Genomic DNA, 112,489 nt, shown 5'->3' on the forward strand with positions numbered 1-112,489 from the left:
CTGCGTTGGATTCGAACCAACGGCCCCCTCATTAAAAGTGAGATGCTCTACCGACTGAGCTAGCAAGACATAGTTATTTAAAAAAGAATTGAGATTATACAAAAAACATTATTATATGTCAAGAAAAGATCATTTGAATTTTAAAATAAGTTTTTGTTTTTTTCTATATATATTATTTTAATATAAAATTTAAAATCTAAAAAATTTATTTTATATAATTGTCAATTTTTTACAAAATTTTGAGTTATAATCCATTTTAGTAACAAATAAGGAGTAAGGATGATCATTATAAATTCACGCCTACCTACTCAAAATTTAAAAATAACAAAGTCTTTATCCAAGCTCATGCAAGGCTATATTTACAGCTATTTGCCAAAGGCTGAACATGACGGATACACCCATAAAGAGAGTGGTAAAAATTTTAAAAGATCAAATTTTGATTTTAGATTAAATGGTTTAAGTTTAGAGATAAGATTTAGCTCGTTTGTACCAGAATTTGAAAAAACGATCGCTTTTGCTGTGCTAAAAGATGGATTAAAACTTGGCAATATTTGTTTGCTTAATACGTCTGTGTCAGTAAAAGAGCATAGAATTTCACAAAATGAAGCCGTTTTACAAGGATGCGTAGCGTGTTCGGTCGTTGGACTTTTGGGATACAAAGTGCATCTTGAGCCGCAAGACTCCAGGCATCTTGAAATGATGAAAACAAACGCGCTGCAAAGATTTGAAACACTTATGGGGTACAAATACGAGGGCAAGTTTGAGCTAAATTTGCTTTGGCAAAATTTACAAAAACCTTTTTATTTTTTCTATGGCAACAACAATATGCCAGTCAAGGCATGGCCTGCAAAATGGCACATCAAAGCAAGGCCAGAGCTTATAAATTTGATCCTTGATGTGGGGGTTGGTAGTGGATGTATGAACTGCGGACTAGGGTTTTTAGAAGTGGTAGAAGAAAAGCAAGTTGAATAAAATATGAATTTCAAATCCTACAAGGAGACTACTATTTGGCTTGCTTTTCTTGGATTATTGTACAATAAAATAGGCAATAGATCAAAATATCTTTGTATAAAATATGATAACTTGACTTTTAAAAATATTTGGAGTAAAGTAATGCTTACTTAGTTTAAGGAGCATGTTTTGGCTGATATAGTTAAAATTCTTGCTGACATAGGCGAGGTATATGAAAAAGAAGAGCTTAAGCTCAAAAATGGCGCTCATAAATACGATAAGATCAAAGTCTATCTTTGCGACATAGCGACCAAGCAGATCGAACCAAATTTAAATATAAGCAAAGATGATCTAATAATATGTAGATTTGGCGTTGGAGCAAATTCTGGCAATCTTTTCCCAAATTCTCAATTTTTATCCAAAGAAATAAATAAAGACGAAGCTAAATTTATAAGAGGCATTTTGAAATCTATTTCAAATTTGCTCTCCTTTTTTGAGCCAAGCATTATAGAAAAAGACGCTATTTTATCCATACTATCAAGCATAAACGAAGAGTATTTTGTTGGTATTATAGATGAGATCAAATGTCTTGATGAGCTAAAAAACGAAAAAGGCAAAAAAGTCGCTACTTTTTTCTCGCTCTCGTATAATGGCAAGCCAGTTTCTGCATATTTTAAGCAAATTTTTGAAAATCATATCAGCGTAAAAGAGCAAAAATCATCTTACGGATATGATATCTTGACAAATGAAAAGGGTGTCGGCGGCGATGCAAATTTAGCATTTTGCTCGGTAAATGAGATGCCTGCTAATATGCAATTTATCAAATCAAAGCTCCTGCCACTGAGCGCCAATAGCGCAAAAAAGGTAGAAAATGGCTTTAAAGCGATAAAAGATAAGCTATCGCATAATTTTTATGGTATGAAAATAGCTATTTTACCGACTATTTTGAGTAGCTCAGTAAATTTAGAAGAGATTGTAAAGATATTTGAAGAGACTTCAAAGAGCGACATAAAAAATATTGAAATAGCCGAGGAAGCCATAAAATTTAGCATAGATTATTATCTCGAGGCAACAGCTAAAAAGCAGGAAAATTTGCCTGTTTTAAATACGATTTTATTTTACACGCAAAGCAATGCTGCTATCGATTTAAAGCTTGCGATAGACGATGTTTTACCATCTTTTATCTCTCGCATCTCAAATTTAATGAGCCGTTTTAACATAAAAGCCTTCTATGAAAAAAATAGTGGCACAGATGAGACAATTTATCTGCAAAATTTATTTGAAAGCAGGCTTGGCGTGATGAGCTTTTTACTATCAAGAAATAAATTTGATTTAGAGATTATGATAGAAAGATATAGCGATCTGATTTATTATGGTAGCGTCAATAAAAGTTACGCAAAAAAGTTGGAATGGAGCAAATACTTTAACGATTTTTATAAAGAAAGAAAGTTTGAAAATATTGCAAAATACCAAAATTTCTTTAATGAGATCAATGTCTTAAACAAAAAACTAGTCTTTCAAAAGGAGTGCGATTTGGAAAATTTAACCGATAAAAAAGAACTGATCAAAGAGCTAATCAAAAATAGCGAGTTTTTAAATCAAAACGATGCGCTCATTAGCGCTTATTTGCTCGGTATGCTAAGCGCAGCAATGATAAACTGGCAGCTTGGCGTGAACGGCGGCGTATCTTTTAGCAACTGGCTCAATGACTGCGGATCGATAAGCATGGAAAATTTAGAGCGAATTTGGACCAAGTGCGATGAGATGATTAGAAAGCTTAAGGCCGCTTCTGGCAAGCCAAATGCTAACATTGAAAACATAAAAGAGTGTTTGATCGAAATTTTACCGCAGGTCTTTTCTAAGGAGAAAAAGATAGTAAAAACCTCGCATACTACGCTTGCCTTTGCTATGGGCGGAAGCGACTATCGTAAATTTATAAAAGAAAAAACAAAATAAGGAGAATAAGATGCAAAAAAAAGAGATACTTTTTTTATGGGACGGAGAGAACTGGAACCCAAACGGCGATATGCTAAAGGATAACGCTCCTAGGCGAGATGATGAAACTGGTGTAGCCGAGGTGACGGACGTGCGTATAAAAAGAACTATCAGAGATGAGATCATGAAAAAAGATGAGGCGTCGATTTTTATAAAGGAGTATAGGATAGAAGACGCTCTGCTAGACGCTAAAACTGCGATCAGACAAAGTATAAATATAAAGCAAAACAAAAGCGAACTGCAAAAAGAAATTTTGTCTAAATTTATCGATATCCGCGCATTTGGTGGAGTTTTGCCTATTTCAGATAAAGACGAGATGAAACAAGACAAAGAGATAAAAACTGCAGGCGTTCAATTTACTGGACCAGTGCAGTTTAGACTAAGCAAATCCCTAAACAAGGTCGAAGTAGAGCATGTTAAAGGAACTGGCGCTTTTGCTAGCGACTACGATCCAAATGATCCAAAAAAACAAAAAGATCAAGCGACTTTTAGAGAAGAGGAATTTATAAAATACGCTATTTTTGCCACTTACGGCATCATAGACAACTATAATGCAGCAAAAACAGGCTTTAACGAAGCCGATGAGGCTAAAATTTTAAAAGCTTTGTGGCACGGCACTAAAAACCTAACAACTCGCTCCAAAATCGGTCAAACTCCAAGATTTATGCTAATCATCACATACAAAGACGATACGTTTGCAGGCGATCTAAACAATAGCATAAGCCTAAAAAGCGAAAAAGAAGATAGAGTGATAAGAAGCATAAACGAATACACTATCGACTTTACAAATTTAAAAAATAAACTCGCAAGATACGCCGCAAATATAGAAAAGATAGAGTATATGAGCGATTATGATTTTGAAACGATAAACAAAGAAAATTTTGACAGCAGCTGGAAAAAGATAGAGGCATAAAATGAGCATTGTTGCTTTTAGATTATTTGGAGATTACGCTCATTTTTCGCATCCAGCGACGATTTATTCTAGCTTGACCTATCCAGTGCCACCAAAGACCACTATAATGGGCTTTTTAGGCGCTGTTATAGGCGAAGAAGAATACTTTAAGCTTTCAAACATCCAATATAGCGTAAAAATAGATAGGCAAATTTTAAAAAAGAGCTTTGTCTTTAATGGCATAAAATTTGCCCTCTCAAGCAATATGCACATAGAGGAAGGCTATCAAAACGCAAAAGAGAAAAAGCAGTTTTACAGAGAGCTAATCTGCTCGCCATCTTATGTCGTATTTTTAAATTTAGAAAATTTAGAACAAAGCTATCAAGATAAAATAATCTCAAATTTAAAAGAGCATAAAACCGCCTTTACGCCCTATCTTGGGATAAATTTTTGCATAGCTGATTTTAGCTGGATCGATATAAAAATATGCGAAAAAATATCGCAAGATGAAAGCTTTATAAATACATTTACGCTTATGAATGATTTTATTTTTGAAGGCATTAATGAAAATGCGAAATTAACTACGGCAAGAATGCCTTGTGGCTGCGAAAATGGGCGAATTTTTAAAGATTTTAAAGACTTTGTGATGGAGATAAACGGCAAAGAGCTTATAAAATCTAAAAATCATGGAAATATTTATCAGATAAATAATGAAAGAGTCTATTTTATTTGACGAATTTTGGTCGCATCCAAATAAACTTTTAGAAAATCATATAAAAAATATGATCTCGCCTGACGACGATGAGCTGGGTAAGCAGGTCAAACTCTACCACGACATCGCAAAACTGAAGAATAATTTTCAAATTTACATCAAAGATACTTCAAACGACAAGCTGGATAAAAACCACTCGCTTTTGTCGGCATATTTTTTCTTGTTAAACTCAAAATTTGATGAGATATCAACCCTATTTGGCTTTCTTGCCATCGTTTCACACCACGGCGACGTGGTAAATTTAATGACGCTAGCCAGAGAAGCTAATAAATTTTTTAAAAACCAAAAAGAGCTAGAGCGGTGGGATGAAGTGGCTAATGCTGCTAAAAATATCAAGATCTACTCGGGATTATCTACAAAAAAAGATGAGTTTTTAGATAGAGCAAAAAAGCTTCGTCAATACTTAGTTTTATCGCAGTACAGGTACAAATTTACCTACGAGGACTTTATAAATTTCAAAAGCCTATATTCAAATTTGATTTATAGCGATAAATTTGAAGCTATCTTTAGCATACCAAAACAGCAAACCAAAAATATACCGATAGATGTTTTAGAGAGTGATATCCAAAATTTGCCGCCAAATAAAAAGCGAGATGCGTTTAGAAATTTCGTCTTAAACAACTTTGACGAAAACTACAAACTTTTTACTTTAACTGCGCCTACAGGCTATGGCAAGACTTTGACGGCATTAAATTTTGCATTGAAATTTAATAAACCTCGCATAATTTATGCGCTTCCTTTTACCTCAATAATCGATCAAACCTACGATATAGTCGCGAAAATTTATAAAAATAGCAATATTTTGGTCAGCAAGGCACATCACAAAACGACAATAGGCGAAGAAAATTTAACCCAAGAGGATAGATACTCAAAGATTAAATTTCTAATGGAATCTTTTAGTGGCGAGATAAACATAACCACGCTTTATCAGCTGATATTTGCGCTATTTGGTAACAAAAACAAAGATAATGTTAAATTTAATCAGCTAAAAAATAGCGTCGTTATCATCGATGAAGCGCAAGCAATCCCATATAACTTTAGAAAAGATTTTATCCTGCTTTGCGAGATCATTTCGCAGAGGCTTGACACTATTTTTATATTTATGTCGGCAACGATGCCAGTTATCAAAAGTGAAAATTTTAAAGAAATTTCAAATTTAGACTATTTTGCAAAGCAGGATAGATATGTCATAAAATGGCTTGATATAGGCGGCGAAGACAGGCTTTTAGAAAAGATTTGCGAGGCTGCAAGCGATAAAAATACTCTAGTCGTCGTAAATACTATCAAAAAAGCGCAGGAGCTTTTTACAAAACTAAGGGATAAATTTAACTGCTTTTGCCTAAACGGATATATGTATGATGATCACAAGCGCGCTACTATAGAGGCCGTAAGGTGCGCGATAGATAAAAGCAAAGTTGATCCGCTCGCAAGCAAAATTTTACTTATCTCCACGCAGTCCATAGAAGCTGGAGTGGATCTTGACTTTGACATTGGGTTTCGCGAAGTCTCGCCCATTAGCTCTATCATACAAACAGCAGGGCGCATAAATAGGCATTTTGGAGAAATTTGCGGCGAGCTATACGTCTTTCCTGAAATAAGTAAATTTACAAATTTGATTTACGGCGATCTATATAAAGTAAGCGGGGCTATTTTGAGCGATCTTAAGCAAAAAGAGGTGCGAGAGAGCGAAATTTTAGAAATTTCAAATTTGTATTTTCAAAAGATAAGCAATCAACTAGAAAATTTGCATATAAAAAGTGAGATAGAAAAGCTAGAATTTGAAAATATCAATCAAAAAATAGAGGAAATCATGAACGACAACTACAAACAAACCATAATAATCGAGCCTAAAGAAAATTTCATTAAAGATTTTGAAGCTAAAATTTTTGAGATCAAAAATAGTCCGAATGAGAAATTTACCATAAGAGATCTTTTTAAAAACCACATCAGAAAGTTGTCGAAATTTAGCATAAACGTAGCGTTAAAAGATATGAATAAGCTAATGCCAAATTTAAAACAGATAAATGGGCTTAAAGATATGTTTTATCTGCCGTTTGGCTCGTCTTATTTTTATAGTGCCGAGTGTGGCCTTAAAAAAGATACGAATTTGGATATTGAGGACGAGGTATTTGACTAATGTTCTCAAAAGATCAGATCACCGGCACACTTGTGAATTACTACGTCACCTGCAAGCGTGAGGCGTGGCTTTACGCGCATCAGATCCACGCGGACCAAGAAGACGAAAACGTGCTAATGGGCAAGGCTTTGGCTGATATCAAAGAGAGCGATTTGCAGGACTTTGCATTTTCAAATTTGAAATTCGACAAACTTTCCAAGCAGCGCGGACATTATCTTATCACCGAATACAAAAAGAGCCTAAAAAACGAGCTTGCAGGCAAGATGCAACTACTTTTTTACATCTATCTTTTAAAAACGGGCTTAAATTTAAAAGAGGTAAAAGGCAAACTAATAAGCGGTAAAAAGGTGATTTTAGTGGAGGATACCGGCAAAAATTTCGCTCTAGTAGAGAAAATTTTAGGCGAGATAAGCGCGCTTGCAAATTTAGAAAAGCCGCCCAAATTTACGCAGGGCAAATTTTGCCAAAACTGCGCATATCGCGACTATTGCACTGCTTAGGAGAGAAGATGTATATGATACTTTTTTACGACATCGCAGGGCGCGAGCAAAAAGAGCGAAATAACGCAAATCGCATCAGAAAAGCGGTCGAGAAATTTCTGCCTCGCGTGCAGTTTTCAGTCTATGAGGGCGAGATCCGCGAGAGCGACTTTAAAAAGCTAAGCAAGACGCTGCAAAAAGAGTGCGTAAGCGAGCTAGACTCCATCGTCATCTATACATTTAACTCACTAAAATACTCCGAGCGCATCGTCATCGGCGTAGATAAAAATAGCCCGGTATTTAGCTAAGGAGCAAATATGCAAAAGAGCGACAGGACGCACTTTATACTTAGTCCAGGTAGGCTTTATAGGCAAGATAACAATATCTATTTTGAAAAATTTGACGAGATGGGCGAGCGAGCTTCGTGCAAGATCCTGCCGATAAATGCGATCGATGAAATTTACGTGCTGGCAAAGGTGCAGATCGACACCTACACCATCGCATTTTTAGCGGATAATAACATCCTTTTGCACATCTTTAGTCCGTATCAGAGCTTTCGCGGGAATTTCTACCCAAACACGCCAAACTCCGTAAATAAAAGCGGCTTTGTGCTGCTTTGCCAGCTCCGCTCTTTTGACGATCCGATCAAGCGTGCATATATCGCGCGTGAGATCACTAGAGCTCACATCATAAATGACGCTGCAAACTGCAAAAGACACGGCGTAAAATTTGACGTGCAGCCTCACATCAGAGCACTAGATGCCGCCACTAGTGTGCCTGCTATCATGGCGGTAGAGGGTGCATTTCAAAAGCTCTACTACGAGAAGTGGAACGAGATCATCGCAGATCAGCGAAGCTTTAAATTTACCGTCCGCTCAAAACGCCCACCCGCTGATAAGATAAATAGCTTTATAAGCTACGTAAATACGCGTATCTACAACATCTGCCTAAGCGAAATTTACAAGACCGAGCTAGATCCTCGCATCGGCTTTTTGCACGAGCCAAACTACCGCGCGCTAAGCCTTCACCTCGACCTTGCGGAGATTTTTAAGCCGATCTTGGGCGACACGTTGATTTTTAATATGCTAAATAAAAAAGAGATCACCGCAAAGGACTTCCAAACGGACGCTGGCAGGATAAAATTTAGCAACGACGCAGTGCAAAAGATCGAGCTAAAGATGATCTCGCGCCTTTGCGAGACGCTCACGGTGGGCGGTAGGGAGCTAACGTGGAGGCAGGTGATCCGCCGCGAAGTAAACAAGCTCAAAAAGTGCATCTGCGAGGACGCGCCTTATGAAGGCTTTAGGTGGGAGTGAAATCGTATTTTAATAAAGCGTTTTTTAAGATTTTAAAAAGCTTGAAATTTGGGGCTTGGCGTATTTGCACATGGCTAAATTTTAGTCAAATTTAAGGCGAAAAAATATAGACTTCTTGCACTAGAATGCCTATAAAATAGGCTTTTTGGTGCTATTAGAATTTACTCCGTTGGAGTTTGAAACAACTCTTTCTTTGGTGCTGTGATTGTTTTCTTTGATTAGAATTTACTCCGTTGGAGTTTGAAACTAAATCAAATAAGAAAAAACTATGAAAGCTAATAAAATTAGAATTTACTCCGTTGGAGTTTGAAACTCTATCAAGATGAAGTAAAAATCACGATTTCGATGTTATTAGAATTTACTCCGTTGGAGTTTGAAACGCACGTGCCAAAACGACGTGGCACGCTTGGATTTATTAGAATTTACTCCGTTAGAGTTTGAAACACGCTTGCTCTAAAAGATCAACTAGCTCATTGTTAATTAGAATTTACTCCGTTGGAGTTTGAAACAAGCCATATTCAGGGCAAAAATTCAAAAATTCAGAATTAGAATTTACTCCGTTGGAGTTTGAAACTCGTCGCTTTCGCGTTTGGTGTATGCGTCAATCTTGTCATTAGATTTTACTCCATTGGAGTTAAAACCCACCAAACATGATTAGCGACAACCGCAATCACTCTTTTGATAGTCGTTTTTTCGGTGTAATTCCATACAAATTTTTAGTTGGTAAAGTTAGATGGCAGGTATTTTGAGACAAATTAGCAAAACACCTTGACTAAATATTTTAGTAAGATTAAAATGAAGCAAATTATCGGATCAATGAATTTTAAAGAAGGTTATAATAATTTTTATCAATTATAATTAAAACAAAAAATATGACTTTATAAAACCCACTTGTAAAGACAAGCAGGTTTTAAAATGTTTTATTTCTCTAGTTTTTCTTTAAGTTTTTCTTTTTTAGATTTAGCTTTTGAAGCAGCTTTTTCTTTCTTTTCTTTTACTTTGTCAACAACTTTGTCTTTTTCGTCTTTTGCTTTTTCACCAATACTAGTTTCATCTTCTTTACTAGAAGTTAGCTCTTCTTTAGTTTTAGAAGCTTTCTTTTTAAATTTATCTTTTTTATCAGAGATTTTTTCTTTCATCTCGTCTTTTGCCTCATCCATTTTCTTCTTACCAGCTTTTGCTTTTTCGTTTACTTCGCTCTTGCCAGTAGTAGAAATTTCACCTTTTAGGTTATCAAAAGTTTTATCGCCGATACCATTTACATTTTTAAGATCGTCGATTGAGTTAAATTTATTTGCTTTTCTATACTCGATGATAGCATCTGCTTTTGCACTGCCGATACCATCAAGACTCATAAGTTCCTCTTTTGTAGCTGTGTTTAGATTGATTGCTGCCATAGCCAAAGATGTAATAGCTGCAAGTGAAATCAAAATCTTTTTCATTTTTGTTCCTTAAAAGTAAATTTGAAGTAAAATTCTAGCAAAGAGTAATTAATGAAGTATAAATATCGAGTAATATAAAAATGATTTTAAATATAGTTTGTAGGGGAGAATCCCTGAAAATTTCAGGGAAAAAGTTTTATTTTCTAAGTTCGCGAATCTTAGCAGCTTTTCCACGAAGTTCGCGTAGGTAGAATAGCTTAGCTCTTCTAACACGACCTTTTCTAAGAACCTTTATCTCTTCGATAGAGTCGCTAAATATTGGGAAAATTCTCTCAACACCAACACTGTTAGCGCCTATTTTTCTGATTATAAATGTTTCGCCGGTGCCGCTACCACGTCTAGCTATACAAATACCTTCAAAATTTTGAATTCTCGTTTTGTCTCCCTCGTGAATACGAGTAGCCACACGCAATGTATCTCCTGCACGGAAGTCAGGGATATTCTTACCAGCAATTTGAGCATTTTCAAACGCTTCAATGTATTTATTTCTCATGTTTTTCCTTATTTATGTGGCTTTAGCTTTTGATATAAATCAGGGCGAAAGTACCTTGTTTTGCAGTGAGCCATCTTGTTTTTTAAGTTGTGGATTTTAGCATGATTACCCTTTAAAAACTCTGAAACCACAAAGAGGGATTTAAAATTATCAGGTTTTGTAAAAGATGGGGCTTCAAGCAAATTACCTTCAAAACTCTCCACTTCAAGGCTCATGTCGTTTCCTAAAACTCCGGGCACATTTCTTGATATCGCGTCGCTCATGCAAAGTGCAGGCAGCTCTCCGCCAGTTAAAATAAAATCACCTATACAAAAAACTTCGTCCGCCCAAAGCTCAACAACTCTCTCATCAAGACCTTCATATCTACTGCAGACAAAGCAAATATGATCTTTTTTAGAGAGCCTTTTCGCGTCATTTTGACTAAATTTTTTACCAGCTGGCGTCAAAAAAATAACATGGGCATTTTTGTCTTTTTCTTTTAAAAATTTGATCGACTCATCTAAAGGCTGCGGAAACATCAAAAGCCCTGCTCCACCTCCGATCATATAGTTATCAACTTTATTATGTTTATCGTTGGTAAAATTTCTTGGATTTATGAAATCAGTTTCTATAAATTTATTACTAATTGCACGTTTTAAAATAGAATCGCAAAAGTAAGGTTTGACTAAATTTTCAAAAAGTGTAATAAAAGTAAATTTCATGAATTTTCTAAGATATCTCTAGCGCCTTTTACTAAAATCTCTCCACTATCCAAATTTACGCTTTCGATAAAACGCTCCAAATATGGAATGTAGAAATTCTTTGGTTTGCCAGCCGCAATAAGCACTTCATCAGTTTTTATGTATAAAAGTGAGTTTGCAAAATTATCTTGAATATCTTCTACGATACCTAAAATTTCGCCGTTTTCTACAACTTTTAAACCAATGATATCAAACTGAAAAAATTCATCTTTTTTTAGTTTGCAGTTTTTTCTAGTAAGTTCTTTTGTGGTATAGATAGTTCTATTTACAAGTGTTTTGGCAATATCTAAGTCATCAAAATTTTCAAACAAAACCAGCTCTTTTTGTCTGTTATAGTCTTTTATTGTGAGCTGAACACTGTTTTTATCAAAAAAGGTTACACCTTTTTTAAATTGCTCTGGGAAGTCGCTCTTGTTGTGAAGCTTTAAATAGCCCTTTAAACCAACACATCTCCCGATAGTAGCGACTTCAACAATATCACTATTCAATAGCTTTTACCGTTACTCTATAACTTGTATTGTCTTTAGCTTTACAGCCAATAATAACGGTCTTTATAGCATTTATCATTTTGCCGTCTTTGCCAATAAGCTTTCCAGTATCAACCTTATCGGCACTTATAATGATCTCGACAAAATTTTCACCAAGCTCTTTACGCTCAATAGTCACCTTTTCAGGAAAATCAGCTATCAGCTTGGCGTATTCGTATAAAAAATTTTCAACCATTATTTTGTAATTTGTGCAACTCTGTCGCTAAGTTTAGCACCGACGCTTTTCCAGTAATCCAATCTCTCTTTGTTGAAATTTATAACATTTGGCTCAACCATAGGGTTGTAATAACCAATGCTCTCTATCCAACCGCTATCGCGTCTTTTTCTGCTATCTGTAACAACTATACGATAAAAAGGTCTTTTTTTACGTCCCATTCTTGTTAGTCTTACTACTGTTGCCATATTATATTCTCCTCTTGTTTTTAAATAAAGCTTAAATTTAGATAACAAATATCCAAATTTAAACCCTTTTGTCAAACAGGTCTTTTTAAATTTGCTTGTGAAAGCATGTTTGCAAGTCCTTTTGCTCCGCCCTTTCCTGAAAATTTCTTAGCAAGCTTTGAGGCATTTTCAAACTGCTTCAAAAAGCGATTTACCTCTACTTGAGATAGTCCAGAGCCAGCTGCCAAACGCCTTTTTCTGCTATTGTTTAAAAGGTCTGGATTTTCACGCTCTTTTTGTGTCATAGAGTTTATCATAGCCTTAATATGCAAAATTTCTTTTGAATTATCAAGATCTATATCTTTTATCTGATTTGCAATATTTGAAAGTCCAGGTATCATACCCATCAAAGACTTCATGCTACCAAGCTTTTTAACGCTTTCCATTTGATCTAAAAAGTCATTAAAGTTAAACTGACCTTTTTTTATCTTTTGATTTAGACGTTTTGCCTCTTTTTCATCGATAATAGTCGATGTTTTCTCGACCAAAGTAGCTAAGTCACCCTCGCCCATTATACGGCTTACGATACGATCTGGTATAAAGCTTTCGATATCAGCTACTTTCTCGCCAGTACCGACAAATCTAAGTGGGATATTTAGCTGTTTTGCGATGCTAATAGCTACGCCGCCCTTTGAGTCAGAGTCAAATTTAGAAAGGATAACTCCAGAAATTCCCAAAAGTTCATTAAAACTTGTAGCTGTCTTTACGGCATCTTGTCCGCTCATAGCGTCAGCTACGTAGAAAATTTCATGTGGATTTATCGCATTTTTTACATCTTTTATCTCTTGCATCAACTTTTCATCGATCGCAAGACGACCAGCAGTATCCACTAAAAGCACGTCATAAAGGCCGCTTTTTGCTTTTTCTAGTGCTTCTTTTGCTACTTTTATAGGGTTGTTTTCATTTTCTATATAAAAAAGATCAATCTCGTTTGCAACGCAGAGCTGTCTTAGCTGCTCAACCGCTGCTAATCTTTGCAAGTCGCAAGCCGCAACTAAAACTTTTTTCTTTCTTAGTTTTAGATAGTTTGCAAGCTTGATAGTTGTCGTAGTTTTACCGCTACCTTGCAAACCAGCCATCAAAACGATAGTCGGTGCAACTGGCGCATAGACAAAGCCTTGATTACCAGGGGCTGTTAAGATAGTCGTTAAATTTGACTTGATCGCATCTAAGAAATTCTTTTGACCAACGCCAGTTTGCTTTAATTCGCTTTCGATAGATGCGAGTAGATCTTTGGTGACTTTGTGGTGAACATCAGCTTTTAAAAGAGCTTTTTTGAGCACGTCAAGTGCGTTTTTTAGAGCTTTTTCATCATCTACAAAACGTATCTTGCTAACGGCTAATCTAAAAGACTCGCTAATTTGTTCGAACACTAATCACCTTTCTAAGTTGTTATTAAAGGGCGTATATTACTAAATAATTTCTTTATTGCTCTTTAAATTTCAAATTTATTAGATAGCTCAAATCCAAGAGAGTTAAATTCTCTTGGGATCGGCGCTTTAAATTTATAGTTTAAAAGAGCGATAGAATAGGCATGCAAAAACATTCTATTTGCCCTATTTTTGCCGTATTTCTCATCGCCAACGATAGGTAAATTTAAGCTAGCCAAATGCACTCTTATCTGATGCGTTCTGCCTGTTTTTATGGCAACTTTTACCAGCGTTTTTTTACCAGCAACCATGAGCGGTGAAATTTCACTGATCGCCTCTTTGCCATCTTTTGAGATCTTTGAAAAGGCGCCATTTTTATTTTTTATCGTTAAGATCGGCTCATCTACGACGACCTCCTCGCTCATGATGCCCCTAACTGCGGCCACGTAAATTTTCTCAACCTTCATCTTTTTAAACTCATTTATGGCAAGGCTAGCAAATTCATCATTTTTTACAAGAAGCAGCACGCCGCTTGTATCTTTATCTAGCCTATGAAGGAGTGGAAATTTATACATTTGGCTGATTTTTTCGCTAGTGATGGCAGCTGGTTTGTTAATGGCTATTAAATTTTCATCTTCAAAGATAACGCTTGGCTTTGGCATCTCTTCGACGCTAAATTTAGTATTTTCGCTCATTAGCGCACGAGCGATCATCACCTTTTGCCCCTTGGCATAGACTAGCCCGCTGTCGATTAGCTCCTTTGCCTCGTTGTTTGAGATGTTTTTTTGCTTGGCTAAAATTTTATACGCTTTTTCTTCACTCATAAAGTGCTCCTTATATCTTCTATGATCGCATCAGCACTGGCTTGCACGGCGATCTTGCTCTTTTTGGCGTCACTACCCATTATGCCGCCGATCTCGCTAGCCTTTGCGATATAGATGTTTTCAACTAGGCTAAATAACGCCTTTTGATTAAATATAAACTCACCGCTAATTATCACTGGGTTAAATTGTGCGCACTCGATTGGATTATGCCCGCCGATATTTGGCACAAAACTGCCTCCAAGCACGACTATATCGCTAATAGCATAGACATTTACAAGCTCGCCTAAAGTATCAAGCAAATTTACTTTAGCTTCAAATTTATGCCTTTGGCTAAATTTAGCAAAGCTAAAGCCATACTTTTTAGCGTATTCGCATGCTAGCTTTTCAACCTCTGCAAATCTCTCAGGGTGGCGTGGTGCGATGATTAAAAGATCGTTTTCTTTTAAATTTAAATTATCTAAAATCATCTCTTCTTCGCCCGCATGCGTGCTTGCTAGCACGATCACTCTAGCTTTTGGCTTTTCATAAATTTTGCTTACACTTGGTAAAAACGCAGCTTTTATGTTGCCAACAACCTCTATTTCACCTGCTCCTAGCGTTTTTAGCCTCTCTTTATCAAGCTCGCTTTGGGCGTAAATTTTATCTATAAATTTAAAAAGATATCTATAAAAAAAGCCAAATTTTAAATAACTTTTATAGCTTCTATCTGAAATTCTAGCGTTTATCAGTATCACGCGACTGCCTTTTAGCTTTGCCATGAAAACTAGCATGAGCCAAAGCTCAGCCTCAAAAATGACTAAAATTTTGCTCTTTTTTAGCCAAAATGGCAAGAAAATTTCAAATGGCAAAAATCTTGTGTTAGAGCAAATTTTACTTGCCGCTTCAAAGCCTGTATTTGTCACCACACTTATGGCTTTGCTGTCAAATTTTTGCATCAATGGTTTAAGCGCTTGCACTTCGCCAAATGAGCAAGCGTGAAAATGCACATCTGCATCTTGAAATTTAGGATTATTAAAGAGAAAAAAACGTGCTGGGATTGATCTATGGTATTTTTTTTTGAAACTTAATAAAAGTAGAAAAATAGCCCCAAAAAAGTAGAGTATTGAGGCTAAAAAATAATATATTATTATCACGAAACGTGTTATTGCTCTTGTTTATATAAAATTCTGCCACAATGTGGGCAAGTAACGATATCTTCGCCTTTTACAACCGCAGAGAAAGTTTTATCATTTATCTGCATAAAGCATCCATAACAAGCTTGTTTTTTAACAGGCACAACGGCTGTGTTGTGAGCCCATTTTCTGATCTTTTCGTAAAATGCTAGGATTTTTTGGTTCATCGCAGCGACAAGTTTATCTTTTTTAGCATAAACCTCTTTGCGCTCTTTTTCGATCTTTTCAAGCTCAGATGAAACCTCGCTTTTTATCTTTTCTAAATTTCCTTCAAGCTCTGTTTTTTTAGCGTTTAGCTCATCTTTTTGAGCATTTTTATTGTCTATTAGTTTTTCAAGTCTAGCGATCTCTTCATTTGCTGCTTCAAGTTGCTCTTTTGCGATATCTTCTTCAAGACCTAGCGCTTTTATCTCTTTTTCGCTTTTTGCGCTTGAACTTTTTTTAGCTACATCTTTGATCTTGGCGCTAAATTCTGCGATGTGAGCGTTTGTACCTGATTTTTGTGATTTTAGATCATTTACCTCTTCGTCAAGTCTTTCTACATTAACCGCTATAGTTTCACACTCTTCTTCTATGCTTTTATAGGCTTTTTCTACTTCTTGTATGCGCGGAGTGAAACCATCTATTTGTTTGTCAAGATCAGATAATTCAACTAATTGTTGCAAATATTTATTCATAATGTTTCCTTTTTTTGTTAGCAATATGTAAATGGGTTTTTAGAATTGCTTATTATAACTTCAATTTTTAGATTTTGCAAATATTTTGCTAAAAAATCACTAAAATAACGCTCACTTTCATAGTGGTTTATGTCGATCAAATTTAGTCCATTTTCCTTTGCATAAAGGGCTTGGTGATACTTTAGATCGCCCGTTAAAAAGGCGTCCGCTTTGACCTCTTGGATGAGATCTGCGCCGCTTCCAGTGCAGATGCAAATTTTAGAAATTTCATCTTTTGCATGAACGGCTCTTAAATTTTCTAGCCCAAGTTTTTCTTTTACAAATTTACAAAGCTCGCTAAATTTCATCTTCACATCAGCATAGATCAAAAAGCCCTCTTTGCTTGAAATTTCAAGCCCCAAAACCTGCGTTGCAAATTTTTCATTTAAAAATACAAGGTCGGCATTTGTGTGAAGCGAGATGAGCGAGATATTTTTTATCACCATCTCTCTTATGAGCGAGCTTGGATAGAGGCTGTAGTCTAGGCGCTTTAGCCCTTTAAAAATGAGCGGATGATGCGTAATAATGAGCGAGTTTGGCAAGACATTTTGCAAAAGCTCACTATCAAGATCAAGGCTTAGATAAATTCGCTCAAATTCGCTATCAAATGAGCCAACTTGAAGGCCACTATTGTCCCAAGACTCTTGGCTCGCAAATGGGCAAATTTCATCTAAGTTTTTATAAATTTCAGCTATTTTCATCAAATTTTACTTTTGCTCTAAGCTCTCTTTATATGTTAGCGCGCACTCTTTTGCAAGCTCGCGAATTTTTAAGATGTAGTCTTGTCTTTGCGTCACGCTTATCGCTCCGCGCGCATCAAGGACGTTAAATGTATGAGCTGCAAGCATGCAGTAATCATACGCTGGCAGTGAAATTTTGGCCTCCAAGCAGCGTTTGCACTCGTTAAATGCGTTTTCAAACTGGTTAAAAAGCATATCAACATTTGCCACTTCAAAGTTGTATTTACTCCACTCATACTCGCCTTGTTTATGCACGTCAGCGTAGGTTACTATGTTGCCATTAGAGTCATCCCAAACGATGTCGTAGACGCTATTTACGTCCTGCAAGTACATCGCTAAGCGCTCAAGGCCGTATGTTATCTCGCCAGATATGAGCTCGCATGCGATACCACCCACTTGTTGAAAATAGGTAAATTGTGTAACCTCCATGCCGTCTAGCCAGACCTCCCAGCCAAGTCCCCAAGCGCCAAGTGTAGGGCTCTCCCAGTTGTCTTCGACAAAGCGAATGTCGTGATTTTTCAAATTTAGACCAAGTCTTTCAAGGCTTTTTAGATAAAGCTCTTGGATATTTTCTGGGCTTGGTTTTATGAGCACTTGAAACTGATAGTAAGCGCCAAGGCGGTTTGGGTTTTCACCGTATCTGCCATCAGTCGGACGGCGGCTTGGAGCTACGTATGCGGTCGCCCACGGCTTTGGTCCAAGGCTTCTTAAAAATGTCGCTTGGTGATATGTGCCCGCACCTGCTGGCATGTCGTATGGTTGAAGTATGACGCAGCCTTGCTCTTGCCAATAGTTTTGAAGCGTTAGTATTATTTGTGAAAATGTCATTTTGTGCCTTTTATTTTATTGATATATAAATTTCTATTTTATCTTTTAGATATTTTTCAAAGTCCGTTTTATAGGCTCTTTCTAGCTCACTACTTTCAAAATATCTCCAAATTTCATCCCAAAATTTTGCAACATTTTGTGGCTCATTTGCAAAGCTAAAAAGAGCGTACTTTCCGCTTTGTATATTTAAATTTTCACTATCTTTTTGGCGTGATATTGTGCCGATGAAGTTATCGTAATGTCCATTAAAATCACTTTCGTAGTTACAGTAAACACTATAAATTTCACTCTTGCCATCATAGTATTCACTCATAAATTTGGACCATAAAGCTGGAATTTTGCCGTTGCCGTCCATTTCATCTTCATTTTTAGTGCGAGTTTTTACTCCATAAATTTCAAAGCTATTTTCTAAATTTATAATCTTCATAAACTACTTTTGTCCGTTAAAATTTTCAACCGCTTGATTCCACATGAGCTTATATTTTCGTTTTAAAAATTCAACTTCATCTTGTGAAATTTTAAGCTGTTTTGTAAGCGTCTCTACCGTTTTTCTATCCTCGTCATAGAGCTCTTGCATCGAAATGAGCGCCTCTTTTAAAAATTTATTCTCATTTCTTAAGGTCTCAAGTGTCTCATCTTTTGCGTCAAGCACCTTTTCGTGTAAATTTAGTATCGTGCCGATCGTCTTTTCGACAAAGCTAAAACCATCTTGGCTTTGCGGCTGCAAGGATAAATTTTGCGAAACACTAGGCACCACGCTCATCGTTCCCTCGCTCGCTTCTATTAAAATTTCTCCATTTTCCTCTTTGGTTTTTAAAACGCCACGATTTATCATATCCTCGATAACTTCGCGCTCTAAGTGCACAAGTTTGCAAAATTCATCAACTCCAAGATAGGTCTGCACCGCTTCTCCTTTTATAGTATCACTTCAACCTTTGAAGAGTCTTCCTCTAAAGCCTTTATCTTTGCCTCTCTGTCGGCCTTTAGTGCGCTTGCTAGCCTCTCATCTTCAAGGGCTAAAATTTGCACCGCAAGATAGGCTGCATTTATCGCACCAGCCTTGCCGATAGCTAAGGTCGCCACTGGCATGCCACTTGGCATTTGCACAGTTGAGTAAAGTGCATCAACACCGCTTAGAGCTGAGCCAGCCATTGGTATGCCGATCACTGGTTTTGTTGTATTTGCAGCGATTGCTCCAGCTAGGTGGGCCGCCATGCCAGCAGCTGCGATGAAGACTTTTGCGCCCTTTTTCTCGGCATTTGCGACGTATTCGCTAGTTCTTTTTGGGCTTCTGTGGGCTGAGCTGATTATCAGTTCATATTTTACGCCAAATTTCTCCAGAGTCTTTGCCGTCTCGCTAACGATCTCATAGTCACTTTTACTTCCCATTATAATAGAAACAAATTTCATATTTTCTCCCTTAAAAAACTAAATTTTGGCAGCTTAACGCCGAGGTTTATCTCATTTTCATTGCCGCTGTGAATTTCGCTCATGACCTTGCCTTTTTTAGTGACAAGCTGCTTAAATTTGATAAATTTCTTGCCATCTTGCGAATAGACCTTTGAAATTTCATTTTCACTATCATCTATATGCGAGCCAGTTGGCGCCACGATCTCGTAGCTCTTATCTGGGAAAATTTTATATTTACACTTAAAAAACTCACCGTCTTCACTTATAGCATTTACCTGATGAGTACCCTCTTCTAGGCTGCTCGTGTGATTTTGCGTATCGGTTCGCTCATAAGGTCTATGAACCAAGTAGCCGTCCGTAAAGCCACGATTTTTCAGCGTATTTATCTCATTTTCATAAATTTGCGCATCAAATTTATCATCCATGGCATCATCTATCGCCATTTTATAGGCTCTTGCCGTGCAAGCTGCGTAGTACTCGCTCTTTGTGCGGCCCTCTATCTTAAAGCTATCAATGACACCGCTATCAACGATCTCTTTGATGTGCGAGATGAGGCAAAGATCCTTTGAGTTCATGATGTGAGTGCCGTTTTCGTCCTCTTCTAGGCGGAAAAGCACGCCGCTCTCTTCGTTTTTGGCATAAAGTTCATATTTAAATCTGCAGTCGTTTGCGCAGCTGCCGCGGTTTGACATACGTCCGCTTTGCACTGAGCTTACTAGGCACCTGCCAGAGTAGGCAAAGCACATCGAGCCATGGACGAAAATTTCAATGTCAAGGGTTGGAATTTCCTCTTTTATCTTTATAACATCTTTTAAATTCATCTCGCGTGCCACGACGATGCGTTTTGCGCCCATATCATGATAAATTTTAGCGTCCAAAACGTTCATAACGTTTGCCTGAGTTGAGAGGTGTATCTCGATATCTGGAGCGATCTCTTTTGCTAGGCTCATGACGCCTGGAGTTGCGATGATAAAGGCATCTGGCTTCATCGCTGAGATGGTTTGCAAGTGCCTTTTTAGCGGCTCTATCTGAGAGTTAAAAGGAAAGGCATTTATGGTCGCATAAAATTTCTTTCCCTTTGCATGAGTGTAGTCTATCGCCTCTTTGAATGTTTCAAGGTTAAACTCCCTTGCCGATCTAGTCCTTAGCGAAAAGCTAGCCACCGAGCCATAAACAGCGTCGGCTCCGTATTCAAGGGCGATTTTAAGTTTTGTTAAATTTCCAGCTGGAGATAAAAGCTCAGGCCTTTTTAGCACTATTTTTTACCTAGACTTTCTATCAAGGCTTCGATGTCGTCGTTGCTGACAAGGTTTTCAGTCGTTGTATCACCAGCGATATGAACAGCAGATCCCACGCGTTTATCATCATCGATACGACCTTCAAACAAGGTATTCATATATTTGCTAAGCGCCCTCATAACGTTGATAACACGCTCGATCTTTTGTCTGTGGATGTCTTGATACTGCATCATATCCATAGCCATCATGATCTCATCTTGTCCCATTTGTAAATTTCCGATGATATTATCGATCGTGCCAAGAAGTGCGTTGTTTTTCTCTAAAGCCTCGCTAAATGCAGCAATATTTGGAAATTTCTCACTTAGTGTCGTAAATAGCTCAACATTTGAGTTTATCGCCTCTTTTAGGCTATTTGAGTCGCTCTCGGCATCCATAAAAAAGTTATTTATCGTCTCAAGCTTGTCAAACATCTGAGTAGCTTTCTCTTCGCTATCTCTTGTCACATCATCAAGCTGATGCACCATTTTATGGTCTTCAGTCGGTGGTGGTGGTGGCCAAACGCCGTCTGCGCTCACTCTATAGTTTTCGCCATGTTTTGAACTATTTGCTTGTGGCTCATCTGCTTTAGCACTCATTGCCTCTGCAACTTCTGCTACCTCGTCTGTTTCCTCTTTGACGTCCGCGACCTCTTGGCTGGCATCTTTAGTATCACCTAAATCATCCTCTAATCCGCCCGCCATAAGCGCGTCAAGTTCCTCTTGGGTCATAAAAGCTCCTAATAAAATTTGCCTTGATTATATAGGATTTAAATAAAAAGAAAGTTTAAAAAGTATGCGTTTATCTTTAAATTTATCAAATTTTAGGTAGCATTTTTGAAAAATAAACGACTTTAAAAGGCTAAAAATGACCGTCGATCTTCACAACCACACACCTCTTTGCAACCACGCAGTTGGCGAACCGCTAGAATTTGTGAGATGCGCCATAAAAGCTGGCACAAAATACTTTGGCTTTAGCGATCACGCGCCGATGAACTACGATGAAGCTTATAGGATGAAATTTGAAGAGATGCAAAGCTACGAAGGCGAAATTTTACGTTTAAGAGATGAATTTAGCGGTGAGATAGAAATTTTACTTGGTTATGAGATGGATTTTTTAGATGGCTTTATGGATGAGCGAGTTTTTGCTAGAAAGGTTGATTATCTAATAGGCTCTGTGCATTTTTTTAACGGCTGGGCGTTTGACAACCCTGAATTTATCGGCGGCTACGAGGGCAAAGACTTGGATCAAATTTGGCAGGAGTATTTTGACCACATAGAAAGATCGGCTAGGCTTGGTAAATTTGACATCATGGGACACATCGATCTTTTAAAGCTATTTAAATTTTTACCCAAAAAAGATGTCAGGATCCTAGCCAAAAACGCTATAAAAGCGATAAAAGAGGCAAATTTGGTAGTCGAGATAAACGCAGCTGGCTTTAGAAAGCCTATCGGCGAGCAATATCCAAGCGTAAATTTACTTGAGCTAATCGCTGAAAATGACATCACTATTACCTTTGGCTCAGATGCTCATGCCAAAGAAGATATCGGTAAAAACGGCGAAATTTGCGAGCAGATAGCTAGAAATTTGGGGTATTCAAAGTGTGCGATATTTAAAAATAGAGATAGAGAATTAGTAAAATTTTAGTTTGGGGTCAAATAAAATATAAAAATAATCTTAAATATAAAATTTTGTGATACAATACGAAAATTAAAAACCAGAAGGAGATAAAAAATGGGAAAATTTGTCCAAAACATCGATCATTTTTTTGATTTTTGCAAAGAAAATGAAGTTAAATTTGTAGATTTTAGATTTACCGATCTAAACGGCGCTTGGCACAGCATAAGCTACAACATAAAAGCTGTTACAAAAGAGAATTTCACAAACGGCATCCCAATGGACGCTAGCTCGATGAACGGCTGGCAGCCAATCGACAAGAGCGATATGATAATGAAGCCAGAAGCGACATCTGCGTTTTTGGACCCATTTACCTCTGATATCACAGTCGTCGTTTTTTGCGATATCTACGACATTTACAAAGGTCAAATTTATGAAAAATGTCCTCGCTCGATCGCAAAAAGAGCGATGCAATATGTAAAAGATAGTGGGCTTGGCGACGAGGCATATTTTGGCCCTGAGAATGAATTTTTTGTATTTGACAACGTCAAAATCATCGACAGCCCAAACTGCGCGATGTATCAAGTAGATAGCGAAGAAGGCGAGTGGAACGACGCTGCAGACTTCAAAGATAGCTACAACACAGGTCACCGCCCACGCAGAAAAGGCGGCTACTTGATGACCCAGCCAATCGACAGCATGGTCGATCTAAGGGCCGAAATGATGCAGGTTTTAGAGCAAGTTGGCCTTGAAGTATTTTTAGGACACCACGAAGTCGCACAAGGTCAAGGCGAGATCGGCGTGAAATTTGGCAACTTAGTCGAGGCTGCTGACAACGTTCAAATTTACAAATACGTCGTTCGCATGGTCGCTCACCTAAACGGCAAGACAGTTACATTTATGCCAAAACCGCTTTATGGCGACAACGGCAGCGGCATGCACGTGCATCAATCAGTCTGGAAAGATGGTAAAAATTTATTCTACAAAGAGGGCAACTACGCAAATTTAAGTGACTTTGCAAGGCACTACATCGGCGGTGTTTTAAAACACGCAAGAAGCGTTGCAGCCTTCACAAACCCTAGCACAAACAGCTACAAACGCCTAATCCCAGGCTTTGAAGCGCCATCTATCCTAACCTACTCGAGCCAAAACCGCTCAGCGAGCATCCGCATACCTTACGGCGCTGGCGAGAAGTCAGTTAGAGCTGAGATGAGATTTCCAGATAGCACAGCAAACCCTTATCTAGCCTTCTCAGCAATGTTAATGGCAGGACTTGACGGCGTTAAAAACAAATACGAGCCAGTTGGTCCGATGGATGAAAATTTATTTAAACTTCACCTAGATGAGATCAGAGAGCGTGGCATCGAGCAGCTACCACACACACTTCGTGGCAGCCTTGAAGCACTTATCCGCGATAACGAATACCTAAAACCGATAATGAGCGATCTTTTCATCGACACTTATCAGCACATGAAATTTGAAACTCAGGTTTGGCCTTACGAAGCACGCCCAACCGCTTACGAGTTTAAGACCTGCTTCTCTTGTTAAAACGCAATCTCCAAGCTCATTTTGGGCTTGGAGACTTCTTAATGAAATTTAAAATATAAAATCCTGCAATTATTAAATTTAGATCTAAATCCAATAAGCATTATCGCTTAGAAATTTTTTAACCACAACAGATAAATTTTTTAAAAATATAAAATCTATATAGTTAAATTTTGGGCTAAATTTGGCTTTACACACAAGAATAAATTTTAAATTTAATAAGCCAAACTCATGAAAATTTAGAAATTTAAAGCTTATACATAAAAATAGTCATAGCAGATAAATTTAAACTTCAAATTTAATATGGCGGTTAAAATTTGAGCTAAATTTGATTTTGCAAACAAGGGGCAAATTTGCCAGAGTTTTAAATTTATCTGCATCATTAAAAGTTCAAATTTAACAAACCCTAGCTCTTTTAAATTTACAACATAAATTTGAGATTTCATTTAATCAAGATAGCAGCAGATAAATTCATTAAAAAACTTTTATTTAGAAATTTACGCCAAAAAGCTAAAATTTAAAGCGCTAAATCAAGCAAATTTGCAAAGAGCCAAACCCCTAGCTATTTTGCACTTCAGGCTGTCCAAATAGTCTATTTGCCTCTTTTATCACGCCCTCTTCTCTTTGTTTTTTAAGCTCCTCTGGGCTTTTGCTCTGACTTAGCGACATCAGCTCTTTTGCAAAGTCATTTTGAGGCTGAGATAGCGCATTTACCCTAGTTTCAGGCGCAGCAGGCTCGCTTACTGGCTCATCTTTTTGCTCATTTTGCTGCCTAGCCTTTATCTTAGCGATCTCCTCGTCAAGGTAGCTATATTTATCCTGTGGCTCTTGTGGCTTAGTTTGTGGCTCAGACTTTGGGGCAGAAATTTGCGTCTTAGCATTTACGATCTTTATTTTTTTACCAAAAATTGTATGTAAAATTTCATGCATTACGCCCCAGCTTTTTTTGAAAAATGCCAGCTCATCGCCAGTTGCATTGACGATTAGTCCAAGCTCATTTTCATTTAAAAAGCTAAAACTTATGTGATTTTTAAAAATTTCACCAAGTTCAAAGCTTCTATCATAAATTTTTGCCACAAACTGCTCATACGGCGTCTTTGGCGCTTCTTTTATGGCTAAAATTTGCTCACTCACGCCAGCTTTTGGCTCGATCACAGCCACGCTAGGCTCGCTCTTAGCAAGTTTTATGGCTTCATCGATATCTTGCAGATTTAGCGCCTCTATCATCATAAAAAGCATGAGCATCAGAACAAAGCCATTGTCACTTGATACGCTTAGCATCGACTTTGCCTGTGCCAAAATCCTAAAAAATCTCTCATATATAAGAAGCGAAAATTTTGGGTCATTGTCTAAAAATCTCTGCTTTAAATTTGCCAAAATTTCATCTATGATCATCTCTGGCTCATAGGTCTCAAGCTCGGTCACAAGCACTCTAATGGCGTTTTTATCGGCATTTGCGACGTGCTCGATGATCTGCTCGATCCTACTTGGATCAAGAAGTCCAAGCATCGCTGCCACGCTTGATTTTGTGATATTGCCAGCACCATAAATGATAGCTTGATCAAGCAGCGTTAGCGTATCTCTTAGCGAGCCGCCGCCACTTCTAGCTAGTATCTCAAGAGCCTCTCTCTCGTAGCTCACGCCCTCTTTGCTAAGGATAAATTCAAGATGTTTTACGATCTCATATCTGCTTATTTGCTTAAATCTAAAATGCTGCGTTCTTGAAAGCACCGTCGTTGGAAGCTTCAGCGGGTCGGTGGTCGCTAAGATAAATTTAACATAGCTTGGCGGCTCTTCTAGCGTTTTAAGAAGGGCATTAAACGCCTCTTTTGTTAGCATATGCACTTCGTCGATGATGAAAATTTTATATCTAGCAGCGCTTGGAGCGTATTTTGTCTGCTCGATGAGCTCCCTTATATCGTCGATCTTTCTGTGGCTGGCTGCGTCCATCTCGATGATGTCCATGTGGCGCGACTCGTTTGCCATCACGCACTGCGCACAGACCTCGCAAGGCCTAGAAGTTGGCCCTTTCTCGCAGACCAAAGCCTTTGCAAATATCCTAGCACTCGATGTTTTACCGCTTCCCCTAAGGCCTGAAAACAAATAGGCATGGCTCACTCTGTTTTCGTCAAGTGCGTGGGTTAGGCTCTTGCTTACGGCTTCTTGTCCGATGAGCTCGTCAAAATTTTTTGGTCGATATTTTAGGGCTAGTGCTTGCAACTGCTTTCCTTTTTGCAATTTTAATTTGCTGATTTTATAAAAAAAGGCATAAATTTATGGTTATGATAAAGTTAAATTTTGCTAAATTTAAGCCAAAATTTAGCGAGAAGGATAAATTTGCAAGCATTTATATCTGGATTTTTCACCTCTTTATCGCTCATTTTAGCCATTGGCGCGCAAAACGCATTTGTGCTAAAACAGGGCATCAAAAGAGAAAATATCTTTATCATCTGCCTCATTTGCGCTATTAGCGACGCCCTCTTGATCTTTGCAGGAGTTTTTGGGCTTGGTAGCCTCGTGCAAAATTTTTCTATCATCAAGCAAATCGCCCTATATGGTGGCTTTTTATTTTTACTATTTTACGCGCTAAAGAGCTTTCACTCATGCTTTTTCAAGGACCTTAGCATGGATACCAGCGGCGAAAATGCCAGATCAAATTTAAAGAAAAACATCCTTTTAACGCTCGCTTTTACCTGGCTAAATCCTCACGTCTATCTTGACACGATGATCCTAATAGGCTCGGTTTCTACTAAATTTAAAGATGAAAATTTGATATTTGGCGTGGGAGCTAGTCTTGCCTCGTTTTTGTTTTTTCTTCTCACTTGGCTATCTGGCTAGGTTTTTAGCGCCCATTTTTGCAAGGCCCATCTCTTGGAAAATTTTAGAGTTTTTTGTCGGCCTCATCATGCTCGCCCTTGCCTTCATGCTCATTTTTGCTAGCTTCTAGCCTCTTTTTTAGTGCCTCTTTTTTGCGAAGTTCAAGCGCATAAGCTTCATTTAGCGCATCTTCGTCATCTAAATTTGCTCCGTCTAAAAATTTGCGGTAGTCTTCAAACTGCCTATTTTTTATCCCCCAAAGCACGCCAAAAAGCAGGGCCGCCCCCATCAAAACCGAGATAAAAACAAGCATCGCAAGAGTCGTTGTATCCACTATTTGTCCTTAAATTTTCTAACTATAAAAAGCGAGTTTAGTATGACGCTTAGCGAGCTTGCCGACATGAAAAGCGCAGCAAATAGCGGCATGACGTAGCCACACACGGAAAATGGCAGGCTAAGGGCGTTATAAAGCAGGCAAAAGAGTAAATTTTGCTTTATCGTTTTATAGGTAAATTTTGAAATTTTCACCGCTTTTGCAAGGCTTTGAAGGCTATCATCAAGTAGCACCACGTCGCTTTTTTCTAAGCTCACCGCAGCGCCACTTCCCATGCAAATGGCCACATGAGCAAGGCTAAGCGCGGCTGCGTCGTTTATGCCATCCCCCACCATCAGCACCTTTTTGCCCTGCTGCTTAAGATCAGCTATAAATTTAGCCTTTTCATCAGGCAACATCCCTGCTCTAAACTCGCTCACATCAAGTTCATCTGCTACGTTTTTTACCACATTTTGCACGTCGCCACTTAGGATGCAAACCTTCATGCCAGCACTCTTTAGCTCGTCTATCAAAGCCTTTACCTCGGGCTTTACGCTATCTTTTAGGTAAAATTTAGCCACCAGCTCGCCCTGCTTGCCCACAAAAAAGCTCACATTTTCTTCGCACTCATCAAATTTCACACCATTTTCGGCCAAAAAGCGCCTACTTCCAGCCACAAAACTCTCACCCAAAATATCGGCGCTAACTCCCTTTGCCACGCTTAAATTTGCATTTTCAAGCTCAACTTTTTTTGCGCCTTTTTGCTTTAAAAACTCAGCCACCGCCACGCTTATTTGGTGGTTTGAGATAAGGCAAAGCGAGTAAATTTTATCAATACTAACGCCCTCTTTTACAAAAAACTCGCTCACTTCAAATTTAGCCTTTGTGAGCGTCCCAGTCTTGTCAAAGACCGCCACGTCGCACTTTGCAAGGCTTTCAAAAAATTTAGCCTCCTTAAAAAGCACCTTGTTTTTAAAGGCCACTCCAAGAGCGCAAACGCTGCTAACTGGCGTGGCAAGGGCTAGCGCACAAGGGCAAGCGATGACGATGACGCTCACAGCTGTCACTATCGCTTCTGAAAAGCTAAATTTAAAGTACCAAAACCAAAATGTAAAAAAAGCTAGAGTTAGCACGCCAAGAGAGAATTTCGAGGCGATTTTATTGACTGCTAGCTCGATATTTGGCTTTTTTAGCTCTGCGTTTTGGAGTAAATTTATAAGCTTATTAAGATATGAGTTTTTAAAAATTTGCCCTGCCTCATAGACGATCTGCCCGTTTAGACAGACAACGCCACTTTTGACCTCACCCCCAGAGCTTAGCAAAAGTGGCAAACTCTCACCTGTTAAGCTTGAGCTATCCACGCTCGCCTCACCACTAAGCACCACCCCGTCAAGTAGCGCTCTCTCGCCTGATCTAAGCACGATCTTTTCGCCTAAATTTACATCCTTTGGCTCTTTTAAAATGTCCTTGCCATCCTCTAAAACGCAGACCTTTGCAAGCAGCATATCGCTTAAGAAATTTGAGGTCTCAAGCGCCTTTTTCTTACCTAAAATTTCTAAAAATTTACCGATAAAAACAAAGGTTATGATCATCGCAACCGAGTCAAAATAGCTCTCGCCACTTCTTGTAAGCATCGCAAAGATCGAGTAGATATATGTTATGCTAGCCCCCGTGATAACGAGCAGGTCCATATTTGGCGAGGCGTTTTTAATGGCGATCTTCGCCCCCTTAAAAAACTCGCTGCCAGTGTAGAAAAGCACAGGCGTTGCCAGCACAAACTGCGCGAAGCTTAGCAGATCCTTCACGTCGCTTCTAATGCCGCTAAAGTAGCCGCCATACTGCGCGATCGCCAGCCACATGATATTCATCGTGGCAAAGACGCCAACAAGCGCTTTTGCGTAGAAATTTCGCCTTTTTTTGACTAGCTCGTCCTCTTTTTGGCTCGCTACGCAGGCCTTTGGAGTGTAGCCAACGGCGTAAATTTTCTCAATTATTTGCTCCACCAAAAGCTCTTGCTCATCGTAAACGATGACTGCTTTTTGGCTAAGCGAGTTGATATTTACCTCCAAGATGCCAGGCAGGCTAAAAAGCGCCTTTTCAAGCAGCCAGATACACGCCGAGCAGGTTATGCCGTCAATGAGAAGCGAAATTTTAGAAAACTCGCCCTCTTTTGTCACCAGCTCGCTAAAATTTGCCGCTAAATTTTTGACATTTGCGCCGCTACTTGCAGGATTTAGCGTGTTTTTGCCAAGTCGCTCATAAAACTCGCCAAGGCCACTTTCATTTAAAATTTCATATACGCCTTTGCAGCCAACGCAACAAAACTTAAGCCCGCCTTTGGCCTCTATCATCGCGCTTTCATCAAAGCTTTGCTTGCAGTGAGCGCACCTACACTTCACGGGCGCTTCTTTTTAAGCTGGTCTAAATAGCCATATATCGTGATCTTTGAGACGTTTAGCTTGGCTGCTACGACCTCGATAGCGCCCTTTATGTTAAAAATGCCCTTTTCGTTCATAAAGCCCACGAGCTCTAGCTTTTGCTCCTTTTTGAGCTTTTTGCCCTCGTTTTTGGCGATGATCTTGTCGATCAAATTTAAAACTATCTGCATCACGTCGTCGTTTTGCTCGCTATTTGGCTCATTTTCACTCGTTTTTAAGAAATTTCCAGCCATTTCAAAAAGGCTCTTTGCCACGCTAGCATCGACATTTACGCATATCGCCCCGATGATCTCGCCGTGCTCGTCTCTGATAAAGGCGGTTGAAGACTTCACCAGCTTTTCATCCTTTGTAAAAAAGTAGTTCGCCACGTAGTCGTCTTTGAAATTTTTGCTGTTTAAGACCTCGCTTACAAGGTGGTCAAAGCTTTGTCCGACCTTTCTGCCAGTGACGTCGCCAGCTACATAGACGACTGAGCGCTGCGGGTGTGAAAGGTCGTGCAACACGACTTCGCAGGCAAATGGTGAGCTTTTTTGTATGAGATTTGCCGTTGGGATAAATGCCTTTAATATAGGATGCATAAGGCGCCTTTTGTTTTTGTTTAAGTTTAGCCAAAATATTTTTAAAATTTCGATAATAAAAATATAATTTTTTATGAAAATTTGTGAAATTTAAGTGAAAATAATAATTTTTTATCTATAATTTTTTAAATTTTTAAGGAGAAAATATGAAAATTTACGAAACCGAAATTTCAAAAAAGAAAAAGGCTCACTACTCTTTGGCAACCGAGCACAACGGCATCCTCTACATCTCAGGACAGCTTAGTATGGACCCAGAGACTAGGCAGATACCAGAGGGGCTAAAGGCGCAAACAAGGCAGGCTTTAAAAAACCTTGATAACGTGCTAAAGCTGGCAAATGCGACAAGAAACGATATCTTGATGTGCCGCATCTATACACCAGATATCGACTTTTGGGACGAGATAGACGACGAGTATGCGCTATTTTTTGGCGATCACAAGCCAGCTCGCGTCGTAGTACCGACAAACAAACTTCACTTTGGCTGCCTGCTAGAGATCGAGGCCACAGCGATACTTGATAGAAAAATTTAAAAGGAGCGAAAATGCCTAAATTTATCTGCTCAAAATGCGGCAAGAGCACAGATTTTGAGACGCCTATATTTGCGTGCGAGTGCGGTGGGCTATATGATCTGGAGTTTAAAGCGGCCAAATTTGATCTAAATTTGATCGACCAGCGCGAGTTTAGTCTCTTTAGATACCGCGAATTTTTCCCTATTAAAAACGAGCTTTGGCGCGATATCAGCCTTGGCGAGGGGCTAACAAAGAGCGTGAAATTTGATGACTCGCTCTACCTCAAAATGGACTACGCGATGCCAACGCTCTCTTTTAAAGATAGAGGTGCTGTTATGCTTATTTGGTTTTGCAAAACTCATAGCATCAAAAAGATCCTGCAAGATAGCAGTGGAAACGCTGGAAACTCGGTCGCTGCATACGCTGCTAGAGCTGGCATAGAGTGTGAAATTTACGTCCCAAAAGGCACGAGCGAGAAAAAGATAAAGATGCTTGAGTACTACGGCGCAAAGGCAGTTGTCTTTGACGGCACGCGAGACGAGACGGCAGATGCTTGCAGAAAAAGAGCAAAAGATGAGGGAATTTTTTACGCAAACCACGTATTTAACCCGCTTTTTTACCAAGGCACTAAAACATATATATATGAAATTTACGAGCAGCTTGGCTTTGTCCCTGAAAATCTCTTTTTGCCAGTTGGCAACGGCACCTTGCTACTTGGCAGCCAGATCGCGCTAAATGAGCTATATGAGGCTGGAGTGATCAAAAAACTACCTAAAATTTTCATCGTTCAAAGTGAAAAGTGCGCACCATTTTTAAGGGCAACAAGTGAGCCACTTGCGATCAAGCCAGAGCCAACTTTAGCTGAAGGCATAGCGATCGCAAAACCTGCTCGTGGCGCTGAGATATTAGCTAGCAGGTACGCAGGAGAGCGCGAGGTGATCACGATAAAAGAAGAGGATATTGAGCCAGCTAGAAATTTCCTCGCAAGCCGCGGCTTTTACGTCGAGCACACCACAGCAGCGATCTACGCCGCCTACGCAAGCTACGTAAAATCGCACAAGATAGAGGGCAGAAGCATCATCTCGATGTGCGGTGCTGGACTAAAGAGCGAACACTGATTTTTTAAATTTTATCGCTTTAGTTTTTGCTTTTTGCGCATGTAAGCGAGTGCTGTCTTTTTTGACGGATGCGTCGATTTGGCGGTAAATTTGACGAATTTAAATCGTCTATCAAATTTGATAGCCGATTTTTGCCTCGTTTTCGAGTGTTTAGCGGAGTTAAATTTGATGAAGCCAAACTTACGATGCTTAAATTTACATGTAAATTTTATAGCCGAGTTTTTTGCACCGAGCAGACTAAATTTGGCAGACGTTTTGCAAAAGCTGGCAAATTTTGCAGCAGATTTTTGGCAAAACTCACATTTTGAAAACGCTGGCAAATTTACGAGCAAATTTTTAATGCTTGCAATTTTGGTCTCGAATTTTACAAAGAATTTTTACCCATAACCGCTCTTTGGAAACTTGTAGTAATATAAATGGCGTCTTGAGCGCTAAATTTACTACTTTTGCTCTCTTTTTAGCAAGCGAGCTATTGTGATTATAAAAAGTATTTGGGCTAAAAATATGCCAACCCCTTGAGCAATAACAAAATCTCCTCGCCGTGCCCCAACCGCAAACGGGAGTATCGCACCCAAAATAAGTGCCAAAATAATCGTCGCAGCGGCAGGTAAAAACAAATCTATGAAAAATTTTGCAATTTCGTCAAAATAACTTAGCCGCTTATAAAGCACTGCGCACACGCCGCTAAAAAATATCCAAAAACCAACCAAATAAGCGATATTTAGCTCAAGCCAATCAAGCGGATCGCCTAAATCGCCTAGAGGATCGGCATCTCCCGTGGGGTTATATTCGCTAAAAAACACAAGCTTTACCGCGCTAGTCGTAAGCCCGTAGATACTCATAAAGCAAAAACTCATCGAAAACGCGCAAGTCAAAATTTTTAAAAATGCCATTTTTCTCACAATTAGATTAAATTTTACACTCCGGCTTTATATTTTTAAGCCGCACGATTATAACATATTAAAGTGCCCTAACCGCTACCGAATTTATCCCCAAATCTCACGCAAATTCCCTATCTATCACGATGAAAATTTTATATCTTGGATAATTTAACGATACCTCACGCTCGATCGCAGCACGTAGCTCGCCTAAATTTCTCTCAGCAAAATCAACCACCACGTCAAACCTCACGCTCTTTTTCTTGGTGTCTATAAAAAATGCATGAAATCCACGCACACTGCTAAAGCGTGAGAGCAGATTTGCCACGCAGGCACGGCTCTCTTCTTGACCTAAATTTACGCTATAAACGCCAAAAACCAGATATATCCTATAAATTTTATATATCTCAATCTGAAGCTCATTTAGCCTTTGCGAAACCTCACTAAGTGGCAAATGCTCGTCTATCTCGACATTTACAGAGCCCACATAGCGCTGCGCGCCGTAGTTATGCAGTATCAGGTCATATGCCCCGCGCACGATCTCGCAGCGATTTACAGCAGCGTAAATTTCATCGCTAATCTCTTTTTCAGCGCGCTGTCCGATGATCTTATCAAAGGTCTCTTTTATCAAAAGCACGCCGTTTATGATGATAAAAAATGATGCCAAAGCGCCCGCATAGCCATCTATCTGAATGTTGGCAAAGTATGAGAGTGCTGCTGAAACGAAGATCACACACGAGATGATAGCATCGCCTAAAGCCTCTTGTCCCACGGCTCTAAGCGAGATAGACTTGGTCTCTTTACCGATCTTTTTGTAGTAAAATCCAAGTGCAAATTTGACAAATATAGCGCAGAACAAAAACGCTAAAAACGGCATCGTAAAAGTAGTAGGCTCTGGCGCAAAGATATTTTCTACCGATGTTTTTAGAAACTGAAAGCCAAGCATCAGCACGATAACTGAGACGATGAGACCGCCGATATACTCGGTCCTGCCATAGCCATACGGATGATCCTCGTCAGGCATCTTGCTAGCTAGCTTTGAGCCAAATATCGTGATTATACTTGAGCCTGCATCGCTAATGTTATTTATAGCGTCTGATATCAAAGCAACTGAGTTTGACGCCATAGCTATAAAAATTTTCGCTCCAGCTAAGAAAAAGTTAGTAATTATGCCGATAAACGCCGTTTTTATTATCTTCTTTTCGCATTTGCCGTCTTTAAAATCCATCATTTTGAGATCACTTCTCATTTTCTCAAGATTATATCATTTCTTGACAACAAAGTTTTATTTTTATAAAATGCCAAAACTTTCAAAAAACTTTTGAAGCCCAGAATTCTGCAATCTTATCCCCGCATTTAAAGAGGAAAAATGGAAAACAACAACCAAACCGAGCAAAGTGCTGCTCAAAGCGCAAAAACTACAAAAAAACATCAAGCATCAAGAACCCACGTACCAGTCGATGGACACAAGATCGAAGAGCTAAGAACGCTTAGCTTAGATGAGCTAGTGCAGATCGCAAATGGCGTTGGTGTCGAAAATCCACGCGAATTTCGCAGGCAAGATTTGATATTTGAGATACTAAAAACCCAGACAAAACAAGGCGGCTTTATACTATTTACTGGAATTTTAGAGATCACAAACGAGGGCTACGGCTTTTTAAGGGCTGTTGATGCAAATTTAAGCGACAGCTCAAACGACGCTTATGTTTCAAACTCTCAGATCCGCAAATTTGCACTTCGTGTGGGCGACATCATCACCGGCCAAGTAAGAGAGCCAAAAGATCAAGAAAAATACTACGCCCTTTTAAAGATCGAAGCGGTAAATTATATGCCTCTAGCAGATGCAAAAGAGAGGCCACTTTTTGACAACTTAACCCCACTTTTCCCAACCGAAAAGCTAAATTTAGAGTATGATCCGATGAAGCTAACGGGCCGTGTGCTTGACCTTTTCACGCCTATTGGCAAGGGTCAGCGTGGCCTCATCGTCGCACCTCCAAGAAGCGGTAAAACTGAGCTTATGAAAGAGCTAGCTCACGGCATCGCTAAAAATCACCCAGAAGCGCAGCTAATGGTGCTTTTGGTTGACGAAAGACCAGAAGAAGTTACCGATATGCAGCGCTGCGTAAAAGGCGAAGTATTTAGCTCGACATTTGACCTGCCAGCGCTTAATCACGTCCGCGTAGCAGAGCTAGTCATTGAAAAGGCAAAACGTCTAGTTGAGATGGGCAAAGACGTCATCATCTTGCTTGATAGTATAACCCGTCTAGCACGTGCCTACAACACAGTGACCCCGCCAAGTGGCAAGGTGCTAACAGGTGGCGTGGATGCAAACGCACTTCACAAGCCAAAACGCTTCTTTGGCGCAGCTAGAAACATCGAGCACGGTGGCTCACTAACCATCATCGCAACAGCACTTATCGACACTGGCTCACGTATGGACGAAGTGATATTTGAAGAGTTTAAAGGCACTGGAAACAGCGAGATCGTGCTTGACCGCAACATCTCAGACCGCAGAATTTACCCAGCCATCAACGTGCTAAAATCAGGCACCAGAAAAGAAGAGCTACTTCAAAAACCTGATGAGCTTCAAAAAATTTGGGCTATCCGCTCTGCGATAGCTACAATGGACGATGTCGAAGCACTTAAATTTTTATACGCAAAGATGCTAAAAACAAAAGATAACAAAGAGCTTCTCTCTATCCTAAACGAGTAAATTTAACTGAGCTTGAAGCGCTTGCTTTGAGCTCAAATTTCTTTTTTTTACATCAAATTTATCAACAAATCTTTCATAATTATACTAATTTAAATTTTTCAGTTTTATTTTTTTTTTTTTGTAAAATCCGAATTTCTAACTTCTACAAAAAGGAAAAATATGAAAACAAAAGTCGTTCTTTCAGGCATTACAGCAACACTTGCTCTTGCTCTAACTGGATGTGGTGAGCCAACTACTTTGGCTGAAATTTGCAAAGCCGATATGGGTAGTATCAAGCACTTTAAAGGCGAAGTAAAAGTCTATAAAAGGGTAAGTTATACAACTAAATACGACTATATAAAAAACGAATCAAGGCTAGAAGAAAATGGAAAAGGCTATCTGATAGTCGATAAAGATACAAAGGTTGATCTAGATAAATTTAATGATAAGGAATGGGACAGCTACAAAGTCATAAAAAATAGCATAACACAAGGAACACCTTACTATTACGGTGAACAAAAATATGGCGAGATAGGTGACGAAAATGCGACAGAATTTTTGGCAACATTAGAAACGCTAAACCCAAGATGTATAAAAGGCGAGGAAATAAAACTAAACCGCAAAGACACAGAACTAACTCCGAAAAAATAATAAAAGGTGGACTAACCACCTTTTAAAACTTACATCATCTCACTTTAAATTTATAAATCACTTACTAAATTTTTCTATGTCTTGATTGATTAAATTTTCATACTCGCAAAGCTCGTTGCAAGTCTTTTTGCTCTGCTCGATAAGCTCATCAAATTTAAATCCAAGCATCACGATACGATAAAGGTTGGGCTTGTGTTTTCGCCAGTTGTAAAGCGTCGCGACATCAACGTCTAAATGATAAGCCATATCACGTTTTGTCATCTTAGCCACTTTACACTCCTTTTTTCGAGTGATTTTATAAATTTTATTCTGATAAGAAAACAATTGAATTATTTTATGTTTTTTATTAATTTAATTGAATATTTAAACTTTATTTAATATAAGAAAATTTAAAATAGCCACGTAACATTTTTTAAATAAGGAGTAAAAATGAAAAATGTAGTTTTAAAAGTTGCTTTAGGTTTAAGCCTAGCTAGTGCCGCTGCTTTAGCGCAAGGAGCGTTTGTGGGAGTTGAAGGAGATTATTCTTTTAATTCAAATTTAACAGCAAAAAGCGACAATGGCAAATCAAAAGCTAAAAAAGCACAACCAGGTCTTGGCATAAAAGCTGGTTATGACTTTGACGTAGCTAGAGTTTATGGAGCTTACATATATGACTTTCAAGCCAAAAAGTCACTTGGTGACGAAGATGGCACAATAATAAAATGGAAAACTCATAAATTTATAGTTGGGGCTGACTATACTCCAAGCGTAGCAAAAGATCTTAAGTTAGTTCTTGGTGGCTACACTGGTTTTTCAAAGCTTAAATTGGATGTATTTGACACACATGATGGATCTGAAAAAAGGCAACGCAACTGGCTGGATACTAGGTGCAAAAGTTGGTGCTGAGTACTCTATCAATGAAAATAATGCGGTTGAGTTTGGATTAAAAGCTGATAGAACAAAATATCGCTCTATAGCAAAATATGATAATGCAAAAATAAAAGAGACAAATGTCGGTCTTTATATGGGATATACATATAAATTTTAATCACCAGCAAGCTCAAATTTCAAAGCAAATTTGAGCTTTTACTAGAAACTATAAATTTACCAGTTTTTCTAAATTTTCGCTGTCTAAGCGGTAGGTTCTCCACTCAAGAGATTGGTTATTAGCGCCCATGCTTTCATAAAATTTGATGCTTGGCTCATTCCAGTTTAGGCAGCACCACTCAAGCCTTTTTAAATTTTCATCCTTGCAAATTTGAGCTAGAAATTTAAAAAATGCCTTGCCGATGCCTTGATTTCTAAACTCTTTTTTGACGTAAATGTCCTCAAGGTACATCCCGCCAAGCCCTAAAAATGTAGAAAATGTGTAAAAATAGATAGCATAGCCAATAGCCCTGCCCTCACTCTCGCAGATAAGGGCTTTTGCGTGATTTTTATTAAAGATAGAGTCTGCAAAAATTTCATTTGTAAAAGTGACTTGATCACTCATCTTTTCATAGCTCGCAAGCTCTCTTACAAGCTCGCAGATCACGTCTATATCAGCTCTCGTTGCTTTTCTTATTTGAAATTTCATTAGTTATCACCAAAGAGTGCTTTTAGATCCTTGACCATTTCGCCATTTTCACCACTGCTGCTAGTTTTTGAGCCAAGCTCGTTTAGCTCGATCTCATAGCCAGTTAGCATGCTTGCAAGGCGGATATTTATGCCATTTTTGCCGATCGCCTTGCTCTTTTGCTCGCTCGCAAGTGTCACGATCGCCTTGTTTTCTTCGATCTTTACAGATGTGATGATCGCAGGTGCCATAGCGCGAGCTACCAAGATCGCTGGCTCAGTGGTGTACTCGATCGCATCGATGCTCTCACCATGAAGCTCTTTGCTTACGGCATTTATCCTAACGCCCTTTGTACCAACGGTTGCGCCGACTGGATCGATATTTGGAGTGGTTGAGATGAGCGCTACTTTAGCCCTTTCGCCAGGGATCCTTGCACTTCCTTGGATGATGATGCCGCCATCTTTTATCTCAGGCACCTCTGAAGTTAGCAGCGCCTCAAGAAATTTAGGTGAAGTTCTTGAAAGCTCAACCTTTATGCCTAAATTTTTATCTGTAAAAACTTTTCTAATGACCGCTTTTACCACGTCGCCTACTTTAAATTTCTCGCCTTTTATGCGGTTTTTACGTGGTAAGATGGCACGAAGCTCGTCTATCTCGATAAATGTGTTTTCATCGTTATCGACCCTTACAACTGGACCAAAAACCATGTGACCGCTCATCTCATTATATTTTTGTAAAATTTTCTCTTCTACTAGGCGCTGGATGTGATACTCAAGCTCCTTATGAAGCGTTTGAGCTGCGGTTCTACCAAGGTTATCAAGGCTTAGTTCGTAAGTGAGCTCATCTCCGATCTCTACGCCACTATCTATCTTTTTAGCCTCTTTTAAGCTTAAAAAGTGCTCATTGTCTTCAGCAAGCCTCTCATCGTCGTTTGCTACGATTGAAATTTTTTGATAAAGCTTTAAATTTTTATTAGCATCGATGCTCACGTCATACTCATAATTTTCGCCATAAACTCTTTTTGCAGTGTTTATCAAGGCTCTTATTACGCGCTCTTTTACATCTTCTATCTCTAAATTTTTCTCATTTGCAATTGACTCGATGATATCTGAAATTCTTTCCATTTTTTCTCCATTGTGACGATAAATTTCGGGGATTTTTCGTGAAGTTTTGAAATTATACATAAGCCATACTTTTAATAACTTTAAGCTTGTTATTAACTTTTATTTAATCCTTTTTTTATGATGATTTGGGTATATTGACCGATTAAAATTTAAGATTTTGAAAGGATTAAAAATGGAGCTAAAACTTGCAAGAGCCGAATTAGACGCAAAACCAAAAACGATTTCACTAGAAAAGATAGAGGCAGCTGTCGAAAAAGAGGGTCAGAAAATTTTCTATTTTGATAAAGAAAACACGCACAAACAACTAATCGCATTAGTCGAGCACTTTGAAGAAAAAGGGCTAAGCGTTTATCACAGAACCGTAAAATACGGCCTTGATGATAGCGATTATATGTATGAAGTGCATATACTTTAATGAGTAAAAAACTCTTTATCCAAACTCTAGGTTGTGCTATGAATGTTCGTGACAGCGAGCATATCATAGCCGAGCTCTCACAAAAAGAAGACTACTCCTTAACACAAAACATCGAAGAAGCTGATTTAATCCTTATAAATACCTGCTCAGTTCGTGAAAAGCCAGTTCATAAGCTTTTTAGCGAGGTTGGAGCCTTTGAAAAAGCCAAAAAAAGAGGTGCTAAAATAGGCGTTTGTGGCTGCACTGCAAGCCATTTGGGTAGTGAAATTTTTAAGCGCGCACCTTATGTTGATTTTGTCCTTGGCGCAAGAAATGTTAGCAAGATCACAAAGGCTGTAAATACGCCTAAATTTATCTCAACCGACATCAACCACGACGAGAGCGAATATGCATTTGGCGAATTTAGAGGCTCGCCATATAAAAGCCACATCAACATCTCGATCGGCTGCGATAAAAAATGCACCTACTGCATCGTCCCACACACCAGAGGCGATGAAATTTCTATCCCTTCAAGCCTCATCCTAAAAGAGGTAGAAAAGGCCGCAAAAAGCGGTGCAAAAGAGATATTTTTACTAGGGCAAAATGTCAATAACTACGGCAAAAGATTTTCAGGCGTGCAAGAAAATATCGATTTTAGCGATCTGCTAGTAAAGATAAGCGAGATAGAGGGCGTTGAGAGGATAAGATTTACAAGCCCGCACCCGCTTCATATGGATGATAAATTTCTTGAAATTTTCACAAATAACCCAAAAATTTGCAAGTCTATGCACATGCCACTTCAAAGCGGAAACACCAAAGTTTTGCGTGAGATGAAGCGCGGATACACAAAAGAGTGGTTTTTAGACCGAGCGCTAAGACTTAGAAAAATGTGCCCAGATGTTAACATCTCAACTGATATCATCGTCGCATTTCCAGGTGAGAGCGAAAGCGAATTTGAAGATACGATGGACGTGCTTGAGCAAGTTAGGTTTGAGCAAATTTTTAGCTTTAAGTATTCGCCTCGTCCGCTTACAAAGGCAGCTACTTTTACAAATCAAATAGACGACAAGACCGCTTCAGAAAGGCTAACGCGCCTGCAAAATCGCCACAGTGAAATTTTAGACGAGATTGTGGCGGCGCAAAAAGATAAAATTTTTGATGTATATTTTGAAGAGCTAAGGGCAAATGGCGGCGTTGCTGGGAGAAGTTTTAACAACTTTTTAGTTCAAGTTGATGGCAGTGAAGAGCTTCTTGGCACTACGCAAAAAGTAAAGATCACAAATCCAAAACGAATGGTTTTGTATGGCGAGCTGCAAATTTAAAAGCACCCTTGAAAAGCTCGCCATGAGCGTTGGCGTCTTTTTCATCTACATTTTGATGTGGCTCATTTTTCTAACCTGCAAAAAGAGCTACACTCCAAATTTCTTACCACAAAATGGCTGCGTCGTCGTCTTTTGGCACGGCAGACTTAGCTTTATGAGCTTTGCTTATAGACGCTGGTGGAGCAGTCAAAACAGAAAACAAGGCAAGGTGATAATAAGCGACCACAAAGATGGCGAGCTCATCACCAGAATAATCAAATTTTTTGGCATCGGCACCATTAGAGGTAGCAGTTCAAAAGGCGGTGCAAGGGCGCTCATAGAAGCCCTAAGAGAGATAAAGCAAGGCCACGACGTCATCATCACACCAGATGGCCCACGCGGACCAAGACACAGCGTCGCAGACGGAGCTGCGGTGATCGCACAAAAATCATCTTGCGAAATTTATGCTCTAAATTTCGAAGCAAACTCGTTTTGGGAATTTAAAAGCTGGGATAAGATGATACTTCCAAAGCCATTTTCAACTATAAATTTTAGCCTCTCAGCTCCTTTTAGCGTGGCAAATTTAGAACAAAAAGAGGCAAAAGAGAAGATACAAAACGAGCTTTGGCAAGCCTCGCAAAATGACGGCGGCAAGAGTGCAGAACAAAACAAAGAGGACTTCAGGTCAAATTTAAAAATTTGGTGGAAAAAATATGCGCATAAAAATCCGCAAATAAGCGATGAGATAAGAGAAATTTTGGACGAAATTTATGAAAAATAAAATTTCTATCTTTATAGCCATTTTTATAATAGCTTTGTTTGGGCTATTTTTTTACAGCGACAACTCCTATAAGCTCGCTCTTGAAGCGAAATTTTACTACGAGAGCAAAGAGTATGAAAAGGCTATAAATTTAAGCCAAAAAGCTCTTGATCTTGACGCCTACAACAAGATGGCCGCCACCACGCTTAATCAAAGCAAGGCAGCTATGAAATTTAACTCATACATAAAAAATGGCAAAGAGTATCTTGAACGCATCAAAAAAATGAGCCAAAATGGCGTCAGTAAGGCTGATAATGAGCGCATCAAAATGATGTGTGATGTGATGATAGAGGATTTTGAAAATTTGAGAAATTCTGCACTACTTGATGATGAGCTAAAAAGCGAAGCTCTGAAGATGAAAGAGGCGTTTGCAAAACTAAAAAACGAGCTGTTTTAAACTTATTTAATCCCTTTTTAGCTAACATACCAAAAATAATGCACTGAATTTAGGAGAGTTATGTCTTTTAGCATCAAAAAGCTTTTTTCAAACCTTTTCTTAAGCGCCGTGATCGAGGGCAATGAGTGCGTTTTTTACGGTCAGGTCTTTAGAAATAGCAAGCTTATAAAAACCATAAATGCTAAATTTACAGACATAAGCATCGATAGTGTCGATGAAAAAGTTTTAAAATACATAGAGGAGCAAGAAAAGACATATTTTGGCGTCTATGTTTCGCTCTTTTTTAACGACGACTCACAAGGTGCGCTGCCTACTGCTAACTTTGACGAGTACAAGAAATTTAACATCAACACGCAAAATTTAACCAGCCTTGTGATGCAAGATAGCTGGAGCATATATGCAAATTTAAATGCTATAAGAAGATATAAAAATCTCTTTGGGCAAGGTAGCGTCGATCTTATCTACTCGCCTATCGCCCTGCTCTTTCACGAGCTTTTAAAGCGTGGAATTTCGCCAAAAACCACGCTATATCTCTACATCCACTCGCACTCTTTTGCACTTGCGATATTTAAAGATAAGCAGATGAAGCTCTCGACGTTTTTAAATATGAGTGACGCTGAAGAGGGCAACGAAGAGATCGAAAGCCTAAAAGAAGAGGATATAACAGACATAGATAACCTTATAGTTAAAGAAGAAGATGGCGCAACTGTGCTTGATGATTTTAAGAGTTTGGATGATTTTTTAAGCGACGATAAACCAAAAGAATTTGAAGATCTAAACTACGAGCTAAACATGCCAGCTTCGACCAATGTCGAGAAGTCAGTAGCGATCTTTGGGCGCGATATGAAGATGTTTGACTACATCGCAAAGGCTATGAAAGAATTTTATGAAAATCCAATCTACAGCGGCGATTTTATCGAGCAGATCATCGTTTTTGAAAACACAAAGACAAGTGCAACCTTTTTACAATACCTGCAGTCTGAGCTATTTGTGGAGACATCAAGCTATCCGATCAACACAAATCACATAATGAACGAGATCATGCAAGAAGAGATAACACTATGAAATTTAGCTTCATCACTCCAGAACCAAGACCGCTTCTATCTATCTTTAGTAAGCTCTGGCTAAGCCTCATCGGCTTTGTCTTTGTAGTGCTTTTGGTGGCAAATTTCTTTATCGTTTATAAAAACTACTCAACCAAGAAAAATATAGAATTTCTAGCAAACGAGCAAAAAGAGCTTAGCCAAAAGATAGTCACTACGGATGAAATTTCAGCCAAACTTGCCGTGCAGATAGACTCAGCAAACGACATCTTTACGTCAAATTCTATCCTAAAGCAAAGCTTGCACAACCTTTTTGACCTTGTGCCTGATAGCATCACGCTTGAAGAGGTCTTTATGGATAAAAACTCACTCATTATCCGCGGTATAACACCAACAAAAGATGTCTTTAACCAGCTTTTGGCCTCGCCGCTAAGGTCGATTTTCACCACGTCAAACACTAGCTTTTATCAGAGCAAAAACGGCTGGTACGGCTTTATAAGCACAAATAAGATTGATAATTCTGAGGGATATAATGAGTAAAAAAGATACGAGCTTAGAAAAAATCGACCCAGTAAAGCTTTTACTTTTTATATTTGCTTTTATCATAGTTTGCTTCATTATGATATTTGGCTTTATCGTGCCAAACATAAAAGAATTTAAAAGCCTCTCAAGGCAAAACTACTCGCAAACCTCATCATACACGAAGACAAAAAACGAATTTGAGGCTAAATTTAAGGTACTTGAGGCGACAAGACAAAAAGATGGCGCTATCATCTTGGCTTATGATACAGCTTTTGATAAGGATAAATTTATAAATTTCGCATCTCAATTTTTTAGCGAAGTGAGCCTTAGCAAGATAGAAGAAAGCGAGAATAACGCAACTGAGAAGTTCTTTAGATACCGCCTAAATGTCACTAGCTCGCTTAAAACCCCACAAAAATTTTATGACTTTTTAGACGCACTTAGTAGCTATGATAGCATCATAAAAGCCGAATTTCCTATCGTCATGAAAGGCGAAAACGACAAGATCCACACAACATTCAACATAAAAGTTTTTGGGTTGAAGTAAGAACTCAAAGTTTACCATCAAGATAGAGTTTAACCAAAAACTCACTATATCTTTTTCTGCCAAGATAGTTTAAATGATGCCCCATATCTGATAACTCATCATCATTAAATTTAAAATTTGTTAGATCAATGACTTTAGCATTTTTAATAGCTGGCATTATCTCACTTATATCATATTTTATGGTAGCGCCATCAAACATAGGCTCTAATATAACAACAACCTTTATGCCACTTTTTACAAGTGGATCGATTACATAATTTTGAAAATATTTTATAGTGTTTTGATTTAACCCCTTTAATTCGATCGTCTTACCATAATTTTCTCTTGGCAGTGCATCTGAAAAAAGAATAATATCTCCATTGCTACACTTTGCAACAATGATTTTTTTATTTTTTGTAGCATTTGAATTTATCTCATTTATATTGATCAAATCACAATCGCTATGTGCTTTTACATCAAAAGTATTTTTTGCTTCAAAATTACTTGCTTTAGTTTTATTGTCTGGAGCAAATTTCCCATAAAAGCCAACTATCCTATTATAAATACCTTCAGAATATCTCAAAAACAGATGTACTCTTGCAAAAAAATCAGGTAATGTTTTTAAAAAAATCATTTTATCTGTACCAAAATTTGCAACAAGTTCATCAGTGGTATAAATTTTAAATCCACTCTCAGCATAATCGTCAAAAAGATGACCGACCCTTATACTAACAACAACCTCTTTTGCACCAACCTTTTTGATAACATTTGCAATAAACGGATAGTCTCTAATAAAATTTCCAGATAGCCCAAAATTATAAGTGCTGATATTGTTTTCAACAAAAACATTTGTTGATATATGGTGAAGCGTTCTACTACTTCCAACAAAAACAATATCCTTTGGCTTTTTACTGTTTAGCTTAAAGTGCTCCGATTTTGAAATTTTATTATCATCAAAATTTGTTTTACTTATTACACCATTGTTCGAAAAAACATAAAGCACAACATCAAGCCCAACCATAGCAAAAACCACTAAAAACAGGCATAGAAATATTTTTTTCTTAAAATCTAAAGTATAAAAATTCGCTCGCATTATTAAGCCTAATTGCTAAGATTGATATAAACAAAAAGAAAGATGTTGCAAAAATTTGCCAGATAGTAAATTTAAATTTCTTATCAAATGCCATTTGCATAGAGTTTTTAAAAAGCAAAACAACCAAAAAAGCCAAAACGATAAAAAACATCTCAAGATAATTAACGTCTATTTTAAACTCACCAAAAAACATCCCTCTAATCACTTTCATGGCATCTTCAAAGCTTTTTGCCCTAAAAAATATCCATGTAAAATTTACAAAGTTAAAGGTAATGATCCAAGCAATGATTTTATTTAGTTTAAAATTTAACTTTTGCCAACATCTGTGAATAACAATAGCAAAGCCATGCAAAGCTCCCCAAACAACAAATGTCCAAGCAGCCCCATGCCAAAGACCGCCTATTAAAAATACCAAAAACAAATTTAGATAGGTACGATATTGACCTTTTCTATTTCCTCCAAGCGGAATATAGATATAGTCTCTTAGAAAACGCGACAATGTAATGTGCCACCTGTGCCAAAAATCCTGAATATTTAAAGCCTTATACGGGGAGTTAAAATTTATAGGAAGTCTTATATTAAAAAGCAATGCAAGACCTATCGCCATATCACAATAACCACTAAAATCAAAATAAAGCTGAAAGGTATACGAAAGCGACGTCGCCCATGCTTGCAAAAAAGTTAAATTTCTCTCCACATCAAATCCAGCATTTGCAAAGATCGAAAAAGTATCGGCAACCACACTCTTCTTAAATAGTCCTATACTAAAAACAAAAAGTCCAAGAGCTATAAATTTATAGTTTTTTATAAGATTAAATTTATTTGCAAACTGAGGCATCATCTCTTTGTGATGGACTATAGGACCAGCTATAAGCTGTGGGAAAAACGTTATAAAAAGGCAGTAGTTTAAAAAACTATTCTCTTTTGTTTGCTTATTGTAGCTATCGACTAAATACGCTATTTGCTGAAATGTGACAAAACTAAGTGCAAGCGGCAAAGCGATATGAAGTAGACCCAAATTTGTATTTACTATAGCGTTTAAATTTGAAATTAAAAAATCAGCATATTTAAAATATCCAAGCAAAGCGAGGTTGCAAACTATACCAAAAATCAAAATAGTTTTACTTTGATGTTTTGCAAGAAATTTTGAAATAAGGAAGTTAAAAACAATACTTCCTAACAAAATCGGCAGATAATAAATACTCCAATAAGCATAAAAAAATAAACTAGCACTCACCAAAAAAGCTTTTGCAAGAGTGCTTAGTCTCTTTTTATTTAGAAAAAAATATACAAAAAATACAAGCGGTAAAAATGCAAATATAAAAACATATGAGTTAAAAAGCAAATTTATCCCTTACTTTTTATCCACGCATTTGCCAAGTTGGCAGGCCCTTTTATAAAGTGCGTCCGCCTTTGTTTCATCGCCGCTTAGCTTTGCAAGCAAAAAGCACGACTGAGCATACTCAAGCTCGCAGCTCTTTGCCAAAAGCTTTAAAACTCTAGCCTCAGCCTTGGTTCTATCTATCTTATGAGTTTTTAAATTTTCACTTTCGATGTAGGATTTTAGCCCCATTGCCTCGTTGTAGCAGCCAACACCGTCGCCACTATCGCAAGCTAGTTTATAAAGCTTTAGAGCCTTTTCGATATCTTTTTGCTCATCAACTAGCCCTTGCTCATAAATTTGTCCTAAATTTGAGCAAGCAGTCGCAAGCCCAGCATTGCAAGCCTTTTCGTAGTAGCCCTTTGCCTTTACGAAGTCCTTTTCGTTGCTAAAATTTACAGCTAGGTTGTTACAGTCGATGCTATTTCCGCTCTCGCAGTTTTGCACCATCTTCTCTTTTTCAAGCTCAAGACGCTCCGCCCTAGCCTCCTCATCACTTTGCCAAAAGCCAAAGCTCACCATCTTTTGCCACGACCAGCAGCCACTTAGCATAAAGCTAGCAGCTACGATAAGCCCGAAATTTAAAACTTTTTTCACTTATTTTCCTACTTACATGCCAAGCTTTGCGCCAAGTCTTTTCATCTGTGGGCATGCCTTGTTTAGACCACGAAAGCAAGCGACTTTGTAAATCCCATAAGCTCTCTTTTCGTCCTTGTTCATGCCAAGACCTAGTTCATACATCGCGCCGATATTTGCGCAGCTTGGCAGATCTCCAGCGTTGCAAGCGTTTGTGTATGCCTCCATCGCTAGATAGTAGTCTTGTTTTACGATCTCGCCCTTGCGGTAGGCGTTGCCTAGATGATAGCAAGCTTGTACGCCGCCACTGTTGCAGCTATCTTTGTAAATTTCGACCGCTTTTTTTGGATCTTTTTTCACGCCAAGGCCGTTTTCATAGAGCGTACCAAGGTTTGAGCAAGCAAGCTGCACCTTCGCATCGCAAGCCTTTTTGTAGTTTGCATAGGCATTGTCATACTCTTTCATAAGCTCAAAATTTACACCCAAATCGTTGCAAGCTTCAGCATCGCCGCTCTCGCACTTTGGTGTTAAAAGATCGATAGCATTTTTTGAAATTTGCTCTTTGTTTTGCACCACCTTTTCGTCCTTTGGTTGTTGCCATGAGTCATCTTGCTTTGGCGTCTCCCCGATGCCGATGACGTTTAAGCAACCTGTGAAAAATAGAGCAGTTAAAAGTAGTAGATATTTTTTCATTTTTGTCCTTTTAGTATTGTCCAAACAAGTCATTTAGGGCTTCGCTGATGCTTGGGTGAGTGAAAATTTGGTTTTTAAAGAAATTTGCATCTGCTTTTAAATTCATCGCGATCGCGATCTCGTTTATAATCTCATTTGCGTAGATGCAGTGAAAGCTTGCCCCCAAAATTTCGCCACTACTAGCTTCAACGATCGCTTTTAGCATGCCCACATCGTGATTTAGCACCTTTGCTCCTGGCACTGCTGCCATGCTAAGCTTTAGCTCCTTGAAATTTAGCCCAAGCTTGCTAGCTTCTTTTGCATTTATGCCAACTCTTGCTAGTGGAGTGTCGGTAAATAGCACATTTGCATGGATGCTTCTGTTTTGTGTGGTGCGTTTTTTATCGCCAAAAATTTGCGAGAAAACTATCCTAAAATCATCCAAACTAGTGTAGGTAAAAAGCTCTCCGCCGCGCACGTCGCCCACTGCGTAGATGTTTGACACATTTGTTTGAAGGCGCTCATTTGTCTTTATAAAGCCTTTTTCATTTAGCTCGACACCAGCTTCTTTTAAATTTAGATCATCTAAATTTGCCACTCTGCCAAGCGCTACTAAAAAAGCATCAGCCTTGATGATCCTATCTTCACCGTCTTGTTTGAAATTTAGCGCATTGTCTTTTAGGCTCTCTATCTCGCAGCCCTCTAAAATTTCGATGCCTTGCACGTTTAGCGCATCTTTTACGCTTTTAGCTATGTCTTCATCTTCGTTTTTTAGAAGTGGTGAGCGTCCAACGATGGTCACTTTTGAGCCAAAATTTGCAAACATCGATGCAAACTCGATGCCGATGAAGCCACTTCCAACGATGACAAGATGCTTTGGCATAGTTTTTAGATCAAGCAAGGTTTTACTTGAAAAGACGTTTGAGTTTGTTATCTCAAATGGCGCATACGCCTCTTTTGAGCCGGTATTTATGATGATAAACTCGCCTTCAACGACTTTTTGCTCGCCACTTGAGGTTGTGACTAAGACGCTATTTTTATCTTTAAACGAGCCAACGCCATCGATCACGTCGATATTTTCTTTATCATTTAGCATCGCATAGTTTTTAGAATTTAAAGCTGAGATTAGCTTATTTTTGTTTTCGATGCTAAGCGTGTAATACTCGTTTTCAACGCTATTGTCTGCATATATCGCCTCTTTTGCAGCTGTGATTAGACGTTTTGTCGGTATGCAGCCCACGTTTATGCAAGTGCCACCATACATCTTCGGCGATCTCTCGATTAGCGCGACTTTTTTGCCAAGCGCAGCCGCCTTTACAGCTAGCGTCTTGCCAGCCTTACCAAATCCAATAATAACAATGTCATATTTCATTTAATTTTTCCCATTATGTAGTATGTAGTTTCGTTTATCTTTTTGATATCCATTTTGTATTTATTTGCCCAGCTTTTGATGATCTCATCAACCCGCTCTTTTATCTCTTTGACGGTTGCAACGTTTTTTATCTTTAGCCTATCCTCACTCCCGCTCATCGCTACAAAGCAAAGGTGTGGCTTTAGATGATCGTTTAGCTCGATCACACTTTTTGGCAAAAGACCGTCAGTGTTATTTAAAATTCTACGCATATGCTCAGTGGTCGTTTCATCTATGTTGTAGCCAAGCTGTGTCAAAAGTGCGTTATGATCCATATCGTTCCTTTTTGCTTAAATTTGCGATCATTATAAGATAAAATTCGATAAAATCGCCTAAATTTTCAAGGACAAATATGAAAAAATTTATCATTTTTCTATTTAGCATTTTGCTATTTTGGGGCTGTTCAGCAGAGCAAATTTCTCAAAATTTAGGTCTTAGCGAGCCACCACTTGATCCTGAAGTAGAGCAGATAGCAGATGCCATCTATCTATATAACGAAGGCAACTACCAAAAGGCTTGCAAGAGATTTTATGACTACGCAAAAGATGGCAATGTCCTAGCCATGCAGCAAACTGGCGTTTGTTTTCGTGACGGCAAAGGCTTTAGCAAGGATATCTTAAGGGCACTTTTTTGGTTTGAGACAGCTGGCAGCTACGGCAACATAGACGGACTTAGAAGCGCTGGATATATCTATGAGTACGGCCTTGGGGTCAATAAAAATTTAGAAAAAGCGATATATTTTTATGAAAAAGCAACTAGCCTTGGCTCAAGCGAGGCTAGCTACGATCTAGGGCTTATCTACCTAGGTAAAAATGACTATAAAAAAGCTAGAATTTATCTTGACAAGGCTTGCTATCACGGCAAAGAAGAAGCCTGCACGAAGCTAAAAGAGATGAAATTTTAGCTCTCATCTCTTTAAAATTTACTACGCCTCAGCCTTTTGAGCGATCAAAACACCCTCTATCATCTTTTTGATATCCCCATCAAGTATCGCGTCAGTTTGCGAGTATGCCTCGCCACTGCGGTTGTCCTTTACTTGCTGATACGGAAAAAGCACGTATGATCTTATCTGATGTCCCCAGCCGATCTCGCTCTTTTCTACGCTGTTGCTCGCCTCTTGCTGTTTCATCAGCTCAAGCTCGTAAAGGCGCGACTTTAGCATCTTCATCGCTGTGGCTCTGTTTTTGTGCTGGCTGCGGTCGTTTTGGCACTGCACGACGATGCCAGTTGGTATGTGCGTGATACGGATGGCTGATTCAGTCTTATTTACGTGCTGACCGCCTGCGCCACTGGCTCTATAAGTGTCTATCTTTAGATCTTTCTCTTCGATCTCGATCTCTATATCATCATCTACTTCAGGGCTTACCATGACGCTAGAAAAGCTTGTGTGACGGCGTCCTGCGCTATCAAATGGGCTTGTGCGAACGAGCCTGTGGATGCCATTTTCTGCTTTGAAGTAACCATAAGCATTTTCACCTTTTACGATAAAGCTCACATCCTTTAGCCCTGCCTCTTCGCCCTCTTGAAAGTCCAGAGTCTCGACCTTAAAGCCCTCACGCTCGCAAAATCTAAGATACATCCTATAAAGCATGCTCGCCCAGTCGTTGCTCTCAGTGCCGCCAGCTCCAGGGTGGATCGATACGATCGCATTTTTGCCGTCGTCTTCGCCACTTAAAAGCATAGAAATTTCAAGATTTACTATCTTTTCATCTAAATTTTTAGCATCTTCAAAGAGAGAATTTATGGTCTCCTCGTCATTTTCAGAATTTGCTAACTCAAAGAGCTCTTTTGCGTCGCTAACTGCTTGGTTGGCGTCACTAAATTTAGCAAGCATATTTGAAATTTTTGTCTTTTCTTTATTTAGCGCTCCAGCTTTAGCGATATCTTGCCAAAAGTCAGGGTCTTGCTCTATGGCCTCGATCTCTTTTAGCCTAGCCTTTATCTCGTCAGGCTTTACGATAGAGCCTATGTTTTCAACTTTTGTTTGTAGCTTCTTTAAAAGCTCGTTGTATTCGTAACTATCCAAGTTTTTCTCCATAAATTTTTGCCGATTTTAGCCAAAAGTTGCTTACATTTTTAAATTTACGCCCTTTTAATCCTTTTTTGTTACAATGCCAAGTTAAAATTTAGATAAAAAGAGTCAAATATGCAGATCATAAGAACTATAAACGAACTTGAAAATTTTGTCCAAAATGCAAGCAGCAAGATCGGTTTTGTCCCGACAATGGGCGCACTTCACAATGGACACGTTAGCCTTATAAAAAAATGTGTGAGCCAAAACGAGATAAGCATAGTCTCAACGTTTGTAAATCCAACTCAGTTTCTACCAGGCGAAGATCTAGAAAAATACCCAAGAAAAGAGCAAAGCGACATCCAAATTTGCGAGCAAAACGGCATTAGTGCTATCTTTATCCCAGATGCTAATGAACTTTACTTTGAAGATGAGCCTCTCATCGTCGCTCCAAAGAAGCTTTCAGCCATCTTAGAGGGCAAAACTAGACCTGGTCACTTTGATGGCGTCTTAAGAGTGCTAAACAAGCTATTTCGCCTAACTCGTGCAAATAGCGTCTATATGGGCAAAAAAGACACCCAGCAGCTCATCATCGTGCAAAATATGATAAAGACATTTTTCTTAAACATCGAGCTAGTAGCTTGCGATATCGTTAGAGAGCCAGACGGTCTAGCACTTTCAAGCAGAAACGTCTATATCTGCGACGAAGATAAATGCAACGCGCTAAGGCTTTCAAGATCGCTAAATAAAGCGCTAAATTTGATCCAAAACGGCGAAGAAGACGCAAGCGAGATCAAGGCAAATATGCTTGAGGTTTTAGAGCCTTTAAAGGTTGATTACGTCGCGGTTACGGATAGAAATTTAAATGAAATTTCAAAGGTAGAAAAAGGCAACACCATCATCTTAGTAGCCGCCTTTGTAGGCAAAACTAGGCTAATAGACAACATCTGGATCTAAAAATGCCAAAACTTCATCTAATCTCGCTTGGTTGTAATAAAAATTTAGTTGATTCAGAGATCATGCTTGGGCGCTTGCAAAACTACGATATCACGGACGATATCAGCGACGCAGACGTCATCATCGTAAATACCTGCGGCTTTATCAAATCCGCCAAAGAAGAGAGCATCCAAACCATACTTGAGATGCACGAAGCTCGTAAAAATGGCTCTTTGCTGGTAGTGACTGGCTGTCTTATGCAGCGCTACAAAGATGAGCTAATCAAAGAGCTACCAGAGGTCGATCTCTTTACCGGCGTGGCTGATTATGACAAGATCGATGAGATCATCTTGAAAAAGCAAAATTTATTTAGCCCGCAGACTTATCTGCAAGCAAATGAAGAGCGTGTGATAACTGGCTCAAACTACCACGCCTACATCAAAATTTCAGAGGGCTGTAACCAAAAATGCAGCTTTTGCGCGATACCGACATTTAAGGGCAAGCTAAAATCGCGCTCGCTTGAAAACATCGTAAATGAGGTCAAAAATCTAGTCAAAAAAGGCTACTACGACTTTAGCTTTTTATCCCAAGACTCAAGCTCATACATGCGCGATCATGGCGTTAGCGACGGGCTAATAAATTTAATAGACGAGATAGAAAAGATAGAAGGCGTAAGGAGTGCTAGGATACTTTACCTCTACCCAAACACGACTAGTAGGGAGCTAATTTCGCGCATCATCGCTTCGCCTATCTTTCACAACTACTTTGACATGCCAATCCAGCATATCAGCGAAAATATGCTAAAGATAATGAAGCGTGGAAGTGGTACTAAAAAGATAAAAGAGCTTTTAAATTTAATGAGAAATGCCAAAAATTCATTCTTGCGAACTGGCGTCATCGTGGGACATCCAGGCGAGAGCGAGGAGGATTTTGAGGAGCTTTGCGAGTTTTTAGAAGAGTTTAAATTTGATAGAATTTCCGCCTTTGCCTACTCAAAAGAAGAGGACACAGCCTCTTTTGAAATGGAGCAAATCCCAGCAAAAATCATCTCAAAAAGGCTAAGCAAGATAGAAAAGATCACCAAAAAAGCGATAAACGAGAGCTTGCAAAAAGAGCTTGGCAAGCAAATTTACGCATCGCTTGAGGGCATTAGCAGTGAGGGCGAGATGTTTTACGCTGCCAAAAAAGATATCTGGGACAAAGATATAGACGGCGAAATTTTGATCAATGAAAGCGACGTAAAAGAGCTTGAGATCGGCTCGCTCTACCTTTGCGAGGTCAGCGACGTGGTTGATCAAAAACTAGTCGCCACCATCATTAAAAAAGCAAAATGATAAGCCAAAATGCGCTTGATAGGCTAAGCTTAGGCGCAAACCTGCTTGCCTTCTCGCACGGCATCGATAGCACCGCACTTTTTTATATTTTAGAAGAAGCTGGGGTCAAGTTTGATCTAGCCATAGTCGATCACAACGTTAGAGAGCAGAGCAAATTTGAAGTTGAAAGCGCCAAAGAGCTTGCCAGTAAATTTGGTAAAAAAATCTACATAAAAAGCGTAAATTTGGGTAAGTCAAATTTTGAAAAAAACGCGCGCGAAGCGAGGTATGAGTTTTTTGGTGAAATTTGCCAAAAATATGGCTATGAAAATTTGATCCTAGCGCATCAATTTGACGATAAATTTGAGTGGTTTTTGATGCAGCTTGGCAAGGGTGCTGGGCTAAAAGAGCTCTTTGGTATGAGTGAGCTTGAGAGGAGAGAGCACTTTTGGCTGGTTAGACCGCTTTTAAATTTACGCAAAAAAGAGCTTCAAAACTACCTTGACGAGCGAGGATTACGCTACTTTGTCGATGAGACAAATTTAGAAGGCAAGCTTAAAAGAAGCTTTGTGAGGCTAAATTTTAGCGAGCCATTTTTGGACAAGTACTTTAGCGGCGTGAAAAAAAGCTTTGAGTTTTTGGAGTCTGATAGGCAAAATTTACTGCCAAATATCAGAAAGATAGATGATAAAATTTTCATTATAAAAAATGATAGTAACGTGGTTCGGGGCGTCGATATGGCGGCAAAAGAGCTAAATGTGCTCTTAAGCAAGGCTCAAAAAGATGAGCTAAGTGCAAATTTAGCAAAGCAAACAAGCGTGGTTCTAAGTGGAAAGATCGCCGTTGGCTACGCTGATGAATTTGTTTTGGTGACGCCATTTTGTAAAGCCGTAATGTCAAAAATTTTTAAAGAAAAAGCGAGAATTTTAAAGCTCCCAGCGATAAATAGAGGCTATTTATTTGCAAAGGGCATTCAAATAGAAAGTCTCTCTAAATTTTTTAGTAAATAGAGTATTTTTGGCTATAAATTTAATCTACCAAAGGCTAATTTTAAACTTTTTATCACCAAATTTTCTACAACAATCTTAACAAGTTTGCAAAAATTTAAAATTTCTATCTGTAAATTTAATATACAAAGGTCAAATTTAAAACTAAACTTTGCTCCAACCCTTAAACTAAAGCACCCGCTAACATTACTATTTAGAGAAAAACTGCGAATTTGGTTTTGGCTATTTTTCTCTAACATAAGCTGCTTTTGAGTTTAAATTCATAGCATAAAGACAACAAATTTGACCCACAAAAGAGTGAATTTTAAAGCTCAACCAGTAAATTTTACCTTTACGATATTCACACTAAAGCGTTAAGTCTGCAAAATTTAAAATTTCTATCGGTAAAATTTATCCACATATCTTTGTTGCAGGATAGTAGCCAACCTTCGGTCTCAAATTTAAAATTCACGGCAGTCTTGTAGCTTTAAAATCGTATATCAAATTTAATTTTGCTACCAATAACAAAGATATATGAAACCAAATTTTATAAACTAGATAGTGAAATTTGTAGCTTATTAAATTTAGCTCATCTACAATATCAAATTTAATAAACACGTCCAAAAAGTCAAATTTATAAATCAGCGCCAGTCCCAGCAAAAGCCAGCCCATAAAACAAATTTAACCAAGCCATCGGTTTAAATTTCACCTCATCAAAGCCATTTGCATAAAATAATGCGTAAAATTTTATAAATTTTATTACGCACTAGGCGAGGATTTTCTCTATAAGCTCTCTTTTTAGCACAAAGTCATAGCTAAAAGCATCCACCACGACGCCAGCATAACTGCTCTCTTTTAGCATCGCAAGATACTCTTTTAACCCTATCTCTATGCTCTCTTGCTCGCTGTCGTTTCGCCAAAGCTTCATCGCCTCTTTGCTTGTAAATGCCGGAAAATAGCTAAGCTTCTCGCCCTCATCTTCAAGCAGGATAAATTTGATATTTGAGCCCTCCTCCTCATAAACTACCCCACCATCAGGCTTTGCGAGCGCTTGGTTTAAAAGCACTGGAGCAAAAAAAGTAGCCTTTTTTAAAGCCGATATCAAATTTACCTCATTTTTCTGGCTAGGATCACTTAAAAATTTATCCATCGCTTCTTGCATTTTAGCCCCTAAAAGCCTCGTCTACGGCTTGGCAGATCGTGTGTATAAAAAAGATGTGCGACTCTTGAATTCTTGCTGTATCGCTTGAGCTAACGACTAAATTTAGATCGCATCCTTCATTCATCGCACCACCACCTTTGCCGCTAAGTCCGAGCACTGATGCGCCCATTTTCTTGGCACTTTTTATAGCCTCAAGGACATTTTTGCTGTTGCCACTCGTTGAGATCGCCACGAGCAAGTCGCCCTCCTGAGCTAAAGCCTCAAACTGACGTGAAAAAACATAGTCAAAGCCGTAGTCGTTGCCAATGGCTGTAAGTGCCGAAGTATCGGTGGTTAGCGCGATGCCTGGTAGTGGTTGGCGCTCGCTTTTATATCTGCCAGTTAGCTCGGCTGCAAAGTGCTGAGCGTCCGCCGCAGAGCCGCCGTTGCCACATATCAGTACCTTTTTGCCATTTTTTAGCGTATCAGCCACCATCTGGCAAGCACGCTCCAAGCTACCTAGCAAATTTACATGCTCGCTAAAGGTCTTTTGGTGAGCCTCGAGCTCATTTTTTATCATCGTTTTTAGCATCTTTTATCCTTTTTATTATCCCTGTTGTGCTTTTGCCCTCGACAAAGTCAATCAGCTTGACCTCTTTTACGATATCGCTGCCAACGACCTCTTTGCCCCTGTAGTCAGCCCCTTTTACAAGCACGTCTGGCTTTATCTTTGTTATCAAATTTAATGGCGTATCCTCATCAAAAATCACGACATAATCGACAAATCCAATCCCGCTTAGCACGCAGGCTCTATCATCTTGCGAGTTTATAGGTCTAGCCTCGCCTTTTAGCCTCTTAACTGAAGCGTCCGAGTTTAGCCCGACAACTAAAAGATCGCCAAGCTCCCTTGCGCGTGCTAGGTATTTTACGTGTCCAGCGTGCAAGATATCAAAGCAGCCATTTGTGAAAACGACCTTTTTCTTGCCCTTTTGGCTCAAAATTTCTTCTAGCTCCTCAACACTTTTAAGCTTATGCTCGAAATTTGCCCCAAACGAGCTATTTAGCAGCTGCTCGATCTCACTAAAGCTAGCTGTTGCGCTACCTATCTTTGCCACGACGACGGCTGCTGCGAGGTTTGCTATCTTTATCGCCTCTTTTATATCAGCCCCGTTTGCCAGCATGTAGCCAAGTGTCGCCAGCACCGTATCTCCAGCGCCAGTGACGTCAAAGACCTCTTTTGCTTTGGCGGCAAAGATGTGCAGCCTGTCGTCATATAGCGCGATGCCCTCTTCCGAGATCGTGATGATCGAATAGGTCAAATTTAGCTCGTCTTTTAGCTGTTTTATCGCCTTTTCAAGCTCGGCCTTATCTTTTATCTTTAAATTTGTAGCCTCGCTCGCCTCTTTTTTATTTGGCGTTAGAAGGGTTGCGTTTTTATACTTTGAGTAGTCGCTGCCTTTTGGGTCAATGAGAACTGGTATTTTTAGCCTCACGCACTCGTTTATGATCTCTTGACAAACCTTCTCGCTAAGCACGCCTTTGCCGTAGTCACTTAACAAGACAGCCTTGAAATTTGCAAGATTTTCTTTTACTTTTAAAACAAGCTCATCTTCTAAATTTATCTTTACAACGCTCTCTTTATCGATCCTGACAACTTGCTGGTGTGATGCCATGATGCGGCTTTTTATCGAGCTTTCACGCCCTTTTTCAGTAAGGATGAGCTCATCTTTTACATTTAGCTCAGCAAGCTTCTCTTTTATCTTTTTGCCAGCCTCATCATCTCCTAAGACGCTAGCCACGCTCACATTTGCGCCAAGAGAGAGTAAATTTCTCACCACATTGCCAGCGCCACCAAGCGTGTAGGTTTCGTTATTTATCTTTACAACTTGCACTGGGGCTTCAGGCGAGATGCGCTCGCAGCTACCCCAGATGTAGTGATCTAGCATGAGATCGCCGACGACTAAAATTTTAACTCTCTTAGCCATTTAGCTCTTCCTTATAAATTCTCTTTATCTCTGGTAAGTAGTCTTTGATCGCCTCTTCTAGGCTCCAAGTCGCACTAAAGCCAAATGCCTCGCGAGCTGGGGCTACGTCGGCCTCTGTGTGAAACTGATATGAGCCTACAAATGGATTTTTTATATATTCGTTGCCTAAATTTACGCCGATCTCACGCTGTAAGATGTCAGCGATATCTTGAAAGCTTCTAGCCTTGCCAGTAGCTGCGTTATAGACGCCACTTGGTGCATCAAGTGCCTTTATGTTTGCCTCAATGATATCTTTTATATAGACAAAGTCGCGTTTGATCTGGTCGCTGCCCTCAAAGAGCCTTGGGGTCTTGCCAGCTAAAATTTGCAGTCCAAACTGAAGCACCATTGAAGCGGTTTTATTTTTGAAAAACTCGCCCTTGCCAAAGACATTAAAATACCTCAGTCCAACCACGCTCACGCCGCGCTTTGCGTAAATTTTATTGATATTATCCATGCTTAGCTTGCTAAAGCCATAGACGTTATTTGGCGCTTCGCACTCGCCAACGGTTTGCGGGCTCTTTGCGTTGCCATAAGTCGCCCCTGAGCTAGCGTAGATCATCTTTGCGCCCAAACTCTCGCAGATATCAAGCAAATTTACAAAGGCATTTACATTTGTTTTTATTAGCTCGTCTTGCTCTTTTACGGTCGTGTCTGAGATCGCTGCTTCGTGGTAGATGACGTCTGGGCGAAAGCTTTTTATCTTCTCAAGCGTGCTAGGGTCGTTGATATCGCCAGCGTAAATTTCACCTTTAAAGCCAAGTAAATTTTTAAAATGGCCAAAGCTTTTTAGGTTGCCGTTGCTAAATGTCTCGTCGTTTCTAAATTTATCCACAACAAGCACGTGAGCGTCTTTATAGTTTTCATCAAAATAGTGCGCCAAAGCTGAGCCGATAAAGCCAGCACCGCCAGTTATAACTATCTTTTTTCCGTTTAAATTCATAGTGATTTTTCCTTTTTTAGCTTATTTAAAACATCTCTTACATCTTTAAAATTTATGCCATCAAGCAAGAAATTTCTACCAACACCTGCTCTTTTGCCAGCCTCGACGTCGCTTGGCTTATCACCTATCATGAGCGAGTTTTCAAGGTCTATGTCAAACTCTTTGCAAGCATCAAGTATCATTTTTGGATTTGGTTTTCTGCAGGTGCATTTTTGCTCTGGAGCGTGCGGGCAAAAATAGACTTTGGTGATAAAAATTTGCTCTTTTTTAAAGCTTTCAAGCATAAATTTATTTAGAGCGTCAAACTGCTCCTGCGTGTAGTAACCCCTGCCGATGCCTGATTGATTTGTCACGACAAAGAGCTTGTAGCCAGCCTTAGCAAATTCTCTTAACGCATCAAAAATGCCATCAATAAATTTAAAGTCTTTGATCTCGCAAACGTATCCAGCGTCTTCATTTATGACGCCGTCTCGGTCTAAAAAAAGTGCTTTGTTGGCTGTTTCTTTTATCATTTGGTGATTATAGCCAAAATATTTTAACCCACCCCTTGCAAATTTACATTTTTGTATTATAATGCCGGCACGTTTTTTAAAAAGGATGACAAATGAAAAAACTACTAATCGTTTCAAGTGTTGCAGCTCTACTTTCAACTGCTGCTTTCGCTGCAGATGGCGCTACAATCTATAAAAAATGCGTTGCCTGTCATGGCGCTAAAGCTGAAAAAGTTTTCAATAACAAAGTCCCAGCTTTAACATCACTTGACGCAGCAGCTATCGAAGCAGCTCTAAAAGGCTACAAAACAGGAGCAAATAAATTTGGTCTTGGTGCTATGATGAAACCTATCGCTACTCCAATGAGCGATGAAGATGCAAAAGCAGTAGCTGAATACATCCAAACTTTAAAATAATCACAGGGGCGCTCGCCCCTTTTTTCTACAAATTTAAACTCACACCAAATTTCAAAAGCTCTTTTGGCAAATGATCGTCTAAGTTACCGATCTTGTCGTTATCTATCTCTATTAAATTTAGACCATATTTTTTATAAAGCTCTATCTTTTGCTCTTTCTAGATATGCCTCATCATCTTCATATCCCCAAAACTCTATATAAATCTTACCTTTTGGTATGTAAAAATCACAATAGACATCTTCTTTTATCGGCACTCTTTTTTCATAAGCGTAAACTATGCCCTCAGTAAAAGTTTGCGCTAAACGTATCAGCTATATTTTTTTGGTTAAATTTTATGTAAGATTTTTGGCGCAGCTTTCGCCTGATAAATTTTGTTATCAAATTTATTAAAATGACAAATATTATAATAGGCAGCGCAAAGCTAAAAAACGCTGGCAACATTATGGATAGTAAATTTGCCGTATCAAAAATTTGCATTTTTATGGTGTAGTGGGAGTAAATTTAAATTTTAAATGATAAATTCTGGTTCAAATTTCGTCCCATTTACTCTGACAACTCTTGCTGGTATGCCAACGACAGTTGCGTTTGCTGGGACGTTTTTTAGCACGACTGAGTTTGCGCCGATCTTAGCATTTTCGCCGATAGTTATGGCACCAAGTATCTTTGAGCCAGCGGCGATAGTCACGCCATTTTTAATGGTTGGATGGCGCTTGCCACACTCTTTGCCAGTGCCGCCAAGTGTCACTTGATGATACATCATCACATCATCACCGACCTCAGCCGTCTCGCCGATAACCACGCCCATACCGTGATCTATGAAAAATCTCCTACCGATCTTCGCCCCTGGGTGGATCTCGATGCCTGTTAGAAATCTTGCAATTTGCGAGATGAGTCTAGCTAGAAAAAACCACTTTTTTTCATATAAAAAATGAGAAATTTTATGAAACAAAACCGCATGGATGCCAGGAGTGTTTATAAGTATCGCTAAAAAGCAACAACTATGCACCGATGGGTCTTTTTCGCGGACGGTTTGAACTAGCTCTTTTAGACTCTCCCACATATTTTTATGCTCCGTAAAGCTCTGTACTTAGGTATCTCTCGCCGTTATCTGGAGCTATGAAAAGCACTTTTTTGCCAGCGCCAAGTCTTTTAGCCACTCTTTTTGCAGCCACGTAAGAAGCACCGCCACTTATGCCTATCATCAAGCCATCGCTCTTTGCGATCGCTCTAGCTGCGTTTAGTGCGTCATCATTGCTTACTTTTTCTACTTCGCTAACTAGGCTCATATCCATTGTATTTGGTAAAAATCCAGCTCCGATGCCTTGAATTTTATGTGGTCCTGGGTTGCCGCCACTTAAAACTGGTGATGCTTCAGGCTCTACTGCGATGATCTTAGTGTCATAGCCCTTTTCTTTTAGAACCTTTGCCACGCCGCTTATCGTGCCGCCTGTACCAACGCCTGCCACAAAGGCATCAAGCTTGCTAAAATCAGCCACGATCTCAGCAGCTGTTGTTAGCTCGTGAGCTTGTGGATTATACTTGTTTTCAAACTGACTTAGCATTACGTGGTTTGGCTGAGAAGCTAGCTCAGTAGCTCTTGCGATCGCTGCTTTCATACCGCCAGCTGCAGGAGTTAGCTCAAGATGAGCGCCATATGCAGCCACGATCTTGCGTCTTTCGATACTCATGCTCTCAGGCATGCAAAGGATCACTTTAAAGCCAAGTGCAGCACCGCACATAGCTACGCCGATACCTGTATTTCCGCTTGTTGGCTCAACAATAGTGTCGCCATGTTTTAGCGTGCCATCAGCTAACATTTTTGTGATCATATTAAATGCGATCCTATCTTTTACAGAGCCGCCTGGATTAAAAAACTCTAATTTTACGTAAATTTCAGCCTCGTCAGCACCTGTTTTAACCTTTACGATAGGTGTATTACCGATCGTTTTTACGATGTTATCGTAGATCATCACTTCTCCTAAAATAAATTTCTCGTAAATTTAGCATAGAATTTAAAATAAAACATAAAAAGTCCTAATTTGCGCTAAATTTAAAATAAAAATTTAGTTTTTAATGCTATCAAGCACCTCTTGTCCACTTTGGCTTAAAATTTTGCCTTTGAAATTCTCTTTGCAAAACTCCAAAATAAGCGCATGATAGAGTTTCAAAACCTCAACCTCATCAAATTTATCACTATCAAGAAATTTATAAATTTCATCATACTCAAGCGAGCTAAACCACTCAGCCGCCTCGTCGTAGCTCTCAAAAATATAGTCAAAATATGCCATTATCCTAAGCGCATAAGCATCAACGACCATGTAAGGCTTGCCGCAAGCGTAAGCAAGTATCGCATCACAAGTCTCAGCGCCAACGCCTTTTACGTTTATGAGCCACTCACGGCTAGCGTTTTCTTTAAAATTATCAAAGCTCTCAAATTCATTTTTTATAGCTAGGCAAAGCGTCTTTAGCCGTTTTGCCTTTGTGTTGTAAAAGCCACTTGGCTTTATGAGCGTGGCAAGCTCGCTGTTTTCAAGCGTGCAAATGCCTTGCAGGCTATCTTTGCTCGCTTTTTTTAGATTATCTAGCGCTTTTTCAACGTTTTTCCAGTTGGTATTTTGCACCAAAATAGCGCCCAAAATGACCTCGAAAGTGCCCTCGCCTGGCCATTTTAGCTCGTCAAAATTTCTACTTTTGTGATTTAGCAGGGCTAAAAACAGATCAGTTGATCTCATTTTAAATTTTCTTTAAAAGTTAGATAAAACTGCTTTGCCGTCCTGCCACTTCTGCTAGCTCTAAGGGTAGCGAAATTTTTAGCAAGCGTATGAAGCTCATCTTTGTCGCCAGTGTAGTCTTTAAAGTAAAAATCAACCATTTTTAGGTACTCGTCGTAGTTGCCTTGATAAAAGCTGATCCAAAGACCAAAGCGGTCCGAAAGCGAAATTTTCTCCTGAGCTGCGTCGCTATAGTGGATTTCTCCGTCTATTAGCTCTGAGTTTTCATTTTCGCTTTTAAACTCGCTTATTAGGTGGCGGCGGTTTGAAGTGGCGTATAAAAGCACGTTTTTAGGCGGCTTTTGGATAGAGCCGTCCATGATAGGCTTTAGAAATTTGTACTCATTGCTGCCATTTTCAAAGCTTAGGTCGTCACAAAAAATGATAAATTTAAACTCGCTTTTTCTGATCTCATCGATGATGTCGCCAAGATATTTTAGATCCTCGCAGCCGATCTCGATGATACGAAGCCCCATCTTATAAAACTGCGTAAAAACCGCCCTTACAAGGCTTGACTTGCCACATCCTCTCTCGCCCCAAAGAAGCACGTGATTTGCCTCGTCGCCGGCTATAAAATTTCTAGTATTTTTTAGCAAAATTTCTTTTTGTTTTTCAAGTCCATAAAGTGAGTCGATATCGACAAAATCGATATCCTCAACTGGCTTTAACATCCCTTTTGTGCTCTTATAAATCGCTGCGTATTTCACACCCCAATCTATCATTTCTTATCCTTTCTTAAATAGACCAAAATTTCAGCCAAAACATCGTCATCGTCCTTGCTACGTGACTTTAGCCTGATCTTCTCGTCATCATTTTTTGTTATTAGTATATTTTGTTCGCTATTTGAGATCGTCTTTATGCCAGCTTTTAGAGCTAAAATTTTGATGATGATAAGGTCTAAAAACTGCTTTGTAAATGTATCTATCTTGCCAAATCTATCCTCAAGCTCGCTTTGTATCTCATAGACTTCACTCACCTCTTTGCACTTGCTAAGGCGCCTGTAAATTTCAAGTCTTAGTCTATCTTCTCTTATAAATTCTTGATTTAAAAAGGCGCTCACACTAAGCTTTAGATCGATCTTGTCAAGCTTTGCTGAGTCTTGATTAAGAAGCTTATTTATCTCATCTTCTAGCATCTTTAGATATAGCGAGTAGCCGATAGCCTCGATGTGACCGCTTTGCGCCTCGCCGATGATGTTGCCACCACCTCTTATCTCAAGGTCGTGATATGCTAGCACTGAGCCAGCGCCCAAAAACGAGTTGCCCTCAAGTGCCACGAGGCGTTTTAGGGCATCTTTGCTAATGGCATCTTTATCTTCAACCAAAAAGTAGCAATAAGCCTGCTTGTCACTTCTACCCACGCGACCACGCAGCTGATGCAGGTCAGCCATGCCAAATTTATTAGCATTTTCTACGATTATGGTGTTTGCATTTGGCAGGTGGATGCCGCTTTCAACGATGCTGGTGCAAAGCAGCAAGTCGTATTCGCCCCGCTCAAATTTCATCATCTCATCTTCAGCGACTTTCGCATTTATCTTTGAGTGAAGTATCAAAATTCTAAGCTTTGGCAAAATTTTCCTTAGATCATTTGCCGTCTGCTCGATGTCTGCGATGTGGTTGTGGATGTAAAAGGTCTGCCCGCCGCGTCTTAGCTCACGCATGATCGCCTCTTTGACGACCTTCTCGTCCCACTCTCTCACGCTTGTTCTCACATCCAGCCTTGAGCTTGGCGGAGTGACTAAAATGCTATATGTTTTTATCTTGCTAAGCGCCATATTTAGGCTTCTTGGTATCGGCGTGGCGCTCATGCTTAAGATGTGTGAGTGCTGAGAAATTTCTTTTAGCTGCTCTTTTTGCTTAACGCCAAATTTATGCTCCTCATCAACCACGATAAGCCCTAAATTTTCAGCCTTTACACCAAGAAGCGCATGCGTACCCACGCAAACTATGGGCTCATTTTCTTTTAGCGCTTTTTGCAAGCTTGATTTTTCTTTGGCACTTGAGAAGCGGTCCAGCCTAAAGACCTTTATGCCAAATTTGCTAAATCTCTGACTTAGCGTCTTGTAGTGCTGCGAGCTAAGAAGCGTCGTTGGCACGAAGAAAAACGCGCTAAAGCCTGATTTTATGCAGGTAAATATGGCATTCATCGCAACTTCAGTCTTGCCAAAGCCCACGTCGCCACTAAGCAGCCTATCCATCACCTTGCCGCTTTTTAGCTCATCTTTTATATCATTTACCGCTTTTTGTTGGTCGCTCGTGTATGAAAAGCCAGCGTCTTGGACGAAATTTAGATAAGAGATATCCTCTTTTTGTAAAATTTTGCCTGCGATTAGCTCTCTTTTTGCCGCCATCGCCACGATCTTTGAAGCGATCGCAAAGAGTTTTTCTCTAACCTTCTCTTTTATCTTGGCAAAATTTGCCTTGCCTAAGCGATCAAGCACCGCCATAGAGCCATTTTGCGCGATGTAACGATCTATTAAATTTAGATGCTCAACTGGCAAAAGAAGCTTGTCGTCATTTTGGTAGGCGATAACCACAAATTCTTTCGTCGCACCCAAAACCTTGATCTTTTCAAGCCCCAAAAACCGGCCTATACCATAATCTTCATGCACGACGTAGTCATTTACTTTTAGCTCATCGACCACGAGACTTGAGCGTTTAACTCGCCTTTTTTTCTCAAATTTATTAAGAGAGACTACGATCTTGTCGCTTGAGGTTAAATTTACTACAAGGGGCGAAATTTCAAGCTTTACATTTGCAAAGCCATCAAGCTCATAGCCCTTAAAAAGCCCTTCATTTCTTGAAAGAACGGTTATGCTTTTGCTATTATTTAGCTCAAAAAAGTCAAAATTTAAAGTAACTTCTAGGTCTTTATAGACCTTTGGCTCAGGCAAAATTTCAATGCCCTTAAATTTCTCCTCAGCCACATCATAAATTTCAAAATCGATCTTTTTAACAAGTTTTGAGTCAAATTCTTTTAAGTAGTCGCTAAAGCTATCTATCGCCCAAAATCCAAGTGAATTTAGGTCACTCACAAGGGCGTCGCTTTGCATATCCTCGATCTTTTGGCTAACTTTTTCAAACTCATCTTTGCTCAAATTCGCAATAAACGGCACGATTTCGACTTCGCTTAGCTCATTTTTGTTGCTAATTTGCGTGGCGGTGTTATAATTTCTAATGCTCTCCACCTCATCGCCAAAGAGTAAAATTCTAACAGGATCGTCCATATTTACGCCGTAAATGTCAATCACTTCGCCGCGAATGCTAAACTCACCAACGCTCTCAACGATATCGACGCACTCGTAGCCAAATCGTATGAGCAAGTCGGCAAATTCGCTTAAATTTAGATTATCTTTTAGCTTGATCGTTGAGCTTTCTAAGTTTTTTTGCGTTGGAAGTGGGTTTAAAAGCGTGCTAAATGGGCTTACGATGATCTTTTTGCCATCAAATTTATAGTATTTGCTAAGAACGGATGAAATTTCAAAGAGCTCTTCGTTAAAGCTTCTTAGATCATCGCCCTTTTTAGCTCTAAAATCAGGTAGTTTAAATGCGCTAAAGCCAGCAAAACTGGCCGCATCAGCGCAGAGTGCCGCCTCTTTATCATCTTCGCAGATGAGAATTTGTGGGGCGTGTGTTAAAAGATACTCATAGACCTTTGCTTGCATAGTACTCTTTTAAAAAGGCTTCGGCCAAGTGAAACGAGCCAAATGCTAGGTAAATTTTGCCGTTTTTTGCCTCTTTTATATCGTTCATATCGCTTGGCTCAAACTCTCTATGAGAAATTTTAAGCTCGTTTAGCGCTTTGTTTATGAGCTCTCCGCCAAGCTCCCTACCCTCGCAGTGGTAGTGATAAAGCAGCACGTCCTCGACAACTGGCTTTAGAGCTGCTAAAACTGCCTTGAAATCTTTATCTAAAAACGAGTTATAAACTAGCGTTAGCTTTTTGCCGCCAAACTCTTCTTGGCTAAATTTCTTAGCCACAGCCTTTGCGCCAAGCTCGTTGTGACCGACATCAACGTATAAATTTGAAGCGATCTTTTCACATCTGCCACGAAGCGATAAGGCACCAAGCTTTTTGATATCTATGCTGCTATCTAAAATTTTAGCCGCGGCGTAGGCTAGAGTTAAATTTGAGCACAAAAACTCTGGTAGATTGTGTCTATCTGCGTAGTTTGCGATCTCGTCTAAATTTTCTTTAGTTAAAATTTCTCTTGGAAAGCTCAGAGTTGCGCCTTTTTCGCTTGCGATCTCTTTTGCGATAGCGATACTTGTCTCGTTCATATCGTTACTCAAAACCGCTCTTTTGCCCATTGCTTCAAATTTCGTGCGTGAAATTTCTTCTATGCTATTTCCCAGTATCGCCGTGTGATCAAAGCCGATCGGAGTAAAGATACTTAGCTCTTTTTCAAAGACATTTGTCGCATCCAGCACGCCGCCCATGCCAGCCTCGCAGACAAAGTAGTCGCAACCCTCAAAAAGCACCGCAGAAAGCAGCGTCATATACTCAAAATAGCTCGTTTTTATCTTGTACTCATCACTCAAAAGAGCTTGCAAACGCTCATGAGCTCTCTCTAAAATTTCATCGCTAGCAACCTCGCCATTTAGCCAAAATCGCTCGTTAAATTTAAATATATGTGGGCTCGTATAGTGGCCTACTTTTGCGCCATTTTGGCTTAAAATTTGCGCTAAAAATCGGCCCGTACTACCTTTGCCATTTGTGCCGATGATGTGGATTATCTTAAAAGGCTTTAGATGTCCTTTGATCGTATCATAAGCCCTTATGATCCTGCCATAGTCGATCTCTTTGTAGTAAAGTGGCTTGCCATCAAGAAATTTCGCTAGGCTCATTTTTCCTCTATTATCTTTGGCATTACTTGGTTTCTGCCGCCCTCTTTTGAAAGATAGAGCATCTTATCAGCGCCCTCAAGTGTCATCGTATCGCTTAAATTTGCACTTCTTGTCGCCACACCAGAGCTAATGGTAACTTTAATGCGCTCATTTTTATATATAAATTTGAAATTTTCTATCATACTTCTTAGCTTCTCGCCAAATCTCACGCCATCTTTGAGGCTCGTACTTGGTAGCAAAATGACAAATTCCTCGCCACCATATCTACCGACAAAATCAACTTTTCTAGCATTTTTCTTAAGCACCTGAGCCACGGCTGAAAGTATCACGTCGCCAGCCTCGTGTCCGTAGGTGTCATTTATCTTTTTAAAGAAGTCAATATCAACAAAGCAGATAGAATAGTCCGTGCCGTAACGTTTATAAGCCTCTTCGATGCGCTGAATTTCACTCATCAAAGCTCTTTTTGTAGCCACTTTTGTCAAAAAGTCCTCTTTGCTCTCAAGCTTAGCAGCTTCAAGCTCTTTTTCTAGGCTAATAACCCTATTTTGAAGCTCTGAAATAGTCGCTTGCTTGCTGTTCATCTCAAGGCCAAGCTCCTTACTCTCGATCTCCAAGGCACCTGCGATCTCGATAAGCATGCTCTTTACATGATCGATGCTATTTGCATTTAAATTTACACTTTTAAGATCATTTTTGATGCTTTGCACCTTAGCTGAGCTACTTTTTGAGCTAGCTGCGATATCTGAGATCCTTTCGCCTATGCTTTGCAAGATGTTGTTTAATGAGCCAACTTTTTCAATGATCTCAGTTCTATCTTCTTCGATCCTGCGATCAACAAAACCCTTTATCTTATCTTGAAATTCTTTGCTATTTAGGCTTTGTGGATTTTGCTTTAAAACGCTTCTAATGCTGCTAAGCTCTTCGCCAAGCTCCTTTGTGATAGAAGGCTCAAGCGCAAAATTTAAAAGCTCTACTAGAGCATTTTCTTCTGCATTTTCATTTTTTTGAGATAAGAATTTCTCAAGCTCAGCGCTCATAGTCTTTAGATCGTCAAAGTCTCTCACGCCGTAATATTTCAAAAAGTCTAAAAATTCAGTATCGTAAGAGCTTACAAAGTCAAACCATTTAAGGCACATCTCTTCAAGATTTTTCTCATCATACCTTCTAGCAAGTAGCTGCATGCCCTGCTCTGCTAGAGCTTTTGCATCTTTGTTGTGAAGCATAGAGATGGCTTGGAGAATTCTTCTTGCAAAGGCGTTTAGTGACTTTAACTTTTTATCATCTACCACTTGTGCTGTGCCATTTTTAGCACCATGAGAGAGCCTAGCGGTCATAAAAGCTACAAACTCATCAACCGTTTTTATATGAAGACTTATAGCTTGCGCTTTATAGTCATCACCAAGCCTTGAGATATATTTTTCTATCTTTTTGCTCTCTTCGGTAGTAAAGCCATATTTTTTAGAAATTTCATTATAAACTTCGGTGTAATTTTCTGGCGTTAGCATCAAATGGCGATCTTTTATCTCGCTCAAGGCCTCCTTGACTATTTGACTAACGGTTACTGCTGCCATTTTTATATCCTTTTACAGCTAAATTTGCGATGTACTCATCAAACGCCTCTTTTGAGGCCTCTTTTATAGCTTCATATTTTTGAGTATCACTAATAACACTATCTGCGTATCTTACGCTCTTTTGACGTCTTGCCACACTAAAATCATACTCGCCAGTAGCAGGTATATCTATGACGCGACCATCTTTAAATTTGGTTTTATAGTTTAGAGTTAAAAGAGCTTTATAAGATGTGATATAGCCGTATTCATCATAGATTATCGCTTCATAGGTTAAATTTTGCACTGAGACAATTATCGAAGTATCAGCGCTCTCTTTGCTAGATAAACTCTTATTTAGCCTTGCGACCATACCCTCTTTTACGGCGTCTTTTATCCAGACACTATTTTTTGGCTCTTCTTTGCTGATGATAACATCAACATAAACTCTATCTCCAACCAAATCCTGCGAGATCTTTGAAACTGGTTTATAGCCACATCCACATATAAATATCGCAATAAAAAACGCTAAAAAATATCTCAAAATTTATCCTTTAATGACAAAATTTACTAATTTGCCTTTTATATAAATCTCTTTTAAAATTTCCTTGCCCTCAAGCCACTTAGCCACGTTTTGCTTAGCTTGTTTTAAAATTTCACTCTCACTCTCGCTTACTGCTACTTCAAACTCAGCCCTTTTCTTGCCATTAACTGTAACTGCAAGAGCGATACTATCTTTTACAAAGACCTCTTCTTTCACAGCTATCTTTGTGAAATTTTTTCTGCCAAAAAGCTCTTCGCTAAGCTCGTTTGCGATATGTGGCACGATGGGTTCTAGTAAATTTAAAATGATAAAAAAGCCCTCAGCATTTACGTTCTCATTATCCTGCGCATTTATAGCGTTTAGTGCCTCCATACAAGCAGCGATTAAAGTATTAAAAGCAAATGTATCGCCAAAAACCTCTGTTGATTTTTTAAGCGCTTCATAAATTTTAAGCCTTGCAAATTTCTCATCTTTATTTAAGCTTTCGTGATCTATCTCAGGTAGTTTATCTATCTTTTTGATAGTTTGCGCCTTCTCCCAAAGCCTATTTAAAAACCTAAATGCACCCTCAACTGCGCTGTCGTTCCACTCGAGCTCTTTTTGAGGAGGAGCAGCAAAAAGGATAAATAGCCTTGCCGTATCGGCGCCGTATCTATTTATGATATCATCAGGATCCACGACGTTGCCCTTGCTTTTACTCATCTTTTTGCCATCTTTTAAGACCATGCCTTGAGTTAGCAGATTTTCAAATGGCTCATCGTCTCTTAGATAGCCAAGATCTCTTAAGACCTTTTGGAAAAATCTAGCGTATAAAAGGTGCAAGATCGCATGCTCGATACCGCCGATGTACTGATCTACATTCATCCAATAATTCACACTCTTTTCATCAAGTGCTTTTTGCTCCCAACTCTTCTCATCGCTTGCAAATCTAGCAAAATACCAGCTACTCTCTACGAATGTATCCATCGTATCAGTCTCTCTGATCGCGTCTTGGCCGCATTTTGGACACTTTGTAAATTTCCAAGTTGGATGTTTATCAAGTGGATTGCCCTCGCCTGTAATCTCGACATCTTCAGGCAGTGCGATAGGTAAATTTTCCTCTTTTTCTGGCACTACGCCGCAGCATTTGCAGTGCACGACAGGTATTGGCGCACCCCAGTATCTTTGGCGGGAGATTCCCCAGTCTCTTAGTTTGTAGTTTGTGATCCTTTTACCAAGGCTATCTTTTTCAAATTTCTCTATTATAAAGCTTTTGGCATCCTCTGAGCTAAGGCCGTTTATAAGCTCAGAATTTATAGCAACTCCGTATTCTGAGTACGCTTTAGAGCCGTCACTCTCACCCTCAAGTGGTTTTACGACTGGTTTTATAGGTAGATTAAATTTACTTGCAAACTCGAAGTCTCTTTGATCGTGAGCAGGAACAGCCATGATAGCGCCACTACCGTAGTCAGCTAGGATGAAATTTGCAACCCAAACTGGGATCTTTTCATTTGTGAGTGGATGAACGACGTAAATTCCTAAAAATTCTCCGTCTTTATCGCTTGCCTGACGCTCTCTTGGGCTTTGATTAAGTATTGCTTTTATCTTTGCCTTCTTGCTTTCATCAAATTTATCACTTTCAAGAAGCGCTTTAACGATAGGATGCTCTGGCGCAAGGGCTGTATAGCTAACGCCATAAATCGTATCAGGTCTTGTTGTAAATACCTCAAAACCATCAAATTTACCACCTAAAGTCTCTTTTGAAGCCTCATCAAGGCTAAATTTAAACTCCAAGCCATAGCTTCTACCGATCCAGTTTTCTTGCATTGTGATGACTTGATTTGGCCATTTGCCCTCAAGAAGTTTTAGATCTTCAAGTAGCTCGCTAGCGTATTTTGTGATGTTGAAGTAGTATCCTGGAAGCTCTTTTTGCACAACATCATTACCGCATCTCCAGCATTTGCCGTCTTCAACCTGCTCGTTTGCAAGCACGGTTTGATCGTACTCGCACCAGTTTACGATGGCATTTTTTCTATAAACAAGCCCTTTTTCAAACATCTTTATAAAAAAGCTTTGCTCCCACTTTGTGTAAAGCGGGTCAGATGTAGCTAAAATTCTCTTTTTAGAGAATGAAAAGCCAAGGCTTGCAAGCTCCTTTTTCATATAGTCGATGTTTTCGTAAGTCCAAATTTTAGGGTGAATTTTATGTTTTATGGCTGCGTTTTCAGCTGGCATACCAAAGCTATCAAAGCCGATAGGATGAAGCACGTTGTAGCCGCTTTTTCTATATGATCTAGCCAGCGCATCGCCGATAGAGTAGTTTCTCACATGCCCCATATGTATGCGTCCGCTTGGATATGGAAACATACTTAGGATATATTTTTTTGGCAAGCTTAGATCATCTTTTGGTTCAAATTCTTCATTTTTATCCCAAATTTCTTGCCACTTTTTTTCTATCTTTAAAGGCTCATATTTTCTCTTCTCAGCCATTTTTTCTCCTAAAATTCTTCTTGTGATTTGCTTGATTCTATTAATACCAAGGCTAGTGAAAATATATTTGCAATGACCGCTCCAATAGCTAGTGAATAGCTAAGCGTTGCATTTTCAGAGACTTGCAAAATAACAAAAGCTGGTATAAGGTGCAAATCAGCAACCAGCGAGCTAGCAAAAAGCTCAGCTGATAGTAAATTTTTAACTCCGATCTTAAGTAAAGTTGAAACCAAATTTATACTAGCCGCCACAAAAAGGGCGATCTCGTTTTTATCATATAAAAACTCCGCCGTAGTCGTAAGACTCATCAGCGCAAAAAATATGTAGATAACTTTTCCCCAGTTCATTATCCCTCCTTACACAACGCCTTTTTCAAACATAGCACGCTCTTTATCACGCTCTTTTTTGATCCTTTGCTTCTCAGCCTCTCTAGCTCTAAAATGCTCGATGCTAAATTTAAACCAGATAAGAAATGGTGATGAGATGTAGATCGAGCTGATCGTTCCTATAACGATACCAACGATAAGGATAAATGAAAATCCATGTATCATATCTCCACCAAATAAAAATAACACAACAACAGTCATCATCGTAGTGGCTGAAGTTAGGATAGTCCTTGAAAGCGTAGCAGATACTGACTCGTTGATAACGCCCTCGATATCAGTTCTCTTACTCTCTTTTATGCCTTCTCTTATCCTGTCAAAAATGATGATCGTATCGTTTAGCGAGTAGCCAAGCACTGTTAATACAGCCGCTAGAGTGTCTAAATTTACATCGATATCAAATAGCGAAATAGCACCAACAGTTATAACTATATCGTGAATTTCAGTTGCGATCGCAGCTAGTGCAAATCTCCATTCAAATCTAAATGTGATATAGATCAATATGCCAATTAGTGAAATTCCAAGAGCCATTAGACCTTTTTCTCTAAGCTCGTCACCAACCTTTGGACCAACGATATCAACACGTCTTACTTCAAAATTTCCAGTATCTTTTAAAATTTGCTTTATCTCAGTGCCGATGTCACCAGTTAAATTTGAACTTGATCCTGAAAATCTAATAACAGCCTCATCTTCGCTTCCAAACTCAGTAACAGAGGCGTTTTTAAGCACTTCATTTGTGCCAAAAGCGTCGCGAATTTTATCAAGTGGCGCTTTGGTATCGTATTTTAGCTGGATAAGCGTACCACCAGAGAAGTCGATGCCGTAGTTTAGACCCTTCGTTGCAAGCAAAAAGATCGAACCAACAAATAAAAATATAGAAAGTGCGAGTGACACAAATCTAAACCGCATAAAATCATAAACTTTTGCCTTAGTGAAAATTTGCATCCCTAGCTCCTTTTATAACCAAACCAAAGTCTGGTATTTCCGCTTTTTTCTATCTTATCCATGACTGCATCAAACATGCCATGTGTGCCTAAAATGGCTGTTAGCATCGAAGCCATGATACCTATGGCCATTGTCACAGCAAAGCCTTTAACTGGGCCAGTACCATAAGCATAAAGCACAGCAACCGTGATGATAGTAGTTAAGTTTGAGTCGATGATCGCACTCATAGCGTGCTCATAGCCCTTTTGCACGGCCGTTCTTATCGCCACGCCTTCACGCAAAAGCTCACGTATACGCTCATTTATGATGACATTTGCATCAACCGCCATACCGATAGTTAGCACGATACCAGCCATGCCTGGCAAGGTAAGCGTCGCTCCAAAAAGCGCCATGACAGCAACTAATATAACAACGTCTGCAACTAGCGCGATATTTGCAAAAATTCCAGAAATCCCGTAATAAACTAGCATAAATAGCACAACTAAAATAGATCCAGCAGCAAGAGCTACCATGCTTTGATTGATGCTCTCTTGGCCTAGAGATGGACCGACACTTCTTTTTTCTAGCATCTTAACAGGTGCTAAAAGTGCGCCACTTCTAAGCGCGATCGCTACGTCGTGAGCCTCGTCAAGTGTAAAGCCACCGCTGATCTGACCGCTGCCGCCACCTATTCTTTCATTTATAACTGGAGCTGAATAGACCTTACCATCAAGCACGATAGCAAGCCTTTTACCAACATTTGCACCAGTAAAATCACCAAAAATTCTAGCACCTTCTGAATTTAGTGTGAAATTTATGATCGGTAGGTTATTTTGCTGAGAAAATGCGACCTTTGCGTCAGTTAGCATCGAGCCATCAAGTACAGGGATATTTTTAACGACGTATTTTACGCGGTCATTTTTAGCATCTTTAAAGATCACGTCACCATAGCTTTCAGCCTCGGCCTCACTCATGGTATTAGCCTGATCTTGTCTTTTATCATCAACTGCCATAAGCTGCAAGTGAGCAGCCTTTGCGATAAGATCTCTCGCTCTTTGCTCGTCTTCTTCAGTCTTTATGCCAGGAAGCTCGACTAGGATATTATCTTTGCCTTGTCTAGCGACTGTTGGCTCAGCTAGACCAAACTGATCAAGCCTGTTTCTAATGGTCTCAACAGCTTGTGAGATAGCGTACTCGATCGTATCAAGTCTCTCTTGCTCTGTAAGAGTGATATGATAGTTTAGACCATCTTTTTTGATATCAAGCCCTTTTATCTCAGCCAAAGCCTTATCAACCTTTGGAGCCTCGTCACTATCAAGTAGCGCAAAATCAACACTATCTTCTTTTATCTTAAATTTATCAATGAGCACATCTTCTTTTTTGGCATAATAATTTATGCTTCCAGCGATTGACTTGATCTTAGAGTGGATAGCTTCGTTAGTTTCAACACCAAGAAGCATATGAAGACCGCCTTGAAGGTCAAGTCCTAGCGAAATTTTAGCTCCGCTTTGGGTCTGAAAGAAAGATGGCACCGAAAAGCCAAAACCAAAAACCAAGGCTAATATTAATATAATCAGCCTATATGTAACTCTTGCGTTACGCATTATTTATCTTCGATCTTTTTAGCTACAAACTCGCGTGCTATACGAACGATTACATCATCGTTAAGTTTAACTTTGATAAAATCATTTTCGGCTTTAATCACTTCGCATATAAGTCCGCCATTAGTTACTATCTTATCGCCTTTGTCAAGAGCTGCAAGCATTGCTGCGTGGGCTTTTTGTTGTTTTTGTTGAGGTCTGATAACCAAAAAGTAAAATATGGCGAAAAGCACAACAAGAGGTAGTAATGATGTTAAAAAATCAGCGTTTTGCATGGATTTCCTTATTTGTAAGATTTTTAAACGGACATTTTAGCACTAAAATTATAATAAAAGCCTTTGTCGGTGCTTTTTTGCTTTCTAATTTCATTTTTTTAGCCATGGCTGAAAATCAAATTTTAAATTTCATCTCACCTTTTCTCACGCTAGCTGGAATTTTCGTCATAATAAATTTAAGCAGAGCTGGATTTTTCGCGGCTGGATTTTTCACTGGGATTTTGTGGTTTTACTGGATCGGCTTTAGCTTCATTTACTACGAATTAGTCTGGCTTATCCCATTTGTCATCCTCTTTGTAGCCCTTGTTTATGGACTTATGTTTTGGATAGCCTCTTTTCCAAGCTTTGTGGCACTAAGAGCCGTTTTGTTATTTTTAATAAGCTACGTGCACCCATTTGGCTTTAACTGGTTTAACCTTGAGGCAACGCTTGTTTTAGGCGCTTTTGAGCCAAATACTAGAGGGCTTATATTTATATTTTTAGCAGCCATTTCTTTGAGTTTAAAAGGTAAAATTTTAAAATTTATCCTAGCTTTTATCTGTCTGATCGCTGCTTTGCAGTTTAAAAGTAACGAGGCAAAGACTCTACCATTTGAGGTGGAGCTAACAAATACTAATGTCGCTCAAAGGGTGCGCTGGGATAAAAGCTTGCGCATGGAATTTACAAATGAAAATTTAGACATGATAAATAGCGCTATCGCCGAGCAAAAACGTCTCATCGTGCTTCCAGAGAGTGCGTTTCCATTATTTATGACAAATGAGCCGCTGCTTGTTGATGAGCTAAAAGAGCTTTCAAAACAGATAACTATCGTAGCTGGCGCGCTTGCCTATGAAAATAAGCAAATTTATAACTCTGCATTTTTGTTTCAAAATGGCACTCTTAGACGAATGGATAAGAAATTTTTAGTGCCATTTGGAGAAGAAATTCCTCTGCCAAAATTTATGCAAGATGCGGTAAATAAGCTATTTTTTGGCGGAGCTAGCGACTTTAAAAAAGCTGAAAATTTTAGTGACTATGAGATAGATGAAGTTAAAATCAGAAATGCTATCTGCTATGAAGCGACAAGAGAGGAGCTTTATAAGGGCGAATTTGACGTGGTCGTGGCTATCACAAACAACGGCTGGTTTGTACCAAGTAGCGAACCTGTGCTTCAAAGGTTGCTTATAAAACACCTTGCTACAAAGTATAATAAAGCGGTCTATCACAGCGTAAATGGCTCAAAAAGTGAGATAATAAAGCCAAAAAAAGCGTTTTGGGATGAGTTTTAAAAGGGAGATTTAAAGTGGCTTTTAGATAAAGCCACTTTTTTGATTATTTTTTTAGTAAAGCCTTGAAAGTATCGACTGCATCAAGCTTTTCCCAAGGGTATTTTGCATTTCCCACTTGGCCTTTTGCAGCTACTTTTGCATATAAAAATGTCTCTTTGCTTGGTTTATCAAGACCAAATTTATTTGTTATCCAGCGAGGTGTTAGAGAAAAATGCTCGCTTACAAAATTTGAAAGCATATCGTCATTTACGCCGTTTGCGTGAGTTCCCATAGTATCAACACTAACTGAAGTTGGCTTAGCAACGCCTATTGCATAGCTTATCTGGACGATGCATTTTTTAGCAAGGCCAGCTGCGACTATGTTTTTAGCTATCCAGCGCGCTGCGTAAAGTCCGCTGCGATCAACCTTTGTGTAGTCCTTGCTTGACTGAGCGCCACCACCTATTGGGCTATATCCGCCAAAGCTATCGACGATTAGTTTTCTACCTGTTAGGCCGCTATCGTGAAGTGAGCTATGATTTACATATCTGCCTGTTGGATTTATGTAAATGATCGTTTTTTCTTTATTATATAGCTCTTTTGGAAGGCCAGTTTCGTCTATTAAATTTTGTATTAGTGCGCGAAGCTCTTCTATCTTCATGCTCTCCACGCAAGGAGCAGATACGACGATAGTGTGGATACTTTGAGGTTTGCAGTTTTCAAAGTTGTCTTTACTGCCGTAATCAATCGTAACTTGAGTTTTTATATCAACACCAAGTTTATCAGGGTTTGCTTTGGCAAATTTATAGACTTTTTCACAAAGCATTCTTGCGTAAGTTATAGCTGCTGGCATAAATTCTTTCGCTTCGCAACTTGCAAAGCCAAACATGATGCCTTGATCACCTGCTCCAATCTCGCCGTCACTTTGATCAACGCCTTGATTTATATCTGGACTTTGTTGATTTAAGCAAACTTTTACCTCGATATCATCTGGGTGCAAGCACTGCTCTTTTGTAAAGTTGCTCTTTCCGTCATATCCGATATGCGCAAGAGCGTCTTTTACGATCTTTTCGTAGTCTTTATAAGAGAGTTTTACTTTTGAGTTTATCTCTCCGCCTATTATTATATTTTTTCCAGCTACAAAAACTTCGCTTGCGACGCGTCCATTTGGATCTTGCGTTAAGATAGTATCAACAATGCTATCAGCGATGATATCAGCGCATTTGTCTGGGTGACCTGGACTTACAACTTCAGAAGTAAATAGATACATTTTCGTCCTTTTCCTTGGTTAAATTTTCGTGCAATTGTAACAAATCTATATAAAAAGCCAATTAATCTTTTTAAATTTCTTTATATTTAAAAATCATTTAGCTAAAATCAACAAAAAACTAATTTATTAAGGTGTCAAATGAATATGTTTAAAAACATTGCAAGAAGATACGCCGATGGAAATTTGATCGTTCAAATTTTAGTTGGTATCATCCTAGGTGCCCTAGTTGGCTTTTACACACACTATCAGGCAGCCCCTTACAACCAAATCTCAGCTAAAATTCAAACCATCCAAAAAGAGAGTGGCTTAAGCGTAGATGAAGTCATAAAAACTCGCCTTAGCCAAGATGAAGCAAAACAGCTTGATGAAGCCAAAGAAAAGGCTAGTTCGGCTGATTCTATCGCTGCTTCAGCCTCAGTTTTAGGAGATTTGTTTAAAGGCGCTCTAAAAGCGATCGCACCTATTCTTGTATTTGTTTTAGTTGCAACCTCTATCATTTTAAAAGATTTTGGCCACACAAAAGGCATGCAAAAGATCATCACACTCTACCTTGTTGGCACCTTTTTAGCAGCTGTTGTGGCGGTTATTGCTAGCTTTTTATTTCCTATCGAGATACCGCTAAAAGGTCTGGAAAGTGCAGATATGTCAGCACCTCAAGGCATCACAAACGTGCTAAAAGATCTTATCTATAAAATGGTAGAAAATCCGATAACCGCCCTAGCAAACGGCAACTATATAGGCATCATCACTTGGGCGATTGGTGGTGGTATCGCTATGAGATATGCTACACCTGAGACCAAAAAGGTATTTAAAGATATAAGCGACGGCGTAACTCATATCGTTAAATTTATCATTAGACTTGCTCCGTTTGGTATCTTTGGTATGGTTGCTATCAGCATTCATGACACTGGATTTGAGGCACTTGCAGGATATCTAAAACTGATCTTAGTTCTTGTTGGAGCGATGCTTGTGGTGGCATTTATCGTCTATCCAGCGATGGTTTTTGCACTAACTAGGAAAAATCCTTATCCACTTGTGATGATCTGTTTAAAAGAGAGCGCGATCTCAGCGTTTTTTACAAGAAGCTCAGCTGCAAACATCCCTGTAAATATGGCGCTTTGCAAAAAGCTTGGACTAAAAGAGGAGCTCTACTCGATCTCTATCCCACTAGGAGCCACCATAAACATGGGCGGTGCAGCAGTTACCATTAGCATCCTAGCGCTTACTGCGGTAAATTCTATCCCATCTATCACAGTTACATTTGGCGATGCGCTTCTTCTTTGCTTCGTCTCAGCCCTTGGTGCGTGCGGTGCATCTGGCGTGGCTGGAGGATCGCTTCTTCTAGTGCCATTAGCGTGCGGACTTTTTGGCATCGGCAACGATATCGCTATGCAGTTTGTCACAGTTGGCTTTACGATAGGCGTTATCCAAGACTCGGTTGAAACTGCGCTAAATAGCTCATCAGATGTGCTTTTTACAGCCGTAGCCTCAGAGACTTCAAACTAACCTTCATAAAATTTCAGCTAAATTTTGGCTGAAATTTTACTTTTATCCATTTTTTTGTAAAATGTCCCAAAAACTTAAAGGACGATAATGCAAATTTGGGATCTAAAAGCACTTTTTGCAAACGAAAAAGAGTGCGAGCAAAACGCACTAAATTTACAAAAAGAGTGCGAAAAATTTAAAGATAAATACCTTGAAATTTATGAAAAATTAAAAACAGACGAGTTTTTAAAGGCATTTGGCGAATATGAAAGCTTGATAGCTAAAATTTCAAAAGTAATGACTTACGCTTTTTTAAATTTTGCCAAAGACACAAGCAAGGGCGCATTTTACGCAAAGATCGATGAGATAGCGACAAAAGCAAATGAAAATTTGATATTTTTTGAGATCAAATTTAATGAATTTGCCCCTAAAAAACAAGAAGAGATCATAAAAAGCTCCAAAAAATATGGCTACTATCTAAGCAACCTAGCCAAAGCAAAACCACATCAACTAAGCGTTGCAGAAGAAAGGGTGCTGCTTCGCACTGCAAGCACCGGGGCTGAGGGCTTTTCAAGGCTTTTTGATGAGAGCATGAGCAAGATGAGGTTTAAATTTAAAGGCGAGCTTTTAAACGAAGAAGAGATTTTAGCCAAGCTTCACGAGAGCGACCAAAGCGTGCGAAAACTGGCCGCCAAAAGCCTTTCAAACGAGCTTAGCAAGCACCAGCACCTCCTTGGCTACATATATAATATGATAAAAACTGATCTAAAAACGAGCTGCGAGCTGCGAAATTTCAAGCTTCCTGAAGAGCCAAGACACCTTGAAAATCAAATCAGTAAAAAAAGCGTTGATTCGCTAATTGCTGTAACTGAGAAAAATTTTGACCTAGTTGCTAAATTTTACGAGCGAAAAAGAGAAATTTTAGGCCTTAAAAAGCTTTATGACTACGATAGATACGCGCCTCTTAGCAGCGAGGGGGAGTATAAATTTGATGAGTGTAAAAAGATAGTTTTAAAGGCGTTTGGGACATTTTCACCTAAATTTGGCGATATAGCTAAAAGCGCTTTTAGTGACGGCTGGATCGACGTTTATCCAGCGCCAAACAAGCGAGGTGGCGCATTTTCTCACTCAGGATCAAGCGACACGCACCCTTATGTTTTGCTAAATCACACAAACCAGCGAAGAGACCTTTTTACGCTAGCTCACGAGCTTGGCCACGCTGTGCATCAAAAGCTCTCATATAGTGTAAGCTACCTAAACTCAGACACTCCACTAACCACGGCTGAGACGGCTTCGGTCTTTTGCGAGATGCTAGTTTTTGACCACGTAAAAGACGGCCTTAGCAAAAAAGAGAAAATTTCACTGCTTGCTGGCAAGATAGAGGATATATTTGCCACGCTTTACCGCCAGATAAATTTCACCACCTTTGAAAGGGCTGTGCACGCACATGAGGGCGAGATCAGCCTAGATGAGCTAAATAAAATTTGGCTAAAAGAGAGCAAAAAGATGTTTGGCAAAAGTGTCACGCTAAATGACTACTACAAAATTTGGTGGAGTTACATCCCACATTTCATCCACACACCTTTTTACTGCTACGCCTACTCTTACGCGCAGCTTCTTGTGCTTGCACTTTTTGGGCTTTATAAAAGCGGCAAATGCAAAAATTTTGTCGAAATTTACACCGAGTTTTTGAGCCTTGGTGGGAGCCTTAGTCCAAGGGAGCTTGTGGGTAAATTTGGCTTTGACATAGATGATAAAAATTTCTGGCAGATCGGCATAAACGAGGTCAAAAAACTAGTAGATGAGTTTTTAGAAATTTCAAAGGATTAAGATGTTAGACGAAATTTTAGACGATGAGAAATTTGCGCTTTTGATGAAGATGCACATCTATGAGTGCATTGATTTTTTGCTTGAAAAGGGGCTAAATTTCTCAGTTATGGCAAATTTACCGCTAGTTAGCTTTGAGCCTAGCTTGCCAGATGAGATAAGCAGTGGATTTAGCATGCCAGTCATTATGTTCTCGCTTGGTGGCTACACGCTTGAGAGTGCGAGGCTAACGCAAGATGAGCTTAGCTTTGAGGCTGGCTTTGGTAGTGAGAATTTTGCCTCAGTGGTATCATTTCCACTTGGCGCAGTGGTTCAAATTTTGGTTGAAAATAGCCCGATTCTTGTAAATTTCTCCATTTATAAGCCAAAAGAGAAGCAAGTCGATCACGCTAAAAAATCAGCCTCAGTCTTTTTGCAAAACCCAAAAAATAAAGATATATTTAAGAAAAAATAGTAATTTTAAGCATTTTTGGCTAAAATCAAAAGAAAATTTAAAAAGCGAAAAATGGAAAAATTACTATCAAATTTAAACGAAGCCCAGCGCGAAGCAGCCACCCACATAGACGGTGCAATGCTCATACTAGCAGGTGCTGGCAGCGGCAAGACAAAGACGATCACAACTAGGCTTGCCTATCTCATCGGCGAGGTCGGCATAGATGCGGCAAACACGCTAACTCTTACATTTACAAACAAAGCCGCCAACGAGATGCGTAGCAGAGCCATGGCGATGCTAAGCCAAAGCGGCAAAAACTACTCGCCGCTGCTTTGCACATTTCACAAATTTGGACTTTTGTTTTTAAAGCTCTATATAGAAAAGCTTGGCAGAAAAAACAACTTCGTCATAATCGACACAGACGATAAAAAACGCATCATCAAAAGCTTTGAAAGCCCAGTCGCCACGGCTATTTTGTCAAGTGAAATTTCAAACTACAAAAACTCACTTTTAAGCGTCGAAGAGGTCTATAAAAACGCAAATTTCTCTTCATTTGATAAGAGCAAGGACAACTTTTACAAGCAAGCAGCGCAAATTTATGAAAAGTATGAGGACTATTTAAAGGCGAACAACCTTGTTGATTTTGACGATTTACTAGGGCTTACGTATAAAATTTTAGACGAAAACGAAGATCTTGCTAGAGAAATTTCAAACCGCTACAAATACATAATGGTCGATGAGTATCAAGACACAAACGACCTTCAGTATAAACTGCTAAAAAAGCTCTGTCTATGCCACGAAAACATCTGCGTGGTGGGCGATGATGACCAAAGTATTTATGGCTGGCGCGGTGCAAAGATAGATAATATCTTAAATTTCAAAGATCAGTTTAGCAACGTAAAGATCATCAGACTTGAGAAAAACTACCGCTCAAGCGAGGCGATACTAAAGGCTGCAAACGAGCTAATAGATCATAACCGCAACCGCCTTGGCAAGAAGCTTGTAGGCACAAAGGGCGAAGGCGAAGCTGTAAATTTGATAGAGAGTTTTGATGAGAGCGTCGAGGCTGGCAAGATCGCAAAAAATATAAAAGAGCTTTTAAGCAAAGGCGTGCAGGCAAAAGATATCGCGATCTTATACCGCATAAACGCACTCTCTCGCTCGCTTGAAGATGGACTAAACAAAGAGCAGATCTCTTATAAAATGGTCGGCGGAGTTAAATTTTATGAAAGAGCCGAGATCAAAGATATCATAAGCTACCTAAGGCTGATAAATAATCCAAACGATGACTTCTCAATAAGACGTATCATTAATCGCCCAAAACGCGGCCTAGGCAAAGTGAGCCTTGATAAACTTGAAAAAATGGCATTTGAGGGCAAAATTTCCATTTTTGAAGCAATCTCAAACATCTCTGATAACGACGAAGCCTTTAGTAAAAAGGTAAAATCAGCCCTTCTTGAGTTTGCAAACAACCTAAAAGAGCTTCAAGAAAGCAGCTCAGTTTTTGACCTCATAGATAAATTTGAAGCTAAATTTGGCGTCAAAAAATACTACGAGAGCCTGCCAGATGGCGCTGAAAGAGCGGCGAACATCGACGAGTTTTACGCTGTTTTAAAAGATCAGATCAAGCAAAATCCAAGCTTTGATTTAGAAGAGTTTTTAAACGAGATCACGCTAACAAGCGAGCAAGACGGCATTAGCGACGAGGCTATTAGTATTATGAGCGTGCATGCGAGCAAGGGACTTGAGTTTGAGCACCTTTTTGTGATCGGCCTTGAAGAGGGATTTTTCCCGCTCATTGGTGATGGTAGCGACATCGAAGAGGAGCGCAGGCTCGCTTACGTGGCGATAACAAGAGCTAAAAGGACACTTAGCCTAAGCTTTGCAAATTCGCGCTTTTACAAAGGTCAGCGCACGAGGCTAAATAAGAGTAGATTTTTAAGCGAGAGCGGTATCACGCATGGCTCGCTAGTCATCGAACAGAGCAATGAATTTAAAAAAGGCGACCTTGTTAAACATAAAATTTTTGGTATCGGCAGGGTGAGCGCGGTTAGCAAGATCAAAAAAGAGTTTAAACTGACTATAAATTTTGGTGGCAATGTAAGAGAGATAATGTCAAGCTTCGTGGAAAAGGCCGTATGAACGCCATTTTCGTGGCAAACAAGCCTGCTGGCATGAGCTCAAACCACTTTTTAGGACGACTAAAGAGAAAATATGGCGTTAAAAAGGCTGGATTTTCAGGCACGCTTGATCCATTTGCGAGTGGCTGTCTGATAGTCGCTTTTGGCTCATATACGAAATTTTTTAGATTTTTAGACAAAAGCCCAAAGGTCTATGAGGCGACTATTTGGCTTGGGGCGAGTAGTCCTAGCATGGATAATGAAAATATCACTGAAATTTCAAACGTAAAAGAGCTAAATTTAGAAAAACTTGAAACCATAAGAGGCGAGCTAATAGGCAAGATAAGCTATATCCCGCCAAAATTTAGCGCCAAACATGTAAATGGCACAAGGGCTTACAAGCTAGCAAGAAGCGGCGAGGAATTTGAGCTAAAGCCAGAGACAATGGAAATTTATGAGAGTGAAATTTTGAATTATTCACACCCTTTTTTGACACTTCGTTTAAGTGTAAGTGAGGGGAGTTACATCCGCTCTTATGCAGAAATTTTTGGGCAAAAAGTTGGTTATAATGTAACTTTAAGCTCATTAAAGAGGGTAAGCGAGGGTAAATTTCGCTATGAAAATGAAAAATTTTTAAATATTTGCAATTTTTTAAATATTAAGCAAAACACGTATTTTGGGGACATTAACAACATACTAGATGGCAAGAAATTAAAAATTAACGATTTTGAAACACAAACACAAGGAATTTATTTGCTAAATTATGATAAATTTATGAGCGTAATCCAAATCATGGATGATACTATAAATTACACTTTAAACAAGGTAGAAAAATGTTAATCTTAGCAAGAAAAGAAAACGAAGAAATTTTACTAGGCAATGACATAAAAGTCGTCGTAGTAAGTATCTCAAAAAGCACCGTTAAGCTTGGTATCGAGGCCCCGCGCAACACAATGATACTAAGAAGCGAGCTGGCAAACGATATTAAAAACGAAAATATCCACGCCACCAAAAAAGCAAGCGAAGCCGATATCCACGAGCTCGCGAAAAAAATCGAGAAATGAAAAGCTTTGCAAAGATCAACGTATTTTTGAAGGTAGTTGGCACCAGAGGCAACTACCACGAAATTTTGTCACGTTTTGTTCTTTGCGAGCAGCTTTTTGATGAAATTTATTTTGAAAAGTCAAATTCTTTTGCTATCGAATGCGACAACAAAGAGATAAAAGAAAACATCATCCAAAAAGCGATAGACGAGCTAAAAAAAGCTGGCTTTTCAAACGAGCTAGATGAGTTTTTTAGCTCTCACAAAATCATCATCAACAAACAAATCCCAATAGGTGCTGGTCTAGGAGGAGGCAGTTCAAACGCTGCCACCTTTTTACTTATGGTAAATGACCAGCTAAATTTAAATATAAAACGCGAAAATTTGATGCAAATAGCCTCTAAAATCGGCGCGGATGTGGCCTTTTTTGTAAGCGGATATAGGGCAGCAAATGTAAGTGGCATAGGCGAGACCATAGAAGAATTTGACGATGAAGTGCCAAATTTAAATATTTTCACGCCAAATGTTTTTTGCTCCACACCGATGGTTTATCAAGAATTTAGAAGCAATTTCTTACAATATATAGACGTTAATGCTGCAAAAAAGATGCAAAATTTAAAGAGCAAAGAGCTACTTGAAATTTATAAAAACGAGGAGCTAAACGATCTTTTTGCCCCATGCTTTAAGCTCTATCCACAGATGAATGAGTTTAGGGATAAATTTCTAAGCGGCAGCGGCAGTAGCGTATTTAGCGTAAAATAAAAGGTAAAATTTTGATAAAAGATCTAGCAAAAAACAAGAAAGCTTTGCATGACTTTAGCATACTTGAGACCTTTGAAGCTGGTATCGTTTTAAAAGGCAGCGAGGTCAAGGCTCTAAGGGCTGGCAGAGCAAATTTAAAAGACAGCTTTGTGCGCGTCATAAAGGGTGAGCTTTTCTTACTAAACGCTCATATCAGCTATCTTGAGACCACACACAGCGCATTTCGTCCAAATGAGCGAGCCGCCAGAAAACTTTTGATGCACAGAAAGCAAATCGATAAAATTTTCGGTCAAGTCTCACAAGATGGGCTTACTTTGGTTGTTTTGGCACTTTATCTAAACGATAAAAACATCGTAAAAGCAAGGCTAGCGCTTGCAAAAGGTAAAAATTTACACGACAAGCGCGAGACTTTAAAAAGACGCGAGGCAGACAAAGAGGCAAGAGCTGCCATAAAAAGATATGTTTAAGGGATAAGATGAAGAATTTACTTGTTTTAATAATCGCTTTATTTGCTTTTTTTGGTTGTGGCGAAGATGAGAGCAGCAGTGCAAATTTTAAAGAATTTAGCCCAAACGAAGAGGTCAAACTTGTAGATGTAAGCGGCAAGGAGCTTGCTTTAGTTCGAAAAGATCATGGCTTTGCTATCAAAAATGATGAAAATAAAGTTTTAATGATCGACATTTTTGGCACATTTTGCCCACCTTGCCAAAAAGAGGCAGCCGAGCTCACAAAATATCAGCTTGAAAACAAAGATAAATTTACGCTAATCGGACTAACTCACTTTGAAAATGTCACAAATGAGTATGTTTTGCATGAATTTATGCAAAAATTTAATGCCTACTACTTCATAACAAACGATCAAAAGATAAATGACAGGCTTGCCGAGCAAATCGTAAGAGATATCGAATACAAACACGAGATCGCGCTACCTTTTAAAGTGGTGATAAAAAACGGCGAATATCAAATTTTAACAGATGTAGATAGCGGACAATACGGAGTTAAATACTATCTTGGCGGCATAAAAGTCACAAAAATGAAAGAAGATTTGGCAAAAATCTATGAAACAAAATAAATTTGCCTTATATTTGGAACATCATTTGCTTATAAATGTGTGAAATTTTAGAAGGACTTTAAATGTTTGTTTTAGATAGATCAAAATCTAGCCCACTCGTCGAATCAGCCCTTGCAGGCAGAGAACTACGCCAAAAGCTCATTTCTGGCAACCTTGCAAATGTTGATACGCCATTTTACAAGGCTAGAGACGTAAGATTTGAAGATGTTTTAAGAGAAAAAGCAAATGAAATTTACAACGTTTCAGAGAGCAAAAAACTAAATTTAGCTAAAACAAACGAAGCGCACATGGCTGCGGTTGATTTTCCAAAAAGCGACACAGCTCAAATTTTCTTGCGCGATGGTCACATGGCTAGAAACGATGCAAACACGGTTGATCTTGATGTTGAGACAACAGAAATGGGCAAAAATACAGTTATGATAAACGCCCTTGATAGCGCCTACAAGGCTCAGGGCAATATCTTCAAAAGCGTAATAGACGCAAGTGCTAAGAACTAGGAGAGATGATGTCATACTTAAATGATTTTGATATTAGCGGATACGGACTAAGCGCACAACGCTTCAGGATGAATGTCATCAGCTCAAACATAGCAAACGCTCAAACCACAAGAACGGCTGAGGGCGGACCTTACAGAAGACAAGAGGTCATCTTTAAAGAGATGAACTTTGATAAAATTTTAAACGATCAGCTTAAAAACTCACAAAGTTTGCTCGAGTATGAAAATCCACTCGATGATCCAAGCTCACCTAAAAACGCTCACCCTGCCCTAACTAGCGTGATCGTAGATAAAGTAGTGCGCGATGACAAGGACTTTCAGCTAAAATACGATCCAAGCCACCCAGACGCAAATGCAAATGGCTACGTCGCATTTCCAAATATAAATCCAGTCATCGAGATGGCTGACTTACTTGAAGCGACAAGGGCTTATCAAGCAAATGTAGCGTCATTTCAAAACGCAAAAACAATAGCACAAAGTGCGATATCACTCATTTCAGGACAAGCATAATGATAAATAGCATAAATTTAGATAAGTTAAACAAAAACGAAAATTCAAACAAAATAGCAAAAGCGGGCGAAGAAGGCGGCTTTGAAAACGCATTAAATGACTCTTTAAAAGAGCTAAACAAGGTTCAAATAAACGCCGATAAAGCCATAGCTGATCTCGCAACTGGCGAGGTAAAAGACTTGCACCAAGCAGCTATCGCCATAGGCAAAGCAGAGACTAGCATGAAGCTTATGCTAGAAATTCGCAACAAAGCGCTAAGCGCATACAAAGAAATTTCAAGAACGCAAATTTAAGCCATTGAATGAATTCCAGAAAATCAAAAATAACCATACTTTTTTTATTAATTACTTTTGGAATTTCAATCTTTGTGCTCGTTATATTTTATAGAGCAAGCATCGAGCGAAAGCTTCCTAAGCTTCAAACAAGCGACGTAAATACCGCAATCCGCGGCAATATCGTCACAAAAGACGGCTTTAGCATCTCATCAAGCCAAAAACTCTACAAAGTGATGCTTGACACCAGAAACATCGATCCAAACAAAAAAGAGATGTTCATTAAGCTCTACTCGCTTTATAGCGGTGACGATCCAAACAAAGTAAGAAAGATCATAAACGGCACAAAAGGCCTTGTCACGCTCTCTTACAGCATCGACGCAAAGGGCGCTACCTACCTTCAAGAGCTTTCAAGAAAGCTAAACCGCAAGGGCATCTTAATCTCATATCTTGACCCAAAAACAGGCCTTGCCTCTTTTCAAGGCATGCGCGTGATGGAGAGTGGTCAAAACCGTAAATTTATGTCAAAAGACGCCTTAACGCCAGCTATAGGCTACGTGAGCAAAACAGAGAGCGACGCACTTACCAAAAGTAAAGGTGTAAAAGGGCTTGAGAGATACTACGAGGACTACCTAGCCCCGATACAAAACGCCAAAATCCTTGGCCCACGCGATATTGGCAACAATATAATTTTAACCAGTGATTCAAATTTAGCAACAAGGGTTGATGGCTACAACGCAGTGCTTTCTGTACCGCTTAAATTTCAAACCAAGCTAGAGCAAATTTTAGATGAAAAACGTGAATTTCTAGATGCAAAAGAGCTAATCATCTGCATAATGAATAGCAAAAATGGCGAAATTCTAGCCCTAGCTTCTAGCTCAAGATATGATCCATCAAATATAAGAAAGCAAGATTACAGCGCGCTAAATTCGAGCGCAAGCGAGTATGCATACGAGGTTGGATCGGTTTTTAAACCATTTATCTTCTCCATACTGCTTCAAGAAAAAAAGGTAAATCCTTTTGAGCTAGTAAATACCTATAACGGTCGCTATCAGTTAGGCAAAAGAATCATCAAGGACACCCACCCAGAACCATTTATGAGCGCTGAAGACATCATCGTACACAGCTCAAACATCGGTATGATCCAGCTAGTAGAACGCCTAAATGGTCCGCAAATTTATCAAGGGCTTTTAAATTTTGGCTTTTCAAGAAAGACTGGCATCGATCTGCCATACGAGCAAGTAGGTATGATGCCAACGGTTACCAAGCTAAACTCATCAACCTATAAGGCAACAGTTAGCTACGGATACGGCCTGCAAGCGACATTTATGCAGCTTTTAAAAGCTTATAACACCTTTAACAACAAAGGCATCGAGGTGACGCCACACATGGTGGCATATCTTGAGCGAAACGGCAAGCGCTACGATCTGCCAAAAGCAGAGCCAGCACAGGTCATCTCGCAAGAGACCGCAAAGATAATGAAGAGAATTTTGATAAAAACAGTTGAAAAAGGCACTGGTCTAAAGGCATTTACACCAGGTCTTGAGATAGGCGGTAAAACTGGCACCGCGCACATCGCTTCTGGCAAAGGCGGATATAGCAACACCTATAACGGCTCCTTTTTTGGCTTCGTAAACGACACAAGAGGCAACAGCTACACCATAGGCGTTTTAGCAAGAGACCCTAAAAAACCTTACTACTACTTTGGTGCGCAAAGTGCGTTGCCGACATTTAAAAAAGCCGTTGATCTAATGGTTGAAGATGGCTATTTATTCCCAGATCCTAATGTCATAGCTGAGTTTGAAGCTAAAAAAGACAAGCTCAAAAACGATAAAGCAAAGCAAAAACCGGCTTTAGATTAAATTTAACTTCTAAGATATAAATATTAAATTTCAAATTTAGAGTTTAAAGTAGAAATTTGGATCTAGGCAAGCGGCCTAAATCCAGAATTTATGCAAGTCCAAGTTCATTTAAGACAGAGCTTAAATTTACAGAATTATTTGTATTTTTGCCAAGGCTATTTTGCTTCTCAAGCAGTGTTTGGCTCGTAAGTGCCATGTTTAGCTCTTTGCGGTAGTCACTTAAAATTTTATCCATGATTTTAAGTAGCTCATTTTTTTGATCCTGCGTTTTGGTCGGATCATTTATGCTTAAAAGCTCAGTTAGCTCCTCTTTTTTCTGAGCTATTTTCTCTTCTATCTTGTTTGAATTTAGCTCATTCATAAAGCCAGCAGCACCGATTTCTGTAAGCCTTTTCTTAAACTGCTCAAGCTTGTCTGAAACCTTTGCCTCACTTGTGATCTTATCGAGCGTTAGACTTAAAATTTCATCAAAACTATTTTTTTTATCTTTAGCTTTGCTTGAGCCTGACTGCAACAAATAATCGATAATATCGTTATTTTGAACCTTCATACATCTCCTTTTAAAATTGAGATGCTTTTTATAAGCAAGATTTATTCCTAAAGGCTAAATTCTCTAGTGTTTTTTGATTTTTCTAGGATAAAACTAGCAAATTTATCACTAAAATTTGGACACTGGACAACTTTGTAAAAACTAAAGCTTAGCTCTTTAGCAAGCTTAGCATACTCGATAACTAACTCAAAAATGGTCTCAGAATTATCTATGCAAAAAGATAGCGGATAGATAAGCGCTTTTTTATTTTTGCACTTTGCCAAAGCCTCATTTAGCGATGGCTCTAGCCATTTAACAGGACCAAGACGCGACTGATAAGCAAGGCTTACATCTTTAAAATTTAGCCCCTGCTCTTTTAGCATTTTGCTTAAAATTTGCACATGTTCATTTATGTGTTTTTCGTAGATATCGCCCTTTTCTATGATCTTGCGGGGTAAAGAGTGAGCTGAAAAGATGAGGCTAACGTCGCTTATATCGGTATCTTTTACCGCTTCACGGATGTGGGAGATAATGATCTTATTGTAAGCGTCATCATCATAAAATGGCTCACAAAGTGAAATTTTAGCTTTTAGATTAAGCTTCTCTTTTGCTTTTTTAAAATCAGCTAAGCTCGAAGTTACCGTAGTTTGTGAGTGATGAGGATAGAGTGGCAAAAGCACTATCTCATCAAATTTTTCATACTTTTTTAGCACATCTTTTACAAATGGCGAAGTGTAGTTCATCGCAAAATCAACTGCGTCAAATTCGCTTTGCAAGCTTGAAATTTTCTCACAAAGCTTAGCTGTAAGCTCGCAAAGTGGCGACTTTCCGCCTATTTGCTCGTAGTTGTGCTTCGCAGTTTTTAGTCTGCCTTTTGTGATCATAAAAGCTACAAATTTTCTTAAAAATTTATTTTTTATACCCAAAATATATGGGTCATTAAACATATTTGTTAAGAAAATTTCGACATCATCCAGACTGTTTGCACCGCCCATATTTAAAAGCAAAAGAGCTTTTTTCATCAAAAGAGCTCTTTAATCTTTATAGCATCATCGATGTTTGAAAGTTCACTACTCTCGCCACTTTGGCAAAGATCATAAAAGGCCTCGTATTGCGCTTTTAGCTCGCTATTATTAGTATCTATCTTTAAATTCATCTGTCCATTTTCGCTCACTTGATGAAGCTTGTGATCGATGAGATCGCCAAAATAGACGCCATTTTTGGCATTTACCTCTATCTTAAAGCGCTCTAGTGAGCCACAAAATGAGTCAGTGATATGCACTAGAATTTGATTTTTACTTTTAAAGCTTATCGCCACGTTATCGGCACTTTTGGCATTCGTCTTATTTGTTTGAGTGTAGTAAAAGTCACTGACTTCTGAATTTATGATATTTTTTGCTAGGTCGATGTCAGAAACTGAGAGCTCATTTATGATATTTCCGTCGCAAAGTGGCTTAAAATGAGCGATAGAAATGCTATAAATTTCCTCTTCTTTTAAAAGTGCTTTTTTAAGTGACAAGATAGTTGGATTAAAACGCTCAGAAATTCCCGTGCAAACCCTAGTTTTGTTTGTTTTGGCGGCATATTTTATCTCTTTAAGATCTGCGATACTTTTAAAAACTGGGCGTGAGATAAGGATATTTTGACAATATTTTGCACACTGGCAAAATGCCTCCACCATCTCCTCTCTTGGCGAGCAAAGCACGACTGCTTGAGGCTGGGCAACCTCTATAAATTCTTTAAAATCAGTATAAAAATCGGCTCTGCAAAACTCATCAACATTGTCTTTGTCAAAAATGCCACAAATTTCAAACTCGTTTGAGCGTCTAAGCTCTAAATAATGTTTTTTACCTGTGCTGCAATAGCCGATAATGCCGATTTTTAGCTTCACATTCACCCTTTAAAACTTTAGAAATTTTTAATTATTTTATTTACAAATCGCTTTTAAATAGATAAAACAAGAGATAGTTTTCAAAATATCACTATTTTTTCTCTTTTTAGAATTTCGCAAACGAATTTTGGCTAAAATCAAGCAAAATTTTAAAACTAACGAGGATAAAAATGCAAAATTTAGATATAAGAAAGGCATATCTTGATTTTTTTAAATCAAAAGGTCACGAAGTAGTAGCTTCTGCACCACTCGTGCCAAACGATGCAACACTACTTTTCACAAATGCTGGCATGGTGCCATTTAAGAGCATTTTCACAGGCGAAGTGCCACGCCCAACACCACCTATCCGCACTAGCTGTCAGACCTGCATAAGAGCTGGAGGCAAGCACAACGACCTTGATAACGTCGGTTACACAGCGCGCCACCATACATTTTTTGAGATGCTTGGCAACTTTAGCTTTGGCGAATACTTCAAAAAAGAGGCGATCGCTTACGCTTGGGAATTTGTCACAGAGGTGCTAAAACTACCAAAAGATAAGCTTTATGTAACCGTTCATGAAAGCGACGATGAGGCGTTTGAAATTTGGAGTACTCACATCGCAAAAGAGAGAATTTACCGCTTTGGCGACCATGATAACTTCTGGCAAATGGGCGATACTGGACCATGCGGCCCTTGCAGTGAAATTTTTTACGATCAAGGCGCTGAACACTTTAACACACCAGAAGATTACATGGGAGGCGATGGAGATAGATTTTTAGAGATATGGAACCTTGTCTTCATGCAGTATGAAAGAAGCGCGGATGGCAAACTAAGCCCACTACCAAAGCCAAGCATAGATACTGGCATGGGACTAGAGCGCGTTACTGCTATCTTACAAGGTAAATTTAGCAACTACGACAGCACACTTTTTATGCCGCTCATCAATGAAGTAGCAAAGCTTTGCGGCAGGCCATACGTCTATGAAAGTGGCGCTAGCTACCGCGTCATAAGCGACCACATCCGCTCGGTCACATTTTTGCTAGCTCAAGGCACGACATTTGATAAAGAGGGCCGTGGCTACGTGCTTCGCCGTATCTTACGCCGTGCGATCCGCCATGGATACTTGCTAGGCATAAAAGAGCCATTTATGTATAAGCTTGTCAATAAAGTTTGCGAGCTTATGGGCGGACACTACACCTATCTAAACGATAAAAAAGCGGCTGTAAAAGAGCAGATCAAGCTTGAAGAAGAGAGATTTTTAGCGACTATCGCAAGCGGGCTTGAACTATTTGAGAGTGAGCTAAAAAATACAAAAGAAATTTTTAGCGGAGAGGCAGCGTTTAAGCTCTATGACACATTTGGCTTCCCACTTGATCTAACGGCTGATATGCTTAGAGAAAAGGGCTTAAAGGTCGATGAGGCAAGGTTTGATGAGCTTATGAGTGAGCAAAAAGCACGTGCAAAAGCTGCTTGGAAAGGCAGTGGCGACAAGAGTGCGAAGGGCGACTTTAAAGAGCTACTTGAGAAATTTGGCGAGAATAAATTTATAGGCTACGAAGAGCTTAAGAGTAAAAGTAAAATTTTAGCCCTACTTGATGAAGAATTTAAAAATGTAGATAGCTTAGATGCTGGCAAAGAGGGCTGGGTGATGTTTGATGTCACTCCATTTTACGCTCAAAGTGGCGGTCAGTGCGGCGATAACGGTAAGATAGCAGGCAAAGCAAATGTGCTTGATACGCAAAAATTTCACGGGCTAAATTTATCTTTAGTAAAAACTAGCGCGGCGCTAAAAGTTGGCGACGAAGTAGAGCTTGAAGTGGGCAGCGACAGAGCAGAGACTGCGCGACATCACAGTGCTACACACTTGCTTCACGCAGCCCTTAGAAGCGTACTTGGCACACATATCGCTCAAGCTGGCTCAAACGTCGAGGCAGATAGGCTAAGGTTTGATTTCTCTCATCCAAAGGCGCTTACTAGCGAAGAAATTTCAAAGGTTGAAAATTTAGTAAATGAGTGGATCGCAAATGGCGCAAGCCAAGAGACCAAGCTAATGGACCTTGAAGATGCCAAAAATAGCGGAGCGATCGCACTATTTAACGAAAAATATGCCGATAAAGTAAGAGTCGTGAGCTTTGGCGATGTCAGCAAAGAGCTTTGCGGCGGAACACACGTGAAAAATATCAATGAGATCGGCTCATTTTTCATCATAAAAGAGAGTGGCGTAAGCGCTGGCGTTAGGCGTATAGAGGCTGTTTGCTCAAGGGCTGCGCTAAATTTAGCAAGGTCGTTTAGAGCTGAGCTTGAAGAGTTAAAAGATGAGCTAAAGAGCGTTGAGCCACTAAATGCCGTCAAAAAGCTAAAAGGCGAGCTAAAAACGCTAAAAGATAAGCTAAAAAATGCTAAAAATTCTCACGCCCTAGCCTTTTTAAACGTAAATGAGACCAAGCTTTGCGTAGCAAGCATCGATGGTGGCGATATAAAAACGATGATAGATGAGTTTAAAAACGAGCACGAAAGCGCTGCGATCTTGCTAGTTCAAGTCGATGAAGAGGGTAAAATTTCTCTTGCAGCTGGCGTGAAAAATGCCCCTATAAAAGCTGGTGCTTGGGTCAAATTTGCAGCGCAGATACTTGGCGGAAATGGTGGCGGCAAAGATGACTTTGCAACGGCTGGTGGCAAAAACACCCTAGCCATCGAAGACGCCATAAGAAGCTCAATAGAGTACGCAAGGCAAGCTTTAGAAAAATGAGCCACCAAGAGATAGCTTTTATCAAATTTGACCAGATAGTTCTATTTCTACACGTCACCTTTGTAGCCCTTTTTGTGGGGCTGCAAGCTGGCTTGGTGCTCACTGGCAGCTACTTTATCAAAAGCAAATTTGAAGATAAAGAGCGCTATCACATCTTGCTTCACATCATCAGGCGCTATGGTATCGCCATTTTCACGCTCATTCTTTGTATCGCAGTAACTAGCTTGGTGATGATATATGGCTCTGAGTGTAACAAAACGGCAAATCCTATGGCAAGCGCAGCAGCTGCGACAAAATGGGCTATAGAGCTGTTTTTGGTCTTAAATTTAGGCTACATTTTTTATAAATACAAAACGGCCATAAAAGCTCTTAGGTCACACGAGATGATCGAGCTAAACGAGAGTTTAATCGTCATCATCTACTACTTCACGCCGCTAAATTTACTAGCCTCGCTTGGCGCTCTTTATCTTGGCATAAGTTATAAGGACTTTTGATGATAGTACTCGCCTCAAGCTCGCCAACAAGGGCAAATTTGCTAAAAAATGCTGGCATAGAATTTGAGCAAATTTCTTGTAGCTTTGATGAGAGCAAGATAGCAAAGAGCCTAAAGCCAGAAATTTACGTCCAAAACGTCGTTAAAGCAAAAAAGGAGCAGTTTTTAAAGGCAAATAGCGAGCTTTCAAATTTACTCTTTGCAGATAGCTGCGTGGCGTGTGGGGATCAAATTTTAGGCAAGGCAAAGGACGAAAACGAAGCGCTTGATATGCTAAATTTACAAAGCGGCAACGAGTGCAGCGTATATACGGCGATGATATTTGTGGGTAAATTTGAGCTCATAAACGTAAGCAAGACCACATATAAATTTGCTAAATTTGACGAGCAAGACCTCGAAAAATATCTAAAAAATGGTGACTGGGAGGGCAAGGCTGGAGCCATGACGATAGAAAATTTTAATAAAAAATACATCATCTCCCAGCACGGCGAGACCAGCACGGCAATGGGGCTAAATTTAAAAATATTAAAGGCATTTTTATGAAATATATCTTGGCATTTATCTTTATAGTTGCCATTTCGCTTGGCGGAGCGTTTTTATACTTCTACTCGCAAGTAAGATTTGACGCCTACTCCATCATCGACTACAAACCAAAGCTCACAACGCAAATTTTTGACAGAAACAACGAGCTCATCGCAAATATCTTTGAAGAAAATAGAATTTATGTAAAGTATAACGACATCCCGCCACGTGTCATCGAAGCGCTCGTGGCTATCGAGGATACGAGCTACTTTGAGCATGGCGGCATCAACGTCGAGGCTATGGCAAGGGCGGCGATAAAGGATATCAAGGCCAGAAAGCTAGTCGAGGGCGCATCTACACTAACGCAGCAGCTTATAAAAAACCTAGCCCTAAGCCGAGAAAAGAAATTTACAAGAAAGATAAAAGAGGTCGTCCTTGCGATCAAGCTTGAAAGCGAGCTTAGCAAAGAGGACATCATCGAAAGATACCTAAATCACGTATATTTTGGCCACGGCTACTACGGCGTAAAGACGGCTGCGGAGGGATACTTTAGAAAAGAGCTAAATGAGCTAAGTATAAAAGAGATAGCGATGCTAGTTGGCATGCCAAAAGCGCCAAGCACTTATGATCCTACAAAGCACCTTGATCTCTCACTTAGCCGTGCAAACAGGGTTCTTGAGAGGATGTATAGCATCGGCTGGATAAACGAAGATGAGTACCGCAAGGGCGTGCTTGAAGAGCCAGCAGTCTTTGACGATACGCTCACACGCAATAAAGCTCCTTACGTGGTCGATGAGATCATAAAAGAGGCTTCAAAGAAATTTGACGATATAAAAACTGGCGGCTACAAGATACAAAGCACCGTCGATCTAAACGTGCAAAAGATCGCTCAAGACGCTCTAGTATATGGTTACAATGAAATTTTAAAAAGAGATAAAAAGGCAAATCCAGAGATGCTAAATGGCGCTATCGTCGTCACTCATCCACAAAGCGGACAAATTTTAGCTCTAATTGGCGGCATCGACTACGCAAAAAGTAGCTACAACAGAGCGACACAAAGCAAGCGCCAGCCAGGATCTAGCTTTAAGCCATTTATCTATCAAATAGCCCTTGATAGCGGCTACTCAGTCGTCTCTCAAGTAGCTGACATCGCTAGGACTTTTGACATGGGCAATGGCAAAGAGTGGACGCCAAAGAACTATAGCGGCGGCTTTCAAGGCTACATCACGATCAAATCAGCCTTAACCCAGTCTCGCAACCTCGCAACCATAAATTTACTAAACGATCTTGGTCTTAGCTCGGTTCGCAAACAGCTTACGGATATGGGCTTTAACGACATCCCTGAAAATTTATCAATCGCACTTGGTAGCTTTGGGATTTCGCCACTTGACTTTGCAAAATTTTACTCGATGTTTCCAAACGATGGCGAAGTGGTCGAGCCTACGCTCATTAAGCATATAGAAAATAGCTTTGGCGCGTCGATGGACTATGAGCCTCAAAAGAAGCAAGTGCTAAAACCTGAGCAGGCATTTTTGATGACTACCTTGCTTCAAAATGTCGTAAACAACGGCACTGGACGCAACGCAAAGGTAAATGGCATCCAGATCGCTGGCAAAACTGGCACGACAAATAACAACATCGATGCTTGGTTTTGCGGCTATTCGCCTGATATCGAGGCCATTATCTGGTACGGAAACGACGATAACAGCCCTATGAAAAAGGTCGAGGGTGGCGGCAGGACAGCTGCACCAGTCTTTAAGAAATTTATGGAGGGCTACATCAAGCTCTACCCTACCCTAAGACGTGCGTTTGAGCAGCCTGATGGCGTCTATAAAGGATACTATAACGGCGCTGATGAGTACTATACAAACGACTCGCCGTTGCCGCAAAATACGCCAACAAACGACATCATTCAAGATCAAGAAAACGATGGATTATTATTTTAGGAGATAAGATGAAAAGATTAAAAATTTTACTTTGTCTAGCGCTTGCAAGCCTTGCATACGGCGCTGATCTAAACACAGCTAGCAAGAGCGAGCTAATGAGCCTTGGGCTAAACAAAAGCCAGGCACTAAACGTCATAAAGTATAGAAAAGCTCATAAATTTACAAGTGTCGAGGAGCTTGAGAAGGTTCAAGGCATCGGCTTTAACGACATGCAAAAGGTCAAAGAAAAGCTTAGTGTAAAATATAGCCAAAAGGCGAAAAAGACTGAGCCTGAAAAGAAGTCAAAAAACAAGAAGCTAAAAAGCAAGAAAAAGAAAAAATAGTTTTTCTCTTCTAAATTTCTAGCCATTTACATTTTAGCTCTATCATTACGCCCCTGAAAGAAGGTGGCTAGAAATGCTAAACACCAACAAAATAAGACATATAAGCTTTGTAAAATTTTTAATTTTATTTGTAGCTTATATGTTTTTCATAAACTACATATTTTTATTAAAGGGCGTATTTTTAGGGTTTTTATCGGGCGACACTTTGTCTTTTTCTATACTGCTTTTTGCTCTACTTAGCATATTTTTTCTTTTGCTCTTTGCTGGAGTTTTTGCATTTTGCTTGTACCGTTTTTGCTAAAACCTCTTGCTATCTTTCTCATCATGATTAGCAGCATCTCTGCTTACTTTATGCAAGCTTACGGCGTCATTATAGATAAAGGCATGCTATTAAACGTCTTGCACACTGACACAAGAGAGGCCTTTAGCTATTTTAATGCCAGCTTAGCTCTTTGGCTTATTTTTGTAACCATCCTGCCCTGCGTATATGTAGCACTTGTAAAGATTAGCTATGGAGGTTTTAAAAGTGCGCTTAGATCAAGGGTAAAAATAGCCCTTTGCACTTTAGCAAGTGCAGCTGTAATCTTTGCTCTCATGTCTAAAATTTTTATACCATTTTTTAAAGAGCCACAACGCCTCAACCATAAGCGTTTTACTCCCATACTATCCCATCTACTCTGGCATAAGATTAGCACAGTCTTTGGCACAAAAACCGCTCCTTTTTACTTACGTGGCAGATGATGCAACGCTCACAAACGATAAAAAGAAAATTTTAGTTTTGATAGTTGGCGAGACACAAAGGAGCAAAAACTACTCGCTAAATGGCTACGCTAAAAACGATACAAACAAATTTACCAAACAAAAAGATGTGGTAAGTTTTACAAATTTCTACTCATGCGGGACTGCCACAGAGACTAGTGTGCCTTGCCTATTTTCAGACTTAAAGCGAGAAAATTTTAGCAACCGCGAAGCCAAAGCTCGTGAAAATTTAGTTGATATCATCAACAAACTTGGCATAAAAACATACTTTTTTGGCAACAATAGCGGTGGCTGCGAAAAAAATAGAAGTAGTGGTTTGCGACAATCTTGATCAAAACCACACCTCAGAGCACAGAGTAGCTGACTTTGACGAAGTAATATTTGATGAGGCAAAAAAGGTCATAAAAGATGCAAATTCCACTACATTTATCGTGCTACATTTGCAAGGCTCACATGGCCCTATCTACTACAAAGGTTACCCAAGTAAATTTAAAGAATTCACCCCAACATGCGACACCGCCGAGCTAAACAAATGCACGCCAGATGAGATAGCAAACACCTATGACAACACCATTTTATACGAGGACTATCTGCAAAGCGAGCTGATAAACGCCCTTGAAGCAAGAAAAGATAAATTTGAGGTTGCCATGTTCTTTTTCTCAGATCACGGAGAGAGTCTGGGCGAAAATGGCATATATTTACATGGCCTGCCTTACTCCATCGCTCCAGATGAGCAAAAACACATCCCAGCCATCGTCTTTTCAAGCGATAGCGAGCTTTTAAAAAGGCTAAAAGCTAGAAAAGATGAAAGCCTTTCGCATGATTTTATCTTTAGCTCAGTGCTTGGATATTTTGGGGTAAAAACTAAGGCTTACGAGCCAGAATTTGATATTTTTAGGGAATAAATTTAAAAGCCAGCCTAGGCAAAACCCGAAGCTGGCGCAAATTTAAAAGCTGATCTCTTTTATATCAGCTACTTTTAATATCTCACTATAAATTTGACCGATGATCGCGACGCGGTTATTTCGCACTTTCTCGTTTTCAACGTTTATCATGACTTTGTCAAAAAACTCATCTATCTGCGGTTTTAGAGCAAATAGCGCTTTTAGCCTTGGCTCGTATGCCAAGCTCTTATCGATAGCTTTAAATGCGTCATTTAAGGCCTTTTCAGCATCTATCTCAAAGAGGCTCTCATCGACCTTGCTAAATTTATCATCTTTTATGATGTTTGCAAGGCGCTTAAATGTCGAGAAATTCTCTCTAAAATTTGGCTCGCTTGAAATTTTAGCAAGTGCCTCTATCATCTTAGTTAGCTCCAAGATGTCCTTTTCGCCACTTTTTATGCACGCTTTTACGATAGAAGCGTTTGCGTCAAAGAAGGTATAGAGCCTATCAAGGATGAAATTTATAAGCACTTCAACGTCAAATTTCTTATAATCTTTTGCGATATCTTCTAAAATTTCTTTTACGTTAAATTTCAAATTATGCGCCAAAACGATCTTTATCACGCCATTTGCCGCGCGTCTTAGAGCGTATGGGTCTTTCGTACCGCTTGGGATTTTGCCGATGCTAAAGAGCCCCATTAGCGTATCAAGCTTATTTGAAAGTGCCACAACCGAGCTAAAGACCTTGCTTGGACACTGCGCCTCCTCGCCGTCTGGCAGATACTGCTCTTTTATAGCTAAAACGACATTTTCATCCTCATTTTTAGCCTTTGCGTAGTAAGCACCCATGATGCCTTGAAGCTCAGTAAATTCATAAACCATCTGCGTTGTAAGATCGGCCTTGCTTAGCATCACAGCTCGCTCCAGCTTAGCCCCGTACTCGCCAGCTTCTTTTTTAAGTAGCTCACCATAGTTGCTAGCTAGTTTTTTAGCCACTTTTAGCTCTCTAAGCTCTTTTTCATAGATACTTCCAAGTTCTTTTAGGTAGGTTATATTTTTTAGTTTTTCTGGGCTAAATTCGTGCGCTAGGTCGCTTTGCCAAAAGAACATCGCGTCGCTTAGTCTTGCTCTTAGCACCTTTTCGTTGCCTTTAATAATAAGTGAGTAGTCTTGTGTGATGGCGTTACTAACTACAACAAAGCCATTTGCAAGCTTGCCATCTTTAAAGACTGGGAAGTAGCGCTGATTTTCTTTCATCGATGTGATGATGACCTCGCTTGGCACCTCCAAAAACTCCTCTTCAAACGAGCCAAGAAGCGCTGTTGGATACTCGGTGATCGCCACGACTTCAGCTAGCAAGTCTTTATCGATCTCGATCTTTAGCCCACTTTTTTGGCTGATCTTTTCAAACTCATCAAGGATTATTTTCTCTCTCTCGTCTGCTTCAAGCACGACGCCACGGCTCTTTGAGCCATCAAAATACTCTTTTATATTTGAAATTTTTATCTTATCATAGCTAACGCTTCTGTGAGGATAGGTAGAGTTGCCGCTCTCTACGCCAAATTTGTTAAATTTAATGACCTCATCACCAAGCAAGCATAAAAACGATCTTATCGGGCGGATAAACTCGAACTCGCCGTTACCCCAACGCATAGACTTGCCAAAGCTAAGGCTCTTTAAAAACTCCTCGACCATATCGCCCATTATCTTAGCAACTGGCTCGCCCTTCACCTCTTTTTCGTGATAAAGCACCTCTTTGCCGTCTATCTCTTTAAATTTAAGCTCACTCTCGCTTATGCCACATTTATTTGCAAAGCTAAGCGCCGCCTTTGTAAAAGCTCCGTCTTTTAGCGCTACTTGCTTTGGCGCACCAACGAAGCTAGCCACGCTATCTGGCTGAGCTAATGGGAATTTCTCATGGAAAAAGACCAAACGGCGCGGAGTGTAGTAAAATTTAAACTCGCTTTTGATGTTATATCTCTCAAGCACAGCCTGCCATTTAGCGTTGATGTTTGGCAGCTCCCTTAAAAATGGTATCGCTGGGAGCTCCTCGACTCCGATCTCTAGTAACAACTCTTTCATATCTCACTCTTTTTATTAAAATTTTCTCTTTTTTCTCTTATCATCTCTCTTGCTCTCTCCTTCTCTTGCGCCTGCAAAATGACGCCTCTTATCATAAATATCATAAACAAAACAAACGCTGCGATCATAAAAATATCTAAAATTTGCACCATCTACTCCACAACGATCTCTTTTTCGTTTTTATAAATTTTCACCCTCGCCCGCTCAAAGCCTTGCACGCCATCTTTTAGCCTCTTTTTACTATAAACTCTGATCTTGCCATGTGGCGTATGCAAGTAGCCGCCCTCTAGCTTGCCTGAAATTTTAGCGATCACATCGCCGCTTCTTGCAATGCTTAGCTTTGAGCTATCAAGTAAATTTTCACTTACTTCTTTTGTGCCATGCTCATTTATGATCTCATAAGAGCTTACTTCAAGCGCCTCTTTGTAAAATTTCACTCGCCTGACCAAAATGTCAAGCTCATCGCCCACGCCGACGCTATTTTTAGGATCATAAACGTAAATTCCACGGCGATTTTTTGAAACAATAAAGCCATGCTTATCTTTTAAGATGACAACAGCTCGCTCCACAAGTGCTGGCAAGGCCTCAGGATGCTCAAAAAGCGTCTCTATATCAGCTTTTTTATAGTTTTGATCTTCTACTTTTTTAGCTTCTTTTTTTAAATTTTCATTCGATTTAGCAGGACTTGGTTTGGTTGAGATTTTAAATTTAAGTGCAAAGTGGTCTGAGTAAAGATCGCTCTTTGCAAAGCCATGCTCATCAAGCACAAAGCTTGGCTTAAAGACCTCAAAACTGCCATCAATGTAGCTTAGATCGCCATTTGCCATAAAGCTAGGCGATAGCAAAACGTGATCAATAGCTCGCTTTTTGCCATGGACTGCATGGGAGTATCTATCTTTTGGGGCTAAAAAGCTATAAAGATCGTAAAATCCACGAGTTGCAATGATATCGTTTAAGATGGATTTTTGCCCATAAGGTGAGTTAAAATCGCCTAAAACAATGGCATTTTGCTCATTGCCAAGAGCCGCTCTTAGCGTTCTTTCAGCCTTTTTTTGCATATTTATGCCGTTTTTGTAAGCTGGGAAGTGATTAACAAAAACGCTAAATTTCTTACCCTCCACCTCAAAAACAACCTTTAAAATGTTTCTAGTTTTTACATTTGGCACTTCAAAAATTTCACTGCCACTTGGCTTTATCTTTGATATAAGAGCTAGCCCGACTGGAGAGTTTTTTGCCTTGCTAAAGGCTATAAATTTATACTCGCTGCCACCGACCAAAGCCTTTAAAACCTGCTCGTTTTCGACCTCTTCAAGTGCTATGATGTCGGTATTTATAGCGTCTATGACCTGCCTTGTTCTTTTTAGTTTTGAGCTAGCCGCCTCGCAGTCCCACTTTGAAGTGTTAGATTTAAAGTCGGGATATTCGCTGCCATCGTCCTTGCAGTCAAATAAATTTTGCACGTTATAAGTTGCGATACTTATCTCGCTAGCAAACGCCATCAAAACGGCAAAAACTAATGCAAAGAGCGCTCTCAAACCTCGCTCCTAAAGTCAAATTTAGAGATGTTTTGCCTGATCGCCTCATACGCGATGATACCAGCACTCATGGCTAAATTTAAGCTCCTGCCCTCTTTTCCCATCGGGATCGTTATGGCATTTTTAAAATTTATATCCATAAACTCTCTTGGCAGTCCTGTGCTCTCTCCACCAAAAAATATAAAATCTCCTGGCTCAAATTTAGCGTCGTAGTAAAGTCTGTTTGTCTTAGTCGTAGCAAAGAAAAATCGCTCTTTGTGGCTTAAATTTGCCTCCAAAAACTCATCCAAACTCTCCCAAATTTGTGGCTTTAAGATTTTCCAATAATCAAGCCCAGCACGTCTAACAGCCTTTTCGCTCAGGTCAAAGACAGTTGGCTTAACGATGTGCAGCTTTAAATTTGCATTTACACACATTCTGCCGATAGCTCCGGTGTTTTGCGGTATCTGAGGATGGACTAGGACTATGTTAAACATAAGTTTTTCTTGCCTTAAAAAGTGTTATAAACTGGCTCATTTTAGCCAAAATGGGCTTTTAAGAGTTTTAAAGATTAAGATTTTCTAAATTTGCGCTTGGCTAGATAGCTTGAAATTTCAAGCTCCTGTCTGCGTTTTATCTCAGCTGCTATCATCTCGTTTTTAAAGCCAGCCGCCAAGATCTCGCTCACATCTATCTTTGGCTCAAATTTACGCTCATAAATACCAAGCTCTTTTGCGCGTTCTATGCGCTCTTTATTGTAAGCTCCAAGCCACGATTTTAAGGGCATATTTAGAGCAATTTCTAGTAGCTCTCTATCACTTGGCATAGCTTTAAAAAATGGCTCTTTTAAGATAGAAAAGTAGCTCTTTGGCAGGCGCATTTTTTCTAAAATTTCCTTTGCGTCAAGCTCAAATTCGCCAAAAAGCATATACAAAAATAGCCTCTCGTCATCCACGAAATTTCTAGCACTTTTAAGTTCGCTCAAAAACTGATCATTTTCACAAATTTGCACGCCAAAAATTTCTTTAAAAAGTGAAAGCTTAAAAAGATAAAACGCCCCTTTTTCAAGATGCTCTGAGCGAAAAAATTTAATGAGCTCGGTATTTATCCTATCCTTGCTTAGATGCGCTAGATCAAGCGTTTTCATAAGCTCTAGCGTATCATCATCTATGCTAAAATCAAGCCTAGCGCTAAACTGCACGCCGCGTAGCACCCTTAGCGGATCTTCTTTAAATTTCTCACTATCGATGTGTCTTAGCGTTTTGCGCTCAAGGTCCTTTTTACCACCATGAAAGTCTAAAATTTCGCCGTTAAAGATATTCATCATCATGGCATTTACCGTAAAATCACGCCTAAGACTTGCAAGACTTGGATCATTTATGTAGCTTACGGCAAAGTCTTTGTGCGTTTTCCCAGTCTTGCTCTCGCTTCGTGGCAGACCAAGGTCGTAGTTTTTGTATTTGTAGATGAAGTAGCTTTTGCCAACACCGCTAGCTCTTATGCCAGCCATTAGCTCGTCAAATTTGAGAGGCTTTATGTCATAGACTTCGATGTCATAATCATAAATTTCTCGCCCCAAAAGCGCATCTCTCACGCAGCCACCGACTAGATAGACGCGCTTGCTAAAAGGGGCAAATAGCGATCTAAAAAAATCTAGCTCGCTATTTTTGTAAATGCTTGTACCAGTTTTTGCCTCAAATTTGTTATTTTGAGAGATTTTGTAGTCTATTTTCGATGTTTGCAAGGGTAAATTCTAAAAATTTAGTCGTTAGCTCGAGCCTTTGGCTAAGGTCTTGCTCGCTAGTTTGTTTAAGCCCCTCAAAAAGCACCTCTATGCGCTCAGCAAGGTTTGCTAGGAAAATTTCTTCATCACTTATCTCCCTGCTCTTTGGCAAAATTTGCGCTACCTTTGGCTCTGGCTCGCTTTGAGCACTTATCTCAAGCTCTGGCTCATCAGCCACCTCTTGCTCCCTAGCCTCCATAGCCAAAAGCTCTTTTTTTAAATTCTCTCTTTCAAGCTCTTCTTGCTTTTTGTTTTGCAGTGCCTCTATCTTCTCAAGCTCGGCGCTAACCTCACTAATGGCCATCCTAGCGATATCATCAAGCTTCATAATCTTATCAACCACCTTTTAAATTCATTTATCTCTTCGTCACTTTTCATCCTGATAAAAAACTCTTTCATCTGCTCATTTTTTATCACGCGCTCCTTGCGAAGTCCGCTCAGGCGGTTTATCGCGCCAAGGGCGTCCTTGTTTGATGGGTCTTGTTTTAAGATGTTCTTGTAAATTTCAAGTGCGTCATCTTTTAGCCCTTGAGCCTCGTAGATCAGTGCTTCAGTGATTGTGTTTTTCATTTTTGATAAATCCTGCTATAACGTCGCCTATCTCGCTTGTTGAGCAAATTTCAACTGCGTTAAAAGCGGCGATATCTTTTGTTCTATATCCCTTTGCAAGAGCTGTTTTTACGGCACTTTCTATCGCGTCTGCTGCCTCGCTCTCGCCAAATGCGTATCTTAGCATCATCGCTGCACTTAAAATGGTAGCGATCGGATTTGCTATGCCCTGCCCTGCGATGTCTGGCGCTGAGCCATGGATAGGCTCATAAATTCCCACTTTGCCGCCCATACTAGCACTTGGTAAAAGTCCTATCGAGCCACAAACCATGCTCGCTTCGTCGCTTAAAATGTCGCCAAATAAATTTTCAGTAAGTATGACGTCAAAATTTGCAGGCGCTCTTACTAGCTGCATCGCTGCGTTATCGACATACATAAAGCTAAGTTCTACTTCAGGATAACCCTTTGCCACCTCGCTAGTCACCTCACGCCAAAGCTGACTTGTCTCAAGCACATTTGCCTTATCGACCATGCAGACCTTTTTCTTGCGAAGCATAGCCGTCTCAAAGGCGATCTTTGCGATGCGCTCGATCTCAAATTTAGTATAAACCATCGTGTTAAACGCTCTATCTTCGCCTTTTTCACGTGGCTGGCCAAAATAAAGCCCACCAGTTAGCTCGCGAACCACGACAAAATCAACGCCCTTTAAAACCTCTGGCTTTAGCGTGCTAGCATCCACTAGCTCGTCAAAGATGATGGCTGGGCGTAAATTTGCATAAGCTTCAAGCTCTTTTCTGATCTTTAAAAGCCCGCTCTCTGGCCTTAGGTGTCTTGGCAGGCTGTCCCATTTCTCGCCGCCAATCGCTCCAAAAAGCACAGCGTCGCTACTAAGCGCAGAGCTTAGCGTCTCATCTGGCAGTGGCTCGCCAAAAACGTCGTAGGCTGCGCCGCCCATAAGCTTGTAGTCATACTCAAATTTGATACCAAACTCAGCGCTTACTACGTCTAAAACCTTTATCGCCTCGTCGATGATCTCAGGGCCTATGCCATCGCCTTTTATAACGCAAATTTTATAGTTTTTCATCGCCGCTCCTTAGTTCATCTTCGCTTTTGCGTACTCGATAAGGCCGCCAGCGTTTAAAAGCTCTTGCATAAATGGCGGAATAGCGTTAAATTTATACTCTTTTTTTGTGCTTTCATTTACGATGACGCCGTTATCTACGTCGATCTTTAGCGTGTCGCCCTCGTTTATCTCGTCGGTTTCTTTTATCTCAAGTATCAAAAGCCCTGTGTTAAAGCTATTTCTGTAAAAAATCCTCGCAAAGCTCTTAGCCACAACAGCTGCTATGCCAGCCTCTTTTAGCGCTAATGGGGCGTGCTCTCTTGAGCTGCCGCAACCAAAATTTTCGCCAGCTACAATGATGTCACCTTTTGCTATTTTTGAGCTAAATTTAGGATCAGCGTCTTCCATGATGTGTTTTGCTAGCTCTTTTTCGTCTGAAGTGTTTAAATATCTTGCGGCGATGATGATGTCAGTGTCGATGTTATCGCCAAATTTCCAAACTTTGCCTTGTTTCATTTTTAACCTTTAGTTTTGTAAATTTGGGCTGATTTTAACCAAAAGAAGCTAAATAAATAATCAAAAAGCCAAATCAAGCGCTCCAAAAGCCCTAAATTTAAGCCTTTGCCCTTTGTAAAATCTCTTTCATCTCATCTTCACTAAGTGGCTCAACAAGCACGTTTGCAGCGTCAATGAAGTGGTATTTTTCTTTTGGCAAATTTGCCATAAAAGCTCCATATTCACACTCATCAAGCACGTGAGCGTCACTATCATCCACGCCCACAACTAGCGTAAGTACCCAGCGCGATACCTTGCGATCTCCAAGCGCCTCTTGTGCCTGCCACGACGGAGATGGAGCATAAGGCAAGATGGTCGGTAAATTTTCACTAAGCGTATATGTGCCAAAAATTTCGTTGCCGTCTTTGTCTTGATAGATGTGCTCTCTTGCGCTGTATGCGTCAAGATACTGCACCTGCCTCATCATCTCATCAAATTTAGCCGCAGGGCTGGCGCTAGCAAAAATTTCATCTACCATAACCGCGTCAAACGCCACGTCTCGCTCCACGCCAGAGATATAAAGCGTTTGATTTTTCTCTTTTATATCCTTTAACGCTTCAAGCCCCCACATGATGTCAGTCTCGTAGTCAAATTTTAAAATTTGCTCACTATCATAAATTTTTTCGTTGTCGCACTCTATTTTTGAGCCAATTTGAGCTGAGAGCTTTGAGAGTAGCTCAAGTGCGATCTGCCAGTCTCCAACGCCACTTGGAGTATAAACGCGCACGATATACTCGCCATCTTCGTAGTTTAGCTCAAAGCCACGAACGCTCTTTTGCCACACGCCTGCTATCATCACGTCAGCACCAAGCTCATTTGCGCTTGGCTCCTCTTGCTCGCTGTTAAAAAAGAAAAGCCCCTCAACAAGAGCTGAAATTTCACGCTCGCTTAGCGCCTTTGCATATCCGCCAAGTAGCTTCTTTTTATTTTTTACACTAAATGTCAAACTCATAAATTCTCCTTTTGCTCTAAAATGTCATCACCTGATCGCACTCTCTCACCCACTCGGACAAGATATCCATGCTGCCTTTCACCTCAGCCTCAAAATAAGGCTCTCCCACATGCAAACCGCACCTTGTTTGGCAGCTACCACAAACCTTAAGCATCGCACCGCCAGCGTAAAGCTCCTTTAGCATCTCCACTAGATCAACGTCGTAGTTTTCTGGCTTTTTGGTGCTATTTCGTGCAAGATCGACCGCGTCGTTCATGAGAAAGATCCTAACCTCTTCGCCCTTTTCTTTTAGCGCTCTAGCCAGCCTTAGTGCGTTGTAAGCGTTATCCGTGCCGTTATATGGCTGATTTGTAAGTATAAATAGAAATTTTTTCATCTCTTATCCTTTTGCTAAAAATGTAGTGCAAACTGGGCAAATTTTAGCCAAACTAGGTAAAAAGGGGATAAATTTATCTAAAAAGTAAGAGCACGCCAATCGTGCAGACGATGATGGCAGTGCAAATTTCAAGTAGTCTTAGGTGCGTTTGTAAAAATTTCTTTAGCATAGCGCCACCTAGTGCGTAGATATTTAGCGCTAAAAACTCGATGAAAACAAGCGTTACGGTGATCACGCACATGCGAGTGAGGCTAAATGGATCGTCTTTATCCAAAAATGTAGGCAGCAAGGCTGAGAAAAATATCCACGCCTTTGGGTTTGAGACGCTGACAATAAGGCCATTTATAAACATCTGCTTTTTGCTTGGCAAATTTGAGACGTTTGTGATGCTAAGCTCGCCCTTGCCAAAAAAGAGCATAGCCCCAAGATAGAGCATATAAAGGCCTGCGATGATATTTAGCACCTTAAATGCGTACTCAAAATGATGCAGTACCGCTCCCACGCCAAGCATACAGCTAAACGATACAAAAGCAATCGCTAAAAGCTGCCCAGCCATCACGAAAAACGAGTGTTTGTAGCCAAAGCTCATGCCAACGCTCATCGCATAAGTCATGTTGATGCCTGGCATCATCGAGATGGGCGCAAGGGTGATAAAAAATAGCAAGAAATTCATGAGATGCCTTGAAATTTTAATGAAATGCTAAATCAAAATCTATAAATTTATGATAAAAGAGTGCTTTATTAGCAAATTTAGACTGCTTTTGGACGTGAGAAATTTGGCTTTTGGCGCTAGGGATATAAATTTAATAAATTTAGTGCAAAAACAAAGGCGATTTTGTGTGTTTCGTAACCTAGAGCTTAAAAAGTGGTAAATTTACTTAGCCTGCTTTTGCTTACGACTAAATTTATCTTTTGCCACGTAGGCACTCTATAAATTTAATAGCCACAAAAACTGGCTAAATTTAGAGCAAAATAACTCACGCTTCATTTATAAATTTAGCCTATTACTATTATCACACCAAGCCCTTTGTCGGCGGCATTTTGATAAAATTTTAAAAGCCCAGTAAAGTGCTCTTTTAAACTCGCCTTTATATCTTCAAATTCGCTCTCGCTCCCAAAAATGTCAGGATAAGTGTTTGAGCTTGCAAATTCTTTTAAATTTATCTTTGCTAAAAGTGCGCTAATATCAACATTTTTCATCACCCTAGCCACCTCTTTTACATCTGTGGCGCTACTAAAAGAGATCATCTCGCTTAGCTCTTCGTTTAAGGCACTTCGCCCAAAAATTGCCCAGCTAAAAGGCTCATTTGAGCTAAAAATATCGCCAGCCTTAAGCCTCTGCTTGAAATTTGTGCCAGTTAGCATTTTACACATCGCATCCCACAAATTATTCAAGTCGTATTCGTCCAAAAGCTCTCCGCCGCCGCCATTTTTGATCTTTTCTATATCATCTTGCAAATAGGCGTAGTAATGCGCGCTGATACCCATTTTAGAGCCTTAAATTTAATGTGAATTTGAAAAAGAGAGGGCGGAGCTATAAATTTAATAGATCCGCCATGAGCGGATATCGTGAGATGATTTTAAATGTTACGCATAATTTTTCTACTAAATGAGAAAAATCAAAGCTCACTTAAAAGCACTCGCGATATCTCCGCTAAAATTAAGCTTAGTGAGTTAAGAAATACTCTTGAATTTTAGCTTTGTCGCTTGTTTTTGTAAGAGCAAGCATCAAAAGCACTCTGGCTTTTTGAGCGTTTAGGTTGTCGCATGTTAAAAAGCCGTATTTTGCGTCATCAACTTCGCCGTTCATAGTTGTCTCGCCGCTTCCCACGCGTGAGTCACGAACTACCACTACACCAGCTTTTGAAGCCTCGCCAAGAGCCTCTAGCACGCTAAAGTAAGGGTTGCCGTTGCCAAGACCAGCACTAACGATACCTTTTGCGCCGTTTTTAACAGCTATGTTTACAAAGTCAGGGTTGTCATTTGCGTGAGAGTAGATGATATCAACTCTTGGAAGCTCTTTTACGCCAGTTAGGTCAAAAGCTGAGCTTGCTGTGTGTTTTCTGATCGGATTCATATAGTATTTTACGTTGCCATAGAAGACAGTGCCTATTTTGCCGCTGTTTGGTGATTTAAATGTATCAACGCCTGTAGTGTTAGTCTTTGTCACCTCACGAGCCGCGTGAATTTCATCATTCATAACAACTACAACGCCCTTGCCTACGCTATCTTTGCTGATAGCAACGTTTACAGCGTTAAATAAATTTAGCGGGCCATCAGCACTTAGTGAGCCACTATTTCTCATCGCACCTACAAGCACAACTGGCTTGTCGCTTTTAACGACTAAATTTAAGAAGTAAGCTGTCTCCTCCATAGTGTCTGTGCCGTGAGTAACGACGATACCATCGGCTTTGCCGCTGTTTAGAAGTTCATTTATTCTATTTGCAAGCTTAAGCCAAACTTCGTTGTTCATATCTTGTGAGCCGATATTTGAAATTTGCTCGCCTTTTATGGTAGCGATCTTGTTGATATCTGGCACGGCTGCGATTAGTTTATCGACCGTAACAGTTCCAGAAGTATAGCTTGAATCAAGCGAGCCTGAGCCGCTTCCCGCTATCGTTCCACCAGTAGCTAGGATGTAGATGGTTGGCTTAGCAACCGCTAAAGTAGCACCTAAAATCATGAGTAACACCGCCTTAAAGATTAAACGCATTTTAGCTCCTTTGCATTAAAATTTGCTAGAGCATTATAACGTCATATATTTAAAAAATTTATTAATTTTTAAAATTTATATTTATTTAAAAAATTCTTATCAAAAGCATATAAATTCCAGTCGAAACGACTATGCTAAGAAGGGCATTTTTGAATTTCAAATGCACCAAAATAGCCGTAAAAACCGCCACTATCTCGCTTAAGCCGTATGGAAACTCGCTAAATTTCGTATCTTTTAGTCCGTAGCAGACCAAAACGACCATTATCATCATGCCCATGTGCTTCTCAATGGCATTTAAATAAGGATTTGACTTATAGTTTCTTAACGCATAAAACGGCGTCGCCCTCGTTATAAAAGTAGCCAAGGCACTTAAAAGCACCGCCACAAAAAGCACCATCTCACTTGAGCTTACACTTATCAAATTTTATCCTTAAACAAAAGCAAAAATACAAAACAAAGCGCCATCGAGCCAACAAGCACAAATTTAGCTGGAAAGAGGCTCACTCCAAGCACGCCAAAAAAGATCGCCGCAAAGAGCACGCGGTAGTTTTTATCATTTTTAAACATCTCGATGACGACCACTATAAAAAGCGAGGTCAAACTAAACTCAAGCCCCTTCGTATCGGCCTTGATAAAGTCACCAAGTATCGCACCAAGAAGCGTTCCAGCCGCCCAGTATAACCAAGATAAAAGATTTAGCCAGGTAAAGACAAAACTTCGATCACTTGCATCTTTTAGCCCTAAATTTTTAAATATCGCAAAGGTCTCATCCGTTAGCAAAGCGATGTTTAAGAGCTTAAATTTGATCCCGCTATACTCTTTTAAAAGTGAAATCCCATAAAAAGTGTGACGCAAATTTACAAGATAGCTCACGATAAAGACCTCAACGTAGCTCGTGCCAACGCTAAAGAGCGAGAGCATCATAAACTGCGCTGCTCCGCCGTATCCAAGCATGCTAAGCGCCATGGCGATAAATGCGCTCACTCCCATGCTCTTTGCCAGCACGCCAAAGGCGACACCAAGCGGAAAATAGCCCATAAAGATAGGAATGGATAGTTTAAAAACGTAGTTAAATGTCAAATTTTACCTTCATAAAAAGCCAAAATATTAACAAAAATTTAAAAATTTAAATTTAAAGAGGCGTTTTTGCTTTTATAAATTTAACTGCTTGCTCGCATTTTAAAACTAAATTTTATAAAATAACAACAAAATTTATAAAGAAAATTTCTATGAAAAAGATAATTTTACTAATATTTTTAACACTAAATTTAATAGCCTTAACAACAAATCCAAAGATAAAAATCCCTCAAGCAAATAGCTGTAATATCGAGGATAACTGCATTGATTTTAGCTGTAAATATAGCGACGATGAGTATAAAAGGCTATTTGGAATTTATAAAAGTGAGTGCGAGCTTAAAAATTTAGACGCATGCATCTATCTGGCTGAGTTTTACAAAAGCGGACTTGGCGTAAAAAAAGATGCGAAAAAATCAATAGAAATTCTTAACAAAGCTTGCGATGAGAGCAATAAATTTGCCTGCCACAACCTTGGTGTCGAGTATCAAGAGATGAAAGATCACAAAATGGCTTTAGATGCTTTTAAAAAGGGTTGCGATCTAGCTTTTATACAAAGCTGTTTTAACGTCGCAGTTTTATATAATAACGGCGGCGGCGTAAAAAGAGACTACAAAAAGGCTGCTAAAATTTACAAAAAAGTTTGCGAGCAAAATTTCTATGAAGGATGCTACAACCTAGCCGTTTTATACCACAACACCCCTGGCGTAAAGCGCGACTACAAAGAAGCGGTAAAGCTTTACAAAAAGGCTTGTGATAGCGACTTTAGTATCTCTTGCTACAACCTAGCGAGCTTATATCAAGATCAAAAAGAGTATGAAAAGGCTAACAAGCTCTATTTTAAAGCTTGCAAGCTTGACTTTGCCGATGCTTGCAATAACCTAGCCAGCCTTTATGACGACGCACTTGGCGTAGAAAAAGATGATGAAGTGGCGTTTAGATACTACAACAAAGCGTGCAGGCTAGATAGCGCAAGTGGGTGCAAACATCTTGCATACTTTTACTATCATGGCATAGGGACAAAAAAGGATAAAAATCTGGCAGAAAAATGGCTGAAAAAAGCTTGCAAACTAGGTCTTAAAGAGGCTTGCGAGATAGTTAGAGATTTTCACTAAAGAGCATTTATGAAAAATTTGATTTTGTTTTTATCCCTCATTGTGCTTTTAAATGCAGAAAATTTAGATGAGATGTGCCAAAGCAAGGGCGATATAAGAGCAAATTTAACGAGCTGTTACAAGG

The 112,489-nt window shown here is 39.5% G+C and carries 128 protein-coding genes and 1 CRISPR repeat array (1 of these 129 cut by a window edge); of the genes, 55 read left to right on the forward strand and 73 right to left on the reverse strand.

Going from position 1 to position 112,489, the window contains the following annotated elements; translation table 11 throughout:
* Positions 1-279 precede the first annotated feature (279 nt).
* From CVS81_RS03080 to CVS81_RS03120, 9 genes are all read left to right on the forward strand, one after another.
* The gene (locus tag CVS81_RS03080; protein ID WP_107965056.1) at positions 280-972 is read left to right on the forward strand and encodes a CRISPR-associated endoribonuclease Cas6; all 693 of its coding nucleotides are present in this window, start codon (positions 280-282) and stop codon (positions 970-972) included.
* Positions 973-1,140: 168 nt separating this feature from the next.
* Positions 1,141-2,907, forward strand: coding sequence for a TM1802 family CRISPR-associated protein (locus CVS81_RS03085; RefSeq protein WP_107965057.1), 1,767 nt, complete (start codon positions 1,141-1,143; stop codon positions 2,905-2,907).
* Between the two features lie 10 nt (positions 2,908-2,917).
* Positions 2,918-3,859 carry a type I-B CRISPR-associated protein Cas7/Csh2 gene (cas7b, locus tag CVS81_RS03090; RefSeq protein ID WP_107965058.1) on the forward strand — a complete coding sequence of 314 codons (942 nt, stop codon included), beginning with the start codon at positions 2,918-2,920 and terminating at the stop codon, positions 3,857-3,859.
* A 1-nt stretch (position 3,860) separates the two neighbouring features.
* Complete coding sequence (gene cas5, locus CVS81_RS03095; protein ID WP_107965059.1) at positions 3,861-4,571, forward strand: CRISPR-associated protein Cas5; 711 nt, start codon at positions 3,861-3,863, stop codon at positions 4,569-4,571.
* Positions 4,549-6,747, forward strand: coding sequence for a CRISPR-associated helicase/endonuclease Cas3 (locus CVS81_RS03100; RefSeq protein WP_107965060.1), 2,199 nt, complete (start codon positions 4,549-4,551; stop codon positions 6,745-6,747). Before cas5 ends, CVS81_RS03100 begins: the two co-directional genes overlap by 23 nt.
* A complete protein-coding gene (locus CVS81_RS03105; protein ID WP_107965061.1) occupies positions 6,747-7,247 on the forward strand; it encodes a CRISPR-associated protein Cas4 in 501 nt (166 codons plus the stop codon). The genes CVS81_RS03100 and CVS81_RS03105 overlap by 1 nt, the downstream gene beginning before the upstream one ends.
* An 8-nt stretch (positions 7,248-7,255) precedes the next feature.
* The gene (gene cas2 / locus CVS81_RS03110) at positions 7,256-7,534 is read left to right on the forward strand and encodes a CRISPR-associated endonuclease Cas2 (protein ID WP_107965062.1); all 279 of its coding nucleotides are present in this window, start codon (positions 7,256-7,258) and stop codon (positions 7,532-7,534) included.
* 9 nt (positions 7,535-7,543) lie between these two features.
* Complete coding sequence (cas1, locus tag CVS81_RS03115) at positions 7,544-8,542, forward strand: CRISPR-associated endonuclease Cas1 (RefSeq protein WP_107965063.1); 999 nt, start codon at positions 7,544-7,546, stop codon at positions 8,540-8,542.
* Positions 8,543-8,695: 153 nt separating this feature from the next.
* Positions 8,696-9,184: direct repeats of the CRISPR family, unit length 30 nt; unit sequence ATTAGAATTTACTCCGTTGGAGTTTGAAAC.
* Between the two features lie 8 nt (positions 9,185-9,192).
* Positions 9,193-9,291 carry a S26 family signal peptidase gene (locus CVS81_RS03120; RefSeq protein WP_107965064.1) on the forward strand — a complete coding sequence of 33 codons (99 nt, stop codon included), beginning with the start codon at positions 9,193-9,195 and terminating at the stop codon, positions 9,289-9,291.
* A gap of 171 nt (positions 9,292-9,462) precedes the next feature.
* On the opposite strand, the gene CVS81_RS10185 is transcribed toward CVS81_RS03120, so the two are convergent.
* The 17 genes from CVS81_RS10185 to CVS81_RS03205 all read right to left on the reverse strand — a co-directional run bounded on the left by CVS81_RS10185 (position 9,463) and on the right by CVS81_RS03205 (position 21,271).
* Positions 9,463-9,984, reverse strand: a complete 522-nt coding sequence (locus CVS81_RS10185; protein WP_199907143.1) for a helix-hairpin-helix domain-containing protein — start codon at positions 9,982-9,984, stop codon at positions 9,463-9,465.
* Positions 9,985-10,120: 136 nt separating this feature from the next.
* Positions 10,121-10,477: a 50S ribosomal protein L19 gene (rplS, locus tag CVS81_RS03130; protein WP_002941851.1), complete on the reverse strand. Its 357-nt coding sequence runs from the start codon at positions 10,475-10,477 to the stop codon at positions 10,121-10,123.
* A gap of 8 nt (positions 10,478-10,485) precedes the next feature.
* Positions 10,486-11,178, reverse strand: a complete 693-nt coding sequence (gene trmD, locus CVS81_RS03135; protein ID WP_107965065.1) for a tRNA (guanosine(37)-N1)-methyltransferase TrmD — start codon at positions 11,176-11,178, stop codon at positions 10,486-10,488.
* Entirely contained in the window at positions 11,175-11,705 is a 531-nt protein-coding gene (gene rimM, locus CVS81_RS03140; RefSeq protein ID WP_107965066.1) for a ribosome maturation factor RimM, read from the reverse strand. The genes trmD and rimM overlap by 4 nt, the downstream gene beginning before the upstream one ends.
* Complete coding sequence (locus tag CVS81_RS03145) at positions 11,698-11,940, reverse strand: KH domain-containing protein (RefSeq protein WP_107965067.1); 243 nt, start codon at positions 11,938-11,940, stop codon at positions 11,698-11,700. The genes rimM and CVS81_RS03145 overlap by 8 nt, the downstream gene beginning before the upstream one ends.
* Positions 11,940-12,167 (reverse strand): 30S ribosomal protein S16, encoded by a 228-nt coding sequence (gene rpsP / locus CVS81_RS03150; protein WP_009293992.1) that lies wholly within the window; start codon positions 12,165-12,167, stop codon positions 11,940-11,942. The genes CVS81_RS03145 and rpsP overlap by 1 nt, the downstream gene beginning before the upstream one ends.
* A 71-nt stretch (positions 12,168-12,238) precedes the next feature.
* Entirely contained in the window at positions 12,239-13,579 is a 1,341-nt protein-coding gene (gene ffh, locus CVS81_RS03155; RefSeq protein WP_107965068.1) for a signal recognition particle protein, read from the reverse strand.
* Between the two features lie 62 nt (positions 13,580-13,641).
* A complete protein-coding gene (locus CVS81_RS03160) occupies positions 13,642-14,400 on the reverse strand; it encodes an RluA family pseudouridine synthase (protein WP_107965069.1) in 759 nt (252 codons plus the stop codon).
* The gene (waaA, locus tag CVS81_RS03165) at positions 14,397-15,533 is read right to left on the reverse strand and encodes a lipid IV(A) 3-deoxy-D-manno-octulosonic acid transferase (protein ID WP_107965070.1); all 1,137 of its coding nucleotides are present in this window, start codon (positions 15,531-15,533) and stop codon (positions 14,397-14,399) included. Before waaA ends, CVS81_RS03160 begins: the two co-directional genes overlap by 4 nt.
* 8 nt (positions 15,534-15,541) lie before the next feature.
* Positions 15,542-16,249, reverse strand: a complete 708-nt coding sequence (locus CVS81_RS03170; RefSeq protein WP_002941798.1) for a zinc ribbon domain-containing protein — start codon at positions 16,247-16,249, stop codon at positions 15,542-15,544.
* Between the two features lie 17 nt (positions 16,250-16,266).
* Positions 16,267-16,989, reverse strand: a complete 723-nt coding sequence (locus CVS81_RS03175; RefSeq protein WP_107965071.1) for a Nif3-like dinuclear metal center hexameric protein — start codon at positions 16,987-16,989, stop codon at positions 16,267-16,269.
* Positions 16,990-16,995: 6 nt separating this feature from the next.
* Positions 16,996-17,856, reverse strand: coding sequence for a glycine--tRNA ligase subunit alpha (gene glyQ / locus CVS81_RS03180; RefSeq protein ID WP_021084368.1), 861 nt, complete (start codon positions 17,854-17,856; stop codon positions 16,996-16,998).
* A gap of 10 nt (positions 17,857-17,866) precedes the next feature.
* Positions 17,867-18,283, reverse strand: coding sequence for a GyrI-like domain-containing protein (locus CVS81_RS03185; protein ID WP_107965072.1), 417 nt, complete (start codon positions 18,281-18,283; stop codon positions 17,867-17,869).
* Positions 18,284-18,286: 3 nt separating this feature from the next.
* Positions 18,287-18,760: a DUF3972 domain-containing protein gene (locus tag CVS81_RS03190; protein ID WP_002942132.1), complete on the reverse strand. Its 474-nt coding sequence runs from the start codon at positions 18,758-18,760 to the stop codon at positions 18,287-18,289.
* Between the two features lie 11 nt (positions 18,761-18,771).
* Positions 18,772-19,266, reverse strand: coding sequence for a 5-(carboxyamino)imidazole ribonucleotide mutase (gene purE, locus CVS81_RS03195; protein ID WP_021089599.1), 495 nt, complete (start codon positions 19,264-19,266; stop codon positions 18,772-18,774).
* Positions 19,263-20,522, reverse strand: coding sequence for a peptidase U32 family protein (locus tag CVS81_RS03200; protein WP_107965073.1), 1,260 nt, complete (start codon positions 20,520-20,522; stop codon positions 19,263-19,265). Before CVS81_RS03200 ends, purE begins: the two co-directional genes overlap by 4 nt.
* Positions 20,522-21,271 (reverse strand): chemotaxis protein, encoded by a 750-nt coding sequence (locus tag CVS81_RS03205; protein ID WP_103596045.1) that lies wholly within the window; start codon positions 21,269-21,271, stop codon positions 20,522-20,524. The genes CVS81_RS03200 and CVS81_RS03205 overlap by 1 nt, the downstream gene beginning before the upstream one ends.
* Positions 21,272-21,407: 136 nt before the next feature.
* Between CVS81_RS03205 and CVS81_RS03210 the strand changes: the two genes are divergently transcribed.
* Together CVS81_RS03210 and glnA are read left to right on the forward strand one after the other, a co-directional pair.
* A complete protein-coding gene (locus tag CVS81_RS03210; protein WP_107965074.1) occupies positions 21,408-22,187 on the forward strand; it encodes a histidinol-phosphatase in 780 nt (259 codons plus the stop codon).
* An 87-nt stretch (positions 22,188-22,274) separates the two neighbouring features.
* A complete protein-coding gene (gene glnA, locus CVS81_RS03215) occupies positions 22,275-23,705 on the forward strand; it encodes a type I glutamate--ammonia ligase (protein WP_009294014.1) in 1,431 nt (476 codons plus the stop codon).
* A gap of 251 nt (positions 23,706-23,956) precedes the next feature.
* Here the strand turns inward: glnA and CVS81_RS09740 are convergent, their stop codons facing one another.
* Together CVS81_RS09740 and CVS81_RS03220 are read right to left on the reverse strand one after the other, a co-directional pair.
* Complete coding sequence (locus CVS81_RS09740; protein WP_159070956.1) at positions 23,957-24,148, reverse strand: hypothetical protein; 192 nt, start codon at positions 24,146-24,148, stop codon at positions 23,957-23,959.
* A 112-nt stretch (positions 24,149-24,260) separates the two neighbouring features.
* A complete protein-coding gene (locus tag CVS81_RS03220; RefSeq protein WP_107965075.1) occupies positions 24,261-25,922 on the reverse strand; it encodes a DNA polymerase III subunit gamma/tau in 1,662 nt (553 codons plus the stop codon).
* 117 nt (positions 25,923-26,039) lie between these two features.
* On the opposite strand from CVS81_RS03220, the gene CVS81_RS03225 reads away from it, so the two are divergent.
* Complete coding sequence (locus CVS81_RS03225; protein WP_234399513.1) at positions 26,040-26,540, forward strand: LysE/ArgO family amino acid transporter; 501 nt, start codon at positions 26,040-26,042, stop codon at positions 26,538-26,540.
* A gap of 43 nt (positions 26,541-26,583) precedes the next feature.
* Here the strand turns inward: CVS81_RS03225 and ccoS are convergent, their stop codons facing one another.
* From ccoS to CVS81_RS03240, 3 genes are read right to left on the reverse strand one after another with little or no spacing between them, the layout of a single operon-like run.
* Entirely contained in the window at positions 26,584-26,853 is a 270-nt protein-coding gene (ccoS, locus tag CVS81_RS03230; protein ID WP_103607704.1) for a cbb3-type cytochrome oxidase assembly protein CcoS, read from the reverse strand.
* A complete protein-coding gene (locus CVS81_RS03235; protein WP_107965076.1) occupies positions 26,853-29,231 on the reverse strand; it encodes a heavy metal translocating P-type ATPase in 2,379 nt (792 codons plus the stop codon). Before CVS81_RS03235 ends, ccoS begins: the two co-directional genes overlap by 1 nt.
* Positions 29,228-29,848, reverse strand: coding sequence for a transcriptional regulator (locus CVS81_RS03240; protein WP_107965077.1), 621 nt, complete (start codon positions 29,846-29,848; stop codon positions 29,228-29,230). Before CVS81_RS03240 ends, CVS81_RS03235 begins: the two co-directional genes overlap by 4 nt.
* A gap of 146 nt (positions 29,849-29,994) precedes the next feature.
* Between CVS81_RS03240 and CVS81_RS03245 the strand changes: the two genes are divergently transcribed.
* The 3 genes from CVS81_RS03245 to CVS81_RS09745 all read left to right on the forward strand — a co-directional run bounded on the left by CVS81_RS03245 (position 29,995) and on the right by CVS81_RS09745 (position 31,783).
* On the forward strand, positions 29,995-30,378 hold the full coding sequence (locus tag CVS81_RS03245) for a RidA family protein (RefSeq protein ID WP_002941830.1): 384 nt from the start codon (positions 29,995-29,997) through the stop codon (positions 30,376-30,378).
* Positions 30,379-30,389: 11 nt separating this feature from the next.
* The gene (locus tag CVS81_RS03250) at positions 30,390-31,475 is read left to right on the forward strand and encodes a pyridoxal-phosphate dependent enzyme (RefSeq protein ID WP_107965078.1); all 1,086 of its coding nucleotides are present in this window, start codon (positions 30,390-30,392) and stop codon (positions 31,473-31,475) included.
* Positions 31,476-31,543: 68 nt separating this feature from the next.
* Positions 31,544-31,783, forward strand: a complete 240-nt coding sequence (locus tag CVS81_RS09745; protein ID WP_159070957.1) for a hypothetical protein — start codon at positions 31,544-31,546, stop codon at positions 31,781-31,783.
* 132 nt (positions 31,784-31,915) lie between these two features.
* Here CVS81_RS09745 and CVS81_RS03260 read toward each other — a convergent pair whose 3' ends face one another.
* Together CVS81_RS03260 and CVS81_RS03265 are read right to left on the reverse strand one after the other, a co-directional pair.
* Positions 31,916-32,332, reverse strand: a complete 417-nt coding sequence (locus CVS81_RS03260; RefSeq protein WP_159070958.1) for a hypothetical protein — start codon at positions 32,330-32,332, stop codon at positions 31,916-31,918.
* A gap of 142 nt (positions 32,333-32,474) precedes the next feature.
* Positions 32,475-33,602, reverse strand: coding sequence for a cation diffusion facilitator family transporter (locus CVS81_RS03265; RefSeq protein ID WP_107965081.1), 1,128 nt, complete (start codon positions 33,600-33,602; stop codon positions 32,475-32,477).
* A 120-nt stretch (positions 33,603-33,722) separates the two neighbouring features.
* Between CVS81_RS03265 and rho the strand changes: the two genes are divergently transcribed.
* Together rho and CVS81_RS03275 are read left to right on the forward strand one after the other, a co-directional pair.
* Positions 33,723-35,066 carry a transcription termination factor Rho gene (gene rho / locus CVS81_RS03270; protein WP_009294026.1) on the forward strand — a complete coding sequence of 448 codons (1,344 nt, stop codon included), beginning with the start codon at positions 33,723-33,725 and terminating at the stop codon, positions 35,064-35,066.
* 159 nt (positions 35,067-35,225) lie between these two features.
* Positions 35,226-35,696, forward strand: a complete 471-nt coding sequence (locus tag CVS81_RS03275) for a hypothetical protein (protein WP_107965082.1) — start codon at positions 35,226-35,228, stop codon at positions 35,694-35,696.
* A gap of 57 nt (positions 35,697-35,753) precedes the next feature.
* Here CVS81_RS03275 and CVS81_RS03280 read toward each other — a convergent pair whose 3' ends face one another.
* On the reverse strand, positions 35,754-35,966 hold the full coding sequence (locus CVS81_RS03280) for a transcriptional regulator (RefSeq protein WP_002941953.1): 213 nt from the start codon (positions 35,964-35,966) through the stop codon (positions 35,754-35,756).
* Between the two features lie 159 nt (positions 35,967-36,125).
* On the opposite strand from CVS81_RS03280, the gene CVS81_RS03285 reads away from it, so the two are divergent.
* Together CVS81_RS03285 and CVS81_RS09990 are read left to right on the forward strand one after the other, a co-directional pair.
* The gene (locus CVS81_RS03285; protein WP_234399514.1) at positions 36,126-36,584 is read left to right on the forward strand and encodes an outer membrane beta-barrel protein; all 459 of its coding nucleotides are present in this window, start codon (positions 36,126-36,128) and stop codon (positions 36,582-36,584) included.
* A complete protein-coding gene (locus CVS81_RS09990) occupies positions 36,526-36,726 on the forward strand; it encodes a hypothetical protein (protein ID WP_234399515.1) in 201 nt (66 codons plus the stop codon). The genes CVS81_RS03285 and CVS81_RS09990 overlap by 59 nt, the downstream gene beginning before the upstream one ends.
* A gap of 48 nt (positions 36,727-36,774) precedes the next feature.
* Here the strand turns inward: CVS81_RS09990 and CVS81_RS03290 are convergent, their stop codons facing one another.
* Both CVS81_RS03290 and nusA read right to left on the reverse strand, forming a co-directional pair.
* Positions 36,775-37,254 (reverse strand): GNAT family N-acetyltransferase, encoded by a 480-nt coding sequence (locus CVS81_RS03290; protein ID WP_107965083.1) that lies wholly within the window; start codon positions 37,252-37,254, stop codon positions 36,775-36,777.
* Entirely contained in the window at positions 37,254-38,357 is a 1,104-nt protein-coding gene (gene nusA / locus CVS81_RS03295; protein ID WP_012139939.1) for a transcription termination factor NusA, read from the reverse strand. Before nusA ends, CVS81_RS03290 begins: the two co-directional genes overlap by 1 nt.
* Positions 38,358-38,529: 172 nt before the next feature.
* Between nusA and CVS81_RS03300 the strand changes: the two genes are divergently transcribed.
* From CVS81_RS03300 to CVS81_RS03330, 7 genes are read left to right on the forward strand one after another with little or no spacing between them, the layout of a single operon-like run.
* Complete coding sequence (locus tag CVS81_RS03300) at positions 38,530-38,772, forward strand: HP0268 family nuclease (protein ID WP_002941786.1); 243 nt, start codon at positions 38,530-38,532, stop codon at positions 38,770-38,772.
* Positions 38,772-40,073: a tRNA (N6-isopentenyl adenosine(37)-C2)-methylthiotransferase MiaB gene (miaB, locus tag CVS81_RS03305; protein WP_107965084.1), complete on the forward strand. Its 1,302-nt coding sequence runs from the start codon at positions 38,772-38,774 to the stop codon at positions 40,071-40,073. The genes CVS81_RS03300 and miaB overlap by 1 nt, the downstream gene beginning before the upstream one ends.
* On the forward strand, positions 40,054-40,833 hold the full coding sequence (locus CVS81_RS03310) for a lysophospholipid acyltransferase family protein (protein WP_107965085.1): 780 nt from the start codon (positions 40,054-40,056) through the stop codon (positions 40,831-40,833). Before miaB ends, CVS81_RS03310 begins: the two co-directional genes overlap by 20 nt.
* Entirely contained in the window at positions 40,823-41,269 is a 447-nt protein-coding gene (locus CVS81_RS03315) for a hypothetical protein (RefSeq protein ID WP_107790973.1), read from the forward strand. The genes CVS81_RS03310 and CVS81_RS03315 overlap by 11 nt, the downstream gene beginning before the upstream one ends.
* Positions 41,270-41,329: 60 nt before the next feature.
* Entirely contained in the window at positions 41,330-42,334 is a 1,005-nt protein-coding gene (locus CVS81_RS03320) for a hypothetical protein (protein WP_107965086.1), read from the forward strand.
* Positions 42,331-42,852, forward strand: coding sequence for a membrane protein (locus CVS81_RS03325; protein WP_002941847.1), 522 nt, complete (start codon positions 42,331-42,333; stop codon positions 42,850-42,852). The genes CVS81_RS03320 and CVS81_RS03325 overlap by 4 nt, the downstream gene beginning before the upstream one ends.
* Positions 42,845-43,381, forward strand: a complete 537-nt coding sequence (locus tag CVS81_RS03330; RefSeq protein ID WP_107965087.1) for a hypothetical protein — start codon at positions 42,845-42,847, stop codon at positions 43,379-43,381. Before CVS81_RS03325 ends, CVS81_RS03330 begins: the two co-directional genes overlap by 8 nt.
* A gap of 4 nt (positions 43,382-43,385) precedes the next feature.
* Here the strand turns inward: CVS81_RS03330 and CVS81_RS03335 are convergent, their stop codons facing one another.
* From CVS81_RS03335 to CVS81_RS03360, 6 genes are read right to left on the reverse strand one after another with little or no spacing between them, the layout of a single operon-like run.
* Positions 43,386-44,453: a hypothetical protein gene (locus CVS81_RS03335; RefSeq protein WP_107965088.1), complete on the reverse strand. Its 1,068-nt coding sequence runs from the start codon at positions 44,451-44,453 to the stop codon at positions 43,386-43,388.
* Complete coding sequence (locus tag CVS81_RS03340) at positions 44,422-45,798, reverse strand: MBOAT family O-acyltransferase (protein ID WP_107965089.1); 1,377 nt, start codon at positions 45,796-45,798, stop codon at positions 44,422-44,424. Before CVS81_RS03340 ends, CVS81_RS03335 begins: the two co-directional genes overlap by 32 nt.
* A 9-nt stretch (positions 45,799-45,807) precedes the next feature.
* Positions 45,808-46,431, reverse strand: coding sequence for a tetratricopeptide repeat protein (locus CVS81_RS03345; RefSeq protein ID WP_103575803.1), 624 nt, complete (start codon positions 46,429-46,431; stop codon positions 45,808-45,810).
* 12 nt (positions 46,432-46,443) lie between these two features.
* Positions 46,444-47,103 carry a tetratricopeptide repeat protein gene (locus CVS81_RS03350; RefSeq protein ID WP_002941997.1) on the reverse strand — a complete coding sequence of 220 codons (660 nt, stop codon included), beginning with the start codon at positions 47,101-47,103 and terminating at the stop codon, positions 46,444-46,446.
* Positions 47,104-47,113: 10 nt separating this feature from the next.
* Positions 47,114-48,454: a dihydrolipoyl dehydrogenase family protein gene (locus tag CVS81_RS03355; protein WP_107965090.1), complete on the reverse strand. Its 1,341-nt coding sequence runs from the start codon at positions 48,452-48,454 to the stop codon at positions 47,114-47,116.
* Entirely contained in the window at positions 48,451-48,768 is a 318-nt protein-coding gene (locus tag CVS81_RS03360; RefSeq protein WP_002941809.1) for a hypothetical protein, read from the reverse strand. Before CVS81_RS03360 ends, CVS81_RS03355 begins: the two co-directional genes overlap by 4 nt.
* A gap of 77 nt (positions 48,769-48,845) precedes the next feature.
* On the opposite strand from CVS81_RS03360, the gene CVS81_RS03370 reads away from it, so the two are divergent.
* Positions 48,846-49,397 (forward strand): tetratricopeptide repeat protein, encoded by a 552-nt coding sequence (locus tag CVS81_RS03370; RefSeq protein ID WP_107965091.1) that lies wholly within the window; start codon positions 48,846-48,848, stop codon positions 49,395-49,397.
* Between the two features lie 21 nt (positions 49,398-49,418).
* On the opposite strand, the gene prfB is transcribed toward CVS81_RS03370, so the two are convergent.
* Positions 49,419-50,519, reverse strand: a complete 1,101-nt coding sequence (gene prfB / locus CVS81_RS03375; RefSeq protein ID WP_107965092.1) for a peptide chain release factor 2 — start codon at positions 50,517-50,519, stop codon at positions 49,419-49,421.
* Between the two features lie 120 nt (positions 50,520-50,639).
* On the opposite strand from prfB, the gene panC reads away from it, so the two are divergent.
* Genes panC through tilS form a run of 3 tightly spaced genes read left to right on the forward strand, consistent with a single transcriptional unit; the run spans position 50,640 to position 53,763 of the window.
* A complete protein-coding gene (gene panC, locus CVS81_RS03380) occupies positions 50,640-51,461 on the forward strand; it encodes a pantoate--beta-alanine ligase (protein ID WP_107965093.1) in 822 nt (273 codons plus the stop codon).
* Positions 51,462-51,463: 2 nt separating this feature from the next.
* Positions 51,464-52,774, forward strand: coding sequence for a 30S ribosomal protein S12 methylthiotransferase RimO (gene rimO, locus CVS81_RS03385; RefSeq protein WP_107965094.1), 1,311 nt, complete (start codon positions 51,464-51,466; stop codon positions 52,772-52,774).
* Complete coding sequence (tilS, locus tag CVS81_RS03390; protein ID WP_107965095.1) at positions 52,771-53,763, forward strand: tRNA lysidine(34) synthetase TilS; 993 nt, start codon at positions 52,771-52,773, stop codon at positions 53,761-53,763. The genes rimO and tilS overlap by 4 nt, the downstream gene beginning before the upstream one ends.
* 742 nt (positions 53,764-54,505) lie before the next feature.
* On the opposite strand, the gene CVS81_RS03405 is transcribed toward tilS, so the two are convergent.
* From CVS81_RS03405 to gmhB, 5 genes are read right to left on the reverse strand one after another with little or no spacing between them, the layout of a single operon-like run.
* The gene (locus CVS81_RS03405) at positions 54,506-54,901 is read right to left on the reverse strand and encodes an SseB family protein (protein WP_107965098.1); all 396 of its coding nucleotides are present in this window, start codon (positions 54,899-54,901) and stop codon (positions 54,506-54,508) included.
* Position 54,902: 1 nt separating this feature from the next.
* A complete protein-coding gene (gene gmhA / locus CVS81_RS03410; RefSeq protein WP_103573040.1) occupies positions 54,903-55,472 on the reverse strand; it encodes a D-sedoheptulose 7-phosphate isomerase in 570 nt (189 codons plus the stop codon).
* The gene (rfaE1, locus tag CVS81_RS03415) at positions 55,447-56,865 is read right to left on the reverse strand and encodes a D-glycero-beta-D-manno-heptose-7-phosphate kinase (RefSeq protein WP_107965099.1); all 1,419 of its coding nucleotides are present in this window, start codon (positions 56,863-56,865) and stop codon (positions 55,447-55,449) included. Before rfaE1 ends, gmhA begins: the two co-directional genes overlap by 26 nt.
* On the reverse strand, positions 56,858-57,847 hold the full coding sequence (gene rfaD / locus CVS81_RS03420) for an ADP-glyceromanno-heptose 6-epimerase (RefSeq protein ID WP_103568491.1): 990 nt from the start codon (positions 57,845-57,847) through the stop codon (positions 56,858-56,860). Before rfaD ends, rfaE1 begins: the two co-directional genes overlap by 8 nt.
* Positions 57,844-58,359, reverse strand: a complete 516-nt coding sequence (gmhB, locus tag CVS81_RS03425; RefSeq protein ID WP_009294051.1) for a D-glycero-beta-D-manno-heptose 1,7-bisphosphate 7-phosphatase — start codon at positions 58,357-58,359, stop codon at positions 57,844-57,846. Before gmhB ends, rfaD begins: the two co-directional genes overlap by 4 nt.
* A gap of 92 nt (positions 58,360-58,451) precedes the next feature.
* On the opposite strand from gmhB, the gene CVS81_RS03430 reads away from it, so the two are divergent.
* On the forward strand, positions 58,452-58,754 hold the full coding sequence (locus tag CVS81_RS03430; protein ID WP_009294052.1) for a c-type cytochrome: 303 nt from the start codon (positions 58,452-58,454) through the stop codon (positions 58,752-58,754).
* A gap of 131 nt (positions 58,755-58,885) precedes the next feature.
* Here the strand turns inward: CVS81_RS03430 and CVS81_RS10110 are convergent, their stop codons facing one another.
* From CVS81_RS10110 to yajC, 14 genes are all read right to left on the reverse strand, one after another.
* Positions 58,886-59,008, reverse strand: a complete 123-nt coding sequence (locus CVS81_RS10110) for a hypothetical protein (protein WP_265094467.1) — start codon at positions 59,006-59,008, stop codon at positions 58,886-58,888.
* A gap of 254 nt (positions 59,009-59,262) precedes the next feature.
* Positions 59,263-59,814, reverse strand: coding sequence for a serine O-acetyltransferase EpsC (epsC, locus tag CVS81_RS03440; protein WP_009294053.1), 552 nt, complete (start codon positions 59,812-59,814; stop codon positions 59,263-59,265).
* Between the two features lie 4 nt (positions 59,815-59,818).
* Positions 59,819-60,724: a cysteine synthase A gene (cysK, locus tag CVS81_RS03445; protein WP_021087886.1), complete on the reverse strand. Its 906-nt coding sequence runs from the start codon at positions 60,722-60,724 to the stop codon at positions 59,819-59,821.
* A gap of 93 nt (positions 60,725-60,817) precedes the next feature.
* The gene (locus CVS81_RS03450; RefSeq protein WP_107965100.1) at positions 60,818-61,486 is read right to left on the reverse strand and encodes an endonuclease III domain-containing protein; all 669 of its coding nucleotides are present in this window, start codon (positions 61,484-61,486) and stop codon (positions 60,818-60,820) included.
* Complete coding sequence (locus CVS81_RS03455) at positions 61,483-62,247, reverse strand: ATP-binding protein (protein WP_107965101.1); 765 nt, start codon at positions 62,245-62,247, stop codon at positions 61,483-61,485. Before CVS81_RS03455 ends, CVS81_RS03450 begins: the two co-directional genes overlap by 4 nt.
* Entirely contained in the window at positions 62,244-65,189 is a 2,946-nt protein-coding gene (gene mfd, locus CVS81_RS03460; protein WP_107965102.1) for a transcription-repair coupling factor, read from the reverse strand. The genes CVS81_RS03455 and mfd overlap by 4 nt, the downstream gene beginning before the upstream one ends.
* Complete coding sequence (locus CVS81_RS03465) at positions 65,170-66,372, reverse strand: Mur ligase family protein (protein WP_107965103.1); 1,203 nt, start codon at positions 66,370-66,372, stop codon at positions 65,170-65,172. Before CVS81_RS03465 ends, mfd begins: the two co-directional genes overlap by 20 nt.
* A complete protein-coding gene (locus tag CVS81_RS03470) occupies positions 66,369-67,943 on the reverse strand; it encodes a GGDEF domain-containing protein (RefSeq protein WP_107965104.1) in 1,575 nt (524 codons plus the stop codon). Before CVS81_RS03470 ends, CVS81_RS03465 begins: the two co-directional genes overlap by 4 nt.
* Positions 67,924-68,463, reverse strand: coding sequence for an LPS assembly lipoprotein LptE (gene lptE, locus CVS81_RS03475; protein ID WP_012139967.1), 540 nt, complete (start codon positions 68,461-68,463; stop codon positions 67,924-67,926). Before lptE ends, CVS81_RS03470 begins: the two co-directional genes overlap by 20 nt.
* 3 nt (positions 68,464-68,466) lie before the next feature.
* Positions 68,467-70,932 (reverse strand): leucine--tRNA ligase, encoded by a 2,466-nt coding sequence (gene leuS / locus CVS81_RS03480; RefSeq protein WP_107965105.1) that lies wholly within the window; start codon positions 70,930-70,932, stop codon positions 68,467-68,469.
* Between the two features lie 8 nt (positions 70,933-70,940).
* Positions 70,941-71,279 carry a DUF6394 family protein gene (locus tag CVS81_RS03485; RefSeq protein WP_002942000.1) on the reverse strand — a complete coding sequence of 113 codons (339 nt, stop codon included), beginning with the start codon at positions 71,277-71,279 and terminating at the stop codon, positions 70,941-70,943.
* Positions 71,280-71,288: 9 nt separating this feature from the next.
* The gene (gene secF, locus CVS81_RS03490; protein WP_103650631.1) at positions 71,289-72,260 is read right to left on the reverse strand and encodes a protein translocase subunit SecF; all 972 of its coding nucleotides are present in this window, start codon (positions 72,258-72,260) and stop codon (positions 71,289-71,291) included.
* A 2-nt stretch (positions 72,261-72,262) separates the two neighbouring features.
* Positions 72,263-73,843 carry a protein translocase subunit SecD gene (gene secD, locus CVS81_RS03495; protein WP_087582390.1) on the reverse strand — a complete coding sequence of 527 codons (1,581 nt, stop codon included), beginning with the start codon at positions 73,841-73,843 and terminating at the stop codon, positions 72,263-72,265.
* Entirely contained in the window at positions 73,843-74,115 is a 273-nt protein-coding gene (gene yajC / locus CVS81_RS03500; RefSeq protein WP_002941849.1) for a preprotein translocase subunit YajC, read from the reverse strand. The genes secD and yajC overlap by 1 nt, the downstream gene beginning before the upstream one ends.
* Between yajC and CVS81_RS03505 the strand changes: the two genes are divergently transcribed.
* Positions 74,091-75,383, forward strand: coding sequence for an apolipoprotein N-acyltransferase (locus CVS81_RS03505; RefSeq protein WP_199907144.1), 1,293 nt, complete (start codon positions 74,091-74,093; stop codon positions 75,381-75,383). The genes yajC and CVS81_RS03505 overlap by 25 nt on opposite strands.
* Before the next feature lie 43 nt (positions 75,384-75,426).
* Here the strand turns inward: CVS81_RS03505 and metK are convergent, their stop codons facing one another.
* Positions 75,427-76,632, reverse strand: coding sequence for a methionine adenosyltransferase (metK, locus tag CVS81_RS03510; protein ID WP_107965107.1), 1,206 nt, complete (start codon positions 76,630-76,632; stop codon positions 75,427-75,429).
* A 138-nt stretch (positions 76,633-76,770) separates the two neighbouring features.
* Here metK and sstT point away from each other — a divergent pair, with 138 nt between their 5' ends.
* The 13 genes from sstT (at position 76,771) to CVS81_RS03575 (ending at position 88,513) form a co-directional block, all read left to right on the forward strand.
* Positions 76,771-78,138, forward strand: a complete 1,368-nt coding sequence (gene sstT, locus CVS81_RS03515; RefSeq protein WP_413784306.1) for a serine/threonine transporter SstT — start codon at positions 76,771-76,773, stop codon at positions 78,136-78,138.
* An 87-nt stretch (positions 78,139-78,225) separates the two neighbouring features.
* The gene (locus CVS81_RS03520) at positions 78,226-79,947 is read left to right on the forward strand and encodes a M3 family oligoendopeptidase (RefSeq protein ID WP_107965108.1); all 1,722 of its coding nucleotides are present in this window, start codon (positions 78,226-78,228) and stop codon (positions 79,945-79,947) included.
* Between the two features lies 1 nt (position 79,948).
* Positions 79,949-80,398: a hypothetical protein gene (locus CVS81_RS03525; RefSeq protein ID WP_107965109.1), complete on the forward strand. Its 450-nt coding sequence runs from the start codon at positions 79,949-79,951 to the stop codon at positions 80,396-80,398.
* Between the two features lie 51 nt (positions 80,399-80,449).
* A complete protein-coding gene (locus tag CVS81_RS03530; protein ID WP_107965110.1) occupies positions 80,450-82,519 on the forward strand; it encodes an ATP-dependent helicase in 2,070 nt (689 codons plus the stop codon).
* A complete protein-coding gene (gene truB / locus CVS81_RS03535; RefSeq protein WP_107965111.1) occupies positions 82,516-83,337 on the forward strand; it encodes a tRNA pseudouridine(55) synthase TruB in 822 nt (273 codons plus the stop codon). Before CVS81_RS03530 ends, truB begins: the two co-directional genes overlap by 4 nt.
* Complete coding sequence (gene csrA / locus CVS81_RS03540; RefSeq protein ID WP_002941828.1) at positions 83,331-83,561, forward strand: carbon storage regulator CsrA; 231 nt, start codon at positions 83,331-83,333, stop codon at positions 83,559-83,561. Before truB ends, csrA begins: the two co-directional genes overlap by 7 nt.
* A complete protein-coding gene (locus CVS81_RS03545; RefSeq protein ID WP_107965112.1) occupies positions 83,558-84,301 on the forward strand; it encodes a 4-(cytidine 5'-diphospho)-2-C-methyl-D-erythritol kinase in 744 nt (247 codons plus the stop codon). Before csrA ends, CVS81_RS03545 begins: the two co-directional genes overlap by 4 nt.
* Positions 84,302-84,315: 14 nt before the next feature.
* A complete protein-coding gene (gene smpB, locus CVS81_RS03550) occupies positions 84,316-84,768 on the forward strand; it encodes an SsrA-binding protein SmpB (RefSeq protein ID WP_107965189.1) in 453 nt (150 codons plus the stop codon).
* Positions 84,769-84,776: 8 nt separating this feature from the next.
* Entirely contained in the window at positions 84,777-85,373 is a 597-nt protein-coding gene (locus tag CVS81_RS03555) for a thioredoxin (RefSeq protein ID WP_107965113.1), read from the forward strand.
* 62 nt (positions 85,374-85,435) lie between these two features.
* Complete coding sequence (gene flgB, locus CVS81_RS03560) at positions 85,436-85,870, forward strand: flagellar basal body rod protein FlgB (RefSeq protein WP_009294075.1); 435 nt, start codon at positions 85,436-85,438, stop codon at positions 85,868-85,870.
* A gap of 8 nt (positions 85,871-85,878) precedes the next feature.
* Positions 85,879-86,379 (forward strand): flagellar basal body rod protein FlgC, encoded by a 501-nt coding sequence (flgC, locus tag CVS81_RS03565; protein WP_009294076.1) that lies wholly within the window; start codon positions 85,879-85,881, stop codon positions 86,377-86,379.
* Positions 86,379-86,672: a flagellar hook-basal body complex protein FliE gene (gene fliE, locus CVS81_RS03570; protein ID WP_002941937.1), complete on the forward strand. Its 294-nt coding sequence runs from the start codon at positions 86,379-86,381 to the stop codon at positions 86,670-86,672. Before flgC ends, fliE begins: the two co-directional genes overlap by 1 nt.
* Before the next feature lie 8 nt (positions 86,673-86,680).
* Entirely contained in the window at positions 86,681-88,513 is a 1,833-nt protein-coding gene (locus CVS81_RS03575) for a peptidoglycan D,D-transpeptidase FtsI family protein (protein WP_021085499.1), read from the forward strand.
* Positions 88,514-88,601: 88 nt separating this feature from the next.
* Here the strand turns inward: CVS81_RS03575 and CVS81_RS03580 are convergent, their stop codons facing one another.
* The 3 genes from CVS81_RS03580 to CVS81_RS03590 are packed head-to-tail and all read right to left on the reverse strand — an operon-like array spanning position 88,602 to position 90,933.
* Positions 88,602-89,063, reverse strand: coding sequence for a hypothetical protein (locus CVS81_RS03580; protein ID WP_009294079.1), 462 nt, complete (start codon positions 89,061-89,063; stop codon positions 88,602-88,604).
* A 47-nt stretch (positions 89,064-89,110) separates the two neighbouring features.
* Positions 89,111-90,064 (reverse strand): ferrochelatase, encoded by a 954-nt coding sequence (hemH, locus tag CVS81_RS03585; RefSeq protein WP_107965114.1) that lies wholly within the window; start codon positions 90,062-90,064, stop codon positions 89,111-89,113.
* Positions 90,064-90,933, reverse strand: a complete 870-nt coding sequence (locus tag CVS81_RS03590; RefSeq protein WP_087582399.1) for a Gfo/Idh/MocA family protein — start codon at positions 90,931-90,933, stop codon at positions 90,064-90,066. The genes hemH and CVS81_RS03590 overlap by 1 nt, the downstream gene beginning before the upstream one ends.
* A 170-nt stretch (positions 90,934-91,103) precedes the next feature.
* Here CVS81_RS03590 and alaS point away from each other — a divergent pair, with 170 nt between their 5' ends.
* From alaS to CVS81_RS10000, 8 genes are all read left to right on the forward strand, one after another.
* The gene (gene alaS / locus CVS81_RS03595; protein WP_107965115.1) at positions 91,104-93,662 is read left to right on the forward strand and encodes an alanine--tRNA ligase; all 2,559 of its coding nucleotides are present in this window, start codon (positions 91,104-91,106) and stop codon (positions 93,660-93,662) included.
* Positions 93,659-94,156, forward strand: coding sequence for a 3-isopropylmalate dehydratase (locus CVS81_RS03600; RefSeq protein ID WP_107965116.1), 498 nt, complete (start codon positions 93,659-93,661; stop codon positions 94,154-94,156). The genes alaS and CVS81_RS03600 overlap by 4 nt, the downstream gene beginning before the upstream one ends.
* Positions 94,156-94,698: a septum formation inhibitor Maf gene (gene maf, locus CVS81_RS03605; RefSeq protein WP_107965117.1), complete on the forward strand. Its 543-nt coding sequence runs from the start codon at positions 94,156-94,158 to the stop codon at positions 94,696-94,698. The genes CVS81_RS03600 and maf overlap by 1 nt, the downstream gene beginning before the upstream one ends.
* Positions 94,695-96,623 carry a transglycosylase domain-containing protein gene (locus CVS81_RS03610; RefSeq protein ID WP_107965118.1) on the forward strand — a complete coding sequence of 643 codons (1,929 nt, stop codon included), beginning with the start codon at positions 94,695-94,697 and terminating at the stop codon, positions 96,621-96,623. The genes maf and CVS81_RS03610 overlap by 4 nt, the downstream gene beginning before the upstream one ends.
* 8 nt (positions 96,624-96,631) lie before the next feature.
* Positions 96,632-96,946, forward strand: coding sequence for a helix-hairpin-helix domain-containing protein (locus CVS81_RS03615; RefSeq protein ID WP_107965119.1), 315 nt, complete (start codon positions 96,632-96,634; stop codon positions 96,944-96,946).
* 294 nt (positions 96,947-97,240) lie between these two features.
* Positions 97,241-97,687: a phosphoethanolamine transferase domain-containing protein gene (locus CVS81_RS09995; RefSeq protein WP_234399516.1), complete on the forward strand. Its 447-nt coding sequence runs from the start codon at positions 97,241-97,243 to the stop codon at positions 97,685-97,687.
* Positions 97,677-98,036 (forward strand): sulfatase-like hydrolase/transferase, encoded by a 360-nt coding sequence (locus CVS81_RS10115; protein ID WP_265094468.1) that lies wholly within the window; start codon positions 97,677-97,679, stop codon positions 98,034-98,036. Before CVS81_RS09995 ends, CVS81_RS10115 begins: the two co-directional genes overlap by 11 nt.
* Positions 97,993-98,610: a phosphoethanolamine transferase gene (locus tag CVS81_RS10000; RefSeq protein WP_265094469.1), complete on the forward strand. Its 618-nt coding sequence runs from the start codon at positions 97,993-97,995 to the stop codon at positions 98,608-98,610. Before CVS81_RS10115 ends, CVS81_RS10000 begins: the two co-directional genes overlap by 44 nt.
* Positions 98,611-98,652: 42 nt before the next feature.
* Here the strand turns inward: CVS81_RS10000 and glyS are convergent, their stop codons facing one another.
* The 16 genes from glyS to CVS81_RS03695 all read right to left on the reverse strand — a co-directional run bounded on the left by glyS (position 98,653) and on the right by CVS81_RS03695 (position 111,256).
* Entirely contained in the window at positions 98,653-100,671 is a 2,019-nt protein-coding gene (gene glyS, locus CVS81_RS03625) for a glycine--tRNA ligase subunit beta (protein WP_107965120.1), read from the reverse strand.
* Positions 100,668-100,820 carry a hypothetical protein gene (locus tag CVS81_RS09835; protein WP_196089163.1) on the reverse strand — a complete coding sequence of 51 codons (153 nt, stop codon included), beginning with the start codon at positions 100,818-100,820 and terminating at the stop codon, positions 100,668-100,670. Before CVS81_RS09835 ends, glyS begins: the two co-directional genes overlap by 4 nt.
* 3 nt (positions 100,821-100,823) lie before the next feature.
* Positions 100,824-102,206: an endonuclease/exonuclease/phosphatase family protein gene (locus tag CVS81_RS03630; RefSeq protein WP_107965121.1), complete on the reverse strand. Its 1,383-nt coding sequence runs from the start codon at positions 102,204-102,206 to the stop codon at positions 100,824-100,826.
* Entirely contained in the window at positions 102,203-102,682 is a 480-nt protein-coding gene (locus CVS81_RS03635) for a tRNA (cytidine(34)-2'-O)-methyltransferase (protein WP_103566972.1), read from the reverse strand. Before CVS81_RS03635 ends, CVS81_RS03630 begins: the two co-directional genes overlap by 4 nt.
* A gap of 74 nt (positions 102,683-102,756) precedes the next feature.
* Positions 102,757-103,929, reverse strand: coding sequence for a CCA tRNA nucleotidyltransferase (locus CVS81_RS03640; RefSeq protein ID WP_107945496.1), 1,173 nt, complete (start codon positions 103,927-103,929; stop codon positions 102,757-102,759).
* Positions 103,889-104,296 carry a CiaD-like domain-containing protein gene (locus CVS81_RS03645; RefSeq protein WP_107945497.1) on the reverse strand — a complete coding sequence of 136 codons (408 nt, stop codon included), beginning with the start codon at positions 104,294-104,296 and terminating at the stop codon, positions 103,889-103,891. Before CVS81_RS03645 ends, CVS81_RS03640 begins: the two co-directional genes overlap by 41 nt.
* Positions 104,293-104,538 (reverse strand): hypothetical protein, encoded by a 246-nt coding sequence (locus tag CVS81_RS03650; RefSeq protein ID WP_107945498.1) that lies wholly within the window; start codon positions 104,536-104,538, stop codon positions 104,293-104,295. Before CVS81_RS03650 ends, CVS81_RS03645 begins: the two co-directional genes overlap by 4 nt.
* A complete protein-coding gene (leuB, locus tag CVS81_RS03655) occupies positions 104,519-105,601 on the reverse strand; it encodes a 3-isopropylmalate dehydrogenase (RefSeq protein ID WP_107965122.1) in 1,083 nt (360 codons plus the stop codon). The genes CVS81_RS03650 and leuB overlap by 20 nt, the downstream gene beginning before the upstream one ends.
* Positions 105,602-105,610: 9 nt before the next feature.
* The gene (locus CVS81_RS03660) at positions 105,611-106,096 is read right to left on the reverse strand and encodes a 3-isopropylmalate dehydratase small subunit (protein ID WP_002941843.1); all 486 of its coding nucleotides are present in this window, start codon (positions 106,094-106,096) and stop codon (positions 105,611-105,613) included.
* Between the two features lie 97 nt (positions 106,097-106,193).
* A complete protein-coding gene (locus tag CVS81_RS03665; RefSeq protein WP_107965123.1) occupies positions 106,194-107,087 on the reverse strand; it encodes a DUF4299 family protein in 894 nt (297 codons plus the stop codon).
* A 16-nt stretch (positions 107,088-107,103) separates the two neighbouring features.
* Positions 107,104-107,463 carry a DsrE/DsrF/TusD sulfur relay family protein gene (locus CVS81_RS03670; protein ID WP_107965124.1) on the reverse strand — a complete coding sequence of 120 codons (360 nt, stop codon included), beginning with the start codon at positions 107,461-107,463 and terminating at the stop codon, positions 107,104-107,106.
* Between the two features lie 73 nt (positions 107,464-107,536).
* Positions 107,537-108,136 (reverse strand): LysE family translocator, encoded by a 600-nt coding sequence (locus CVS81_RS03675; protein WP_107965125.1) that lies wholly within the window; start codon positions 108,134-108,136, stop codon positions 107,537-107,539.
* Between the two features lie 323 nt (positions 108,137-108,459).
* Entirely contained in the window at positions 108,460-108,951 is a 492-nt protein-coding gene (locus CVS81_RS03680; protein ID WP_107965126.1) for a DUF1877 family protein, read from the reverse strand.
* Between the two features lie 178 nt (positions 108,952-109,129).
* Positions 109,130-110,176, reverse strand: coding sequence for a type II asparaginase (locus CVS81_RS03685; RefSeq protein ID WP_107965127.1), 1,047 nt, complete (start codon positions 110,174-110,176; stop codon positions 109,130-109,132).
* A gap of 85 nt (positions 110,177-110,261) precedes the next feature.
* Positions 110,262-110,597 (reverse strand): branched-chain amino acid transporter permease, encoded by a 336-nt coding sequence (locus CVS81_RS03690; protein WP_107965128.1) that lies wholly within the window; start codon positions 110,595-110,597, stop codon positions 110,262-110,264.
* Positions 110,594-111,256, reverse strand: coding sequence for an AzlC family ABC transporter permease (locus CVS81_RS03695; protein ID WP_107965129.1), 663 nt, complete (start codon positions 111,254-111,256; stop codon positions 110,594-110,596). Before CVS81_RS03695 ends, CVS81_RS03690 begins: the two co-directional genes overlap by 4 nt.
* Before the next feature lie 149 nt (positions 111,257-111,405).
* On the opposite strand from CVS81_RS03695, the gene CVS81_RS03700 reads away from it, so the two are divergent.
* Entirely contained in the window at positions 111,406-112,365 is a 960-nt protein-coding gene (locus CVS81_RS03700; RefSeq protein ID WP_107965130.1) for an SEL1-like repeat protein, read from the forward strand.
* A gap of 9 nt (positions 112,366-112,374) precedes the next feature.
* On the forward strand, positions 112,375-112,489 hold the 5' portion of the coding sequence (locus CVS81_RS03705) for a sel1 repeat family protein (protein ID WP_107965131.1). Its footprint extends 326 nt past the window's final position; 115 of the gene's 441 nt are visible here — the first part of the coding sequence; the start codon lies at positions 112,375-112,377; the stop codon falls past the right edge of the window.

This window comes from Campylobacter concisus (assembly GCF_003049065.1).
Classification (GTDB): Bacteria; Campylobacterota; Campylobacteria; order Campylobacterales; family Campylobacteraceae; genus Campylobacter_A; species Campylobacter_A concisus_BE.

Excerpts from the sequence above, each read along its gene's own strand:
- CVS81_RS03275 (WP_107965082.1), top strand. The coding sequence starts at position 35,226 with ATGAAAACAAAAGTCGTTCTTTCAGGCATTACAGCAACACTTGCTCTT.
- flgC (WP_009294076.1), top strand. The coding sequence starts at position 85,879 with ATGTCATACTTAAATGATTTTGATATTAGCGGATACGGACTAAGCGCA.
- metK (WP_107965107.1), bottom strand. The coding sequence starts at position 76,632 with ATGTATCTATTTACTTCTGAAGTTGTAAGTCCAGGTCACCCAGACAAA.
- CVS81_RS03240 (WP_107965077.1), bottom strand. The coding sequence starts at position 29,848 with ATGCATCCTATATTAAAGGCATTTATCCCAACGGCAAATCTCATACAA.
- glyS (WP_107965120.1), bottom strand. The coding sequence starts at position 100,671 with ATGAAAGAGTTGTTACTAGAGATCGGAGTCGAGGAGCTCCCAGCGATA.
- CVS81_RS03675 (WP_107965125.1), bottom strand. The coding sequence starts at position 108,136 with ATGAATTTCTTGCTATTTTTTATCACCCTTGCGCCCATCTCGATGATG.
- leuS (WP_107965105.1), bottom strand. The coding sequence starts at position 70,932 with ATGGCTGAGAAGAGAAAATATGAGCCTTTAAAGATAGAAAAAAAGTGG.
- CVS81_RS03455 (WP_107965101.1), bottom strand. The coding sequence starts at position 62,247 with ATGATAGATTGGGGTGTGAAATACGCAGCGATTTATAAGAGCACAAAA.
- csrA (WP_002941828.1), top strand. The coding sequence starts at position 83,331 with ATGTTAATCTTAGCAAGAAAAGAAAACGAAGAAATTTTACTAGGCAAT.
- panC (WP_107965093.1), top strand. The coding sequence starts at position 50,640 with ATGCAGATCATAAGAACTATAAACGAACTTGAAAATTTTGTCCAAAAT.
- rho (WP_009294026.1), top strand. The coding sequence starts at position 33,723 with ATGGAAAACAACAACCAAACCGAGCAAAGTGCTGCTCAAAGCGCAAAA.
- secD (WP_087582390.1), bottom strand. The coding sequence starts at position 73,843 with ATGCGTAACGCAAGAGTTACATATAGGCTGATTATATTAATATTAGCC.
- rpsP (WP_009293992.1), bottom strand. The coding sequence starts at position 12,167 with ATGGCAACAGTAGTAAGACTAACAAGAATGGGACGTAAAAAAAGACCT.
- CVS81_RS03450 (WP_107965100.1), bottom strand. The coding sequence starts at position 61,486 with ATGAGATCAACTGATCTGTTTTTAGCCCTGCTAAATCACAAAAGTAGA.
- CVS81_RS09990 (WP_234399515.1), top strand. The coding sequence starts at position 36,526 with ATGGATCTGAAAAAAGGCAACGCAACTGGCTGGATACTAGGTGCAAAA.
- trmD (WP_107965065.1), bottom strand. The coding sequence starts at position 11,178 with ATGAAATTTACTTTTATTACACTTTTTGAAAATTTAGTCAAACCTTAC.
- CVS81_RS03160 (WP_107965069.1), bottom strand. The coding sequence starts at position 14,400 with ATGAGTGAAGAAAAAGCGTATAAAATTTTAGCCAAGCAAAAAAACATC.
- CVS81_RS03635 (WP_103566972.1), bottom strand. The coding sequence starts at position 102,682 with ATGTTTAACATAGTCCTAGTCCATCCTCAGATACCGCAAAACACCGGA.
- CVS81_RS03370 (WP_107965091.1), top strand. The coding sequence starts at position 48,846 with ATGAAAAAATTTATCATTTTTCTATTTAGCATTTTGCTATTTTGGGGC.
- CVS81_RS03210 (WP_107965074.1), top strand. The coding sequence starts at position 21,408 with ATGACCGTCGATCTTCACAACCACACACCTCTTTGCAACCACGCAGTT.
- maf (WP_107965117.1), top strand. The coding sequence starts at position 94,156 with ATGATAGTACTCGCCTCAAGCTCGCCAACAAGGGCAAATTTGCTAAAA.
- CVS81_RS03615 (WP_107965119.1), top strand. The coding sequence starts at position 96,632 with ATGAAAAGATTAAAAATTTTACTTTGTCTAGCGCTTGCAAGCCTTGCA.
- CVS81_RS03580 (WP_009294079.1), bottom strand. The coding sequence starts at position 89,063 with ATGAAGGTTCAAAATAACGATATTATCGATTATTTGTTGCAGTCAGGC.
- CVS81_RS03185 (WP_107965072.1), bottom strand. The coding sequence starts at position 18,283 with ATGAAGATTATAAATTTAGAAAATAGCTTTGAAATTTATGGAGTAAAA.
- CVS81_RS03660 (WP_002941843.1), bottom strand. The coding sequence starts at position 106,096 with ATGAAACAAGGCAAAGTTTGGAAATTTGGCGATAACATCGACACTGAC.
- CVS81_RS03685 (WP_107965127.1), bottom strand. The coding sequence starts at position 110,176 with ATGCGTTTAATCTTTAAGGCGGTGTTACTCATGATTTTAGGTGCTACT.
- truB (WP_107965111.1), top strand. The coding sequence starts at position 82,516 with ATGAACGCCATTTTCGTGGCAAACAAGCCTGCTGGCATGAGCTCAAAC.
- rfaE1 (WP_107965099.1), bottom strand. The coding sequence starts at position 56,865 with ATGGCTAAGAGAGTTAAAATTTTAGTCGTCGGCGATCTCATGCTAGAT.
- cas1 (WP_107965063.1), top strand. The coding sequence starts at position 7,544 with ATGCAAAAGAGCGACAGGACGCACTTTATACTTAGTCCAGGTAGGCTT.
- CVS81_RS03360 (WP_002941809.1), bottom strand. The coding sequence starts at position 48,768 with ATGGATCATAACGCACTTTTGACACAGCTTGGCTACAACATAGATGAA.
- CVS81_RS03300 (WP_002941786.1), top strand. The coding sequence starts at position 38,530 with ATGGAGCTAAAACTTGCAAGAGCCGAATTAGACGCAAAACCAAAAACG.
- CVS81_RS03325 (WP_002941847.1), top strand. The coding sequence starts at position 42,331 with ATGAAATTTAGCTTCATCACTCCAGAACCAAGACCGCTTCTATCTATC.
- CVS81_RS09745 (WP_159070957.1), top strand. The coding sequence starts at position 31,544 with ATGCGTCGATTTGGCGGTAAATTTGACGAATTTAAATCGTCTATCAAA.
- CVS81_RS03265 (WP_107965081.1), bottom strand. The coding sequence starts at position 33,602 with ATGAGAAGTGATCTCAAAATGATGGATTTTAAAGACGGCAAATGCGAA.
- CVS81_RS03555 (WP_107965113.1), top strand. The coding sequence starts at position 84,777 with ATGAAGAATTTACTTGTTTTAATAATCGCTTTATTTGCTTTTTTTGGT.
- CVS81_RS03315 (WP_107790973.1), top strand. The coding sequence starts at position 40,823 with ATGAAAAATAAAATTTCTATCTTTATAGCCATTTTTATAATAGCTTTG.
- CVS81_RS03670 (WP_107965124.1), bottom strand. The coding sequence starts at position 107,463 with ATGAAAAAATTTCTATTTATACTTACAAATCAGCCATATAACGGCACG.
- CVS81_RS03245 (WP_002941830.1), top strand. The coding sequence starts at position 29,995 with ATGAAAATTTACGAAACCGAAATTTCAAAAAAGAAAAAGGCTCACTAC.
- CVS81_RS03145 (WP_107965067.1), bottom strand. The coding sequence starts at position 11,940 with ATGGTTGAAAATTTTTTATACGAATACGCCAAGCTGATAGCTGATTTT.
- CVS81_RS03650 (WP_107945498.1), bottom strand. The coding sequence starts at position 104,538 with ATGAAAAACACAATCACTGAAGCACTGATCTACGAGGCTCAAGGGCTA.
- epsC (WP_009294053.1), bottom strand. The coding sequence starts at position 59,814 with ATGTGGGAGAGTCTAAAAGAGCTAGTTCAAACCGTCCGCGAAAAAGAC.
- CVS81_RS03680 (WP_107965126.1), bottom strand. The coding sequence starts at position 108,951 with ATGGGTATCAGCGCGCATTACTACGCCTATTTGCAAGATGATATAGAA.
- CVS81_RS09740 (WP_159070956.1), bottom strand. The coding sequence starts at position 24,148 with ATGAAATCTCAAATTTATGTTGTAAATTTAAAAGAGCTAGGGTTTGTT.
- gmhB (WP_009294051.1), bottom strand. The coding sequence starts at position 58,359 with ATGATAAAAGAAACAGCCAACAAAGCACTTTTTTTAGACCGAGACGGC.
- CVS81_RS03505 (WP_199907144.1), top strand. The coding sequence starts at position 74,091 with ATGTTAAAAAATCAGCGTTTTGCATGGATTTCCTTATTTGTAAGATTT.
- secF (WP_103650631.1), bottom strand. The coding sequence starts at position 72,260 with ATGCAAATTTTCACTAAGGCAAAAGTTTATGATTTTATGCGGTTTAGA.
- glnA (WP_009294014.1), top strand. The coding sequence starts at position 22,275 with ATGGGAAAATTTGTCCAAAACATCGATCATTTTTTTGATTTTTGCAAA.
- CVS81_RS03520 (WP_107965108.1), top strand. The coding sequence starts at position 78,226 with ATGCAAATTTGGGATCTAAAAGCACTTTTTGCAAACGAAAAAGAGTGC.
- CVS81_RS03470 (WP_107965104.1), bottom strand. The coding sequence starts at position 67,943 with ATGGCAGCAGTAACCGTTAGTCAAATAGTCAAGGAGGCCTTGAGCGAG.
- tilS (WP_107965095.1), top strand. The coding sequence starts at position 52,771 with ATGATAAGCCAAAATGCGCTTGATAGGCTAAGCTTAGGCGCAAACCTG.
- fliE (WP_002941937.1), top strand. The coding sequence starts at position 86,379 with ATGATAAATAGCATAAATTTAGATAAGTTAAACAAAAACGAAAATTCA.
- cas5 (WP_107965059.1), top strand. The coding sequence starts at position 3,861 with ATGAGCATTGTTGCTTTTAGATTATTTGGAGATTACGCTCATTTTTCG.
- CVS81_RS03405 (WP_107965098.1), bottom strand. The coding sequence starts at position 54,901 with ATGCAAGAAGCGATGGATAAATTTTTAAGTGATCCTAGCCAGAAAAAT.
- yajC (WP_002941849.1), bottom strand. The coding sequence starts at position 74,115 with ATGCAAAACGCTGATTTTTTAACATCATTACTACCTCTTGTTGTGCTT.
- CVS81_RS03290 (WP_107965083.1), bottom strand. The coding sequence starts at position 37,254 with ATGAAATTTCAAATAAGAAAAGCAACGAGAGCTGATATAGACGTGATC.
- CVS81_RS03320 (WP_107965086.1), top strand. The coding sequence starts at position 41,330 with ATGTCTTTTAGCATCAAAAAGCTTTTTTCAAACCTTTTCTTAAGCGCC.
- CVS81_RS03310 (WP_107965085.1), top strand. The coding sequence starts at position 40,054 with ATGGCGAGCTGCAAATTTAAAAGCACCCTTGAAAAGCTCGCCATGAGC.
- purE (WP_021089599.1), bottom strand. The coding sequence starts at position 19,266 with ATGAAATTTGTTTCTATTATAATGGGAAGTAAAAGTGACTATGAGATC.
- nusA (WP_012139939.1), bottom strand. The coding sequence starts at position 38,357 with ATGGAAAGAATTTCAGATATCATCGAGTCAATTGCAAATGAGAAAAAT.
- hemH (WP_107965114.1), bottom strand. The coding sequence starts at position 90,064 with ATGAAAAAAGCTCTTTTGCTTTTAAATATGGGCGGTGCAAACAGTCTG.
- CVS81_RS03430 (WP_009294052.1), top strand. The coding sequence starts at position 58,452 with ATGAAAAAACTACTAATCGTTTCAAGTGTTGCAGCTCTACTTTCAACT.
- CVS81_RS03485 (WP_002942000.1), bottom strand. The coding sequence starts at position 71,279 with ATGAACTGGGGAAAAGTTATCTACATATTTTTTGCGCTGATGAGTCTT.
- mfd (WP_107965102.1), bottom strand. The coding sequence starts at position 65,189 with ATGCAAGCAAAGGTCTATGAGTATCTTTTAACACACGCCCCACAAATT.
- CVS81_RS03525 (WP_107965109.1), top strand. The coding sequence starts at position 79,949 with ATGTTAGACGAAATTTTAGACGATGAGAAATTTGCGCTTTTGATGAAG.
- CVS81_RS10185 (WP_199907143.1), bottom strand. The coding sequence starts at position 9,984 with ATGAAAAAGATTTTGATTTCACTTGCAGCTATTACATCTTTGGCTATG.
- CVS81_RS03080 (WP_107965056.1), top strand. The coding sequence starts at position 280 with ATGATCATTATAAATTCACGCCTACCTACTCAAAATTTAAAAATAACA.
- miaB (WP_107965084.1), top strand. The coding sequence starts at position 38,772 with ATGAGTAAAAAACTCTTTATCCAAACTCTAGGTTGTGCTATGAATGTT.
- CVS81_RS03120 (WP_107965064.1), top strand. The coding sequence starts at position 9,193 with ATGATTAGCGACAACCGCAATCACTCTTTTGATAGTCGTTTTTTCGGT.
- rimO (WP_107965094.1), top strand. The coding sequence starts at position 51,464 with ATGCCAAAACTTCATCTAATCTCGCTTGGTTGTAATAAAAATTTAGTT.
- rfaD (WP_103568491.1), bottom strand. The coding sequence starts at position 57,847 with ATGAATTTAAACGGAAAAAAGATAGTTATAACTGGCGGTGCTGGCTTT.
- gmhA (WP_103573040.1), bottom strand. The coding sequence starts at position 55,472 with ATGCTAAAAACGATGATAAAAAATGAGCTCGAGGCTCACCAAAAGACC.
- CVS81_RS03330 (WP_107965087.1), top strand. The coding sequence starts at position 42,845 with ATGAGTAAAAAAGATACGAGCTTAGAAAAAATCGACCCAGTAAAGCTT.
- CVS81_RS03610 (WP_107965118.1), top strand. The coding sequence starts at position 94,695 with ATGAAATATATCTTGGCATTTATCTTTATAGTTGCCATTTCGCTTGGC.
- CVS81_RS03250 (WP_107965078.1), top strand. The coding sequence starts at position 30,390 with ATGCCTAAATTTATCTGCTCAAAATGCGGCAAGAGCACAGATTTTGAG.
- CVS81_RS03350 (WP_002941997.1), bottom strand. The coding sequence starts at position 47,103 with ATGAAAAAATATCTACTACTTTTAACTGCTCTATTTTTCACAGGTTGC.
- cas7b (WP_107965058.1), top strand. The coding sequence starts at position 2,918 with ATGCAAAAAAAAGAGATACTTTTTTTATGGGACGGAGAGAACTGGAAC.
- flgB (WP_009294075.1), top strand. The coding sequence starts at position 85,436 with ATGTTTGTTTTAGATAGATCAAAATCTAGCCCACTCGTCGAATCAGCC.
- CVS81_RS03700 (WP_107965130.1), top strand. The coding sequence starts at position 111,406 with ATGAAAAAGATAATTTTACTAATATTTTTAACACTAAATTTAATAGCC.
- CVS81_RS03545 (WP_107965112.1), top strand. The coding sequence starts at position 83,558 with ATGAAAAGCTTTGCAAAGATCAACGTATTTTTGAAGGTAGTTGGCACC.
- CVS81_RS03205 (WP_103596045.1), bottom strand. The coding sequence starts at position 21,271 with ATGACCCAAGAGGAACTTGACGCGCTTATGGCGGGCGGATTAGAGGAT.
- CVS81_RS03355 (WP_107965090.1), bottom strand. The coding sequence starts at position 48,454 with ATGAAATATGACATTGTTATTATTGGATTTGGTAAGGCTGGCAAGACG.
- CVS81_RS03100 (WP_107965060.1), top strand. The coding sequence starts at position 4,549 with ATGAAAGAGTCTATTTTATTTGACGAATTTTGGTCGCATCCAAATAAA.
- rplS (WP_002941851.1), bottom strand. The coding sequence starts at position 10,477 with ATGAGAAATAAATACATTGAAGCGTTTGAAAATGCTCAAATTGCTGGT.
- alaS (WP_107965115.1), top strand. The coding sequence starts at position 91,104 with ATGCAAAATTTAGATATAAGAAAGGCATATCTTGATTTTTTTAAATCA.
- sstT (WP_413784306.1), top strand. The coding sequence starts at position 76,771 with ATGAATATGTTTAAAAACATTGCAAGAAGATACGCCGATGGAAATTTG.
- CVS81_RS03600 (WP_107965116.1), top strand. The coding sequence starts at position 93,659 with ATGAGCCACCAAGAGATAGCTTTTATCAAATTTGACCAGATAGTTCTA.
- cas2 (WP_107965062.1), top strand. The coding sequence starts at position 7,256 with ATGTATATGATACTTTTTTACGACATCGCAGGGCGCGAGCAAAAAGAG.
- CVS81_RS03105 (WP_107965061.1), top strand. The coding sequence starts at position 6,747 with ATGTTCTCAAAAGATCAGATCACCGGCACACTTGTGAATTACTACGTC.
- CVS81_RS03530 (WP_107965110.1), top strand. The coding sequence starts at position 80,450 with ATGGAAAAATTACTATCAAATTTAAACGAAGCCCAGCGCGAAGCAGCC.
- CVS81_RS03665 (WP_107965123.1), bottom strand. The coding sequence starts at position 107,087 with ATGAGTTTGACATTTAGTGTAAAAAATAAAAAGAAGCTACTTGGCGGA.
- CVS81_RS03285 (WP_234399514.1), top strand. The coding sequence starts at position 36,126 with ATGAAAAATGTAGTTTTAAAAGTTGCTTTAGGTTTAAGCCTAGCTAGT.
- CVS81_RS03260 (WP_159070958.1), bottom strand. The coding sequence starts at position 32,332 with ATGAGTTTTTGCTTTATGAGTATCTACGGGCTTACGACTAGCGCGGTA.
- CVS81_RS03465 (WP_107965103.1), bottom strand. The coding sequence starts at position 66,372 with ATGAGCCTAGCGAAATTTCTTGATGGCAAGCCACTTTACTACAAAGAG.
- CVS81_RS03175 (WP_107965071.1), bottom strand. The coding sequence starts at position 16,989 with ATGAAAATAGCTGAAATTTATAAAAACTTAGATGAAATTTGCCCATTT.
- CVS81_RS03170 (WP_002941798.1), bottom strand. The coding sequence starts at position 16,249 with ATGAATAAATATTTGCAACAATTAGTTGAATTATCTGATCTTGACAAA.
- CVS81_RS03575 (WP_021085499.1), top strand. The coding sequence starts at position 86,681 with ATGAATTCCAGAAAATCAAAAATAACCATACTTTTTTTATTAATTACT.
- glyQ (WP_021084368.1), bottom strand. The coding sequence starts at position 17,856 with ATGACATTTTCACAAATAATACTAACGCTTCAAAACTATTGGCAAGAG.
- cysK (WP_021087886.1), bottom strand. The coding sequence starts at position 60,724 with ATGATCTACGATAACATCGTAAAAACGATCGGTAATACACCTATCGTA.
- CVS81_RS03645 (WP_107945497.1), bottom strand. The coding sequence starts at position 104,296 with ATGAAGCTTGATGATATCGCTAGGATGGCCATTAGTGAGGTTAGCGCC.
- CVS81_RS03335 (WP_107965088.1), bottom strand. The coding sequence starts at position 44,453 with ATGCGAGCGAATTTTTATACTTTAGATTTTAAGAAAAAAATATTTCTA.
- leuB (WP_107965122.1), bottom strand. The coding sequence starts at position 105,601 with ATGAAAAACTATAAAATTTGCGTTATAAAAGGCGATGGCATAGGCCCT.